The organism is Mitsuaria sp. PDC51, assembly GCF_900113225.1.
GTDB lineage: Bacteria > Pseudomonadota > Gammaproteobacteria > Burkholderiales > Burkholderiaceae_C > Roseateles.
The window spans coordinates 1,254,861-1,366,669 of the sequence record NZ_FOZE01000001.1 but is presented as its reverse complement, the minus strand read 5'-3'; the positions used below and the strand labels follow the sequence as shown (position 1 = coordinate 1,366,669).

The following is a 111,809-nucleotide window of genomic DNA, read 5'->3' as shown; positions in this document are numbered from 1 at the left end:
CGCCCTGGTCGGCGAGCATCTGGCGCAGCAGCGGCACGGTGACGGCCCGCTTGCTGGCCAGGGCGAATTCGTCCAGCCCGTCGAGCAGCGTCATCAGGTGCTTGAGGTCGCGGGCGTAGCGGGTGAGCAGGTAGTCGATGACGTCGTCGGTCAGCGCGATGCCGCGGCGGTCGGCCTCGCGGCGCAGCACGGCGCGCACCTCGGCCTCGGACAGCGGCACCAGCGCGAAGGTCGGGCCCCAGCCCAGGCGCGTGCGCAGGTCCTCGCGCAGCGCAAGGTCCACCGGCGGCGCGGTGCCGGTCGAAACCACCGCCAACCCCAGCGTCGCGGCCTCGACGAACAGCGCGAAGGCCGCATGCTGCCGGCCGTCGTCGAAGCGCTGCGTGTCGTCGAGCAGCAGCAGGCTGGGATGGGTGGGCAGCTCCCAGGGCAGCGGCGTGTCGGCGTCGTACCAGCCGACCTGCGCGCCGGCGTGCTGCCAGTGCTGGGCGAGCGCGCGCAGCAGGTGCGTCTTGCCGCTGCCCGGCGGCCCCCACAGGAAGACCGGCGGCGAACCCGCGCCCAGCCCCAGCACGTGCGTGAGGGCCGCAGTGTTGGCGCCGGTGAGGAGCGTGTCAAAGGTGTAGTCGGGCTCGGGACCGAGCGACAGCGGGATCTGCTTCAAACCACTTCAGCGTTGGATGGAGGGAGACCCGGCGGCGATGCCAGGCCCCGGCCCTCAAGGAGCGGGATTCTAAGCGGCGCCTCCCACCCTCCCGCCTCGCCGACCACCCGGAGGCGGGGGTCGACGGAGGACGGGCAGGGAAACCGGGCCTCAGTGGAAGGTCGCCGGCCCGCCTTCGCCGTCCCGGATCTGCTGCAGGCACTGCTCCAGCTCGACCTGCTCGACGCGGTCCCCCGGCAGCAGCGCCACCAGCTTGCGCTGCACGGCCAGCAGCCGGGGCAGGTCCTGCCGGTCCATGTGGATCTGCTTGAGGTTGCGCAGCATGCGCGCCAGGATCTGGCGCGGCGACGCGGTCCCCAGGAAGGCATCCAGCGACATCGGCTCCTGCGGCATCAGCCCGGCGCGCTCGCGCCAGGGGCTGAGGAACTCGTCGAGCTCGCCGCGCCCCAGCGAGCGCCCGCTGAACGGGTCCAGCACCACCTCGCCCTGCGGCAGCCGCAGCTTCATCAGGAAGTGCCCCGGAAAGCTGACGCCCTTGACCCGCAGGCCGACATGGGCCGCCAGCTCCATGTAGATGATCGCCAGCGTGATCGGGATGCCGCGCCGCGTCGCCAGCACCTGGTGCAGGTAGCTGTTGCCGATGGCGTAGTAGTCGTTGACGTTGCCCGCGAAGCCGAGCTCGCCATGGAAGTACTGGTTGAGCATCCGGAGCCGGTGGCTGGGCGGCGCATCGGCCGGCAGGCGCTGGCGCAGCCGCTCGCCGAGCCGGTCCAGCTCCGCCATCACCTGCTGCACGTCCAGCCGGGGGACGTCGTCCAGCGCGATCGCGGCGGCGGCTTCGGCCAGGTTCAGCGTGTCGTCGTCGGCAACCAGCGTCGAGAAATAGTCCAGCGCCGACGGCACCGTCCACTGCAGGGGCGAACTCATGCGCCCGAGTCTACGCCCTGGCCTGCCGGCGTCATCGGCGCGGTTCCCGAGTCCGGAAACTCACGCCCCGGCGCTCAGGCCCGCCGCGCGAAGTGGCGCAGCTTCACGCCCAGCAGCAGCAGCACGCCGAAATACAGCAGCGCCGACGCCCCCAGGCTCAGCGCCATCCACCCGGCGCGCGCCAGCTCGAAGTGGAAGCCCTTGCCGCCGACCCAGGCGAAGTGCCCGGCCAGCCACCACTGCAGCGCGCCCATCGCCGCGCTGGCGATCAGCACGCGCAGCAGGAACAGCGCCCAGCCGGCTTCCGGCGTGTAGGTGCCCAGCCGGCGCAGCCCGCGCAGCAGCAGCAGCGCGTTGACCACCGCCCCCAGGCCGATCGACAGCGACAGACCGGCGACGCCGATCTGCAAGCCGAAGACGAAGATCGCGTTGAAGAGCTGCGTCAGCACCAGCACGCCGACGGCGATGCGCACCGGCGTGCGCATGTCCTGGCGCGCGTAGAAGCCGGGCGCCAGCACCTTGATCGACACCAGCCCCATCAGCCCGAGCCCGTAGCCCATGACCGCGTGGGCGGTGCTGGTGACGTCGGCGGCCCGGAAGGCGCCGCGCTGATAGAGCACCGCCACCAGCGGCTCGGCGAAGACCACCAGCGCGACCGCGCAGGGCAGCGCCAGCAGCAGCGTCAGGCGCAGGCCCCAGTCGAGCAGGCCCGAGTACTTCTCGGTCTCGCCCTTGGCGGTGCTGGCGGCCAGTTGCGGCGTCAGCACCACGCCCAGCGCGACGCCGAGCAGCGCGATCGGGAATTCCATCAGCCGGTCCGCGTACGTCAGCCAGGATGCGGCGCCCTCGCCCACCGCGATCGCGATCTGCGTGTTGATCAGCAGCGACAGCTGCGCCACGCCGACGCCCAGCAGCGCCGGCCCCATCTTGCGCAAGACCTGGCGCACGCCCTCGTCCGCGGCGGCGCGGCGCAGGCCGGACAGGCCCAGCGCGAAACGCGGCATCAGTCCGATCTTCGTCAGCGCCGGCACCTGCAGCGCGAGCTGCAGCAGCCCGCCCACCATCACGCCCACCGCCAGCGAATAGATCGGCGCGTAGCCATGGCGCTCGAGCACCGGTGCCAGCCCGTAGCCGCAGGCGAGCGAGGCCAGGTTCAGCAGCACCGGCGTGACCGCGGGCACGACGAAGCGCTTCCATGTGTTCAGGATGCCTGCCGACAGCGCCACCAGCGACATGAAGCCGATGTAGGGGAACATCCAGCGCGTCATCACGACGGCCGCCTCGTGGGCGGGCGCGGACAGGCCCGCGCCGAGCGCCCACACCAGCACCGGCGCGCCGACCACGCCCAGCACGCAGGTCGCCAGCAGCGCCCACAGCAGCACCGTCGCGACGGCGTCGATCAGGTGCCGGGTGGCGTCATCGCCGTCCCTGGCGCGGGCCGCGGCCAGCGCCGGCACGAAGGCCTGCGAGAACGCGCCTTCGGCGAACAGCCGCCGCAGCATGTTGGGAATGCGGAAGGCGACGTTGTAGGCGTCGGTCATCGCGTTCGCGCCGAACAGGCCGGCCACCATCTGCTCGCGGACCAGCCCGGTGATGCGGGACAACAGCGTGAAGATCGAGACGACGGAGGCGGTGCGGAGCAGATTCATGCGGGAAGCGGCGCGGCGGAGCGCAAAGGCGCGGGGGTGCCCGGCGGGCGACCGCGCATTATGGGTGTCCCGCTCAGGCGCAATGCCGCGGATTTGGTTTTTCCATTCCTGGCTGCTATACTCGCCGTCTTTGCACCAACTGGACCCATAAGACAATGGCAAGCTCTTCCAAAGCCAAGAAGAAAACCGTGCGTCTGGCCTCGGGCCGCAAGCGCGCACGTCAAGACGTCAAGCTGAACGCCGCCAACTCGGCGCTGCGTTCGAAGTTCCGCACGGTCATCAAGAACGTGCAAAAGGCGATCGTCACTGGCGACAAGGCCAAGGCCGCCGACCTGTTCAAGACCGCCCAGCCCGTGATCGATTCGGTCGCCGACAAGGGCATCTTCCACAAGAACAAGGCTGCTCGTCACAAGAGCCGCCTGTCCGCCAAGATCAAGGCGCTGGCCGCCTGATAACCAAGTTCCAGCTCTGGTGCACGAAGAGCCCGCCACCCGGCGGGCTTTTTCATTCCCGCAGCTCCGAGCGGCTTCGGGTTGGGCGCAGAGCGTCGTTGCGGATCCTCGCCATAGCCCCCGCTATGGCTGCGGTCCGCGCCTAGCTCTGCATCCCAACCCGAAACCGCTCGAAGCTGCGGACCGCGGTAGCCGTCATCAGAGGGGCATGGGGGTGGTGATCTGGCCCACCACCTCGCGCACGTGGAGCCAGTCCACGACGTTGCGCGCCACCCAGTCACCATCATCCAGCGGCAGGTCGTGGCCGGCGTGCTTGTGCAGCCGCAGTGGCGCCCCCCAGGCGCGGCTGATGGCCTGCGAGCAGCGCCAATCCACCAGCGAATCGCCCTGGCTGCACAGCAGCAGCATCGGCGGCTCGGGCTTGGCCAGGCTGGCTCTGTAGCGCGCTGCCGCCAGCAGCTGGCGCAGCGCGTTGCGACGGCGCACCGGGCGCCGTCGCTGGATGGAGACCCAGTCATCAATCACCTGGTCGGGCTGGCGCTGCAGCCGCGTCGTCATCTGCAGCACCTTGGCCTCGCGCCGGCGCAGGCTCAGCCGCGTCAGGCTCAGCATCAGCAAGGACCAGTAGTTCGACGGCCGCAGCCGCCTGAAGAAGGCGCTGAACGGCCTCAGGCTGGTGTTGATCAGCACGACGCCGTCGAGCTCGCCCGGATGCCGCGCCGCCCACTCGCTGGCGACCATCGCGCCCAGCGACATCGCCAGCACCTGGTACGGCGGCGGCACGCCGCGCCGGCGCAGTTCCGCGCGGCAGGCCTCCATCATCGCGTCCACATGGGTGGGACTGCTCTGCCGGTGCTTGTCGCCATTGCCGGGCAGGTCCAGCAACTCCAGTCGCGCATCGGGCTGCTGCACCAGCAACGCCCGCTGCAGGCGCGCCGGAAAGTCGCCCCAATGGCCGCTCTCGCGTGTCAGGCCACGCAGCAGCACCCAGGTGTGCATGCTCATCGGACCGTCCTCCGATACCAGCGGATCAACGCCTGCTCCCCGTGATCGATTCGTGTGTCCGGCCCCGGCAGCCACCGGAACGCGCTCTGCGTCGCGCGAGTCATGAAATCCATCCAAGCCATGTGCCGGCGCAAGACCCGTTGCTGTCGATGTTCGATCAGCGGGTTGAACATGCCGTGCCGGGAGAGTAGCTGGCGCGGATTTTTCTTGACCCACAGCCATGACCCCATTTCGAGCGTCATCGGCAGGAAGATCCCCCGATCAAGGGAGAGCGCCTCGTCGTACAGGTGATCCCACAGGTCGCCATGGGTCAGGTAATGCCGGCTCTGCGGCTCCATCACGTAGGGATGCGGGGACAGGCATTGATCGAGCACCTCGCACAGCGCATGAATCTCCGCGAGGTGGCGCATCGGCCGGCGCGTGCGCGCGTACGGGAACCAGATGCGGTCGCGCAGGCCGAAGCCGCTGTGAAAGTCGATGGACACCGCGACCGGCCGCCCCAGCAACTCCTCGCGGACGAAGCGGCACAGGGCCTCGCTCTCCGCCTCCATCGGCGCGCCGCCCGGGCCGCGGAAGAACGGCAGTTGCCGGGTCAGGCGATGCCCGCCGATCAGGAAGGGCACGCCGCGGTCGGCGTCCTGCGGCGCGTTGCGCATCAGGTCCACGCCTCGCGGGTTCGCGCGCGTGCCGGCCTGGACGCCGCCCGGATTGACCACGGGGAGGAACACCAGCCGCAGCGACTCGAGCTGCTGGTGCAGGCTCAAATCCCAGCGCAGCCGCCGCACCAGGCTGCCGAGGTAAGCCAGCACCACCTGCGCGCCGATGCGCTCCAGCCCATGAACACCGCCGATGAACCCGAGCGCAGGAACCGACGGATCGGGGTTGCCCAGGGTCACGCCGATCACCGGCAGCGCGCCGGCGGAGGTGGCGACGCTCGCCAACTCGCGGGCCTGCAGCATCGATCCCCCCTGATCGATCAGGCGCAGCAACTCCTGCAGTTCCGGCAGGGCGGCCGCGGCCCGCGGGGCCGCGTCGGTGGGAAGGACGGCCATGTCCGGGCGCTCGGGCTAAGGGTCGCGGGGAACCCGGCAGCGTAGGCGAGGAGGGGCGCGCTGACGATGGCCCGATCGGGCCGGGCCTTCACCCTCCCGGGGAGGGGCCGTCGCTCAGGCCTTGCCGGACTCGCGCCCGTCGGGCAGCAGGCAGGCGTCGACGACCTGCAGCTTGTTGTCGCGGGCGAAGTTCATGACGAAGTCCCAGGCCATCGGCTCGACCGACTTCAGCGCCTCGTTGACGATCACGCACTTCACACCGTTGACGACGCGCGGCACGCAGTAGGGGGAATAACCGAGGTAGGCGTCGCGGCCGCTGCGGGTGCCGCCGGGCCGAAAGCAGGACATGGCGCCAGCCAGACGTTCGGCCCAGTCGCTCGGGCGGAAGGTGCGACCATCCGTGGTGATCCCCTGGATGAACACTTCTCGCGGCTTGGGCTGCTCAGTCATTGGCTACTCGGTCTGCGTCCCGGCCCGCGGCGGCTGCGGCACTCCTTTGACGAGGGTCAACCGCGGCAGGCAAAACCGCTATTGTGCCTCGGATGTGTTGCGCCGCAGCACACAAGGCCTTCTGCTCGCCCATTGGTCAGCCGGCCTGCCGACGCTGTCCAGGAGGAATCTCCTCACCCGCCAGGGTCGACCCGTAGAATCGGCCGCTTTCCCCTGCCCCTCCTACTTCCTGGAGACTTGATGAACGCCCCGGACTCCTCGTTCGCCGCCCCGACCGAACCCCATGTGATGCAAACCTACGGCCGCCTGCCGATCGCCCTGTCGCACGGCGAAGGCGCCTGGGTGTGGGACACGGCCGGCCGACGATACCTGGACGGCCTGGGCGGGATCGCCGTCAACACCCTCGGACACAACCATCCGAGGCTGGTGGCGGCGCTGCGGGACCAGGTGGGCAAGCTGATCCACACCAGCAACTACTACCACGTCCCGCTGCAGGAGCAGCTCGCGGCCAGGCTCTGCGCGCTGTCGGGCCTGACCAACGTGTTCTTCTGCAACTCGGGCCTGGAGGCCAACGAGGCGGCGCTCAAGATCGCGCGCAAGTACGGCCATGACCGCGGCAACGCCAATCCCGAGGTGATCGTGTTCGAGAAGGCCTTCCATGGCCGCTCGATCGCGACGCTGTCCGCGACCGGCAATCCCAAGGTCCAGGCCGGCTTCGGCCCGCTGGTGCCGGGCTTCGTCCGCGTGCCGCTGAACGACATCGAGGCACTGCGCCAGGCGCTCGCCGCCCATCCCGGCGTGACCGCGATCTTCCTGGAGACCATCCAGGGCGAAGGCGGCATCAACGCCGCGCGCGTCGACTTCCTGAAGGACCTGCGCAAGCTCTGCGACGAGCACGACCTGCTGCTGATGCTGGACGAGGTGCAGTGCGGCATCGGCCGCACCGGCAAGTGGTTCGCGCACCAGTGGGCCGGCATCGTGCCGGACGTGATGCCGCTGGCCAAGGGCCTGGGCTCGGGCGTGCCGATCGGCGCGGTGGTGTGCGGCGACAAGGCCGCCAAGGTCTTCGGACCGGGCAACCACGGCACCACCTTCGGCGGCAATCCGCTGGCGATGCGGGCCGGCGTCGAGACGCTGGCGGTGATGGAGGCCGACGGCCTGCTGGCCAACGCCGCGACCGTCGGCGCCGAGCTGAAGGCGGCGATCGAGCATGGCCTGGCGGGCCTGCCCGGCGTCGTCGAGGTGCGCGGCCAGGGCCTGATGCTGGGCATCGAGCTGGACCGCCCCTGCGGCGTGCTGCTGACGCAGGCCATGGACGCGGGCCTGCTGCTGAGCGTGACGGCCGACAAGGTCATCCGCCTGGTGCCGCCGCTGATCCTGTCCAGCGCCGAGGCCGCGGAGATCGCGGCGCGCCTGGTGCCGCTGGTGAAGGCCTTCCTGGCCGCGCCGGCGACGACGCCATGAAGCCGGGAGACCGCCTCATGCGTCACTACCTGCAGTTCAAGGATCTGCGCGCGGAAGAGTACGCCCACCTGTTCGACCGCGCCGCGATCATCAAGCGGCGCTTCAAGAACTACGAGAAGTACCAGCCGCTGCAGGATCGCACCCTGGCGATGATCTTCGAGAAGGCCTCGACGCGGACCCGCGTCAGCTTCGAGGCGGGCATGTACCAGATGGGCGGCTCGGTGGTGCACCTGACCACCGGCGACAGCCAGCTGGGCCGCGCCGAGCCGATCGAGGACAGCGCCCGCGTGATCAGCCGCATGGTCGACATCGTGATGATCCGCACCTACGAGCAGACCAAGCTGGAGCGCTTCGCGGCGCACTCGCGGGTGCCGGTGATCAACGGTCTGACCAACGAGTACCACCCCTGCCAGATCCTGGCGGACCTGTTCACCTTCATCGAGCAGCGCGGCATGGACCGCCGCGGCGCGATCGACATGGACTGCCTGAAGGGCCGCGTGGTGGCCTGGGTCGGCGACGGCAACAACATGGCCAACACCTGGCTGCAGGCGGCGGAGATCTTGGGCTTCACGGTGCACGTGAGCACGCCCAGCGGCTACGAGATCGATCCGGCGGTCGCCGGCATCAAGGACACCCGCTGCTACAAGGTCTTCCAGGACCCCAAGGAAGCCTGCCGCGGCGCGGACCTGGTGACCACGGACGTCTGGACCAGCATGGGCTATGAGGCCGAGAACGAGGCGCGACGCGCCGCCTTCGCGGACTGGTGCGTCGACGCGGACATGATGGCCGTGGCCAAGCCGGACGCGCTGTTCATGCACTGCCTGCCGGCGCATCGTGGCGAGGAAGTCGCCGCCGAGGTGATCGACGGCCCGCAATCGGTGGTCTGGGACGAGGCCGAGAACCGCATGCACGTGCAGAAGGCGCTGATGGAGTACCTGCTGCTGGGCCGGATCGGCTGAGCGCGGACCACGCGTCCACCGGCACGACCAGGCCCGCCTCGCGCGGGCCTTTTTCCGTGCGGCGCGGCCGCGCTACTTCGCGACAGCGAGCGGCTTGAGCCCTTCCTCGTAGGAGCCCGCCGGATAGTGCTTCTGCACGGTCTTCCAGGCCGCGCCCGAACGCGCGCTGCGCTCGAGCGCGTCGGCGAGCAGTTCGCGGTCCTTCGCCACGAGGTGACGCGACAGGTAGATCCCGCTGTCGGTCCAGGTGAGCTCGGTCACCGGCTCCAGCCGCAGCCGCTCCAGCAGCGGTCGCGTGCGCGAGTCCTGCAGCAGCGTCCCCGCCAGGATCGAGGGCGCCATCACCGTGACGTCGGCCAAGCTGCGCTCCAGCGCGCGCACGACCGCCGCCGGATCGGCCTCGACCACCAGGCGGCGCTGCGCCTTGAGCGTCCTGAGCAGCTCCAGGTAGGGCTCGCCATAGTCGAAACCGCGCACCACCGCCACGCGCAGTTCGCGACGCTCGGCCAGCTCGGCCAGACTCTCGATCGGCGCGCGGTCGGAGGCCAGCGAGATCAGCAGCGCCCGGGCCTTCATCACCGGAATGAAGTCGCCGTGCAGGTCGCGCTTGGAGGTCCGGGTCGCCGGCACCAGGACGTCGGCGCCGTTGGCGGCAAACATCGCCTCGACGCGCGCCCGCGGCACGACGGTGAACTCGAACTGGCAGCCGGTCTCCGCGGCCACCTTGCGCATCAGCTCCGGGAAGACGCCGCTGACCTCGCCGCCCGAGGTCACCACGCTCATGCCGATGGGCGCCACCGGCACCCGGATCGGACGTGTGCAGTCGGCCCGCGCCGTCCCGGCGACCAGGCCCAGTGCGCAGAGCAGCCAGCCCGCGGCACGCCAGGGCGCACGCGTCCAGCGATCGATCGCCGCCGGCCCCGCGCACCTGCGCGCGGGCCGGTCCGGCCGCCCGAATCCCCACGTCGTCATCTTGTCTTCTCCCGTGCCGGCGCTGCCGCTGGCGACGGAGCCGTCCGCCCCCGCAGCGCGCCATGTCGCCGTCCAGGGTAGCAAAGCGCCGGCGCACCACAACGCGTGAAACCCGCGCCTCCCGCTGTTCATCGCCCATCCGAAGGGGGAGCACCCCCTCCGGTCTGGGGGCGGCCCTCCGGTTCGGGGGAGCCCCGGCCCGTGCCTTGCGCTCCAATGAGGGTGGCCCTCGCCCGGTCCTCGCCCAGTCCTCGCCAACATGCGAAGCTTGGCGTCAGCCGTCCGTGGCATCCTGTGCCTGCTCATGAAAACCGCTCTGATCTCCGACCTGCACGCCAACCGCCAGGCCTTCGAGGCCGTCCTCGAGCACGCCCGGCGGCAAGGCGCGGGGCATTTCGCCCTCCTGGGCGATTACGTCGGCTACGGCAGCGATCCCGGCTGGGTGGTGGACCAGGTCCGCGCGCTGCGCGCCGCAGGCGCGGTCGTCGTCGCGGGCAACCATGACCTGGGCGTCACCCAGGGGCCGCGTCCGACGATGAACGAGGACGCGCGCGCCGCCATCGCCTGGACGCGCGCGCGGCTGGCCGAGGACCAGTTGGCCTTCCTCGCCAGCCTGCCGATGGCCGAGGAAGAGGACGACTGCCTCTACGTGCACGCCAACGCCTTCGACCCGGCCGGCTTCGCCTATGTGCAAGGGCGGCTGGAGGCGATGCGCAGCCTGCACGCGACCGAGTGCCGCTACACCTTCTGCGGCCACATGCACGAGCCGATGCTCTACCACCTGTCGGGCACCGGCAAGGCGGGCGACTTCCGACCCCAGCCGGGCGTGCCGATCCCGCTGCTGCCCAACCGGCAGTGGCTGGTCATCCCGGGCGCCTGCGGCCAGCCCCGCGACGGCAACCCGGCCGCGGCCTATGCGCTGTTCGACCACGACAGCGAGGAGCTCAGCTTCCAGCGCGTCCCCTACGATGTCGAGGCCGCCGCGGCCGCGCTGCGCGCCGCGCCCGGCCTGCCCGCCGGCCTCGCGGACCGCCTCGCCCAGCGCCTCGTCGCCGGCCGCTGAATCGATGAACGACGCCACCTTGCCGCCCGCCCCGTCGCCTGCCCCCTCCCCGGTTTCACCGATCACCGCGCCGCTGCAGCCCGGCCAGGTGCTGGACGGCTTCGTGCTCGAGGCCCGGCTGCACCAGGGCGGCATGGCCAACCTCTGGCAGGTGCGACGGCAGTCCCCGGCGGACGCGCCTCCCGGCGAGGACTTCCCGCTGATCATGAAGGTCCCCCGCATCAAGGGCGGCGAGGACCCGGCCAGCATCGTCGGCTTCGAGGTCGAGCAGATGATCATGCCGGCGCTCAAGGGGCCGCACGTGCCGCGTTTCGTCGCGCGCGGCGACTGGCGCCGGCAGGCCTACATCGTCATGGAGCGCATCGAGGCCGAGAGCCTGCGCCCGCGCCTGGACCAGGCACCGCTGCCGCTGGTGGAGGTCGTGGAGATCGGCATCCAGGTCGCGCATGCGCTGACCGACCTGCACCGCCAGCACCTGGTGCACCTGGACATCAAGCCCAGCAACATCCTGCTGCGGCCCGACGGCACCGTGGTGCTGGTCGACTTCGGTCTGTCGCGCCACGACTTCCTGCCCGACCTGCTGGAGGAGGAGTTCTCGCTGCCGATGGGCACCGGGCCCTACATGTCGCCGGAGCAGGTGCAGTTCGTGCGCAACGACCCGCGCAGCGACCTGTTCGCGCTGGGCGTGATGCTCTACCACCTGTCCACCGGCGAGCGGCCCTTCGGCCAACCGAACTCGGTGCGCCAGCTGCGGCGCCGGCTCTATGTCGACCCGATCCCGCCGCGCGCGATCCGGCCCGAACTGCCGCCGTGGTTCCAGGAGATCGTGCTGCACTGCCTGGAGGTGCGTGCCGAGCGCCGCTACCAGAGTGCCGCGCAGCTCGCGCTGGACCTGCAGCGGCCCGACGCGGTGCCGCTGACGGCGCGCGCGCACAAGCTGCAGCGCAGCGGGCTGGTGCGGCGCTTCAAGCGCTGGTTCCTGGCGATGGGCGAGGAGCCGCGCGCACCGGCCTCGGTCGGCGCGCAGGTGGCGCGCAGCCCGGTGATCATGGCCGCCGTCGACGTCCAGGGCGCCACCCCGGCCCTGCTGGAGGAACTGCGCGAGGTCGTGCGCCGCCTGATGCAGACCGAGCCCGGCGCGCGCCTGGCCTGCGTCGGCGTGATGAAGACCAACCGCATCGGCATGGACGAACTCACCGACGCGCATGGCCGCAGCCACCATGTGCAGCAGCTGATCGCGCTGAAGAACTGGGCGCATCCGATGACGCGCGAGCTCGCGCTCGAGGACGGGCGGCTCACCTTCCACGTGCTGGAGGCGCCCGACGCCGCCGACGCGCTGATCGAATTCGCCGCCCGGACCGGCGTCGACCACGTCGTGATGGGCGCGCGCGCCAGCTCGATGATGCGGCGCTACCTGGGGAGCGTGTCGGCGCAGGTCGTCACCCAGTGCGCCTGCACCGTCACCGTCGTGCGCGAACCCGCGCTGCCCGACGACCCGCCGCCGCCCGACAGCCCCTTGATCAGCCCGTCGGCGTCCAACTGAGCCTCAGCCTGGGGGGCGTCCGCCCGCCATGTCCGTCACGTCCGTCACGTTCGTCACGTCCGCCATGTCCGACTTTTCCGACAACCCCTGCACCCGCTGCGGCGCCTGCTGCGCGAGCTTCCGCGTCGACTTCTCGCGCCATGAGCTGCAGAGCGAGGGCGGCAGCGTGCCGGACGGCCTGGCGGTGGAGGTCACCGACTCGACCTGCCGGATGCGCGGCACCGACCACGCGCGCCCGCGCTGCGCGGCGCTGCAGGGCCAGGTCGGCGAGCGCGCCGGCTGCGGCATCTACGAGTGGCGCCCGTCGCCGTGCCGGGAATTCGGCATGCGCGCGCCGCTGGGCCTGGGCGACGAGGGCTGCGCGCGGGCCCGCGCGCGCCATGGCCTGCCGCCGCTGGACGGCTAGAACTTCCCCAGCATGTTGAGGAAGACCCCGCGGCTGCGGTAGCTCAGGTCCGTCAGGTCGTCCGAGAAGTCGGTGAAGTTGTAGCCCAGCCCCACCTTGAAGTTCTCGTTGACGTGGTAGTACCCCGCCGTCAGCAGACCGGTCTTGCGCTCGCTCAGCTCGCCGGCCCGCAGCATGCGCAGCTCCAGCAGCCAGTCGTAGCGACGCACCACCTTCCAGTCCACCCGCGCGATCGCCAGCTGCGCGCTGCTCTTGAACCACGGCGCGCTGTCGTCGCGGCTGGGCCGCAGCTCGCCGACGCGCCACGCCAGCTTGCCGCCGATGGTCCAGCGCGCGCTGACGTCGTAGGTCGCATCCACCGCCGCCACCTGGCTGCGCTGCTGGTAGTCGATGCCGGTCGTGCTGACCGTCGTCTGCGTCACGTCGGTCGCCACCACCTGCCCCGGCGACGACAGGTCGTACAGGTAGGTGTACTTCAGCAGCACGTTCAGCTTGTCGTTGCTCACCGGCCGGAACGCGTAGCCCAGCACCGCCTCGGTGTACTTGGCCGCGGCCAGCGCGCTCGCCGCGCTGTCGCTGTCCGCCCAGTTCAGTTTGCCCAGCCAGCGCGCGTTCGGGCCGTCCTGCACGCTGACCGAGTTCTTCAGCAGCCAGCTGCGCCGCGTGTCCAGCCCCGTGCGATCGCGCCGGTACTCGACGCCGCCGGCGTACTTCAGGCTCGCATCGCTGAAGCCCACCGAGAAGCCGAGCGCTTCGCGATCGGTCTCCCCGGCGTTCTCCGCCTCCAGCCGCCCGTTCTCCGCGCTCACCGCCAGCGTCCAGCGATCGTCCGGCGCGTACTGCACGCCGTAGGCATGCGTCAGGCCGCTCAGCACGCCCGTCGTCTGCTTGTGCTCGGTGTACGCGCTCAAGCCATCGGCCAGGCGCGACTTGATGCCGCCGACCAGCGTGCCGCCGCGCGCGTTCAAGGTCTCGTCGGTGCGGCCGGTGTCCAGCGCGTAGGTGACGTAGACGTTGGAGCGGTCGTTGTACTGGTAGTCCACGCCCGCCTTGCCCGCCGAGCCGCCATTGCCGCCCGAGGCCTCGCCGCGCAGCGACAGCTTGTCGTTGACGCGATAACGCACGCCCGCGCCGAGCCGGTCGTTGTCCTGCCGCGTGCCGGTGCGGTCCACCGTCTTCTGGCCGAAGCCGTACACGCCCCAGGCCTCCCCGCTCTCGTAGTCGACCTGCACGGCCGCGTCAGTGCGCTCGCCGCTGACCACGCCCGAGCTGGGCAGCAGCGGCGAGGTGTTCACCGCATCGGTGGACTTGCGGTCGGCCCGCAGTCCGCCGCTGACCGTCCAGCGCTCATCGACGCGCCAAGCCACCTGCGCCTCGCCGGCATCGGTGTTGTAGCCGTTGAGCTCATCCTTGTGATCGCCCTTGAGCCGCAGCTCGACCTGCTCGCCCACCGGCGCGGTGAGGCTGACGCCGGCCTGCCTCGTCTCGTTGGACGCGACCTGTCCAGGCGTCGAGAAGCCCGCCTCGCGCAGCTGCGCATAGGCGCCGACATGCCCGCTCTTGGCCACGCCGAGATCGGTCAGATCCGCCTGCCCTTCGACGCGCCACGCATTCGCGCCGCGGGTGTCGCTGGCCAGCGTGTTCTGAGAGAACCCGAAGCCGCCATCGAGCGAGCTGGTCGTGCCGATGCCGGGGCCATCGCTGCGCGCGGCCTCGATCTTCAGCGTGGTGTTCTCGCTCTTGCGCAGCAGCAGGTCCACGCCGCCCAGGCGCTGGTCGCCGCCAGTCTGCTGCTGCTTCGCGGCGGTGATGCCGACGCGCACCGCGTCCGTCACCCACCACGCCGTCCGGCCGCCCACCGCCAGCGTGTCGAGATCGCCCGACAGCGGCGTGTACTCGTAGTCCACGACCAGGAAGGCCGGCTGGCCGCTGAGACCGCCCGCCCGCACCAGCTGGCCGTTGTCGGCCAGGCTGGGCAGCGGCGAGGTCAGCAGCACCCGCCCTTGCAGGTAATCGACGTCGTAGTCGCTGCCCGGGATCAGCGCGCGACGCTGCAGCACGAAGCCGGAATCGCGATCGCGGATTTCCAGCCACACCTTCTCGGCGCCGCGGCTCACGTCCTGATGACGCAGGTAGTACAGCGAGCCGCCCGTGCCGCGGAACTCCTCGCGCGCGGCCAGCGTGCCGGGCTCGGCCGCGTACAGGTCGGCGGTGAAGCGCGCGTCGCCGAAGCTGGTCGCCTCCTCGCCTACGAGGTGCCCCTTCAAGCCATACAGCCCGCGGTTGATCTGCGCCAGCGTGTTGTCGGCGCCCAGGTTGATCTTGAAATTGCCCCACATCGCATGCGAGCGGCCATCGTCCACGCGCAGGTACATGCGTCCCTGCGTGGGCGCGTCCTCGACGCTGGTGGAGTCGTCGCCGAAGGTGCCCCAGCTGTCCACCGGATCCATGCGGCGGAACAGCGAGGTCGGGTCCTTGCGGTCGAGGTTGCGGAAGAGCTCACCCAGCGGGCGCTCCTCGGTGTCGACGCTCGCGGTCAGCGTCCAGCGCTCATCGAGCATGCCCTTGCCGTAGAAGGCCAGGCGCCCTTCGGTCCAGGTGTCGTTGTTGTAGCGGTTGCGCTCCTGCGTCACCAGCGCGGCGGGGCCGGTCGTGCGGTCATGGCCGATGGTGAGATCCGCCTGCCCGACGAAGAAGAAGTCCCGCGGCGGCAGCTCGAAGTCGCGGCGATAGATCCGCTCCTGGCCCTCGGCGCCGCGCACGACGATCTCGCCGGTCTGCACGCGGCGCGGCACCAGCTGCTGCATCACGAAGCGGCCCTGCGCGTCGACCGGCACCGCCAGTCCGAGCGCCCTCACCTGCTCGCCGGCCGCGATGCCTTCGCCGCTGGCCGTCACCGTGCCGCCGGTGATCGGGATGTTGGCGATGGACAGCCGGCTCTCGCCATAACCCGCCAGCAGGCGCTGCGCCTCGGTCGGCTCCTGCTCGAAGCCCGGCGCATGCCGATCGGCCAGCGCCAGCGGGACGTCGTCGGTCTCGTCGAAGCGGCCATCGCGGTCATAGACCCGCACACGCCAGTACAGCTTGCGGCGCGCCATCGGCCCCTGCGCCCACTCGGCGGGCACGGTCCATGTCGCGCGCAGCTCGCTGTCCAGCGGCACCGTGGCCAGCAGCTGCGGCCGCATGTCGCCATCGGCGCTGAACACGCGCAACTCGGCACGCGTCAGGAACAGCCGGTAGTTGCTGTAGCCGCTGAAGCGCACCGTGTCGCCGGGCACCGCGGTGGCGGGCCAGGCGGTGCCGTTCAGGCGGCGCAGCTGCACGAGGTTGTCGTACTGCAGGCGCAGCCGGTCGCGCTCGAGCCGCACGTCGATGCAGCGCTGGCGGTCGGCGCTGGAGCTGTCCGCGCCCACCACCGGCTGGCCGTCGATCGTCAGGCGCAGCGCCGCGTCGTCGGGCGCATACGGCGTCAGCATGCCGCAGGCGCTCGGGTCGACCAGCGTCACGCTGGACACGGTCTCCACGGTCGCGGGCACCGTGTCCTTCCAGTAGACGCGCACCTCGACGCGCCGGTTGGCCGACCAGTTCGCCCGGTCCTCCCGCGGCGAGGCCAGCGGCTCGTCGGGGCCGCGCGAATCCGCCACGTAGGCGTTTGCCGGCAGTCCCAGTTGCTGCGTCAGATAGCGGCCCACCTGCTGTGCGCGCGCCAGGCCGAGCGCATGGTTGTCGGGAAAGCGCGGACGCAGTTCCGGCTTGATGCGCTGCACGTCGGTGTGGCCGACGATCTCGAAATGCAGACCTTCGCGGCCGCGCACCTGCGCGACGATCGCGTCCAGCCGCGCCTTGTCCTCGGGCTTGAGCAGGTCCTCGCCCGAGTCGAAGTGCGGCGTGTGCGACTCCTCGCGCGGCTGCTCGGTGCCGGGCACGGTGCGCGTCGTCTCTTCGCGCCGCTGCTGCAGCGCGCGCGGGTCGCCGAGGATCACGGTGAGCTTGGGCAGTTCGCGCTCGCTCGAAGCCGGCAGATGATCGCGGCCATCGATCTCGACGGCGCGCACGTCGGCCGCGCAGCGATCGCTGAAGCGGCCGCGTGCGTCGGCGCGGCAGGCGCCGCCCTCGCGGGTCGCGTCCTGCGCCGCATCGCGGGCGGCGCCGGAGGCTGCCTCTTGCGCCGTGGCCGGCAGCCCGATGGCCAGGCAGGCGGCGGCCGCGGCGCTGGCCAGCGCCGCGCGGGGGAAGGTGGATCGGGTCATGCGAATGGCACGGAAAGAGGAAGAAGACGGGGAGCGGTTCATGCGCGCCCCCGGTCAGCGGTTCAGCGAGACCGGCACGCGCTCGACCTCGATGTCCAGGTTGAACAGGCTGCGGCCCTGGGACTGGCCGAGCGCCTTCCAGCGCGCCAGCAGTCCGGCCTTGAGCGCCGCGATGCGCTCGTCGCCGAGCGCGCGCGGCTCGTCCGCCGCCGGCTGGTAGGCCAGGCGCAGGATCGAGGGCCGCTCGGTCAGCGCGGCCACGGCCTGGTCCAGGCGCGCCTCGTGCGCCGGCAGCAGCGCGAGCTGCCCGTCGGCGAAGGCGGCCGCCTTCAGGTCCAGGCGCACGACACGGTGCACGGTGGCGCCGAAGTTCACCTTGATCGCCTTGCCGCGCGTCGCGCGTTCGGACGCCGGGTTCTCGGTCGTCACGCGGTAGCCCGAGGGCAGCGTGCGTTCATCGACCTTGAGCACCAGGTTGCTGCCCGTGCCCTCCTTGGGCACCGCCGCGCAGGCGATGTGATAACGACCCTCGGCATCGCTGCTCACCAGCAGGCCGTTGACGGTGGCGATGCGCACGTTGGGGATGCCGGGCTCGCCCTCGTCCTGCACGCCGTTGGCATTGCGGTCGTCGTAGACCTTGCCGATGACGTCGGTGCAGTCGAACAGCGCATCCGGCACGACCCGCACCGACGCGGTGGCCGTGTTGGACAGCGCGCGGCCGCCGGGGCCCTGCGTGGCGACCACGCTGTTGACGTACTGGCCCTCGCCCACGCCGATGCCCACCGCCAGCACCATCGAGACGCGCTTGGTCTCGCCGGTGAGGAAGGACTGGTCGGCCAGCGTCAGCTGCCGGCCCACGATCGTGGGCTTCACGGCCACGACCGGGCCATTGGGCAGCGTCTGCACCGTCAGCGAGCCGTCCAGGTACTTGAAGCCCGGGGGCAGCGTGTCCAGCAGCGCGACGTTGCCGATCGGGCCGCTGCTCGCATTGCGCGCGGTGATCACGTAAGGCACCGGCTCGCCCTTCTTCACCGTCAGCTTGGAGGTCGACTTGCGCAGCTCGATGGCCGTGCCGTCCCCCTCGCGGTCCAGCGGCAGGTGGTTGTTGACCACCTGGTGCGCCGCGCCGCCCGATTGCCAGTTCAGGAAATAAGGCGTCGCGGGGCCGGCCACCGGAGCGGCCGCGGCGCTGACGACGCAGGCATCGCTGCCGTTCAGGCGGACGCCGCGGCCGGCGGCGTCGCGGGCGCCCGCGGTGCTGGGCGCGCTGCAGTTGACGGCGTCGAGCGGGCCCGCGGCAGCCGGGTAGGTCGTCGACGGCAGGTAACCCGCCGGCGGTGCGACCGTGACGGTGTAGCTGCCCATCGGGGCGCCCGGCAGCAGGAAGAACTGGTACGAGCCGTCGGGACCGGTGGTGACCGACGCGTTGCCGCCGAGCAGGTGGAGGGCCGGATCGAAGCCCGCCGGACCATTCAGCGCGACCACCGCGCCGGGGACCGGCTCGGCGCTCAGGCTGTCGTACACCACGCCGCCCGGGTCGAGCGGCAGGTCCTGGCGGACCACGGCCGCGCCCGCGGCCACGCTCAGCGGAATCCAACCGCGTGGCGCCATGCCGGCAACGGTCGGGAACGCGCCGCCGGGGCCGTTCAGCGTCGGGTCGGTCGGCCAGACGCCGCCCACCAGGCGCCCTTGCGGATCGCGGAAGCGCAGCTGGTACGAGCCCGGCACGACGTTGTCGAAGCGATAGCTGCCATCGGCCGCGGTGACGCGGGTGTCGAGCACCTGCGCGCCGGTGTTGGCGCAGGTGGTGCCGCCATCGAGGCAGGCCACCAGTTCCACCGTCCAGCCCGCGACGGCGGGTTCGCCGTTGCCGGCCAGGCGGTCGTGGTCGGTGTCGCGCCAGACGCGGCCGCTCACCGCCGCCGGCGAAGTCGACTTCTCGAAGAAGTCGTAGCCGGTGCCGTTCGCCGCCACGGCGGGCAGCTTCACGTTGAGCCGGCCCGGGGCCGGCACGCTGCCGCCCAGCGAGCCCGGGGTCTCGCCGGCATGGGTGGAACCCGGCACCGGCGATTGCACGATCGTGTAGCCCGCGCCGTTGTCCAGCGGCAGGTCGACGAAGCGATAGCTGCCGTCGCGCGCCGTGACGGTGCTGCGCGTGACCGGCTGGCCCGAGGCATCGATGCCGGTCAGTGTCAGCGTCACGCCGGCCAGCGGCAGGTCGCCCGGCTCACGCTTGCCGTTCCCGTTGACGTCGTTGAACACCGTGCCCGCGATCGAGGCGCCCTGCTCGCCGAAGTCGTAGCCATCGCCCGAGCCGCCGGTGTAGACCAGGCCGCCGATGCGGTCGTTGCCCGCGAGCGCGCCCGCCGCCGTGCCGTTGAGGCGGCCCACGGTCTCGGCGCCATCGGCGTAGGTCGCCGGCTGCGTTTCGGTGATCACATAGCCCGTCGCGTCGGACGGCAGCACGCCGTCGAGGAGGTACTGCCCATCGGCCCCGGTGACCGCGGTGATGGTCACGGGCAGCCCACCGGCGCTGGTACCGCTGAGGGTCAGCGTCACGCCCGCGATCGGCAGCTCGCCCGCGTCGCGGCGGCCGTTGCCATTGCTGTCGACGTACACGTGGCCGGAGATCTGGCCGCCGCGCTCGCCGAAGTCGTAGTCCGTGCCGGCCTCTTCCGAGGCCAGCGCGATGTCGCCGAAGCGGTCGTTGACGCCACCCGGGTTGGCGGTGCCGCGCGCGGCGCCACCCACCAGGCCCAGATGCTCGGGGCCATCGCCGGTGCCCGCGGGTTGCGTCTCGTCGAGCTGATAACGCCCCGGCAGCAGGCCGGTGGCGGAGAAGCCGCCATCGGCCGCCGTCGTCAGCGTCCTGGTCACGCTGCGTCCGAGGAAGTCGGTGCCGCTCAGCGTCACCGTCACGCCGGGCATGGGCGGCTCGCCCGCGTCGCGCTGGCCGTTGGCGGGCGTGATGTCGGCATAGACGTGGCCCGACAGCGAGGCCGCGCGCACCGAGGCGAAGTTGTTGCCGCTCGAGCTCGAGCCCGGCGCGCCCAGGCGGATCTGCTGGATCAGCGGCGCGTTGGAACCCGACGGGCCCGCGTCGACGCCCGTGCCGCTGGTGGGCACGCTGCCCGGCGCCGAGCCGGCGCCCGTGACCGTGCCCGCGCGGGTCAGGCCCGGCAGGTAGCCGGCCGGACGCGTCTCGGTCACCGTGTAGGTGCCGGGCGCGACCTTGTCGAAGACGTAGTCGCCATGGGCATCGGTGACGGTGGTGACCGACACGGCGTTGCCGTTGGCATCGGTGCCGGTCAGCGTGATGGTCACGCCGGGGAGACCGGGTTCGCTCGACGTGGCGCCCTGGCTGCCATCGCCGTCGCGGTCGTAGAAGCTGCGGCCGCGCAGCTGGCTGCTGGTGAGCTCGCCGAACAGGTAGTCGCCCACGCTCGCCGGCGTGCCGGTCAGCGGGATGACCACGCCCTGGATCACGTTGCCGCCCGGCTGCGCCGTGCCGGCATGACCGTTCGGATTGGCCTGGCCCGGCGCATAGGTCGCGGGCTGCGTCTCGGTGACCGTGTAGCCCCCCGCCGCCGACGGCGGCACGTTGAGGAACTCGTAGCGTCCCGGCTGGCCGGCGATCGGCGTGGCGACGATGTCGACCGCCGCGCCGGTGCCGGACGTGCCCGTCAGGTGCAGCGTCACGCCGGTGATGCCGGCATCGCCCGCGGCGGGCAGGCCGTCGTTGTCGGTGTCCTCGAAGACGCGGACCGTCACGCGCGGCAGACGCTCGCCGAAGTGATAGCCAGTGGCGGCGGTGCCGCTGCCCAGCGTGATGCCGGAGATGCGGTCGTTGACGGCGGTGCTGCCGCCGGCCGTGCCCGCGGTCTCGCTGCCGTCGGCGAAGCCGTCAGGCTGCGTGGGCTCGGACACCGTGTAGGCGCCGGGCATCAGCGTGGCGAAGCTGTAGCTGCCATCGGCCGCGGTGGTGGTGCTCGCGTTCACGGCATTGCCGAACAGGTCGGTGCCGCTGAGCTGCAGCGTCACGCCGGCGATGCCGGGTTCGCTCGCGCCGAGGGCGCCGTTGTAGTCGCGGTCCTGATAGACACGGCCCGCCACCGAGGCGGCGCGCACTTCGCCGAACAGGTTGCCGGTGGAGCTGCCGCCCGGGCCGAGCACGACGTTCTGGATCACGTTGGCGTTGGAGCCGCTGGGGCCGCTGGTGACACCGGCACCGCTGGCCGGGACGCTGCCGGCACTGCTGCCCGCGCCACTGGCGCCGCCGGCCCGCGTGATGCCCGGCAGGTGGGACGCGGGCTGCGTCTCGGTGACGGTGTAGGTGCCCGCCGGAACGGAGAAGCTCCAGGCGCCCGTCGCGTCGGTCGTGACCGTGCGGCTGACCGGCGTGCCGGTGCCATCGGTGCCGCCGAGCGTCAGCGTGACACCGGCGATGCCGGGCTCGCCCGCGTCGGCCTGGCCGTTGCCGTTCAGGTCGTCATAGACGCGGCCCGACAGGCTCGCGGTCTGCACGGTGATCGTGCCAGTGGCGAAGTTGTTGCCCGCGTTGGGCACGGCGCCGCCGTCGGTATCGCCCGAGCCTGTCGTCACGATGGTGGCGGTGTTGCTCAGCACCGTGCCGTTGGCCGGCGTGCCGATCACCTGCACCGGGATGCGCAGCGTCGCCGCACCGCCGGAGGGCATGCTCGCGATCGCGCAGCTCGTGCTGGTGCCGCCGGCGCTGCCGGTGCAGGTCGGCGCCGCGGGGGTGAAGCTGCCGGCGGTCACGGTGAGCACCGGCGTGCCGGCGAGCTGCAGCCCGGCGGGCAGCGTGTCGGCGACCTGCGTGATCTCGGCCGCCTGCGGGCCGTTGTTGCGCACGTGGACCAGCCAGTCGAAGGCCTGGCCCTGCGCGACGGTGGCCAGCGGCGTGGTGGTGCCGCTGATGACGGCCACCTTGTCCACGGCCTGCACGTCGGCCTTGTAGCGGAAGGTGGTCGGCTCCGACGCGCTGTTGTTGGCCTGCGGATCGAAGGCGTCCTGCGCCGCGTTGGCGAAGCGCACCGAGGCCGCGTTGGTGTAGGTGCCCTTCTCGGCGCCCTGCAGCCGCACGCGCACCTGGACCGAACTGCCCTCCCCGGTCGCGCCGCCGCCGGTGCCGCCCAGGCTGGCGATGGTGCAGCTGATGCTGCCGCCGGCCACGCCGACGGTGACGCCGGCGGTGTTGCAGCTCACGCCCGCGGGCAGCGGCGTCACCAGGCCCACGAAGGTCGGTGCACCCGCCGTCGACGGCAGGGTGTCGGTGAGGACGACGTTCTCGGCCGTCGAGGCGCCGTTGTTGGTGACCGTGAGCGTGTAGGTGACGTTGTCGCCGACGTTGACCGGGTCCACGTCGTCGGCCTTGTTGACGATCAGGTCGTAGGCCGGCGAGATGACGGCGGTGGCCTGCGTCGCGGTGTTGTTGGCGGCGCCGCCGGCGATCTCGGGCGTGGTGGTGGCGATCGTCACCGTGTTGGAGATGCTGCCGCTGCCGCCCAGCGCCGTGGCCAGCGCGGCGCTGGCGCGCACCCGCACGACGACGGTCTGCTGCGCGCCGCGGGCGATCGAGCTCCAGCCGCAGATCAGCGTGTCATTGCCCGGACCGGTGGTGCTGCCGGCGACCGGCGCGGTGGTGCAACTGCCACCGCCGTTGGCGGTCGCCGACAGGAACACCAGGCCCGCCGGCAGCGTGTCGTCGATGCTCACGTTGAAGGCACGGCTCGCGCTGGTCGCGGCCGGATTGCTGGCCGTGATCGTGTAGGTGAGCAGCTGGCCGGCGGACACCGGGTCCGGGTTGTCGGTCTTGGTCACCGCCACATCGGTGCGGGCGATGAAGTAGGCCGTGGCCGGCGTGTTGTTGTTGGCGTTGTTGTTGAGGAGGTCGGGGTCGGCCTCGTTCTGGGCCAGCGCGAAGGCGGTGTTGTTGACGGTGAACTGGTGGTCCGAGGACGTGCCGTCGCCGAAGTGGCGCACCGTCACCTGGAACCTCGGGCAGTCGACGCCGGCGGTGCAGACCGGCAGGCTGGTGATCGTGCAGTTGCTCAGCGACACCGCCGATCCGGACGGCGCGAGGCTGCAGCTGCCCAGCGTGGCACTGCCGGCCACCGTGTTCAGCGAGTACTGGCCCGCGTTGGCGTTGAAGACGTTGTTGAGGGTGTCGGTGACGGCGACGTTGGTCGCGGCCTGCGGGCCGGCGTTGACCACCTCGATCTCCCAGACGATCGGCGAGCCCGCCTCCTGGCGGTTGCCCGCGCCGTCGCCCAGGCCCAGCACGCGCTTGAGCACCGACACGTCGGCCTGCGCGGCGTTGGCCTGCGGGTTCACGCCCACGCCGGTGCAGTCGTTGGCGGGCACGTTGTCGGCCGGCGCGTTGGCGGCGTTCACGCACACCTGGTTGGTCAGCGTGCCGCCCGCGGCCGTGGCCTGCGCATTGATGGTGACGCTCGCGGTGGTCGCGTTGACCCCCAGCGCCACGTTGGTGCTGGTGCAGGTGATGGTCACCGGACCGGCCTGCGGGAAGGCGCCGCCGCCCGAGGACACGCAGCTGAAGCCCGACGGCGCCGAGATGCTGTTGACCCGCAGGTTGGCCGGCACCGTGTCGGTGAGCGTGAGCGTGCCGCTGGCGGGGATCGCGCTGGGGCCGAGGTTGGTCGCCGAGATCGTGTAGTTGAATGCCTGGTTCACCGGCACCGCGGCCTGAGGCCAGCTCTTGGTCTTGTTGGCGCGCAGGTCGGCGGAGGGATCGATCACCGTCGTGTTCACCGCGCCGTTGACCGGGCTGACGCCCGTGGCGCTGGCCGTGGCGGTGTTGACGATGCCCACGCCGCTGGTCAGCGCCTGGACCGGCGCGCTGATGGTGCCCAGCGAAACGTTGCTGCCGGCACTGCCGCTGCCGCTGCGCGTGCAGCTCAGCGTGCCGCCCGCGGACGGGCAGGTGCTGGACGCGGTGCAGGTCCAGCCGCCGCTGCTGAAGCTGGCCGGCGCGACGGCGCAGAAGTTGGCGGGCAGGTTGTCGGTCAGTTGCGCGCCCGAGGGGAAGTCCCCGCTGTAGCGCACGTTGAACTGGAAGTTGAAGGCCTGGCCGGTCTGGACCGGGTCGGCGACGGACTTGCTCTTCGTCACCGACAGGCTGCTGCCGGCGGTGACCGCGGTCGTGGCGCTGGCGACGTTGTTGGTGGTGTCGCCGTCCGCGACCCCGCCGCTGCTGGCGATATCCGCCGAGTGCGTCAGCGTGGACCCGCCGCCCGCGCCGATCACGCCGGTCACCGTGACGCCGGCGCTGCCACCGCTGGCGATGGCGCCGAGGTTGCAGCTCAGCGTGGCGCCCGACAGCGAGCAGCCGCCCGGCGTGCCGCTCAGCGCGAAGCCCGGCGGCACGCTGTAGCTCAGCACCGACGCGGGCGAGGCGTCCGGCCCCGCGTTCGTCACGGTCAGCTGCACGACCTGCGTGCTGCCGGCCGCCGCCGTCGCCGGCGCGTTGATCGACAGCGCCAGGTCGGCGCCCGCGTTCACCGTGGTGGTCTCGGTCTGCGAGCTGCCACCGACGACGCTGGCCGTGACCGTCATCGTGCCGACCGCGATCGAGCGCACCCGCATCGGCAGGTGCACCACGTCCTGCGTGGGCACGGTGACGCCGGTGCAGCTCACCGTGCCGGGTCCGGCCTGTCCGACCGCCATGCCGCCGCAGCTCACGCCCGCCGGCAGCGCGCCGGTGCCGGCGTAGCGGCCGGTGGCGGGCACGTCGAAGTTGACCGTCACGCCGGAGCGCGCCACGCCCAGGGCGTCGCCGATGCCGACGTTGTAGGTGACGACGCCGCCCGCCGCGACCGGGTCCGGCGTGTCCGGCATGCCCGTCACCACCAGTTGCGCCTGCGCGGCGCCGGCCAGGCCCAGGGCCAGGCCGACGGCGGTGGCGGTCCGACAAAGAAGGGCCCGGCTGCGGGCAAGGGAATCCAACACGCGGTCAAACGTCATCGTGGTTCTCCGGGCAGCGGCAAGCCGCCCGTGCTGAGACAGGGAAATCGAAGAAAGGGGTGCACGGCGCTGCACGGGGGGGGACGAGGCCGCCAGGGGCCATCGATCCCGGCTTGTCGCGGACGGCAACAAGCGCATGGCGCGACGCGCGGGGCGTACGGTCGCGGCTCGGCCGCGACAAGTCTTCACTCGTTCATCACGGGCGCGATGCAAGCCACGCCGGGCTGGTATTTCTGCCGCTTCATGATGTGTCGGCGCGACAGGCGCTTCATCGCGGCGCCCCGGCCGGCGCCGACGGCGCGTCGAACAGGACCCGCCCGACCGCGGCGCCAATGACGCCGCCAGCGATGGGCGCGAGCCAGAACAGCCAGAGCTGTCCCAGCGCCCAGTCGCCGGCGAACAGCGCCACGCCGGCACTGCGCGCGGGGTTCACCGAGGTGTTGGTGACCGGGATGCTGATCAGGTGGATGAGCGTGAGCGCCAGTCCGATCGCCAGCGGCGCGAAGCCGGGCGCCGCCTGGCGCGAGGTCGCGCCCAGGATCACCAGCAGGAAGCAGGCGGTGAGCACGACTTCCGTCAGCGCGGCCGCCGCCAGCGAGTAGCCGCCCGGCGAGTGCGCGCCGTAACCGTTGGCGGCGAAGCCGCCGGCGGCCAGGTCGACGCCCGGCTTGCCGCTGGCGATCACGGCGAGCACCGCGGCCGCGGCCACCGCCCCCAGCACCTGCACGACGATGTAGGGCAGCACGCCGCGCGCCTGGAAGCGCCCCGCCACGCACAGCCCGACCGTCACCGCCGGATTGAAGTGGCCGCCCGACAGCGGCCCCACCGCATGCGCCATCGTCAGCACCGACAGGCCGAAGGCCAGCGAGACACCGAGCAGTCCGATGCCCGATTCCGGAAAGGCGGCCGACAGCACGGCGCTGCCGCAGCCGCCCAGGACCAGCCAGAACGTGCCGACGAATTCGGCGATGAGCGCTTTCAAGATCCTTCTCCCAGTTCGTGCCGCAGGAACAGCGGCGGGCGGACTGTAGGAAGGGCCTGCGGGAGGGACCAGCGTCGCTGACGATTGTTGACGTTTGGTCCGTCAGCCGGCGGCGCGGGGCAGCTCGATGAAGAACAGGTTGCCGTCGTCGGCCGGGCGCCAGCCGGCGTCGCCGCCATGCCGCCGGGCCACCGAGCGGACGATGGCCAGCCCGAGGCCGGCACCGGCGGTGGCGCGCGCGGCGCCCCCCGCGGCGCGGGCGAAGCGGTCGAACAGTGGCGCGGCTTCGGCCGGCGCCAGCGGCTCGCCCTGGCTGGCCACGTCGATGCGCCAGCCCGTCGCGGTCCGGGACAGCTCGCAGCGCACGACGCCGCCGGCGCGGCCGTACTTCAGCGCGTTGTCGACCAGGTTGCCCACGGCGCGCACCAGCAGCGCCACGTCGCCGTCGCAGACGGCCTCCTCGTCCGGCGCGCGCGTCTCGATCGCGACGCCGCGCTGGCGCGCCTCGGACCAGGCGCCGTCCACCGCTTCGACGATCACGTCGCGCAGGTCCAGCGGTGCCGTCCGCAGCGCCTCGGGCGCCTCCGCCCGGGCCAGTTCGACGAAACCCTCGGCCAGCGCCAGCGCGCGCCGGGTCTGGACCTCGATCGCCGCCAGGGTCGCTCCGTTGGCGTCGGCGTCGGCCAGCTCGATCAGGGCCAGCGTCGCGGACAAGGGCGCGCGCAGGTCGTGGGAGAGGAAATCCATCGCCTCCCGGCGCTGGCCCTCGAGCTGGCGCAGCCGGCTCGCCGCCGCGGTCAGCGCGGCCATGCGGCGGTCCAGCGGATCGCCCCCGGACGCGGAGACGGCCAGGCCGTCGCGTGGCGGCAGCCGCTCCCGCACGCGGTGGAACTCGCGCTCGAGGTAGGCGAGCGCGGTCTCGAGGCGCTGCCAGCTCCAGAGCGGGATCACGAGCGCCAGGCCCGCCAGCGCCGCCGACGGCGCCCACACCACGCCGGCCAGATGGTGCAGCGCCCAGGCGAGCATCACGATCGCCGGCATCAGGGCAAGCGCCACGCCGAGCCCGACGCGCGGCCGCGTCCGGCGCAGCACCGCGAGCGCGAGCAGCAGCGGCGTCACCGCCAGCAAGGCGCCCTGCCACCACGTCGGCGGGCGCAGAGTCCTTCCCTCGCGCAGCGCGACCAGGGCCTGCGCGGTGATCTCCACGCCCGGCATGAGCGCCTCGGTGCGCGACACCGGGGTGGGATAGGCATCGGTCAAGCCCGGCGCGGTGGCCCCGACCAGCACGGTCGCCTCCTTGAAGGTGGCGGCGTCCACCCGGCCGCGCAGCACGTCGACGTAGGACACGCGCCGGACGCTGCCGGGCGGTCCGGCGAACGGGATGAGGAAACGCGCCGACCGGTTCCAGCGACCGGCCTCCGCCCGTCCTGCCCGTCCGGCCGTTCCCGCCGTTCCCGCCGCTCCCGTCCCATCCGCCGGGTCGGGCGCCGGCTCGGGAAGGTCGATGCCGGGGCGCGCCTGCCGCAGCAGCGCCACGGCGAAATGGTCCCAGCTCACGCTGCCGAAGCCCTCCCTCAGGAACAGGGCCCGCACCAGGCCGTCGGCATCCCGGTCGACATGCAGCTGGCCCAGACCGGCCGCCGCGCCGGCCAGCGCCGGCACCGGCAGGGACACCATGCCGCCCGGCGTCTGGCCCAGCATCTGGCCCGGCGTGAAGTGCAGCGGCAGCACCACGTGTCCATGACGACGCAGGGCCGCGGCGAGCGCCGCGTCGTGCGCCGGGTCGGGCTCGGAGAGGATCAGGTCCAGGCCGACCGCGCGGCTGCCCGCGGCCGTCAGCCGGTCCAGCAGGCGGGCATGGACGTCGCGCGGCCAGGGCCATCGCCCGAGCGCCGCCAGGCTGGCGTCGTCCACGGCCACGATGACCACGTCGTCCGGGAGGGCGCGCGGCGACCAGTGGAGGAAGGCGTCCGTGATGAGCGCGTCCAGCCGCCCCACCCCCGAGGTCCCCAGCGCGCCGGCGCCAGCCACGGCGCCGATGAAGCAGGCCCACCCCAGCGCGTGCAGCCGGCGTCGGAAGCGGGCGTCGGCGAGCCAGGCGCTGCGCATCAGCGTCCGATGCGCACCGCGCCGGCGGTGGCGCCGACGGCTGCCCCGTCCTCGGTGCACAGGCCGCCTTCGCCGCTGATCAGCCGCGCCGCGCCGAAGGCGGAGCGGCGTCCGAGCGCATCGATGACCTGCAGGCGCACCGCCAGCGAGCGGCAGCCGGTGGGCAGGGTCAGGCGCGCCTCGGGCGCGTCGACCTCGACGTCGGACAGGATCCGCTCGAAGCCGGTGTCCTGCGCCACCTGCACGCGGTAGCGGGCCCCCGCCGCGCCGGCCCAGTGCAGGCGGTCGCCCTGCAGCGACAGCTCGGCGCCCGCGGGCGCCACCGGCAGCGGACGGATCTCCAGCCGGCTCGGGTCGCCGAACGGGCCGCGCTCCAGCGTGCCGTCCGGCTCGGGCGCCAGCGAGGCGACGCGCCAGTGGAGCACGCCGATCGGCGCCGAGGCCCACTCGAAGGCGCAGGCGGCGCCGGAGACCTGCCGCTCCAGCAGCGGGCGCTCGAAGCGCGCATCGGTCGAGACCTGGAAGAGGTAGCCCTGCGCGCCCGGCACCTCGGTGCATCGCAGCGTCACGGGCGCGGGCGGCAGGACCTGCCCCTGGGCCGGTTCGCGCGCGATCGGCGCATGCGGCAGGGTCTTGATGCGCAGCCGCGCCGTGCTTTCGCGACCGAACAGGCCGTCCGCGTCCAGCAGCCGGCCGCGGATCCGGTAGCGGCCGTCGGGCAGCACCGGCACCGACAGCGGCGGCCGGCCCTGCAGGGTGGCGACGACCCGCGTGAACGCGTCGTCATCGGCGATCTCCACGCGCACCTGCTGGTCGGCGCTCAGTTCACCGATGGGCAGCTCGCCGGGCAGGCTCTCCAGCCGCAGCTCGTCCGCCCACGGCGGCGCGGGCGGCAGGGTCCGCAGCTCGGGCGAACGCCCCGCGCGCACCACGGCGCCCTCGCCGATCGAGACCGAGGTCTCCGCCGCAGCGCCGCGCGCGGCCTCCACCGCCACCCGGCCTTCGATCACGTCAGCGGCCGTCAAGCCGCCCTGCGCCGGCATCGTCACGCCGAAACGGGTCCCGCGCACGCCGGCGGTCGCCAGCGGCGTGCGGACGCGAAAGCGCGACCCGGGCGTCTGCGGCGACACCCGCAGGTCAATCCGGCCGCGATCGAGCTCGATCAAGGTGTTGCGCGTCTCGCGCGGCAACTCGCGCAGGCGGACCAGGCGCGCGACGGAGCCCGACTGCAGCTGCAGCAGCGAGCCATCGGCCAGCGTCACGCTGATGAAGCCCTGCGCCGGCACGGTCAGCGTCGCGGCCTCCGCGATGCGGTCGCCGATGCGCAAGGCGACGCCATCCGCCAGCACGCCGCCGCGGACGTAGGCCACCGTGGCCGGGCTCGCCTGGCCCTTCATCAGCGCGAGCGGCAACAGCAGGCGTTGTCCGGGCTGCAGCCGCGAGGGACGCGCGATGCGGTTGAGCCGCGCCAGCTCCGGCCAGCGCGAAGGCTCTTCCAGCTGCTCCTGGGCGATGCGATAGAGCGATTCGCCGCGCTGCACCACATGGGCGACGGTGTCCGCGCCCTGCGCCCCGGCGGTCGACAGGACGCCGGCGGTCAACAAGGCCGCGAACAGCACGCTCGACCGGGCGCGCCTCATGCGCCGGACTCGCGGACCGGCAGGTCCCGCGTCGCGCGGGCATCGGCATCGGGGGACGGCGCGACCGGCGGCGTGGCGAGCGCCTCGGCGTGCTCCAGCGCTTCCAGCCGGTAGCCATGGCCGTACACGGCGCCCAGTCGATAGCCCTGCTCGGGCCGGAGGCCCAGCTTCAGCCGGATCGACGAGATGTGCGTGTCCAGGGTCCGCGTCGGCACCTCGTCGTCCCGTCCCCAGACGGCGTTCATCAGGTAGCTGCGGGACAGCACCCGCCCGATCTGCCGGAACAGGCAGGCGGCCAGGTCGAATTCGCGCGGCTTGAGCTCGACCGGCACGCCGTCCTTGAACCAGTCGCGCGTGGCCGCGCGCCATTCAAAGGCACCATGGCGCTGCACGCCGCCCTGCTCGGGATAGGCGCGACGCAGCAGGGCCAGCAGGCGCGCCTTGAGTTCGGCGCCGCGCACCGGCTTGACGACGTAGTCGTCGGCGCCCTTGGTCAGTCCCTGAACGATGTCCCGCTCCGCATCGCGATGCGTGACCATCACGATGGGCATGCCGGCGCCCTCGGCGCGCACCGTCTGCACGACCTCCACGCCGGACAGGCCGGGCAGTTCCCAGTCCACCAGCAGCAGGTCGAAGGTCTGGCGCCGCATCGCCTGCAGGAGGCTCGCGCCGTCGGCGAAACGGTGGGGCACATGCCCCATCGATGCCACGGTCCTCGACAACAGCTCTAGCAGATGAATGTCGTCGTCCACCACCGCGATTTGCATGAGCCCTCCCCAAGGCTGGTCAAACGGCGGCGGATTGTGCACAGAATCACGAATTTCTCTTCACGGCCGGGCGATCTGCGACCGTCGGCCACAGGAATACGCCTGGCGAGGGACCGGATGTCTCTCGCACGGCGGGCGGCGCTTCGGGCAGCGCGACAGGCGGCGCGACCTAACGCAGCTTCGTCGACGTCCGCTCCATCCGCGCCTTCAGGCTCTCGAGCTTGGCCGCGTACAGGCGGCGCTGCGGCTGGGTGACGCTGTACTCCTCGGCCTTGGCGAGCTCCTCGCGCACCACGTCCCACTTGCCCAGGCCGACGTTGGCCAGCGCCATCCAGAAATGGAACTCGTGGTAGTAGGCGGAGCGCGCGATCTCCTTGGCGAAGAGGTCGCGGGCCTGGGCGTACTCGCCGGCCTTCATCGCGGCGACGCCGAGGTCGAAGAACTTGAACGGCGGATAGGGCTGGATCTGCGCGAGCCGGGTCTCGAGCTGCTCCGCCTCGGCGAGCTGGCCTTGCAGGCGCAGCGCCTGCGCCAGGTTGGCCATCGCCTGCACGTTGGCCGGCTCGCGGGCCAGCACCGCGCGGAAGGCGCGCTCGGCCAGCGCCGTGTCGCCATGGCGGCGGTAGATCACGCCCAGCGTGTTCAGCGCCGCCAGCAGCCGCGGCTCGTGCAGCCAGGCGGCCCGCGCGTACCAGTAGGCGCGGTCGAGCTGGGCCTGCGCCATCAGCTCCGCGGCGCGGTTGTTGAAGTACATCGCGACGATGGTGCGCTCCTCCAGCGGCATGGCGCGCTGGCGCGCGATCTGCGCGCCGGGCAGGAAGTCCACCACCAGCGAGGGCTCGTCGTTGCCGATCACGCGGAAGTCCGACTTGCGCCGGCCCAGCGCGATGTTGACGTGGCCCGAGACGACCTGCAGGTCGCCGACGCGGCTCCACTGCTCCTCGTCGTAGATCTGCCGGAACATGATGGGCATGCCGGCCTCGCGGGCGAAGACCGCCGTCATCATCGCCAGCGACAGGCAGTTGCCGGCCTTGGCGTCGAAGGCCTCGGCGGCGGTGCGCGTCGTCTCGGCGTCGTACTCCAGTTGCAGCTCGCCGCGGGTGTAGAGCGCATCCAGCAACATGTGGCGCATGTCGCGGGTCTCCGTCATCAGCGTGCCGCTGCCGGCGTTGGGCAACCGGGCGCGCAGGAACTCGCGCATCTTGGGCGACATCGCCATCACCTGCGCCGGATCGATCACGTCGCGCGACGGCGGGAACAGCTCGTCATGGATCAGCGGCGCGGTGTCGACCCGGGCCGCCGTCGATTCGTCGCCCACCGACGCGCAGCCGGTCAGGACCAAGCCCAGGGCCAGGGCCGCCATCAGCGCCAGGCCGGCGCGACGCGGCGCGCCCAGCAGCGTCGCCCGCCACCCCGGCGCGCGCGTCGGATGCACCGGATGCGCTGGATGCGCCGCTCCCCGGGAGATCCCGGATGCTGCGGGGTGGACCTCGTGGATCGCGTGGCTCGTTCCCATGACCGTCTCCGACGCGGCCTCTGACAGGGCCGCTGGCGACCATGCTAGTCCTGCCGCGCCGCGCGCGCACCTCCGTGCGACGAAGACGGGGATATGCGGCGTGAACGAGGCCCTCAGCGGCGCTCGACCACGAAGACCGTCACGCTGCGCGCCGGCACGCGGAAGGCGCCGCGCGCATCGGCCGAGGCCTCCCGGCGGATCCGCGCGTCGGCGGCGCCGGCGGCGCGCTGCACCGGATGCAGCCGCCACGGGAACCCCGCCTCGGCAGCGATCGTCAGCGCCGCCGGCGCCGCGGTGGCATTGACCACGTACAGCACCCGGTCGAAGACCGCGTCCGCGCGCCCCGCGCCGTCCAGTCGCCCGACGATCACGCCCGGCTGCTGCGCCGGCCCGGTGTTGTGGAAGACCAGCCGCCGCGCGATCTCGCTCGGCTCGTTCAGCCGGAACAGCGGGGTGCTGGCGCGCAGGCGCAACTGGTCGAGGAACACGCGGCGCGTCCAGTCGATCACCGCCGGCCCCGGCTTGATCGCGGGATCGGCCAGCAGCGGACGCAGCAGCGCGAAGTCCGCGCCGTTGTCCCGCGTGGGCGGCAGGCCGGCGCCGAAGCCGTTGTCCCGGCCGGTCCAGTCGAGCCGGTTGAACCAGTCCCCCGAGTCGTAGCTGTTGCGGTCCATCGACTTGGACCGCAGCAACTCCCCGCCGGCATGGAAATACGCGATCCCCTGGCTCAGCGCGTTGATGCCCAGGGCGACGGCCTGGGTGCGGGCGCGGTCCTCGGCGCTGGTGGCGCGCGGCAGCTTCAGCACCAGGGCGTCGAACAGCGTCTGGTTGTCGTGGTTCTCGACGTAGTTGACGACCTCGGCCGGCACCGACGCATAACCGGCCGGCTGGTCGCCGTAGGGCAGGCGCTCGCCGGTGACGAGCCGGCCGTCGGCGGTCGCTAGCGGGAAGCCGCGCAGCGTGCCCGCCATCGCCAGCTTCAGCAGATCGCCCTGGCGCAGGAGTTCCTCGCGGCGTGCGGTGTCGTCAGCGGGCGCGGGCACGAGGAACCCGGGTCGGCGCATCGAGGTCGCCGCGTCGTCGCCCGCCGCGCCGCCGCGCACCGCGTCGCGGCCGCGGTCGCTGAAGGTGCCGATGCCCGTGCCGTTCAGCGACAACTGCGAGGCCTGCACGAAGCGCGCGCCGTTGGCGACCTCGCCGAAGTTCCAGCCCTCGCCGATCAGCTGCACCTCCCGGCCGAGCTCGCGCTTGAGCCGCGCCTGCAGGCGCTCCATCACGGCGCGCGGCTGATGGCCCATCAGGTCGAAGCGGAAGGACGCGATCCTGTACTCCCGCGCCCACAGCAGCACCGAGTCGATGAGCAGCTTGCCCATCATCCGGTGCTCGGTGGCGGTGTTGTCGCAGCAGGTCGAGCGCTCGACACGCCCCCGCGCGTCCAGCCGCTGGTAGTAGCCGGGGACGATGCGGTCCAGCACCGAATGCGGCTGCTGCCCCGCGGCCGTCGTGTGGTTGTAGACGACGTCCATGCCCACGCGCAGGCCGGCCGCATGCAGGCCCATCACCATCGCGCGCAGCTCGCGCACGCGGACCGCGCCGTCGTTCGCGTCGCTGGCGAAGCTGCCTTCCGGCGCGCTGTAGTGGTAGGGGTCGTAGCCCCAGTTGAAGCAGTCGGCATCGGCGACCGCCATGACGGCGGCCTGCTGCGCATCGCTGTCGGGCGCGGCCGCCGGCACGCGCGGGACCGCGCAGCCGCGCTCGGGCACGGTGGCCAGGTCGAAGACCGGCAGCAGGTGCACGTCGGTCAGGCCGGCGCGGCTCAGCGCGCGCAGATGGCGCATGCCGGCCGAGTCGCTCCGCGTGAACGCGAGGTACTTGCCGCGCTGCGCCGCGGGGACGGTCGGGTCGTCGCGCGAGAAGTCGCGCACATGCAGCTCGTAGACGACCATGTCGGTCGCCGCTTTCACCCGGTCGGGGATGCGGCTGGCCGCCCAGCCGCGCGGCTGCAGCCGGGGCTCGGACAGATCGGCGACATAGGCGCGCGCCGAGTCGGCCGAGAGGCTGACCGCATAGGGATCGGTCACCAGGTTGCGGACCCGGCCGACGCCGGGCACGAAGACCTCGACGAGGTAGCGGTAGTACGCGCCGCTGCGCACGCCGGTCCGGGCAGCGGACCAGATGCCGGTGAGCTCGTCGCGCGCCATCGGCAGGCGAGCGCGGGCGGCGCTGTCGGGGCCGTCGTGGAGGCAGAGCTCGACGCGATCGGCGGTCGGCGCCCACAGCTTGAAGCTGGCGCCGGCCGGCGTCAGCGAGACACCGAGCGCGCGCTCGTCCTCCGCGGCGGCATGGAGCACGTCGAGCGCCCGGGCCGTCTGCGCCGGGCTCCAGCGCAGCACGCGGCCCTGGTCGTCCTCCACGGTGATCAGCGTCTGGCCGCGATGCAGCGCGCGCCGGTCGACGGAGGGATCGATGGTGAAGTCCAGGCCCGCGCCCAGGTAGGCGCTCTGCGCGGCGATCTCGGCGTCTGGCGCGTCCTTCGCCGGTTCGAGGGCGCCGCTGAGATCGCTGCCAGTGAGGTGCCCGTCGACCACATCGAGCGCGCCTGCGGCCGAATGATGGAAGCGCACGACCTGCCCCGCGCCCAGCGTCAGCGCCGGCCAACGCATCCGGCGGTCATCGAGCCAGACCGGCTGCGGGGCGTCCGTCGTCACCTTGAGCGCGGGCGCTTGCGCGCGCAGCGTGGTCACCGGTCCGGCATCGCAGGCAGCGAGCGCCGGGCCCGACGCCGCGTCGGGCGATCCCATCGGAGACGCCCAAGCGGGCAGCGTCGCCAGGCCGCTCAGGATCACGGCCGCCATACGCGACCGGAGACCGGAGCGGAAACCGGACCGAGGACGGGAACAGGGACGGCACCACGGAAGGCACGGGGTCGGACGAACGCCCATCGGATCTCCATCGAACTGTTGTTTTTTGATCCGAGGCCATCCCGAGGGCTGGCAGCGGGTTCGGTTTTGGATGGTAGCAAAACTACATATCAGGAGGATCAGGACTTCCCATCACTACTCAATCCTTCTATGCTGCGCTGCGGCGGTATTCCAAGAACTCACAATCGCCTCACCGAGATTTGTACTTTTGCTACAAACCCAAGATCAGGAGACCGCGAGATGACGCCTCGCCCCCTCGCCTTCGCCGCCGCCCTGGCGACGCTGGCCTTGCTCACGGCGACAGGCGCCGGCGCCGCGCCCGCCGCGCCGGTGGACCTGTCGCCGGTGCCGGAGCGGCTGGGCCGCAGCGCGCTGCCGGAGGGCTGGCAGCACGGGCCGTTCATCGAGATCTTCGTGCGTGGCTTCCAGGACAGCGACGGCGATGGCATCGGTGACCTGCGCGGCGTGACGCAGCGCTTGGACTACCTGAAGGACCTGGGGGTCAAGGGCCTGTGGCTGATGCCGATCACCGCCAGCGCCGACCACGACCACGGCTACGCCACCACGGACTACCGCGCGATCGAGCCGCAGTACGGCACGCTGGCCGACTTCGACGAACTGATCCGCGAGGCCCACCGGCGCGGCATCGGCGTGGTCATGGACTACGTGATCAACCACGGCGCGCGGGAGCATCCGCTGTTCCACGCCGCGGCCGCCGATCCGGCCAGTCCGTGGCGCGACTGGTTCGTGTGGAGCCCCCAGCCGCTGGCCGAGCTGGCGGACTGGGACATCTGGGGCCACACGCCGTGGTACCTGCCCGGCGAGCAGGTGCCCGAGCTGCCCGAAGGCGCCAGCGCGCCCCCCAAGCCGACCTCGACGCCCCTGGCGCCGGCCGGTTCGCCGCGCTACTACGCGACCTTCGGTCCCGACATGCCCGACTTCAACATGCGCAACCCGGCGGTGGTGAAGTACCACGCGGACAGCCTGCGCTTCTGGCTCAACCGCGGCCTGGACGGCTACCGCCTCGACGCGGTGCCGCACCTGATCGAGAACAGCGCCAGGGACTGGAACGACCAGCCGGAGAGCCGCGCGCTCACCGGCGACTTCGCGCGGCTGATCAAGCGCTATCCGCATCGTTTCGTCGTCTGCGAGGCGACGGCCGAGCCCAAGGTCTACACCCGGCCCGAGATCTGCGGGAGCGCCTTCGCCTTCGGGCTGGAGCGCGCGGTGATCGACGCGGCCAAGGGCGGCGATGGCGCCGACGAGGCGGTCGCCCGGGTCGCGCGTTTCTTCACCGAGTCGCCGCTGTCGATGGCGACGATGCTGAGCAACCACGACATCTTCGCGGGCCGTCGCCCCTGGGACCAGTTCCAGGGCGACGAGGCGCGCTACAAGCTCGCCGCCGCCACCTACCTGCTGCTGCCCGGCACGCCCTTCCTCTACTACGGCGAGGAGATCGGCCAGGCCGGTGTCGCGGGCCTGCCGGGCGACGCGCCGCTGCGTGCGCCGATGAGCTGGACCGGCGACGTGCGCGGCTTCAGCTCCGGCACGCCCTTCCGGCCGGCGGCGCCCAACATCGCCACGCACAACGCGCAGGCGCAGGCGGCCGATCCGGGCTCGCTGCTGAACTTCTACAAGGCGATGCTGGCGCTGCGCAATACGCAGCCGGCGCTGGCGCGCGGCAGCTACGAAGCGCCGCTGGCGCAGGGCCGCGTGCTGAGCTTCCAGCGCGCGTACCGGGGCGAGCGCGTGCTCGTGGTCATCAACTACGGCCAGGAGGCGGCCCAGGTCGCGCTCGCCGGCCTGAGCGCGAAACGCCCGCTGCGCCGGCTCCATCCGACCGCCTCCACGCCGGCGCGGCCGCCGATGCCGGCGCCCCGCGTCGACGCCACCGGCCGCCTGACGCTGACCGCGGCACCGCTGTCGGTGCAGGTCTTCCGCCTGCGCTGAAGGACGGGCACGATGATCGTTCCGACCCGTCCCGCCGCACCTCTCGCCACGTCCCTTGCCTCCTTCCTCGCCCCCCTCCTCCCCCTCGCCTTGAGCCTGCTTGCCATGACGCACACTCCCGCCGCCGCCGCGACGGCCGCTCCCGTCTCCACGCCCGCCACCGTCACGCTCGATCACGTCGAGCCGCCGGACTGGTGGGTCGGCATGAAGTCCCCCGAGCTGCAGGTGATGCTGCACGGCGCCGGCATCGGCGCGCTGCAGGTCGCGCTCGCGCCGGCGCCCGGCGTGACGCTGGTCGGCACGCGGCGGGGCGACAGCCCCAACTACCTGTTCGTCGACCTGCGCATCGCGCCCACCGCGCAGCCGGGCACGCTGACGCTGCAGCTCCAGCAGGAGGGCCGGACGGTCCTGGAGCACCGCTACCCGCTGCGCGCCCGCGCGCCAGGTTCGGCGCAGCGCGAGAGCTTCGGGCCGAAGGACGCGATCTACCTGGTGGTGCCGGACCGCTTCGCCAACGGCGACCCGCGCAACGACGAAGTGCCCGGCATGGCCGAAGGCCTGCGGCGCGACGATCCGGGCGGCCGCCACGGCGGGGACCTCGCCGGGCTGACCGCGCACCTCGACTACATCGCGGGCATGGGCTTCACGATGCTGTGGCCGACGCCGCTGTCCGAGAACAACAGCCCGAAGTGGAGCTACCACGGTTATGCGGCGACCGACTTCTACAAGGTGGATCCGCGTTTCGGCACCAATGCCGACTTCATGCGCCTGGCGACGGAGGCGAAGCGCCACGGCCTGGGGCTGATCCAGGACATCGTGCTGAACCACATCGGCGTGCACCACTGGTGGATGGCCGACCTGCCGACGGCGGACTGGGTCAACGTCTGGCCCCGCTACACCGAGACGCATCACGCGCGCATGTCGCTGCAGGATCCCTACGCGGCGCCGAGCGACCGCAAGCGCTTCAGCGACGGCTGGTTCACGCCGGACATGCCCGACCTCAACCAGCGCCAGCCGCTGGTGGCGACCTACCTCACGCAGATGAGCCTGTGGTGGATCGAGAGCGCGGGGCTGGCGGGCGTGCGCACCGACACCTACAGCTATTCGGACAAGGACTTCCTGGCCGCCTGGTCGCGCCGCCTGAAGGACGAGTATCCGAAGCTCAACATCGTCGGCGAGGAATGGAGCCCGCATCCCGCGGTGGTGTCGTACTGGCAGGCGGGCAAGCGCAACCACGATGGCTACGTGTCGTCGCTGCCGAGCCTGATGGACTTCCCGATGCAGGAGGCCATCCTGGCCGGCCTGAACCAGGCCGACTCGCACGATGGCGGCTTCACGCGGCTGTACGAGGGCCTGGCGCACGACTTCGTCTATCCGGACCCGGCCAACCTGGTGCTCTTCGAGGGCAACCACGACACGCCGCGCCTGTACAGCATGCTGCACGAGGACCTGGACCTGACGAAGATGGCCTGGGCCTTCCTGAGCGTGGTGCGCCGCATTCCGCAGTTCTATTACGGCACCGAGATCCTGATGACCAGCCCGCGCCACCGCGACGACGGCGCGGCCCGGGCGGATTTCCCCGGCGGCTGGGCCGGCGACGCGGTCAACGCCTTCACCGGCGCGGGCCTGAGCGAGCGCCAGGCCGGCGCGCAGGCCTGGCTGAAGCGGCTGCTGAACTGGCGCAAGTCGGAGCGGCTGGTCCACGAGGGCGCGCTGATGCAGTACGCGCCGCTGAACGAGGCCTATGTGCTGTTCCGCTACGACGCGGCGAAGGGCCTGGGCGGCAAGCGGCTGATGCTGGTGCTGAACAAGGCGCGCGAGGCGCGGGAGCTGGACCTGACGCGCTTCACCGAGATGCTGCGCGGCGGCGAGACCGCCACCGACGTCATGACCGGGCAGAAGGCAACGCTGGGCGCGTCGCTCAGCCTGCCGGCGCGGTCGGTGACGTTGCTGTCGATCGAGTGACCGCGGTCGGGCGCGGCACGCCGCGCCCGATCATCGCCAGCGCGCGGGTTCAGTCCCGCTCGCTGCACACTGCGCCGAGCACCAGTCCACCGGCAAGCGCCAGGTAGACGATGCCCAGCCGGCGCGGCGTGAGCCGGGCCTCGAAGCCCGGCGTCAGGCGCCGGGGCACGAGCAGGTAGTCGGTGACCACCGCGGCGCCGGTCAGGATGACCGCGTCGGTCGCCGCATTGAGCGGCGTCGGCCGCCGATGCCAGCCGCGCATCAGCGCGTAGATCCCGCCCCAGAACAGGGCCGAGGCGACGTGCGTCGCGACGCCGACGCCGGTATGGCGCAGGTTGCAGGCGTCGGACTCGAGCGCCTCGTCGCCCCAGAGCCAATGGCTGGGCGCGTTGAGGCCTGCCACCGCGCGATGGCCGCCGGCGCGGCTGCCCCAGGCCACGGCCGCGGCGGAGAGCAAGCCGGAAGCGAGTCCGGCGATCAGCGATTCGCGGATGAGATCGGTGGTGCGAAGGCTGCGAGGCGAGAAATGGTGCATGAGGCTCTCCGGCAAGCGGCAGGGACGGGTGTGGCCCTGGGCGGGCAAGGGGGGCTCCCGCGCCGAGCGGCCCTGGCGGCATGCCGGGTGGTCAGAATTGCATCCGGCGCGCGCCCGAACGGGCGCTGCGGGACGTCTTCGAACCGATGCGGCCGCGAGCGTGACCGACGCGCCCATGTGGATGAACCTCATAAGGCGGCTGGGATTCGCCGCGGCGATCGGTGCCGCGTCGGATGCGCTGGCGATCAGCATTGACCGGGATGGCTCCGACCTCTGGATACGTGACGGCGTGCTTGACGACGCGGCCGTCGAGCGGATCGACAACGCCTTGCGCCGCCCCGGTGTCGACGCGATCCATCTGAAGGACCTGCGCGGCGGCCGGCCCATCAGGACCCGGCTCGCCCTGCATGCGGCATTCGTGTTCAGGCGCGTGGAGGTGCATGGCCTCTGCGAGGCGGCCTGCGCCCACCTCGCGCTCACGGCGCGGTCGACCGGCCTTCACCCGCAGGCGACGCTGATCCTTCAGGATCCGCCCGCGTTCATCGACTGGGAAGGCCTGGAGATGACCCGCTTCAAGGACGTCGAGTGGCTATCCGTCCGGCTGCCCACCCTGCCTCGCGCCGTCATCGAGCGCGTGCTCCTGGCACGCTGGCCGCGCGTGCCGCAGTTGATCCTCCGCCCACGGCGCCCACCCACCGACCTCATCGATGTCAGCTTCTGCGATCCATCGCCGGATCGCTGCCTCCCGCTCGCGCCCATCGGACCCGGCGCCTCTTCACTGACGCCGCTGCCCGGGACCTTCCCCGATCGTCGATAGGCGCCCCTCAGGCGCAGAATCCACCGCGACCTCATCGCCCTGGAGCCTGCCCATGCGCCGTGTGCCGCCTGCCCTGCTGTCCTTGCTCGTCGTGCTGGCGCTGTCGCCGGCGTGGTCCGGCGGCGCCCTCGCGGCCGACTACACCGGCCCGCTCTTCGACGCGCACCTCCACTACAACGAGGAAGCCTGGAACGGCCGCGATGGTCCGCATCCGCCGGCCGACGTGCTCGCGCGGATGCAGCGCAACGGCGTGAAGGCCATCCTCTCCAACTCGCGTCCGAACGACGGCACGCGCGCCCTCGCCGGGTTGCCGGAGACCCGCGCCGCCGGCGTGACCGTCGTGCCCTTCATCCGGCTCTATCGCACGCGCGCTGACTACGACAACTGGTTCCGCGATCCCAGCATCTACCGCATGGTCCAGGAGGAACTCGCGCGCGGCACCGCGGCCGGGCCGTATCGCGGCCTCGGCGAGTTCCACCTTTACGACAGCGCCAACGCGCGCGGTCCCGTCGCGCGCCAGTTGATGGCGCTGGCCGAAGAGAAGTCGCTCGTGGTGCTCGCCCATGTGGACGACGAGGCAATCGACCTGCTGATGGCCGCCACGCCGAGCCAGGGACGCGAGCTCCGCCTGATCTGGGCCCACACCGGCATCAACGGCACCCCGATCGAGCGCGTCCAGGCCCTGCTCGCGAAGTACCCGCGGCTGATGGGCGAGCTGTCCTACCGCCCCGGCCTCACCTGCGACGACGGCAAGCTCTGCCCCGACTGGCGCACGCTGATCGAGCGCCATCCCGATCGCTTCCTGGTCGGCTCCGACACCTGGGTCAACCAGCGCTGGCAGCACTACGACGCCACCATGCAGGGCTACCGCGCCTGGCTCGGCGAGCTGCCCACCGACATCGCCCGGCGCATCGCCTGGGGCAACGCGGCCAGGTTGTTCGGGTTGCCGCCCTGAGCGGCGCCTCGGCGTCGCTTCAGCGCACCCTCACCGCCCTTGCTGCCCTTGCTGCCCTTGCCGCTCCCTCACACGTAGCAGCTGCAGCCCAGCGCACCCCAGAACGCCTGCGCCGCCGACGCATCGCTCGCTGCGCTCGCGACCGCCGTGTGGTCGTGCCCATGGACGCCGCACTGGCTGGCGCAGCCGCACATCGCGGCGTACTGGTAGCGGCGCTCGGCATCGCTCATCGCCGAGGTCGACGACTTGCGCGCCTGGTAGCCGCCGTAGCGACGCACCGGCGACCAGTCCGGCATCGCCGGCGGCAAGGGCGGCGCGAGCGACGCGTAGGCGCCGCTGCCATGCACCGGCTTGCCCGCCACCACCGTCAGCACCGAGGTGATGTCCTGGATCTGGTCCTCCGGCACGGTGAGGAAATCGCGGTCCAGCACCGCCAGGTCGCCGAAGGCGCCCGCCTTCAGCACGCCCTTCTTCCCCGTCTCGCGCGAGAACCACGCCCCGTCCGCCGTCATCAGCCGCAGCGCGGCGATGCGTTCCAGCCGCCGTTCCTCCGGATAGAGCACCGTGCCGCCGATGGTGCGGCCCGACACCAGCCAGTACAGCGCCTGCCACGGGTTGTAGCTGTTCACCCGCGTCGCATCGGTGCCCAGCGACACCGGCAGGCCCATCTCCAGCATGCGCTTGACCGGCGGCGTCTCCGCCGTCGCCTTCAGCCCGTAGCGGCGGATGAAGTATTCGCCCTGCATCGACATCCGGTTCTGCACCGCGATGCCGCCGCCCAGCTTGCGGATCCGCTCCAGGTTGCGCGGCGTCACTGTCTCGCAGTGGTCGAAGAACCAGCCGAGCTGGTCGATCGGATGATCGCGATGGACCTTCTCGAAGACATCCAGCGCGCGCGACACCGTCTCGTCGTAGGTCGCATGCATGCGCCAGGGCCAGCCGTTGCCCGCCAGGAAACGCACCACGCCCTCGAGGTCGCTTTCCATCGCCGCCGGCATCTCGGGCCGCGGCACGAGGAAGTCCTCGAAGTCCGCCGCGCTGAAGGCGAGCATCTCGCCCGCGCCGTTGAGCTTGTAGAAGTCGCTGCCGTCGCCGGGCCGGCCAGTCTTCGCCCAGCGCTGGAAGTCGGCCAGCTCCTGCTTCGCCTTCTGCGGGAACAGGTTGTAGGCGATGCGCACCGTCAGCCGGCCCTCCTTGGCGAGCCGGTCGATGATCCCGTAGTCATCGGGATAGTTCTGGAAGCCGCCGCCGGCGTCGCCCACCGAGGTCACGCCCAGCCGGTTCTCCTCGCGCATGAAGTGCAGCGTCGAGTTGAGCTGCTGCTCCGGATCGAGCTTGGGCCCGAGGTTCAGCGTGTTGTAGAGGATGAAGGCGTTGGGCTCGGCCAGCAGCAGCCCGGTGGGCTCGCCGCGCGCGTCGCGCTCGATGATCGCGCCCGCGGGCTGCGGCGTGTCCTTGGTGTAGCCGACCGCGCGCAGCGCCGCGCGGTTCAGGAGGGCCATGTTGTAGAGGTTGAGCACGAACACCGGCGTGTCCGGCGCCGCGGCATTGAGCTCCGCCAACGTCGGCATGCGCTTCTCGTCGAACTGGAATTCGTTCCAGCCGCCGACCACCCGCACCCACTGCGGCGCGGGCGTGCGCGCCGCCTGGTCCTTGAGCATCTGCAGCGCCGCGCCCAGCGAGCGCACGCCGTCCCAGCGCAGCTCCATGTTGAAGTTGAGGCCGCCGCGGATGATGTGCATGTGCGAGTCGGTCAGCCCCGGGATCACGCGGCGCTTCTCCACGTCGACCACCCGGGTCCTGGGGCCGGCGAGCTTGGCGATCTCCGCGTCGCCGCCCACCGCCATCACCACGCCGTCGCGCAGCGCGATCGCGCTCGCCTCGGGCCGCGCCGGGTCCATCGTCGTGATGCGACCGTTGCGCAGGATCAGCTCCGGCGCTCCGCCCGCGGCGGATTGCGCGAGCACCGGCCCGGCCATCACGCTCAGGCCCAGCGCGGCGGCGGCCTCCATGAAGTCGCGGCGATTGCCCTGCGGCGCGTCCTCGCGGCCGGTGCGGATCAGGTCGGTGAACATGGCGGCTCCTGTCGAATGAACCCGCCGATTCTTCGCCCGAATGCCGGATCCGGCTTCTCCCAAAGTGGGGACACCGGACTGTGGCCGGTGTCGTCGCTGCCGTCCGGGTATCAGGGCCGGTCGCGCCCCACCACCCGCGTCTCCAGCGGCCGGACCTGGTAGTCCGGCTCGAAGCGGCAGGTCGATCCGAGCGCCACGCGCGCCTTCTCGCAACCGGCGGCGATCGATGCGGGCGTCGGCTTTCGGCCTTGCGTCGCCCAGCTCGACAGCGCCGCCATCAGCGCCGCATAGGTCGCGTCGCTCAGGTAGCTGTGGTCCTTGTCGCCGGTGAAGGTCTGCACCAGCGCATCGCCGCGCCCCGCCGCCGCCATCGTGCGGCCGAAACTCTCTTGCAGCTCGACCATCGCGGTCGGGTCGTGGATCGCATGCACCGTCAGCACCGGCACCGGGATCTTCCCGTCGAGGTCCGCGTCCGCCGCCAGCATCGCCACGGCCTTCGGATCCGCCGCGTAGCGCTGCACGCCCGCGTTGAGCGCCGCGTCGTCGCTCGATCCGGCGTACACCGCGCCCACGTTGCCGAAGGGACTGGCACCGCCGGTGCGCTTGAACGTGATGTCCTGGAAGTGCCAGGTGGCCCAGTTCAGGTGCGACAGGATGCTGCGCTCCGGGATGTGGACCACGTCCACGAGGGTCTTGATCTTCGCGGCCTGCTCGGGCGAGCGCTCCGCCGCGGGCTTGTTCAGGCCCAGGCAGTCGTTCACGCGACTGGCGAGGTCGGCCTGCTTCATCGTCGAGGCGAGCGGCAGCCCGATGTTCAGCGGGTACTGCGGCTCGCTCGGCAGCGGATGGTTGCGGCAGAGGTATTGGTAGACGACACGCAGGTCGAGCCGGAAATCGTAGCTGCGGGTGCCGCCACCCAGCACGCCCGAGCTCAGCAGCACCGCGTCGTAGGGCTTGCCGTCGACGAAGCGCTCTGCGCCCTTGGCCGCGACGCTGGCGCCCCAGGACTGGCCATGCAGGTAGACGTGTTTCGGCTTGGCCACCTTGTTGATGAACAGGCGTCGCAGCCGTTCGTTGTCCTGCGCCGCGGCCGTCACCGCGACGCCGCCCTGCCGGTAGCTCGACGCCGCGAGCGCGTAGCCCAGCCTCGGCATGATCGACCAGCGCTCGATGTCCTCGACCACGCGCCTGGCCGTCGGCGCGCCGAGGAAGGGCCCACCGTGCGCGTGCACCACCAGGTCGCCGTTCCAGGCCTTGGGCATCACGATCATGTAGAACGCGCCCGCGCTGTCCTGGCCCGCCAGGCAACGCGCGCCCTCGCCCACGCCCGACGGACAGCTCGCCGGCGCCGGCGCGGACTCGGCCGCCATGTCGAAGGCCACGGCCTGTGCGTCCTGCGCCTCCCTGACGTCCTTCGCGACGGCCACCGGCGCCGCGGCCGCCAGGCCGAGCACGACCGCCGTCATCATCGGCGCGCTCGACCAGCGCCGGCGCCACCGCAACATCCCCACCAGCGCCACGCCCAGCGCGGCCAACGCGAAGGAGCCGGGCTCCGGCAGCAAGCCGTCGCTCGTCGCGGTCGGCGCATACATGTCGGGCGTCGCGATGCCGGCGGCCGCGAGCGCGACCGCGCCGGCCAGGCGCCAGGAAAACTTCGTCATGGTGGACGGCATGGTCGTGCTCCTTCGTTGCTGGGGATTGAAGCGCGTGTCAGAAGTTGTGGCGGACGCCGGCCTCGAAGCCGCCGCTGTCGCCGCCGGGCTGGGTCGTCGCCAGGCCGACGTTGAAGCGCGTGCCGCGGCCCTTGTTGTCGACCTTCGCCAGGTTGGTGTACAGCGCGGTGCGCTTGGACAGGTCGTGCACGTAGCCGATGGCGATGTGCGTGGCGTCGCTCGCGACGTTCCTCGCCTTGAGCCAGGTGTAGGCGAAACGGAGCTCGCCCTGCGGCCACAGCTGCCACTGCGTGCCCAGCATCGTCGCCGTGGTGCGGGTGATGCCGACCTCGTTGCGGCCCCACAGCGCCATCAGCCTGGCCGGCCCCCACTGGTAGGACAGGCCGACGTTGCTCTGCGTGTAGTCGCCGGTGGCGTAGCGGGTCTTGGAGATCGCCGCCGAGGTGTTGAAGGTCTCGTTGCGCCAGCCGATGCGGATGCCGGTCAACTGGCCATCCTTGCGCGTGGGCCCGGCGCCCTGCTCGCCCAGCGCCAGCATCGCGTGGCCGTAGAAGCCGTTGATGCCCGAGGGCGTGAAGTAGCCGATCGAATTGGAGGCGCGCACATTGGTGCGAGCCGTCGTGCCGTTGGCGGGGACCGGGTAGAACAGGATCCCCGAGCTGCCCACGCCGTTCGTGCCGAACGGATGCATGGAGGTGGTCAGGTTGCCGAACGACGGCACGTAGTCGCGGCCCAGCCGCAGCTCGCCCCACGGGCCCGACACCTGCACCGTGGCGCGCCGCCCCCAGGTCAGGCCGCCGCTGACCGAATCCTTGTTGTTGGTGCTGGTGGCGCCGCTGGTGCCGTCGTCGACGGACACCGCCGACTCCAGCCAGAAGCCCACCTTGAGCCCGCCGCCCAGGTCCTCGGTGCCGCGCACGCCGAAGCGGCTGGAGGTGTTGCCGTCGCTGTTGACCAGATGGCGCGTGTCGGTCCCGCTGGCCTTCAGCGCCTGCACGCCGAGGTCCATCAGGCCGAACAGCTGCACGCTGGAGGCGGCCTGCGCCTGCGCGCCAGCGGCGGCCAGCAGGCCCAGGCCGATCGCCGCGGCCTGGGCGATGGGGGTGGTGGCGGTGGTGGCGAGGGACCGGGCGCGCGCGCCCCTCGAATGCGTGGTCGTTGCCTTCAACGTTGTCTCCGTCTCGTGTCGTTGTTGTCGTGTCCTCGTCGGGACCGTTCGTCGTACTGACCGCCGGACCGTCCTCGGACGGTGCTTGGATCGCTGTCTCGCTGTCGCTGCGTCGGTATCCGGGGCGGACCTTAGTGACGGTGCTCCATAGCGTCAAATACACTGATTCGCGAGATCCGAGACGTTTTGAATATGAGGCCTACGTAGCGCCCGCAGCCCCGGAGACACGCAGCCATGGACCTCCGACACCTGCGCTATTTCGTGACGGTCGCCGAGACCGGCCACATGACGCGCGCCGCGGCGCTGCTCGGGATGCAGCAGCCGCCGCTGAGCCAGCAGATCAAGACGCTGGAGCAGGAACTGGGCATCGCCCTGCTCCATCGCCATCCCAAGGGCGTGAGCCTGACCGATGGCGGCCGGCAGTTCCTCGACGAGGCCCGGCGCCTGCTGCGCGACTACCACGACATGCGCGACCGCATGGAGCGCCTGGCCAGCGGCCAGCACGGGCTGCTGGCGATCGGTTTCACCAGCTCGGCGGCGGCGCATGCCTACACGCCGGCGGTGCTGCGCGCCTGCCGGGGCGAGCATCCCGGCATCGCGCTGTCGATGACCGAGAACAATGCCGCCGGCCTGATCGACGCGATCGTGAAGACGCGGCTGCATGGCGGCTTCCTGCGCGTGCCGGTGGCGCGGCCGGAGGGCGTCAGCTTCGAGACGCTGCTGACCGAGCCCGCGTTGCTGGCGGTGCCGCTGGACCACCGGCTCGCGGCGGTGCCGCGCGCGGCCACGACGCCGGTGCCGCTGGCCGAGCTGGAGGACGAGGACCTGATCCTGGTGCGGCGCCCCGGCGCGCCCGGCCTCTACGCCAACCTGCTGGCGCTGTGCGAGCGCGACGGCGTGCGGCCGCGCAGCTTCGTCGAGGTCGACCGGATGATGATGAACCTCAACCTGGTCGCCGCCGGCGCTGGGATCACGGTGGTGCCGGCCTCGATGCGGGGCGTGCATGCGCATTCCATCGTGTACCGGCCGATGGAGAAGCAGGCGCGGCTCGAGGCCCCGCTGACGCTGGCCTACCGGACCCACGACCAGGACGGCCCGATGGCGACCTTCCTCGCGCTGGCGCGGCGCATCGCGATGGAGCACCGCGATGCGTAGGCGCGCGTGGGTGATCGGGCACGGCGCGGCGCTCGCGGGTGTGGCCGGCCTGCCTGCATTCACCGCGGGCGCGCAGGCGCAAACCTCGACCGCCGCCGAGCCGTGGCCGTCGCGCGCCCTGCACCTGATCGTGGCTTACCCACCCGGCGGCATCAGCGACGAGACCGCGCGCGCGCTCGCCCAGTTCATGGGCGCACGCCTGAAGGTGCCGGTGATCGTCGAGAACCGCGCCGGCGCCGGCGGCCTGACTGCGCTGGAGTCACTGGCCCGCGCCGCGCCCGACGGCCACACGCTGGCCTACTGCGCGATCTCGCCACTGGTCTTCGGGCCGCCGGACCCGGCCTCCGCCGCCACCGGCCGCGGCGACGCCCCGCCGCGGGACGTCGTGCCGGTCGTCAGCCTCATGGACACGCCGGTGCTGGTGCTCGCGCATCCGTCGTTCAAGCCCCGGGATTTCCCCGCGATGCTCGCCGCCGCGCGGGCCGCGCCGGGGCGACTGCGCTGGGCCACCTCGGGTCACGCGACGGTGGGCCACATGGTGCTCGCGCAGGTGCGCGCCGCGGCCGGCGTCGACATCATCCACGTGCCCTACAAAGGCGGCGGCCAGCAGCTGACCGATGCGATCGGCGGCCAGTTCGAGCTGCTGTCCTCCAACGTCGCCGCGCAGCAACTGCAGCTGGTGCGCCAGGGCCGGTTGAAGGCGCTGGCCATCGGCTCGCCGGTGCGGCTGCCGGTGCTGCCCGAGGTGCCGACGCTGGCGGAACTCGGCTTCCCGGACGCCAACCTGGTCTCGACCTTCGGCCTGTTCGCGCCGCGCGGCGTGCCCGAGGAGCGGCTACGCCGCCTCAACGCGCTGGTCAACGACGCCCTGCGCCAGCCCGAGCTGCGCGCGCGGATGCTGGAGGTCAGCAACCTGCCCACCGGCGGCAGCGCCGCCGACTTCGCCGCGCGCATCGCCAAGGAACGCGAGCGGGCGCTGCGCGTGCCGCCCGATTGATTGAGCGCGGCGCGCCGCGGCGTTCAGTCCAGCCGCGCGAGGACCTCCTCCGCGATCGCGAGCGCGCTGGTGAGTCCCGGCGACTCGATGCCCATCAGGTTCACCAGGCCAGGCACGCCGTGCTGCGCAGGGCCGTCGATGCGGAAGTCCGGCGCGGATTCGTGCGGCGCATGGATCTTGGGTCGCACGCCGCTGTAGGCCGGCTGCAGCGCTCCGTCGGGCAGCGCCGGCCAGTAGCGCCGCACGTCGTCGTAGAAGGCCTCGGCGCGGGCCGGATCGACGGCGTAGTCGATGTCCTCGGGGCGATCGACATCGAGCCACTGCGCATCCGGACCGAAGCGCGCCTGGCCGCCCAGGTCCAGCGTCAGGTGCACCCCGAGCCAGGCGTCCTGCGGCAACGGATAGACCAGCCGCGAGAACGGCGCGCGGCCCTGCAGCGCGAAGTAGCAACCCTTGCTGAAGCGGGCGACGGGCGGCGGCGGAAGGCCCTCGATGGTCCGGGCGAGCAGCGGCGCGTGCAGGCCCGCCGCGTTGACGACGAGGCGCGCGCCCAGCGACAGCTCGCTCGTGCGCACGACATGTCCCGGCCCGCCGCGATCCACCGCGGTCACCGCGGCGCCGAACGCGACGGCGCCGCCGTGCCGTTCCAGGTCCCCCTGCAGCGACAGCATCAGCCCGTGGCTGTCGACGATGCCGGTCGAGGGCGACAGCAACGCGGCCTCGCAGCGCAGCTGCGGCTCGAGCGCCTGGGCCTCCTCGCGCGTCAGCCATCGCAGGTCGTCGACGCCGTTGACCGCGGCCTTGGCCCGCAGCGCGCGCAGTCCGGGCAACTGCTCCGGCGCGGTCGCGACCACCAGCTTGCCGCAGCGCCGATGCGCGACGCCGTGCGAGGCGCAGTGCGCATACAGCAGCTGCTTGCCGCGCACGCACAGCCTGGCCTTCAGCGAGCCGGCGGGGTAGTAGAGGCCCGCGTGGATGACCTCGCTGCTGCGCGAGCTGACGCCGGTGCCGATGGCGAGCTCGCGCTCGAGCACCAGCGTCTCCAGGCCGCGCATCGCCAGCGCCCGCCCCACCGCGAGGCCGACCACGCCGGCCCCGATCACCACCGCATCGACTTGATCCATGGCGGCGATTGTGCCGAGCGGTCCTCGCCGGCCGGTACGGGGAATCCGCAGCGCGCGGGCGATCAACGATCAGCGATCAGGCGCGCAGGTCGGCCAGCGCCTGCGCGTGCTGCAGGCCGAAGGCGCACACGGCGGCGGCGTCATGGCTGAACTCGCCGCCGGCCAGGCGCTGGGCGAGCGTCTCCAGGTCCAGGGTCAGGAACTCGCTGACTTCGCCATCGCGGTTGCGCGGCGTGAAGCCGGCCGGCAGCGCAAGGCTGAACACGTGCAGCACCTCGTCATGCAGGCCTTCGGCTTCCATGCGGGTGCTGCGCAGCGCGCCACGCGGCTGTACCCCGGCGCCAAGCGCCGCCGGCACGCCGGCCTCCTCCATCAGCTCGCGACGGGCACAGGCGACCAGATCCTCGTCGGCGGTGAGGCCGCCGGCCGCGAGGTTGTCGAGCCGGCCGGGGTCCGTCGCCTTCGTCATCGCGCGGCGCCCGCACACGAGTCGCGCGCCGGGCAGGAAGCCGTTGACATGCACCGCGCGGCTCATCAGGCCGAAGAAGCGGAAGGCGGCGCGCTCCAGGCGGAACAGCGGCTCGCCGCGCGCGGTGCAGGGATCGTCGACCGGATGCTCGCAGGCGTAGCGCTCGCCGCGCCAGCCGGTGATCGCGCCGCGGGCCCGCAGCGCGAGCGCGACGGCCTCGATGCGCGCGGAGCGAGCCTCGACGTCGAGGGCACCAGCGTCCCAGTCGAGCCCGTCGTCGCGGACGCGCAGTTCGGGCCAGACCTCGCCCAGCAGCGCTCGTCTCATCGGATGCACATGACCCAGGGTCAGGCCGTTCATCCGCAGCGGCAACAGTCCGGCAGGCAGCGGCTGCCGCGCGAGTTGCAGGCAGCGCGGCAGGACGGCAACGAGCGAGGGGGGCAGCAGCGCAGGCATCGCGCGATTGTCCGGGCTCTCTCCCCCAAGAATCACTGGAATGTGCAAGAGACACGCCCTCGCGGACGCAGGATCATCGCGGCCTTGTTCAGCGATGAACCCGCAGTCCACGACGCCCAGGAGCCGCTCGATGAAGCTCGCCTTGCATAAAGCTTTCCGCCAGGTCGGTGCCACCGACCACGCCGCCACCCACGCCGCCGAAGCCATCGCCGGCGCTCTGGAGAAACGCATGACCGATCAGCAGACCCCATACGCCAAGCTCACCGACCTGCAGGCGGTGAAGGTCGACATGGCCGAACTGAAGTCGCAGTTCTCCGTCTGGCGCGGGGAGATGAAGCAGGACATCGCCGCGGTTCGCGGCGAGGTGGCCGTTCTGCGCGCCGAAATGAAGCAGGAGATCAGCATCGTGCGCGCCGAATTGAAGCAGGAGATCACCGCCGTGCGCGCGGAGATGCGGCAGGAGATCGCCGCGGTGGGGGGCGACATGTCGCAGCTGCGAGGCGAGGTCAAGCACGAGCTGGCCAGCACCAGGACCGAGTTGATCCGGTGGATGGTCGCGGGCCAGCTGACCACGGTGACGGCGCTGGGCTCGCTGATCTTCGGCGTGATGCGCTACTTGATGCGGTGACGCTCAATGGCGTCCGGTGGCGCGGGGTGGAGCGCCAGCGCACGCGATGACGCCCGATGACGTCGATCGTCGGCCAAGAAAAAACCCCGCCAGCTGACGCTGACGGGGTTGTTCTGGTGGGCGGTGCAGGGTTCGAACCTGCGACCCCTGCCGTGTGAAGGCAGTGCTCTACCGCTGAGCTAACCGCCCGGTATTCGGACCGGGTTGCCGGCTGGGTGCCGGATTTCGCTGGACATCAAGACGTGGTGGGCGGTGCAGGGTTCGAACCTGCGACCCCTGCCGTGTGAAGGCAGTGCTCTACCGCTGAGCTAACCGCCCGGTCTTGCCGTCCTCGACCGCTGCTTGCGCCGCTGCCGGGGATGTCCGGGAAAGTCGAAGATTATGCCATGAGTTTTTGACCCGATTCAAGAACTCGCCAGGAAATTCTGCCGGGCGGCACGAGCCGCAGTCGCGGTCAGGCCGTCGCCGGCACCTGCCAGATGCGCTTGCCGCCGCTGGCCTTGTCCAGGTCGATCAGCACCTTGTCGTGCAACGCCAGTTCTTCCGGCGTCGGCGCGATGACGGGCAGATCGAACGCGCTGAAGTCGATCGCCGCGACCACCAGCTCGCCGCCCTGGCCCGGCGACGACGAGGCGCTGTCGTCGATGACCAGCGAATCCTGGCCGCGCGTCAGCCGGATGTAGACCTCCGCCAGCAGCTCCGCGTCCTTCACCGCGCCGTGCAGGCCGCGGTTGCTGTTGTCGACCTCCAGCCGCCGGCACAAGGCATCCAGCGAGTTGGCCTTGCCCGGGAACATGTCCCGCGCCATCAGCAGCGTGTCCAGCACGTTGTCGACGCACTCGTGCAGCGGCGCCCGGCCGCAGCGCTTGAGCTCGGCGTTGATGAAGCCCACGTCGAAGGCCGCGTTGTGGGCGACCAGCTCCGCGCCCTCGATGAACGCGAGGAATTCATCGACGATCTGCGCGAACTTGGGCTTGTCGGCGAGGAACTCGCTGCTCAGCCCGTGGACGCGGAACGCCTCCTCGGGCATGTCTCGCTCGGGGTTCAGGTAGAAGTGCAGATGGCGTCCCGTCAGCTGACGGTTCACCATCTCCACCAGGCCAATGTCGACGACGCGGTCGCCCGATTCGGGATTCAGGCCGGTGGTTTCGGTATCGAAGAAGATCTGACGCATGTCTCGAAGTCTCGTGTGCGGATCGCCGGCGGCACTGGGTCCGCGCGGCGCTCAGTGCGCCGGGGCCGCGCCCCGCCGCGCCTGCCGGCGATAGGCCCAGACCATCATCAGCGCGCCGCCGACGATCATCGGCACGCTCAGCCACTGGCCCTGGCTCCAGCCGAAGGCGCGCAGGCCCAGGAAGGCATCCGGTTCGCGGAAGTACTCGGCCGTGAAGCGCGCGATGCCATAACCGAGCAGGAACAGGCCGGACACCGCCGCCATCGGCCGCGGCTTGCGCGCGAACAGCCACAGCACGATGAACAGCAGCACGCCTTCGCCCAGGAACTGGTAGATCTGCGACGGGTGGCGTGGAATGCCGCCGTCGTTGGCCTGCGGGAAGACCATTGCCCAGGGCAGGCCGGGATCGGCCGCGCGGCCCCACAGCTCGCCGTTGATGAAGTTGCCCAGCCGGCCCGCGGCCAGCCCCGTCGGCACGCAGGGCGCGACGACGTCCCCGACCTCGAGGAAATGGAACCCGCGCCGCCACGCGAAGAGCGCCAGCGCGATCAGCACGCCCAGCAGTCCGCCGTGGAAGGACATGCCGCCCTGCCACACCGCCAGGATCTCGCCCGGATGGCTCAGGTAGTAGGCGGGCTTGTAGAAGAACACGTAACCCAGCCGGCCGCCCAGCACCACGCCCAGCACGCCGTAGAACAGCAGGTCGTCGACGTCGCGGCGGGTCCAGCCGCGAGCGGCGTTCCAGGGGCGGGCGACCACGCGGTTGCCCAGCCACAGGAACAGGCCGAACGCCGCCAGGTACATCAGGCCGTACCAGTGGATGGGCCACTTCCAGAGATGGAAGGCCACCGCGTCGAACTGGGGATGCACCAACATGAGAGAGCTCTACTGCGCCGCAAAGGCGCGAATCATAAGGGCCGGGCAGCGACGGCCCGCTCAGCCGCCCAGCGCGGCGAGCTGCTTGCGGCAGTCCTCGATGTCGCCATTGCTGCCGCGGCGGTTGTCGACGCAGCGCTGCAAGGCCGTGCGCGCGGCCGCCTTGTCGCCCTTGGCCGCCAGCGTCGCCCCCAGCCGGCGATCCAGCCCCAGTTGCTCGGCGCCCTGCAGGCCGCGGGCGCGTTCGAACGCGGCCACCGCCTTGTCGTACTGCCCCAGCGCGTCATAGGCCCGGCCCAGGCCGTAGGCGCCCATCGCCTGGTTGGGCTGGTTCCGGAGCAGCTCCTCGAACCAGGGCACCGCCCTGTCCTTCTGCTCGCTGAACATCAGGTTGCGGCCGTAGTCGCTCCACAGCACGCGCAGCTCGAGCAGCAGCTCGGGTCGCTGCGTGCGCACCGCGCGCAGCGCCTTCTCCATCGCCGGCCAGTCCTTCTTCGACGCCGCCACCCGCGCTCGCATCAGGTTCAGCTGCGCCGGGTCCTTCACGTCCTGCTCCAGCGCGCGCGCCTTGGACTCGCCGCCGCCGATGAAGCCGGGCAGCGCCAGGTAGTACTGCTGCAGCGCGCTGCGCGGCTCGGGCGCGTCCGGCATCAAGGCCATCGCGCGCTGCGCCAGCTCGCTGACGCGTCCCAGCGAGCCCAGCGCCTTGAACTTGCTGCCGCCGCGCGCCTGCATCACCAGCGCGAGCGCCAGCGCGTAATGGCAGGCGCCCTCGTTGGGGGTGCGCTGCACGCATTGCTCCAGCCGCTGGATGTTCTGCTTCAGCACGCTGCCGTCGACCAGGTCCAGTTGCGCGAGCGCCAGAGCGGCCACCGCCTGCGGATCGTCCGGATCGGCCTTCACCCGCTGCGCGGCGAGTTTCTCCAGGTCGTCCGCCCGCCCGGCGTCGAGCAGCGTCTGCAGTTCATGGTCCTTGAAGACGGCCGCCTGGGCCGGCGTCGCGAAGGCCACGCTCATCAGCATCGAGAAGCCGGTGATGAGGCAGATCGCACCGACCACCCGGCGCAGCAGGCCGCGGCGGTCGCCATCGTCATTCTTGCGGGGAGCTTTCACGGGGGGAGATCCTTTCATCGGCGCATGGTCGCAGAACTCGGCCGGACGTGCATGCCCCGCGCCGAACGGCCGCTTCGCCTTCGCCGCCGGCCCCGGCAGGCCGAACCTGCCCCTGGCGGGCGGCAGTCGGCAGGGTCACGCCTTGACTTTCACCTGACGCCGGACATGGTCGACGAAGCGCCGCACCACCGGCGAGGCGTCCGGTCGCCAGATGAGGCTGGTGTCGCAGGCGGGCACGCGGGCCGAGGGCCACGGCCGGTAGCGCACGCCCGGCCGCTGCAGCGCGCACACCGATCGCGGCACCCAGGCCACGCCCATGCCGGCGGACACCAGGTTGACGATGGTCTGCATCTGGATGGCCTCCTGGGCGATCTGCGGCGTGGCGCCGTGGGCGCGGTAGAAGCCCAGCAGCGCATCGAACAGCGAGGGCGCGATCTCGCGCGGGAACACCACCAGCGGCTCGCGCAGGACCTCCTCCAGCGCAGGGGCCGCCTTGCGCCGGCCGGCCAGCCCCCAGTCCTGCGCATGGGCCAGGACCAGCGGCTCCGTCGACACGATCAGGCGCTCGAAGCCGGCCGGCTCCGCCCCCGGCGCGTGGATCACGAAGCCGGCATCGAGTTCACCGGACTCGAAACCCCGCAGCTGGACATCCAGCGTCGCCTCGCGCAGCGCGAGCTGCACCTGGGGCAGCGCCTCGCGGAACAGCCGCAGCCAGCGCGGCATGTCGCCGTAACCGACGGTCGACACGAAACCCAGGCTCAGCCGTCCGGCCTCGCCGCTGGCGGCCGCCCGAACCCGCACCGGCACCTGGTCGGCCTGCTCCACCAGCCGCGTCCCCGCCTCGACCAGCGCCTGACCGGCCGCCGTCAGCGCGACGGCCCGCCGCCCGCGCTCGAGCAGCTGCACGCCCAGTTGCGCCTCCAGCTTCTGCACCGCCAGGCTCAGCGGCGGCTGGGTCATGTGCAGCCGCTCGGCGGCGCGGCCGAAGTGCAGTTCCTCCGCGAGCACGAGGAACTGGCGGATCGGACGGAGTTCGATCATCGATATGTCGGGCAAATCAATTCGGCGTCCACTATATATTGGACCCGCATGGGCCGGCGGCGCATACTGGCGCGCTCCAAGCACTGCCCGCCAGGATGTCCGCCATGACCGACGCCAAGAACGCCACGCCCGACGACGCCCCGAATCGTCGCTCCCGGAACATCACCGAAGGCGTCGCGCGCGCGCCCAACCGCTCGATGTATTACGGCATGGGCTACCAGGAGAGCGACTTCGGCAAGCCGATGATCGGCGTGGCCAACGGCCACTCGACGATCACGCCCTGCAACTCCGGCCTGCAGAAGCTGGCCGACGCCGCCGTCGTCGGCCTGAAGGCCGCCGGCGCCAACGCCCAGCTCTTCGGCACGCCGACGATCTCCGACGGCATGGCCATGGGCACCGAGGGCATGAAGTATTCGCTGGTGTCGCGCGAGGTCATCTCCGACTGCGTCGAGACCTGCGTCGGCGGCCAGTGGCTGGATGGCGTGATGGTCATCGGCGGCTGCGACAAGAACATGCCCGGCGGCATGATGGGCATGCTGCGCGCCAACGTGCCGGCGATCTACATCTACGGCGGCACCATCAAGCCCGGTCACTACAAGGGCCAGGACCTCAACATCGTCAGCGTCTTCGAGGCCGTCGGCCAGTTCAGCGCCGGCAAGATGAGCGAGGAAGACTTCTGCCAGATCGAGAAGCGGGCCATTCCCGGCAGCGGCTCCTGCGGCGGCATGTACACGGCCAACACGATGAGCTCGGCCTTCGAGGCGCTGGGCATGTCGCTGCCCTACTCGTCGAGCATGTCCAACGTCGAGGACGAGGTCGTCGAGAACACCAAGCGCGCCGCCGACTACCTGGTCCGGGCGGTGAAGGCCAACCTCAAGCCGCGCGACATCGTCACGAAAAAGGCGATCGAGAACGCGGTGGCGGTGATCATGGCCACCGGCGGCTCGACCAACGCGGTGCTGCACTTCCTGGCCATCGCGCATGCCGCCGAGGTGGACTGGACCATCGACGACTTCGAGCGCATGCGCAAGAAGATCCCGGTGCTGTGCGACCTCAAGCCCAGCGGCCGCTTCCTGGCGGTGGACCTGCACAAGGCCGGCGGCATCCCCGCGGTCATGAAGCAGCTGCTCAAGGCCGGCCTGCTGCACGGCGACTGCATCACCATCACCGGCAAGACCGTCGCCGAGAACCTGGCCGACGTGCCGGATCTCTCGCCGGAGCAGGAGGTGATCCGCGCCGTCTCGGACCCGATCTACGCCGAAGGCCACCTGGCGATCCTCAAGGGCAACCTGTCGCCCGAGGGCTGCGTCGCCAAGATCACCGGCCTGAAGAATCCGGTCATCACCGGCCCGGCGCGCGTGTTCGACGACGAGCAGTCGGCCCTCGCCGCGATCATGGCCGGTCAGATCAAGGCCGGCGACGTGATGGTGCTGCGCTACCTCGGCCCCAAGGGCGGCCCCGGCATGCCGGAGATGCTGGCGCCCACCGGCGCGCTGATCGGCCAGGGCCTGGGCGAGAGCGTCGGCCTGATCACCGACGGGCGCTTCTCCGGCGGCACCTGGGGCATGGTGGTCGGCCACGTCGCGCCGGAAGCCTATGAAGGCGGCACGATCGCCCTGGTCCACGAAGGCGATTCGATCACCATCGACGCGCACCAGCTGCTGCTGCAGCTGCATGTGGACGATGCCGAACTGGCGCGCCGCAAGGCCGCATGGACGAAACCGGCACCGCGCTACACGCGCGGCGTGCTGGCCAAGTTCGCCAAGAGCGCCTCGAGCGCCAGCTCGGGCGCGGTGCTCGACAAGTTCGAGTGAACGATCCGGCGCCGGTCCATCGGTCGGCGCGATGAATGCGACAGCGGGGCCCGAGGGCCCCGCTGTCGTTGCCGGTCGTGGCGGTCGGCCGCAGTCCGGATCAACGCCGCTTGCGCTGCTTGTCCGCCTGGCCGAGCGCCTCGAGCGAGCGCTGGCGGCGCGCCTCCCGGCGCTCATCGAGCTTGTCCATCTCCTTGCGCTTGGTGTAGCCCGACTTGTCGGCGAACTCCCACCACAGCACCGCCAGCACGAAGGGCGACAGCACCCACCACCAGCTCAGCGCACCGATCGGCCCGAACTCGGCCAGCTTCAAGGCGATCAACAAGACGCCGATCACGATCAACCACATCGCATTTCTCCTCGTACACGCGCCAGGTCGGCACGGCTCCCAACACTACAATCGCCCGAGCCCGGACGCCCCCAGCCACTCGCCGCTCCCCCGGGAAGCGGTCCCCACGTCGCGAGCTTCTCGCGGGGTTCTCTCGGGGTGTTCCGCATCTTCCCGGCAGGATCTGAAAGGATGCCATGAAAAACGTCTTGTTCGTCTCCGCGGCCCTGATCGCCGCCCTGTCCGCCCCCAGCGCCTTCGCCAGCCAGGAACTGGCCCAGAAGAAGAACTGCATGGCCTGCCACGCCGTCGACAAGAAGCTGGTCGGCCCCGCCTACAAGGACGTCGCGGCCAAGTACGCCAAGGACAAGGACGCGGTGAAGAAGCTGTCCGAGAAGATCATCAAGGGCGGCTCCGGCGTCTGGGGCCCGGTCCCGATGCCGGCCAATGCGCAGGTCAGCCCGGCGGAGGCCGAGCAGCTCGCCAAGTGGGTGATGTCGACGAAGTGAAGGTCGACGCGCCGAGCCTGGCCGGCTCGCCATGAACAAGGCCCCTTCCGGGGCCTTGTCTCATTCAGCGCCTGCCGTCAGCCGCCCTCTTCTCGGGAAGTCTTCTCAGGAAGTTCAGCCGCACCCGGCCGCGCAGGCCGACGGAGATCAGGATCTCCCGGCCGCCGATGGCCAGCAGCAGCAACTGCGCCAGCGCGGCGGCACAGCGCCGGATTGGTTTCGGGGACCTCTGCGGGAACGAAGACTCCACAAGCGACTCCTTCTGTGAGATCGGCATCCGGGGGATGCCGCGCGAGCGCCGCCCTGATCGCGGGCCGGATCGCGGCCCGCCCCGATGGGGCGGTGCGACGATTCTTGGTCCATGAACCGCGCGGACACCACGACCCGAGCCAGTGTGGCTGCGGCCTTGGCTGCCACATGAAGGCCAAGCGCTGCCGGAGACCAGCGCCCCGCTGCCGCACCGCCCCGCGCACGCGGGCCGCGCGGCGGGCGTTCATGCGGGTGCCGGGATGCAGGTGTCTGCGCGAGCCCATGAAAAAACCCCGCCGAGGCGGGGCTTCACGAGCTGCTGCGGAGCGATCTCAGTAGGCCTGGCCCAGTTGCTCCAGGATCGCCGGATTCTCCAGCGTCGAGGTGTCCTGCGTGACGCTCTCCCCCTTGGCGACCGAGCGCAGCAGCCGGCGCATGATCTTGCCGCTGCGCGTCTTGGGCAGGTTGTCGCCGAAGCGGATGTCCTTGGGCTTGGCGATCGGACCGATCTCCTTGGCGACCCAGTCGCGCAGCTGCTTGGCGATGGCCTTGGCCTCGTCGCCGCTCGGACGCGGGCGCTTGAGCACGACGAAGGCGCAGATCGCCTCGCCGGTCGTGTCGTCGGGCCGGCCCACGACCGCCGCCTCCGCCACCAGCTCGGTGCAGCTGACCAGCGCGGACTCGATCTCCATCGTCCCCATGCGGTGGCCCGAAACGTTCAGCACGTCGTCGATGCGGCCGGTGATGGTGAAGTAGCCGGTGTCCGCGTCGCGGATGGCGCCGTCGCCGGCGAGGTAGTAGCCCTTGAGCTCGGGCGGGTAGTAGCTCTTCTTGAAGCGTTCCGGATCGCCCCAGATCGTGCGGATCATCGAGGGCCACGGCTTCTTGACGACCAGGATGCCGCCCTGCCCGTTGGGCACGTCGTTGCCGGTCTCGTCGACGATGGCCGCGGTGATGCCGGGGAACGGCAGCGTGCAGGAGCCCGGCACCAGCGGCGTGGCGCCCGGCAGCGGCGTGATCATGTGGCCGCCGGTTTCCGTCTGCCAGAAGGTGTCCACGATCGGGCAGCGGCCGCCGCCCACGTGCTGGTGGTACCACTCCCAGGCGGCCGGGTTGATCGGCTCGCCCACCGAGCCCAGCAGCCGCAGCGAGCCCAGGTCGTAGTTCTTCGGATGGACCGCCTCGTTGGTCTCGGCCGCCTTGATCAGCGAGCGGATCGCCGTCGGCGCCGTGTAGAAGATCGTGACCTTGTGCTTCTGGATCATCTGCCAGAAGCGGCCGGCGTCCGGGAAGGTCGGGATGCCCTCGAAGACGATCTCGGTGCCGCCCAGCGCCAGCGGCCCGTAGGTGATGTAGGTGTGGCCGGTCACCCAGCCGATGTCGGCGGTACACCAGAAGATGTCGGAGTCCTTCAGGTCGAAGGTCCACTTGGTGGTCAGCGCCGCATGCAGCAGGTAGCCGCCGGTGCTGTGCTGCACGCCCTTGGGCTTGCCGGTCGAGCCCGAGGTGTAGAGCAGGAACAGCGGATGCTCGGCCTCGACCCATTCGGGTTCGCAGCTCGTGGCCTGGCCGGCCACCGCGTCATGCAGCCATTCATCGCGGCCATCGACCCAGGCGATCTGACCGCCGGTGCGCTTGTAGACGAGGACCGACCGGATCGTCGGGCAGCTGTTGTCGGCCAGCGCGTCATCGACGATGGCCTTGAGCGGCAGCGACTTGCCGCCACGGGCCTGCTCGTCGGCGGTCAGCACCATCACCGCGCCGGCGTCCTGCACCCGGTCGCGCAGCGACTGCGCCGAGAAGCCGCCGAACACCACCGAGTGCGTCGCGCCGATGCGCGCGCAGGCCTGCATCGCCACCACGCCCTCGACCGACATCGGCATGTAGATGACGACGCGATCGCCCTTCTTCACGCCGCGCGCCTTGAGCGCGTTGGCCAGCTGCGCCGTCCGGGCCAGCAGCTCGGCATAGGTGACGCGGGTGACGCTGCCGTCGTCGGCCTCGAAGATGATCGCGACGCGCTCGCCCCGGCCGGCCTCGACGTGGCGGTCCAGGCAGTTGTAGGACACGTTGAGCCGGCCGTCCTCGAACCACTTGAAGAAGGGGGCGTCCGACTCGTTCAGCACCTTGGTGAAGGGCTGCTTCCAGCTGAGCAGCTCGCGCGCCTGGCGCGCCCAGTAGCCGGCGTAGTCGGTCTCGGCTTCCTTGCACAGCGCCTCGTAGGCGGCCATGCCGGACACGTGCGCGCCCTGGACGGCGGCTTGGGGGGGGTTGTAGATCTTGTCGCTGATCTTGTCGCTCATGGCCTATGTCTCCGTACAGGCAGGGATCTTCGAACTCGGCCGAACTCTCCGCTTTCACACTGACGATCTGCTTACTCTTGTAGAAGAGCGGCGGGCGCGCGGCCGCGAAACCAGCGGCATGCTCTCACTAAAATCGCCCGGTTTGGCGGTTCCCGCCCGTTACGACCTGAAGGATTGCCCCGATGACCGATCGACCGAAGGCCCCGGCCGACACCGCGCCCAAGCGCATGCACCCGCTCGCCCACCTGATGTTCGGGAGCCGCTGGCTGCAGTTGCCGCTGTACCTGGGGCTGATCCTGGCGCAGGCGGTCTACGTCTACCAGTTCTGGACCGAGCTGATCCACCTCGTGGAGGCGGCCTTCGGCAACCAGGAAGCCCTCAGACTGCTGGTGGACAGCGTGGGCTACAAGGCCGGCACCGCGCCCACCAAGCTCAACGAGACCATCATCATGCTGGCCGTGCTGGCACTGATCGACGTGGTGATGATCTCCAACCTGCTGATCATGGTGATCGTGGGCGGCTACGAGACCTTCGTGTCGCGGCTGCATCTGGAGGGCCATCCGGACCAGCCCGAATGGCTGGACCACGTCAATGCGTCGGTGCTGAAGGTCAAGCTGGCGACGGCCATCATCGGCATCTCCTCGATCCACCTGCTCAAGACCTTCATCAATGTGCAGAACCTGACCGAGCAGACGCTGATCTGGCAGACGGCCATCCACCTGGCCTTCCTGCTCTCGGCGCTGGCCATCGCGATGACCGACCGGCTGCTCACCCATCCGCCGGGCGACAAGCACTGAGCGCCACCGCGGCGCCGGGTCGGCGCCGGATCGACACTGGATCGGCATCAGCGACGAGGGAGCCCGCGGGCTCCCTTCTTTTTTGGGCGGGGCGCCCGCTCAGGCGCGTCTGCGCAGCAGGATCAGCGTGCCCACCACGCCGGACAGGATCGAGCCGCCCAGCACGCCGAGCTTCACCCGCGTCTCGTAGTCGGGCCCGTGGCCTTCGAAGGCCAGGCCGCCGATGAACAGGCTCATCGTGAAGCCGATGCCGCAGAGCACGCAGACGCCGAAGAACTGGATCCAGTCGGCGCCGCCCGGCCGCTGCGCCAGGCCGAAGCGGATCATCAGCCAGGAGCTGCCGAACACGCCCACCGCCTTGCCGAGCAGCAGCCCCAGCGCGATGCCCAGCGACACCGGATGCAGCAGGTCGCCCGCATGCAGGCCCAGCAGCGACACGCCCGCGTTGGAGAACGCGAACATCGGCAGGACCAGGAAGGCGACCCACGGATGCAGGCCGTGCTCGAGGTCCTCGGCCGGCGAGCGGCCGCGGCCGTCGTCCGACGGGATGAACAGCGCGGTCGCGACGCCCGCGAGCGTCGCATGCACGCCCGACTTGAGCACGCAGGTCCACAGCACCAGGCCGACGACGATGTAGAGGTCCGCGCGCGTCACCCGGGCCCGGTTGAGCGCGAAGAGGATCGCCAGGCAGGCCGCGGCGGCCCCCAGCATGACCAGCGACAGCTGGCTCGTGTAGAAGAGCGCGATGACGACGATGGCGCCGAGGTCGTCGATGATCGCGACCGCCGTCAGGAAGACCTTCAGCGAGGCCGGCACCCGGCTGCCCAGCAGCATGACGATGCCGATCGCAAAGGCGATGTCGGTGGCGGCGGGGATCGCCCAGCCGTGCAGCGCGACCGGATCGCCGCGGTTGATGACGGCATAGATCAGCGCCGGCACGACCATGCCGCCCAGCGCGGCCACCATCGGCAGCACCGCCTGGGAGCGCTGGGCCAGCTCGCCGCTGACGAACTCGCGCTTGATCTCCAGGCCGACGAGGAAGAAGAACACCGCCATCCACAGATCGTTCACCCAGACCAGCAGCGGCTTGGCGAGTACCAGCCAGTCGCCGCCGATGCGGACCTCGCCCTCGATGCGGGTGAAGGCGGCATAGAGCTCCCGCCAGGGCGAGTTGGACAGGATCAGCGCGGCCACCGCCGCGATCGCGAGCACGATGCCGCCGGCCGATTCGCTGGCGAAGAAGCGTTTGAGTCCCGGTGTCAAGAAAGTTCCTCCCGAAAAACGAGCCACCGGATCGGCGGCCCCAGGCAGTAAATCAGAGCGAGGGGGACGCGTCGATGACCCATCCCAGTGAAAGAGTTAACGCGCGCGTGAAGACCGCATCATCGCCGGTGCGCGGCCCGTCCCTCTGAAGAGGGAGTGTCGCGTTCTCCCGAGGATGCGGCCGGGCGCGCGTTGCTAGCATCCCGCGCTTCATCAGCCCCCCGGGACACGGATCCCGGACTCTCGAGGGAAGCACGACATGATCCGATTGTTGTTCGTCGCCGCGCCGCTGCTGGCGCTCGCCGCCTGCGCCAGCGACGGCGTCACCGCCACCGGCACGCCGACCGCCTCGGCGCAAGGCGAGACCGGCCAGAAGATGGTCTGCGAGCGCGAACAGCGCACCGGCTCGATGCTGGGCAAGCGCGAATGCGCGCCGGCGCTCAGCGAGGACGAGAAGCGCCGCCTGTCCAGCGAGGTCGGCAACATGGTCAAGCCGCGCGGGACGACGGCACCGGGCAGCTGAGGCTCCCCGGCTCGGGGCGCCGGACCGGCGGTCGACTGCCCGGCGTGCGGACCGCACCGTGCGCATGCCGCTCGGAAGCCGCTGCCGGCGGCGGGGCAATGGGGCGGTGGAGGATAATCCGCCGCGTCCCTGGATCCCCGAGCCCCACCATGACCACCACGATCCGTTACGCCGACCTCGTCGAAAGCGTCGCCGCCGCGCTGCAGTACATCAGCTACTACCACCCGGCCGACTACATCCAGCACCTGGCCCGCGCCTATGAGCGCGAACAGAGCCCGGCCGCCAAGGACGCCATCGCGCAGATCCTGACCAACTCGAAGATGTGCGCCGAAGGCCGTCGTCCGATCTGCCAGGACACCGGCATCGTCAACGTCTTCCTCAAGATCGGCATGGACGTGCGCTGGGCCGACTTCCCCGGCTCCATCCAGGACGCCGTCAACGAGGGCGTGCGCCGCGCCTACAACCATCCCGACAACAAGCTGCGCGCCTCGGTGCTCAGCGATCCGATCTTCGAGCGCAAGAACACCAAGGACAACACGCCGGCGGTGATCTTCATGGAGGTCGTGCCCGGCAACACCGTCGACGTGATCGTCGCGGCCAAGGGCGGCGGCTCGGAGAACAAGAGCAAGGTCTACATGCTCAACCCGAGCGAGAACATCGTCGACTGGGTGCTCAAGACCGTGCCGACCATGGGCGCGGGCTGGTGTCCGCCGGGCATGCTGGGCATCGGCGTCGGCGGCACGGCCGAGAAGGCGGCGCTGCTGGCCAAGGAAGCGTTGATGGACGACATCGACATGTATGAGCTGCTCGAGCGCGGCCCCCAGAACAAGCTGGAGGAACTGCGCATCGAGCTGTACGAGAAGGTCAACGCGCTAGGCATCGGCGCGCAGGGCCTGGGCGGCCTGACCACGGTGCTGGACGTCAAGATCAAGACCTATCCGACGCACGCGGCCTCCAAGCCGATCGCGATGATCCCGAACTGCGCCGCCACGCGCCACGCGCACTTCGTGCTCGACGGTTCGGGCCCGAGCTATCTGGAGCCGCCCAGCCTGGACCTGTGGCCCGACGTGAAGTGGGCGCCGGACTACAACAAGAGCAAGCGCGTCGACCTGAACACGCTGATCAAGGACGAAGTCGCGAGCTGGAAGCCGGGCGACACGCTGCTGCTCAACGGCAAGATGCTGACCGGCCGCGACGCCGCGCACAAGCGCATCCAGGACATGCTGGCCAAGGGCGAATCGCTGCCGGTGGACTTCACCAACCGCGTGATCTATTACGTCGGCCCGGTGGACCCGGTGCGTGACGAGGTGGTCGGCCCGGCGGGCCCCACCACCGCGACGCGGATGGACAAGTTCACCGACATGATGCTGGAGAAGACCGGCCTGATCGCGATGATCGGCAAGGCCGAGCGCGGCCCGGTCGCGATCGAGTCGATCAAGAACCACAAGTCCGCCTATCTGATGGCGGTGGGCGGGTCCGCCTACCTGGTGTCCAAGGCGATCAAGCACGCCAAGGTCGTCGGCTTCGAGGATCTGGGCATGGAAGCGATCTACGAGTTCGACGTGGTCGACATGCCGGTGACGGTGGCGGTGGACGCCGGCGGCACCAGCGCGCACATCACCGGCCCGGCCGAGTGGCAGCAGCGCATCGCCTCCGGCAAGGCGATCAAGATCCCGGTCGCCGCCGGCTGAGCACGCCCCTCGCGCCAATGACAAGACCACCCTCGGGTGGTCTTCTTCATTCTCCGGCGGTGCCTTCCAGCACTTCACGTCGCGCCGGCATCCCGCGTATCACCGCGGCATGAACGATCCCCTCCCCCACTGGATGGCCCCCGGCGGGCCGGTGCGTGTCGAAGGCGTGGAGGAACTCGTCGGCGAAATCCATGTCGACTGGCCCGCCGACGCGCCGGGCAACCACGTCGTGCTGACGCTGGCCGACCATCGGCATGTCCTCTACGAGCACCTACGCCCGGGCAGTGTGACGGTGCGGCCCGGCGACCGCGTCCGCAAGGGCCAGGTGCTGGGCGCGCTGGGATTCAGCGGCGACTCCACCGGCCCCCACCTGCACTTGCATGTCTGCGACGAAGGCGTACCGAACGCCGGCGAGGGCCTGCCCTTCGTCTTCGAGCGCTTCGAGCGGCTGGGCGCCTACGAGGACCTCGCGACGCTCGGTCGCGCGCGCTGGTCCGCAGCCCCTGCCGGCGACGCCATGGTCCGCCGGGACGAAAAGCCCGGCTCGAACCGGGTGATCCGTTTCACCGCGTCCTAGGCCGCCAGCGGCCGACGGCCAGGCAGCGGCCCGCCCAAACGCGGGCCGCCGAGCCGGTTCACTTCTCTGCGGGCGCGACCGGCGCAGCCGCGAGCGGCGCTTCAACGACCGGGCCTTCCGCCACAGGCGTTTCGGCCACCGTCCGCACCACCCGCTGCGGGAACGGGATGTCGATGCCCAGCCGGTTGAGCAGGCGCAGCACCGCCAGGTTCACGTCGGAGCGCACGCCGCCCTGCCCGTTGTGCGGGTCGGAGATCCAGAAGCCGATCGTCAGCTCCAGTCCATCGGCGGCGAAGTTGCTCAGCGACACCGACGGCGAGGGCTCGGACAGCACGCGCGGCACGCGCCGGATCTCCTCGATCAGCTGCGGGAACAAGGCGTCGACATCGGTGCCATAGGCCACCTGGACGACGGTCGTCACATTGACCTGCGGATCGGCGAGCGAGAGGTTCTCGACCCGCGTCGTGATCAGCGATTCGTTCGGCACGATCGCCTCGCGGCCGTTGAGCGCGCGAATCACGGTGTAGCGGGTCTTGATGTCGCTGATGCGGCCCTCGAAGTTGTCGACCTTGACCATGTCGCCGATGCGCAGCGAGCGCTCGGCCAGGATCATGAACCCCGACACATAGTTCGCCGCGATCTTCTGCAGGCCGAAGCCCAGGCCCACGCCGACCGCGCCGCCCAGCCAGGACAAGGCGCTCAGGTTCAGGCCCACCATGTTCAGCGCCACCATCGCGCCGACCACCAGCAGCGCCGTGCGCGTCAGGTTGACCGCGATCTTGCGCATCGACAGGTCCATCACCGACTTGCCGCGCAGCAGCCGCGACTCGATCGCCGAGGACAGCCACAGCACCACCAGCATGATGGCGCCGACCTGCAGCACACCCACCAGGAGGTCGTACACCGTCGTCGACTCGCCTCTGGCGTTCTTCGGCAGGAAACCCAGCTTGTACTCGTCGAGCTCGTCGATGAGGATGGGCAGCAGGCCCACGATCCACAGGATCGATCCCAGCCAGGCGACCCAGGAGACGCTGCGCTCCAGCAGCTTGATGCCGATCGAGTCGGGCATCGTCGCCCGCAGCACGCGCGCCACCAGGCGGATCACCACCAGCGACAGCAGCACCGGGATGACGACGCGGAACAGCGCGACCGGCTCGCCCAGCAGCGGCATCAGCCGCCGCGCGCCCAGCGCCAGCAGCAGCGCGATGACCGGGAAGAGCACGCCGTCGTACACGCGGTGGCCCAGCAGCACCGACTGGTGGCCCGGCGCCGCCGTCACGTGCTTGCTGATGCGGTAGACGATCAGCCAGGACAGCGCCAGGCAGGCCAGCACCAGGCCGACCTCGATCAGCGCGCGCGGTCGCGACAGCATGGTGAGCAGCGATTCCAGCTCACGCAGGCTCAGGGTGTGGTTCAGGGGCGCGGTCGTGCCCAGGGTGGAGCTCAAGGAGGAGATCAATTCGGCAACCGGCCGGGGCCGGGTCTATCGGTCAATGGGGAATGGAAATCGGGGCAGCGGGCGGCGCGGGATCCCGCTCAGATCCCGGCCAGCGTTCTCAGGTGGACGCCGACGCTGCGCGCCAGCGCGCCCAGGTCGTAGCCGCCTTCCAGGCAGGACACGATGCGGCCCTTCGCGTGGCGCCGGGCCACGTCCATGATGCGCAGCGTGATCCATTCGTAGTCGGCCTCGACCAGGCCGAGCTGCGCCAGGTCGTCGTCGCGGTGCGCGTCGAAGCCGGCCGAGACGAACACCATCTGCGGCCGGAAGCGCTCCAGCGCCGGCATCCAGAGCGACTCGATCATCTCGCGCACCTCGGCGCCGCGGGTGTACGGCGGCACCGGCACGTTGAGCATGTTGGCGCCCTTGGGCTCGCTGCCCGAATACGGGTAGAGCGGGTCCTGGAAGATGCTGACCATCAGCACCCGCTCGTCGCCGGCGAGGATGTCCTCGGTGCCGTTGCCGTGGTGGACATCGAAGTCGATGACCGCGACGCGGTCCAGGCCGCGCACGTCCAGCGCATGCCGGGCGGCGACGGCCACGTTGTTGAAGAAGCAGAAACCCATCGCCTGCTCGCGGGTCGCGTGGTGGCCGGGCGGGCGCACGGCGCAGAAGGCGTTCTCGGCGCGGCCGTCCATCACCAGGTCGGTGGCCTGCACCGCCGCGCCGGCCGCGCGCAGCGCCGCCGACCAGGTGTGCGCGTTGGCGCAGGTGTCGGGGTCCAGCGCCTTCATCGGATTGGGCACGCCCTCGCGGGCCTGCTGCTCGAGCGCCTCCAGCTCGGCCTTGAGCTCGGCGACGTAGCGCGCCGAGTGCGCCCGCTCCAGCGCCCGCAGCTCGGCGCGCGGCGCGTCGTGCCGGTCCAGCGCGGTGTCGATGCCGTGGGCGATGAGCCAGTCCTCGATCGCGGCCAGGCGCTGCGGGCATTCCGGGTGACCGGCGCCCATGTCGTGACGATGGCAGTCGGGGTGGCTGATGAAGGCGGTGGACATGGTCGGGGCGTGCGCGTGGCGTCGTCGGACCGTGGGGATTCTGAGATATCGTGCGTCGATGAGCTCCGACGCCCCGACCCTCGCCTCCCAACCGCTGGCCGACCTGCGGCGGCAGATTAGCACGATCATCAAGGGCAAACAGGCACAGACGGAAGACTGCCTGGCCTGCCTGCTGGCCGGCGGCCACCTGCTCATCGAGGACCTGCCCGGCGTGGGCAAGACCACGCTGGCGCATGTGCTGGCGATCTCGCTGGGCCTGCGCTTCTCCCGCGTCCAGTTCACGACGGACCTGATGCCGTCCGACCTGCTGGGCGTCAACATCTACCAGCCCGGGGCGCAGGGCGTCGGCGGCAGCGCCTTCCAGTTTCACCCCGGCCCGGTCTTCAGCCAGGTGCTGCTGGCCGACGAGATCAACCGCGCCGGCCCCAAGACGCAGAGCGCGCTGCTGGAGGCGATGGAGGAATACCAGGTCAGCGTGGACGGCACGACCCATCCGCTGCCGCAACCCTTCTTCGTCATCGCGACGCAGAACCCGAGCGAGCAGCTCGGCACGCACCCGCTGCCGGAGTCGCAGCTGGACCGCTTCCTGATGTGCATCAGCCTGGGCTATCCCGACCGCCAGGCCGAGCGCGAACTGCTGATGGGCGAGGACAGCCGCGAGCAGCTGCGCACGCTCAAGCCGGTGATGACGCCGGAACAGCTGCGCGCGCTGCAGCGCGAGGTGCTGCGCATCCACGTCTCGCCGGCGCTGCTGGACTACCTGCAGGCGCTGCTGGAGGCGACGCGCTCCGGCGAGTGGTTCCAGGAAGGCCTGAGCCCGCGCGCGGGCCTCGCGCTGCTGCGCGCCGCGCGCGCCAAGGCGCTGCTGAGCGGCCGCGACTATGTCTCGCCGGACGATGTGCAGGCGATCCTGCCGCAGACCATCGCGCACCGGCTGCGCCCCCGTGGCGGCAGCGCGCGCGGCGCCCGCGAGCAGGTGCGCGCGATGATGGCCGCCGTGCCGCTGCCCTGAGCGCGGCCTCGCGACCGCCCGACCGGAGACCGCCGTGCGCGTGCCCGCCTGGAAGCTGCCCTCGCTGAAACCGCCGGCCCTGCGCTGGCCGTGGCAGCGGCGCTGGGACGCGTGGTGGCAGGCCCGCCACCCGGCCAGCGACACGACCGCGCTGACGCAGCGCAACCTCTACATCCTGCCCAGCCGCCCGGGCGCCGCCTTCGTCGTCACCCTGCTGGTGCTGCTGCTGGCGTCGATCAACGACCAGTTGAGCCTGGGCTACCTGCTGACCTTCGTGCTGGCCGGCGCCGGCATGGCGTCGATGAATGCGACCCACGCCAACCTGCGCGGCCTGAAGCTGGACCTGAAGACGCCGCCGCCGACCTACGCGGGCCAGCCGCTGGCGCTGGACATCCGGCTGCACAACCCCTCGGCGGCGCGCTTCGGCGTCGGCGTGCGGCTGCCCGACGCCAAATCCGCCGATAGCGCCTTCGCCGACGTGCCCGCGCAGGGCCATGCGCAGCTGCAGCTGCAACTGAGCTTCCCGACCCGCGGCCGGCATGCGCTGCCGCGGCTGCGCATCGAATCGCAATTCCCCTTCGGGCTGTTCGTGACCTGGAGCTACTGGCGGCCGGCCGCGCAGGCCTGGGTCTATCCGGCGCCCGAGCTGGAAGCGCCGCCCGCCGCCGCCGTCGAGGAAGGCCTGCCGCAGGGCCAGGGCCAGCCCGGGCTGGGCGACGATCCGGGGCTGCGGCCCTACCGGCATGGCGACTCGCCGCGGCAGATCCTGTGGAAGAAGTCGGCGCTGGCGCTGGCCCAGCCGCAGCCCCCCGGCGGCAGCGGCGCCGGCGCGGCCCTGCTCGTGCGCGAGCGCCTGGGCAGCCGCGCCAGCGAGCAGTGGCTGGACCTGGCGGCGACGCGCGGCCTGCCCTTTGAGCAGCGCGTCTCCCGCCTGGCCGCGTGGGTGCTGCGCGCCGAGGAGGAAGGCCTGCCCTACGGCCTGCGCCTGCGCGGCGTCTCGCTGGCGCCCGACCTCGGGCCGGAGCATTTCCGCGACTGCATGGAAGCGCTGGCGCTGGCGCAGGAGCAGCCATGAGCGCCGCCCCGACCCTGGCGGCAGGCCGCCGTAGCCCGCTGCCGCGCGAGGCGCGCGACACGCTCTTCCTGCTGGCGATCATTTCCGCCGTGCTGCTGCCGCATGCCGGCCACCTGCCCTGGTGGTGCAGCGCCTTGACCGCGCTGATGCTGGGCTGGCGCGCGCGGCTGGCCTGGCGCAGCGAGGCGCTGCCCGGTCGCTGGAGCCTGCTGGCGGTGCTGGCGGTGGTCATCGGCCTGACCCTGGCCACCCACAAGACCATCCTCGGACGCGAGGCCGGCATCACCATGCTGGCGATGCTGATGGCGCTGAAGACGCTGGAACTGCGCGCCCGGCGCGACGCCTTCGTCGTGTTCTTCCTCGGCTTCTTCCTGGTGCTGACCCAGTTCCTGTATTCGCAGTCGCCGCTGATCGCGGTGTGGATGATCGGCTGCGTCTGGGCCTTGCTGTCGGCGCTGGTGCTGGCGCAGATGCCGCAGGGCGTGCCGAGCCTGCGGCTGGCGGCGCGCATCGCGGCGCGCAACACGCTGATCGGCCTGCCGGTGATGGTGGCGCTGTTCGTGCTGTTCCCGCGTTTCCCGCCGCTGTGGGGACTGCCCAAGGACTCGGGCGCGCGCACCGGGCTGTCGGACACGATGAGCTTCGGCGCCTTCGCCGAAGTCGCCACCGACGACACGATCGCGATGCGGCTGCGCTTCGACGGCGCACCGCCGGCGCAGCCGCAACTGTACTTCCGGGCGCAGGTGCTGACGCGCTTCGACGGCCAGCAGTGGACCGCTTCGCGGGTGACCTGGGTCGGCCACGAGGCCGCGCCGACGCTGGACGGCCCGGTCTTCCGCTACCAGGCCACGATCGAGCCGCTGCGCGTCACCGCGATCCCGCTGCTGGAGTTCAGCCCCGGCGTCACCGGGGACCGGATCCCGGTCGGGCGCCTGGCGGCGACGCGCTCGCCGCAAGGCCAGTGGCAGGTCGCGCTGCCGTTCGCGGAGACGCTGCGCTTCCGGCACGAGGCCTGGCCGCGCGCGCAATGGGGCACCCGCCTCGGCCGCGCCGATCGCCTCGAGGCGCTGAGCCTGCCGCCCGGCCTGAATCCGCGCGCGCGGGCGCTCGGCGCCTCGCTGCAGGAGCGTTTCGCGACGCTGGACGACGACGCCCGCGCGCTCGCCGTGAACCGGGAGCTGCTGACCCGCATCCGGCGCGACGGCTTCGGCTACACCCTCAGCCCCGGCGTCTATGGCGAGACCAGTCCCCATGCGATCGACGAGTTCTGGTTCGACCGCAAGCTCGGTTTCTGCGAGCACTTCGCCTCGGCCTACGTCGTGCTGATGCGGGCGGCGGGCGTGCCGGCCCGCGTGGTCACCGGCTTCCAGGGCGCGGACCCGCAGCTGCAGGACGGCGACCTGGTCGTGCGCATGAGCCAGGCCCACGCCTGGGCCGAGTTCTGGACCGCCGCCGGCGGCTGGCAGCGCGCCGATCCGACCGCGGCGGTGTCGCCTGATCGCATCCAGGGCCGGCCGCTGCGGCCGTCGCCGGGCGTGTTCTCCGGCGCACTGGAGCAGCTCCGCCCGGGCCTGCTGACGGAGCTGCGCACCGCCTGGGAGCGCTTGAACAACCGCTGGCAGCAGACGGTGCTGAACTTCTCCACCGGCGAGCAGATGAGCCTGCTCAAGCGCCTGGGTTTCGAGAATCCGGACTGGACCGCGCTGGGCCAGGTCGCCGGCGGCCTGATGGCGCTGGCGGCCCTGGTCGGCGCTGGCCTGGCGGCCTGGCACCGGCGGCCGCACGATCCCTGGTCGCGTCAACGCGCCCGGGTGCGGCGCGAACTCGATCGCCTCGGCCTGGCCACCCGCGACGACGAGACCCCGCGCCGCTGGGCCGCGGCGCTGGTCGAGCGCCATGGGGCGCCGGCCGAGACGGTCGCGGCCGCGCTGTTGCAATTGGAAGCGCAGCGCTACCGGCAGGACCTCGCCGCCGCCACGTCACAATGGCAGCGCCAGTTCGCGGCCCTGTGCGCCGACCTCCGTCAGGCGCTGGCCCGCTGAGCCCTCCTCTTCCATGTGCTTGACGCTGCACCGCCGCTCGCCGGCCCGCATCCGCCATCTCCGCCATTACCGCCGCCTCCGCCGTAGTCCCGCATGACCGCTGTCCGCCGCTCCACGCCCCGCCGCGTCTTCCTCCGTTCCCTGCTCCAGGCCTCGATGGCCGCCGCACCGCTGATGACCGGCCTGGCCGCCGCGCCGGCGCTGGCGGAGACGGCCCACAAGCCGCACCCGGCCGCGAAGCCGAAGTCCGCCGTGAAGAAGCCGGCGCGCAAGCCCGCGCCGCCGCCAGCCTATGGCGACCGCGACGACGTCATGGCCTTCGCCGACGCGCAGGCGGAGTCGCTCGGCTACCGGCGCGAGGAACTGCGCGCGATCCTGGCGCTGGCGCGTCCGCAGCCGGCGGTGCAGCGGCTGATCCTGCCGGGGCCGCCGGGACAGGCGAAGGACTGGGGCGCCTACCGTCAGCGCTTCGTCGAGCCGCAGCGGCTGCAAGCCGGGCTGGCCTTCTGGGCGACGCACGAGGCGGCGCTCGCGCGCGCGGAGGCGTCCTATGGCGTGCCGGCGGAAATGATCGCGTCGGTGATCGGCGTGGAGACCTTCTACGGCCGGATCATGGGCGGCTTCCGCGTGCTGGACGCGCTGGCGACGCTGAGCTTCGACTACCCCTCGCCGCTGCCGCCCGGCGCGCGCGACCGCAGCCCCTTCTTCCGCGAGGAGCTGCGCCAGTTCCTGATCCTGGCGCGCGAGAACGGCCTGGATCCGATGGCGATGAAGGGTTCGTACGCCGGCGCGATGGGCTGGGGCCAGTTCATGCCGGGCAGCTGGCGGCGCTTCGCGATCGACTTCGATGGCGACGGCCATGTGGACCTGATCAACAGCCCGGTCGACGCGATCGGCTCGGTGGCCAATTTCCTGCGCGAGCACGGCTGGCAGCGCGGCATGCCGACGCATTACGAGGTGCAGGTGCCCAATGACACCGCGGCCCGCGCCCAGCTGCTGATCAGCGACGTGCTGCCGCAGCTCGATGCGCGGCAGTTCGAATCGGTCGGCGCGCAGCTGTCGCCGCAGGGACGCGCGCACAACGGGCCGCTGGCGCTGATCGAGCTGCAGATGGGCGGCGCCGCGCCGGTGTACGTCGCGGGCACCCAGAACTTCTACACGGTGACCCGCTACAACCAGAGCAGCTATTACGCGATGGCGGTCATCGAGTTCGCCAACACCCTGGCGAGCTGGCGCAAGGCGACCGGCCCGACGCCCGCGTCGGCGCCGGCCAGCGCCAGCTGATCAACGGCCGGCTGCAACGCCGGTATTAACGGCCGAGATCAACAACCAGGGATTGGCGGCCAGAGGTCAGCGCCCCGGAATCGGTGGCTTGGTCCGCGGGCGCTCGGCGTGATCGCCGGAGTCGCGCTGCTCGTGGTGGGCGCGGTCGATGTCGCCGTCGCCTTCCGGCCCTTTCTGGCCGGTCTCGCCGACGCGATGGTCCTCGTCGTCATGCTCGAGCCCGCCGTGCAGGCCGGGCGGGAAGTCACTGGAAATGCGCGGAGCATTCATGGTTTCCTCCTGAAGTGGGCGATCGATCTTAGCCACGGTGTGGAAGGCCCCACGCGCAGGAACGACAAAGGCGCCTCGCGGGCGCCTTCTGTGTTCGATCCTGCGGAGACGGCGTGCTCAGTGCACCAGGCCGATCCACTCGCCGCGACGCTGGTAGGCGTCGAACAGGTCCTGCGCGACCGCCTGCAGCCGGGCATCGCCGCGCGCATGGGCCGTGGACAGGCGCTCCAGCGCATAGAGGCGGTCGTAGAGCATGCGGGTCGGCTGCAGCGTCAGGCCGTGGTCGGCCATCAGGTCCTGCAGCGTCAGCAGCTCGTCCATGCTCGCGGTCCCGGCCACCGTCAGGCCGAGATCCGGCACCAGTCCCCAGGGAGCCTGGGCGGTTTCGGGCATCAGGTGCGGGGGGATGGGGGTGTGCATGGCGGCCTCGGAGCGATTCATGTCGGCGTGGACAGGATGATGGATCGCACCGCCCGGAACTTGAGCGGGAAAAGCGGGGGAAATCCGGCCCAGTTCCTGCGATCGCCGCGCGGCCGGCCGGCGTCGATCAGCGACGGGGCCGGGCGATGAAGCCCGACAGCTCGGTGCACCAGGCGGCGGCGGGCACGTCCAGCTCGTTGAGCGCCAGCACGTCGATGCGGGCGTCGGTCAGCATCTTGGCCGAGGCCGCGTTGAGCCCGACCTGATGGTCCTTCTTCTCCAGGTAGACCACGCGCTGGATGCCGACCTGGATGATGGACTGCACGCAGCGCGGGCAGGGGTACTGCGTCGTGTAGATGGTGCTGCCGGTCAGCGGCAGCACGACGCAGTTGAGGATCGCGTTGACCTCGGCGTGGACGATGTAGCTGTGGCGCGAGTTGGCGGGATCGGCGTCGTCATCGGACCAGTAGGCCGGGTCGTTGTCGTCGCAGCCGCGCGGCAGGCCGTTGTAGCCGACCCCGACGATCTTGTAGTCCCCGCTCGCGATGCAGGCGCCGTTGCGCTTGCGGCTGTCCTTGGAGCGGGCGCTGGCCAGCAGGGCCACGCCCATGAACATCGAATGCCAGTCGATCAGCGGATGGTTGTCCATGGTGAAGGCAGAGGCGAAGGTCGGGGACAGGCGCAGGAGTGTAGTGGGCGGCCGCGACTTACCTCGCGACGCCGACGCCCTTGTTGGCCAGCGCGTCCGCGCGCTCGTTGCCGGGGTCGCCGGCATGACCCTTGACCCAGCGCCACTCCACCGTGTGCAGCTTGCGCAGCGCGTCCAGGCGCTGCCACAGCTCGGCGTTCTTCACCGGCTTGCCGTCGGCGGTCTTCCAGCCGCGGCGCTGCCAGCCGGAGATCCACTCCGTCATGCCCTTGCGCACGTACTCGCTGTCCGTGTAGATCACGATGTTGCAGCTGCGCTTGAGCGAGCTCAGCGCCTCGATCACCGCCGTCAGCTCCATGCGGTTGTTGGTGGTGTTGCGCTCGCCGCCGAACAGCTCCTTCTCGTGGTCGCCGCTCTTGAGCCAGGCGCCCCACCCGCCCGGACCCGGGTTGCCCTTGCAGGCGCCGTCGGTGTAGATGACGACGCTGGGCTTGGCGATCTTCGGCGCGGCGGGCGCGGCGGCGGGAGTGGTATCGGTCATGAACGGAGCGGAGCAACAGGGAAGGTGAAGAATGCGGACCGGACACGGCGGCGGGCCGGGTCCGGGCGTGCGACGCGTCGAGGCTCAGTCGACCTCGACGTCGTCGCGATGGTGATGATGGTGGACGGCGGCGACCGCTGGCGCGGCCTTGGCGACGCGCTTCTTGCCGCGCGCCAGCCCGATCAGCCGCATGCCGTGCACGCGCTTGACCGCGATGACGCCGTACAGCGCGCCCAGCACCGTCCACCACTTGCCGCCGGGCTTCTCGATCCACTGCCAGCGCGCCAGCCAGGGATCGCTCAGCAGCGGCGGTCGATAGCAGCCGAACTGCGCGCGCTCGACCTCGAACGACAGCAGCCGCAACCAGTCGCGCAGCCGCCAGTAGCCGATGTATTCGCGCTCCTCCGGCAGGTAGAGGCGTGGCGCGCGGCTCAGCAGCCGGCCGTTGACGCGGGCGAGATTCTGCCTCACGGCCCAGAGGCTGGCGGGGTTCAGGCCCAGGATCACCACCCGGCCCTCGGGCCGCAGCACCCGCTCGACCTCGCGCAGGCAGCGGTGGGGATCGACCGCCTGCTCCAGCGTGTGGGGCAGCAGCACCAGGTCCAGGCTGTTGGCCTCGAACGGGAGCGCGTCGAACTCGCAGAAGATCGCCGCGCGGCCCGCACCGCCCAGGCCCGGCGCGGGCTCGGCCTGCGGTTCGGGCTGGTATTCCAGCGGATGCGCCATCAGCGAGGGCCGCGGCGGCCCGGCGACGGCGTCCTCGAACGGCCGATGGTCCAGCGCGAGCCACCGGTTCGTCATGCGGTTGGTGCGCAGGCCGTGCAGTTCCGGGAAACCCAGCTGCAGCGCGTGATAGCCGAACCAGTCGATCACGGCGGCGTCGATGAAGCGCTGTTCCCAGGCCAGCAGGTAGCGCCCGGCCGGCGTGCGCAGCCAGTGCGCGAGCTCCGCCGCGGCAGCGTCCGGCCGGACCTGCGCCTCTACAATCGGCGCCTTCGCGTCGGTGTCCTCGTCCTGGCCCCGCGTCTTCATCTGGAACCCGATCCCCTTGCCTGCATGAACCTGGTCGCCGTTCCCGCCTTCACAGACAACTACCTCTGGCTGCTGCATGACGGCCGGTCGGCCCTGGTGGTCGATCCGGGCGACGCCGCGCCGGTGAAGGAGGCGCTGCGCGCGCTCGGCCTGGACCTGCAGGGCATTCTAGTGACGCATCACCACGGCGATCACGTCGGCGGCCTGCGTGAATTGCTGCCGCTGCTGGCGCAAGGCGCACAAGTCTGGGGTCCCGCCACCGAAACCATGCCGGTTCCGGTCGTGCCGCTGCGCGAGGGCGACCGCGTCGAGCTGCTCGGCCAGGTCTTCGAGGTGCTGGACGTGCCGGGCCACACCGCCGGTCACATCGCTTTCGTGCTGAAGCATCCGGCCGACGGCGACGCGCCCCTCCTGTTCTGCGGCGACACGCTGTTCTCCGCCGGCTGCGGCCGGCTCTTCGAGGGCACGCCGGCGCAGATGCAGGCCTCGCTGGCGAAGCTGGCCGCGCTGCCCGGAGAAACCCGGGTCTGCTGCGCGCACGAGTACACCTTGTCGAATCTGCGATTTGCTCGCACAGTCGAGCCCCAGAACGAGGCGGTCGCGCGCCACGAGGCCTGGTGTCTGGCCCGGCGCGAGCAGTCGCTGCCCACCCTGCCCTCCACCATCGCGGTGGAGCTCCAGATCAACCCCTTCCTGCGCTGCGAGCACGCCGAGGTCCGCGCGGCCGCGCAGCGCCATGACCCGAGCGTCACCGCGGAGCCGGTCTCGGTCCTGGCCGGGCTGCGCCGATGGAAGAACGACTTTCGCTGAGACCCCGATGCATCGACACCCGACCCCGTCCTTCCCGCTGCTTCGTTCCTCCCGCTCCGCGGACCGCGCGGCCGCCGCTTCCCCCTCCCCCACCACTTCGACACGTCCGGCGCTGACGCTGCTCGCCGCGCTGCTGCCGCTGGTGCTGGCCGCCTGCGCCAACCGCCCGGTCGCGCCCGCCGACAACCAGGACGCGCAGGCGGTGGCGCAGCAGACGGTGCAGGCGGTCGAGGCGGCCGCCTCGGCCGTGCCCTCGCCCGCGACGCCGGTGGCGAGCGTGGCCACCGCGCCGGAAGAGAAGCTCGACGTGCTGCTCGAGGACACGATGAACCCCGGCCAGAAGGTCGACCTCGACGCGCCGAAGACCCACGTCGACCTGTGGGCGCGGATGCGCGCCGGCATGGCGATGCCCGAGCTCGACAACGACCTGGTCCGCAAGGCCGAGGACTGGTACAGCAGCCGGCCCGACTACGTCGCGCGCATGACCGGCCGCGGCAGCCTGTACCTGTACCACGTGGTCGAGGAAGTCGAGAAGCGCGGCATGCCGATGGAGCTGGCGCTGCTGCCCTTCGTCGAGAGCGCCTTCCGCAACGATGCGCAGTCCAGCGCCAAGGCCGTCGGCATGTGGCAGTTCATGCCCGCCACCGGCCGGGACTTCGACCTCAAGCAGAACATCTTCCGCGACGACCGCCGCGACGTGCTGGCCTCGACCAAGGCGGCGCTGGACTACCTGCAGCGCCTGAACAAGCTGTTCGACGGCGACTGGCAACTGGCGCTGGCCGCCTACAACTGGGGCCAGGGCAACGTCAGCAAGGCGGTGGCGCGCAACCAGAAGGCCGGGCTGCCGATCGACTACGAAAGCCTGCGCATGCCCGACGAGACGCGCTACTACCTGCCCAAGCTGCAGGCGGTGAAGAACATCGTGATGCGCCCGTCGGCCTATGGACTGGAGCTGCCCGCGGTGGCGAACCACCCCTACTTCCTGTCGGTCAACATCGACCGCGACATCGACGTGACCCGCGCCGCGCAGTTGGCGGAGCTGGACGAGGAGACCTTCCGCCAGTTCAACCCGTCGATGAACAAGCCGGTGATCCTGGCGGCCAGCAGCGGCCAGCTGCTGCTGCCCTACGACAACGCCAGCACCTTCGTGACCAACCTCGAGAAGCATCGCGGGCCGCTGGCGTCGTGGACCGCCTGGGTCGTGCCCCGCACGATGAAGCCGGCAGAAGCCGCCAAGCAGGTTGGCATGAGCGAGACCGGCCTGCGCGAGATCAACCGCATCCCGGCGCGCATGCTGGTGACCAAGGGCTCGACGCTGCTGGTGCCGCGCACCGCGTCGCGCGACCAGGACGTCTCCGAGCACCTGGCCGACAACGCCCGCATCGGCTTCGCGCCCGACGTGCCGCCGATGCGCCGCGTGACGCTGAAGGCGAACAAGGGCGACACGGTGGCGAGCGTCGCGCGCCGCCATCGCCTGGGCACGACGCAGCTGGCGCAGTGGAACCGCGTCAGCACCAAGGCCACCTTCAAGCCGGGCCAGCAGATCGTCGTCTACGTGCGCGAGGGCCAGACGCTGGCTTCGGTGGAACCGTCCGGCAATTCGAAGGCGTCGGCCAAGTCGGGCAAGGTCACCAAGGTGGCGTCGACCGCCTCCGGCAAGGCCAAGGCCGGCGCCAAGACCCGCAGCGCCAAGGTCGCCAGCGGCGACGGCAAGGGCGCCCGCACCGTGTCGACCAAGACCGCGCTGCGCTGAGTCGGCCCTCTCCGCCTCACGAGGCGAGGAAGGCAGCGCGCGGCGTCAGGCGAAGAACAGCCCGATCGACAAGGCCACGCCGATGGCCCAGGCCGCGCTGCGCAGCGTCGGCCGATCGGCGATGTACAGCGCGATGTAGACCAGGCGCACCGCGATGAAGGACAGCGCCAGCGCGTCGATGCGGCCCTGGTCGTGCTGCATCTGCTGCGCCGCCAGCACGCCGGCGATAAACAGCGGCAGCGCCTCGAAGCTGTTGGCCTGCGCCGCGTTGGCGCGGGCCTGCCAGCCGGTCTGACGGCCGAGCCAGGCGCGCGGGTCGTGGTTGTCGAAGCCACCGTCACGGCGGCGCTTGCCGATGCCCTTGGACTTCGCCACCCAGGCGCACAGCAGCGGCAGCAGGCAGGCGACGATCAGGCAATGGTTGGCGATGGTCATCGAGTGCCCTCCCCGGGCGTGGCGTTGGATGGATGCCGCGACGCGGGCGCGGCCGGCCGCGGCGGTCGGTCAGGTGGAGCGCCGGTCCACCAGCGCATGCGCGATCGTGCCCAGGTCCACGTACTCCAGCTCGCTGCCGACCGGCACGCCGCGCGCCAGCCGGGTGCTGCGCAGGCCGCGCGCGCGCAGCGCCTCGGCCAGCACGTGGGCGGTGGCCTCTCCCTCGGCGGTGAAGCTGGTGGCGAGGATGACCTCCTCCACCTGGCCGTCGGTGGCCCGCTCGAGCAGTTGGTCCACGCCGATCTCGCGGGTGGACACGCCGTCCAGCGGGCTGATCCGGCCCTGCAGCACGAAGTAGTAGCCGAAGTAGGACGCGGTGCGCTCCATCGCGGCCTGGTCGGCCGGCGACTCGACCACGCACAGCAGCCGCGCGTCGCGGTGACGGTCCGAGCAGATGGCGCACAGCGGCGTCTCGCTGAAGGTGTGGCAGCGCTCGCAGTGGCGCACGTTGCGCGCCGCGTCCTGCAGCGCGCGGGCCAGCGCGTCGGCGCCGGCGCGGTCGTGCTGCAGCAGGTGGTAGGCCATGCGCTGGGCCGACTTCTGGCCCACGCCGGGCAGGCGCCGCAAGGCCTCGATCAACTGGTCGAGCGCGGTCACCGTCGTCCGATCAGAACGGGAACTTCATGCCCGGGGGCAGCGGCATGCCGGCGGTCAGCTTGGACATCTTCTCGGAGCTGACCTGCTCGGCACGGCGCACGGCGTCGTTGAACGCGGCGGCGACGAGGTCCTCCAGCATGTCCTTGTCGTCTGCCAGCAGGCTGGGATCGATGGCGACGCGCTTGACGTCATGCTTGCAGGTCATCGTGACCTTCACCAGGCCGGCGCCGGACTGGCCTTCGACCTCGATGTTGCCGAGTTCGTCCTGCGCCTTCTTCAGGTTGTCCTGCATCGCTTGCGCCTGCTTCATCAGGCCGGCGAGTTGACCCTTCATCATGATCGTGATTCCTTATTCAGAGATTCAATGGTGCGGTGGATGGCCGACCGGGGACGCGACCCGGAGGTCGATGCGATGGGCGGGATTGTCGCCCAGCGCCGGATCGGCCGCGGCGCCGGTCAGGCCGGCTTGATCGAGCCCGGCAGGATGCGCGCCGTCTTGAACTGCGCGAGCAGCTGCTGGACTTCCGGGTCCTCGAGGATGATGGCCTCGGCCTGCCGCTGGCGGGCGCGCACCGCCAGCGTGTCGCGCAGCGCCGGCGAGTCGGAGGCGCGCCCCGCCTCGATCTCGACGCGCGCCGGCTTGCCGGTCAGCGCCGTCAGCGCCGCCTGCAGCTTCTCCTGCAGGCCGGGCTGGCGCAGCGACTCGCGCTCGACGCGGAAACGCCAGCGCTGTGGCTCGGCGGCCTCGTCGATCTCCAGGCATTCGGCCTGCAGCGCCAGCTCGCGCGCCAGCGCGTTCAGGCCCAGCTGCGGCGCGAGCGCGTGCCAGCGCTCGCCCAGCGCGGTGGGGACCAGCACCACTTCCTCGATCGCGGTCGAGACGTAGATGCCGTCGCCGGCGTTGTCGGGCATCGGATCGTCCATGTCCGGCATCGACATGCCGAGCGAGGCTTCCTCGTCCGACGGCGGCGGCACGTCCATCCAGGGCGGAGGGCCGTCGTCGTCGTGCGGCGGGGACAGGTCTTCCGGCTCCTCGGCGTCGGCATCGGCCTTGGCGGCCGCCAGCGGCGCCGCACGCGGGCGCAGCCGGTCGCTGAAGCGCGTCGCCGGAGCGCCCGCCGGCGCGGCGCGCAAGGGACCGGACGGCGCCGGCGCGCGAGGCGCCTCCTGCGCGGGAGCGGCCATGGGCGCGGGAGCTGGCGCGGGTTCCGGCGCGGGGGCAGGCGCGGGTTGCGGCACCGGCGCAGCGGCGATGGGTTCGGGCGCCGCGGTGACCGGCTGAGATTCCGGCTCGGGCTCGGGGGCCGTTGTGAGCTGCGGTGTGGGCGTGGGTTCCGGCGCCGACGCGGATTCGGGGGCTGGCGCCGGCTCAGGCTCAGGGTCGGGTGCCGGCGCGGCGGCTTCCGCCACGCGCGGCACGGCGGGAGCCGGAGCCGGCATCTCCGGCGCACGCACCGGTTCCGCCTGGAAAGGCGCCGCGCTCACCGGCGGACGGGCCACCGGCGCCGCACTCGCTACCGGCGCCGGAGCGGGCACGGTCCGCGCCGCGGCGCTGCCCTCCGGCGCCGACGGCTGTCGAGCGCCCTGCCCGTTCGGCCGGAACGCCATCATCCGCAGCAGCACCATCGTCAGCCCGGCGTACTCGTCCGGCGCCAGCGGCAGTTCCTGACGGCCGTGCAGCGCCATGCTGTACATCAGCTGGATCTCGTCGGGCGGCAACTGGCTGGCCAGCGGCAGCAGCTCGGCCAGGTCGGGATCGCCCGCGTCGAGCGCCCCCGGCGCCGCCTGCGCGACGGCCAGGTGCTGCAGCGCCACCGCCAGGTCCTCGAGCGTGCCGCCCGCCGACAGGCCCATGTCGCGCAGCCGGTCCGAGGCGCCGACCAGCGCGGCGCCGTCGCCCGCGATCAGCGCGTTCAGGATGCCCAGCACATGGCCGCGATCGACGCTGCCCAGCATCTGGCGCACGCCGGCTTCCTTGAGCTCGCCCGAGCCGAAGGCGATGGCCTGGTCGGTCAGCGACAGCGCGTCGCGCATCGAGCCGCGCGCCGCGCGCGCCAGCAGGCGCAGCGCACCGGGTTCGTTCGGGACGTTCTCGTTGCCCAGCACGCGCGTCAGGTGCTCCAGCACCGTCTGCGGCGCCATCGGGCGCAGGTTGAATTGCAGGCAGCGCGACAGCACGGTCACGGGGACCTTCTGCGGGTCGGTCGTCGCGAGGACGAACTTCAGGTACTCGGGCGGCTCCTCCAGCGTCTTCAGCATCGCGTTGAAGGCGGTGTTCGAGAGCATGTGCACTTCGTCGATCATGTAGACCTTGAAGCGCCCGACGACCGGCTTGTAGACGGCCTGGTCCAGCAGCTGGGAAATTTCCTCGACGCCGCGGTTGGAGGCGGCGTCGAGCTCGACGTAGTCGACGAAGCGGCCGGCGTCGATGTCGCGGCAGGCGTCGCAGACGTTGCAGGGATGGGCGGTGATGCCGCCGGTGCCGTCCGGGCCGATGCAGTTCAGCGACTTGGCCAGGATCCGCGACACCGAGGTCTTGCCCACGCCGCGCGTGCCGGTGAACAGGTAGGCGTGATGCAGGCGCTGCTGCGTCAGCGCGTTGGCCAGGGCCTGCACGACGTGTTCCTGACCCATCAGCTCCTCGAAGGTGCGGGAGCGGTATTTGCGTGCGAGGACCTGGTAACTCATGGCGGGGCATTCTACGGGGGCGCACTCGCCCGCCGGCGCGCCGCCGGGCGGGCGGCGTCCGGGTTTGTCAGGAGGCCCGCGCGGCGCTGACGGATAATCCGCCGCCATGAGCACCCACGCCCCGCACGATCCTTCCTCCGGCACGCTGAGCTACGAACAGGCCGGCGTCAATTACGACCTGATCGACCCGCTGAAGATCAGCGCCCAGCGCGCCGCGGCGGCCACGGCCGTCCACATGAGCGCGCACGGGTTCACCGAGGTGAAGGCCTCGCGGGGCGAGTCGGCGTATGTCGTGGACGTGGGGCCGTTCTACATCGCCTCGATCGTCGAATGCCTGGGCACGAAGACCCTGGTCGCGGATGAGATGGCGACGCTCACCGGCAAGAGCTACTACGACGGCATCGCGCAGGACACGATCGCGATGGCGGTGAACGACCTGATCACGGTGGGCGCGACGCCGCTGGTGGTGCAGGCCTATTGGGCCGCGGGCGGCTCGGACTGGTTCGGCGACGCGCAGCGCGCGCAGGCGCTGGTGGCGGGCTGGAAGAAGGCCTGCGACGTCTGCCAGGTGGCCTGGGGCGGCGGCGAGACGCCGGCGCTGGCGGGCATCGTGGAAGGCGGCCGCATCGATCTGGCGGCCTCCTGCACCGGCCTGATCAACCCGAAGGAACGGCTGTCGGTCGGCGACAAGCTGGGCGCGGGCGACGCGATCGTGCTGCTGGCCTCGTCCGGCATCCACGCCAACGGCCTGAGCCTGGCGCGCAAACTGACCGAGCGCCTGCCCCAGGGCTACCTGACGGAAGTCCAGCCGAGCCTGAGCTACGGTGACGCGCTGCTGGCGCCGACGACGCTGTACTCGCCGGTGACCGAGGCGCTGTACAAGGCCGGCATCACGCCGCACTACTGCGCGAACATCACGGGCCACGGCTGGCGCAAGCTGCTGCGGCATCCCGGCAAGTTCACTTACCGCATCCACACGGTGCCGCCGGTGACGCCGGTGCTGAAGTTCATGCAGGAGCACGCGCAGCAGGACGACCGCGAGGCCTATTCGACGCTGAACATGGGCGCGGGTTTCGCGATCTTCGTGAAGGCGGACCAGGCGGCGAAGGTGGTGGAGATCGCCAAGTCCTGCGGTATCGAGGCGTGGGACGCCGGCCGCGTCGAGGACGGTGAGAAGCAGTTGCTGATCGAGCCGCTGGACATCCGCTTCGGTGACGACGACCTGCAGCTGCGCTGAGCGAGGCCAGGTCTGGAGGCAATGAAAGGCGCTGAGGCGCCTTTTTTTTCGCTCCTACCTTCTCGCCGAATGAATCCTGGCATTCAGCCTCCCGCTGCGTGAGCGTGCTTTCGCCGCCCGGCAAAGATCCTCAGGGCGGCACGCACGTGCCTTGAGCGCTTCAAAACGTCACGCGAGTCCTGCTGAGAGAAGATCCGCTCAGTCAAATAGTCCGCGATGTTTCGGCGTCGCCTCAAGTATTCAAGGCCCTCCGCGATCAGCCTTTCACCGGCTTGTTCGTAATGGTGCCGGGTGCGCAGATGCACTTCGCTCCCCTTGTCGCCAATGACGGCCAACTCACGCGCCAGGATGAACACGCCGTAGTACGCGCGTGAAGCCGCGCTTCGCATGCTGCCCTCGCTTTGCCGAGAGCTCAGGTGCTCCGCCACCTCCAAAAACTCGTCCGGATCGAATCGATGCATGCGTCACCTCTTCCACATGTCCCGCCGATCCTCGAAGGCTCCACGCCTTGCATCGAGTCCGACGGTTCCCATGAGCGAGCGCAACGCGGGGACGGCAAACCAAACCCTGCTCATGGTCTTGATCTCAATGGACTCGAAGCAGAACTCGCCCTCCGCGAAACCCCAGAGCGTGAACAGCAGATCCAGTGTGGCCAGCTCCGGATCCCGCCTGATCTCCACGCTGATCTGACGGCCTCGTGAACACCGAATCAGCTCCTCTTCGAAGTGCCGTACGTCTTCGCGGGGTACGGCGGGATGCCTCGACAAGAACCATTCGATGATGTCGCTCCAATCCTCCGTGCCGCGCAGCGCCTGCAAGTCGTAGGGCCATTCGGACGGCGCGCAGGGATTGAGGCACGGATGAAACTTGTAGGGCGGCTGGGCCTTGCTGTCGACCCTCACCCAGCGGTAGTGTGGCCACTCCGCCTCCCTGCCCGACGCGGCCAGCACACCGCTCGGCTTGCATTCCACTTGATCAATCATCTTCACGACCTTTCGACTCACCGACCCACGTCGATGGAAGGCGCCCATTCTCGAAATCGCGGCGCGTCCTGCCATGACTCAAAGTGGTTCCTGGCGGGGGTTGAAGCGGGCCCACCTTCGAGGGAAGCCGCCTGGCCTCTTGGGCCCTGCCCCGCGTTCCCCGGATTGACATCCCCCGCCCGGGTGACGAAGCTCCGCGCTCATGGACTGGTTCTATGGCCCGATGGTCGAGATGCATGCGCTGCTCGCGTGGTGCAGCGTCGGACTGTTCCTGGTGCGGGGGCTGGCGCATCAATTCGGCGCGGCGTGGGTGATGGACGAGCGGCTGCGCACGCTCGTGTTCAGCAGCCATGTGCTGATCGTGGTGTCCGGACTGAGCCTCTGGGGCGCGATGCACCACGACCCGCGCTACGAGCCCTGGATGACGGCGAAGTTCATCGCGCTCGGCGCGTACTTCGCACTCGGGCACTGGGGCATCGGACGCGGAGAGTTCCGCGTGGTCGGTTATCTGCTGGCGCTGGTCGCGCTCGGCTACGTCATGGCGGTGTCGATGACGCGCCAGGTCTTGCTCGGGCTCTGAGCCAGCGCGCGCACGCGGCGCCCACAGGCCCTTGACGTCCACGAGCCATGCCGGGCGTAGCATGGGCAAATGACCTCCACCCGCCCCATCCACGACGCCGCGCAGCGCGGCTACACCAGCGCCTCGGACAGCTACCAGCGTGGCCGCCCGGAGTATCCGGAAGCGCTCGCCGAATGGCTGGACGCGACGCTGGGCGCCCGCGAGGGCGCGCGCGTCGTCGATCTCGGCCCGGGGACCGGCAAGTTCACGAAGCTGCTGGCGCGCACGGGGGCGGCGGTCACGGCGGTCGAGCCGGTCGACGCGATGCGGGCGCGGCTCGCGGAAAGCCTGCCTGACGTGCGGGCGCTCGGCGGCACGGCGGAGGCGATCCCGCTGGAGGATGGCGCGGCGGACGTGGTCGTCTGCGCACAGTCCTTCCACTGGTTCGCGAACGCGCAGGCGCTGCGCGAGATGCATCGCGTGCTGCGGCCGGGTGGGCGGTTGGGGCTGGTGTGGAACGTGAGGGATGAGTCCCGCGACTGGGTCGCCGCGATCACCGAGATCATCACCCCCTATGAGGGCGATGCGCCGCGCTTCTACAAGGGGACGTGGAAGCAGCCTTTCGAGGGGCAGTCGCTGTTCGGGCCGCTGCAGCGGACGGTGCTGCCGCACAGCCACGTGGGGACTTTCGATCAGGTCGTGATCGATCGGATCCTGTCGGTGAGCTTCATCGCGTCGCTGCCGGAGCCCGAGCAGCACGTTGTCGCGCAGCGGCTGCGGGCGCTGCGGGATCGCTTCGCCGAACTGAGAGCGCCGACGATCGCCTTCCCTTACGCGACCGAGGCCTGGTTGTCGGAGCGGCTCCCGTCGGCGTGACGGCGTGGCGAGCGCTCCGCTTGCGTGGCGGATCAGCCGACCAGCTTCCAGCCCGACTGCCAGAGCTGACGGACGGCCGCGGCCTGGAGCGCGCGGCGCAGCTCGGCGGGACGTTCGCCGGGGCGCGCGGCGTGAGGGGCGCTGATCCATTGCGGGCCGACCTCACGCGACACGCGAGCCTGACCGTGGCGATCGGCGCGCAGCAACGCGAGGCGCCAGGCGGCATTCAGGCGCTGGGCGTGGGCGTCGTCGGCGAGTGGGCCGATCCAGTCGTCGCCTTGCAGGCGATGGGCGGCCTTGAGCAGCTCGAGGTCGGAGGGGAAGCGGGAGAACTCGGCGACCGGCTCGCCCCAGGGGTCGCGCAGCGTGCGCAGCGGCTGGGTGGGTGCGGTGGTGCCGTGAGCGGCACGGCGGCGGGTCAGCAGCGAATCGAACTGAGCCAGACGAGCGGACATGAAAAAACTCCGAGAGCCCACAGAGATCACCGGCGTTTGCCGGCCCGGGGGCAGTCGGAGCCGCAACGCTTTAGCCGCATTTGTGAATCGCCCGCAAGTAGTTGGTAAATCGGCGATGGCCTGGGCGGGAGCGCGTCCCGCGAGGTCCGGGGCGGATTTAACCACAGGCCCGCAGGGCACGTCGACCCAGGGGTGGCGGTGTTCGCACGCGTGGCGTGCGGAGATGCACGCAGGGGGAGCGCGCGGCCGGAGGGCTCGGAAAGCTCGGCTAGAATCCGCCGCTGACGGGCCTCCTCGCATGGAAGCGCGGCCAACCGGGTCAGGTGGGGAACCAAGCAGCCCTAACCGTTGTGACCAGTGCCGAGGGTAAGGCTCGTCAACCTTCTTTACTTTTCCCCAGTATTCCTGCGGGATCCGGGCCTGGCCCTCCACTCTGGTGACAAGCCTCGGTGCCATGCCGTTCACGGACCACCAAGCCCTCGAGCTTCACATTCAAGCCGTGCACTTCGAAGCGAAGGCCCCGGTTTGCTCTGCCCACTTCCCCGACATGGCCGCGCCTTTGCGTGACGCCTATTCCAAATGGCGCGCAATCAACGCCGCTGCGCTTGAGCAGGGTGCAGTTTCCGCCAGAAAAAAGGGGATGAGCGGTCCGCAACCTCCGTCACTCACCCACGCGGCGAGCACGGAAGCCCAGCTGCTCGACTCTCTGCCATCGGACGACGTGCAACGGCGATGCCATGAGTTGCTCGCGGGCGTCGCATCACAGAAATAGACGCCCCTTCAAGCGCCCCTGCGGCTTCGCCACGCGAAGGACTTAGGTCACTTCGGGAGCCACGCCATCCCGCCCACACTGTTCCTTCAGCCGTGCTGGGAGCAACAGATGAGCGTTACCACCTTGAAGGATGTGCTTCGTTCCTTAGGGGAGGACCACAACTACTTCGACGGCAAGGTGCCGGTGAATCTTTGGCGAGGCCTTCACGCCAAAAAGGGTGGCGGCCTGTTCGACCTCATTGAAGAGGTAGTCGTCTACTCGGCTGGACGCCTTCGTCCGCCGGACATCGACATCGTGAACCGCGGTGGCAGCAAGTGGGTCACCGTGGCGAGGAGTCCCCGAGGCATCAGCACCTTCGACAAGGCCGGAGTGCCCTCTGGAAAGGACTGGTCGTACTATCGAATTTCTGCCGGCACCGTGCTGCCCAACGGGTTGGCGATCGTGAAAGACAATTTCAACCCGCGCCTGGGCGCCACCCACTACACCATCGCTCCCGCGCATGACATGCCCCTGGAGCAGTTCAAGATGCTCTTGAATCAACTCGCTGTGAATGCCATCAAGGAAGCCGCATGATCACAATCCCAAATCCGTACGCGGCCCTGCTTGTGACTGCGGTGCGCGACGCGGTGCTGTACCAGGAAGGACTGCTTCGCAGCGAGACGATCCGAGACCGTTCGGATCACGAGGAACACTACGTGTACCTCACGCAGTTCTTCGAATTTCTCAAGAAGGAATACAAGCAGAACGAGGAAGAAATCGGATTCCCCTTGGAGAAGCTGCTTCCCGGCGAATGATCAGCGTCGACGGTGACCGCTCCGCGCTACCGCACCCCCTCATGCCTGCGCCTTTCGACCTCGACCGCTTCCTCACCGCCCAGTCTCCTCAACTCGCCGACGTCCTCGGCGAGCTCAAGCGCGGTCGCAAGGTCAGCCACTGGATGTGGTACTTCTTCCCGCAGCTCCGCGGCCTGGGTCTCAGCAGCACAGCCCAGTTCTACGGCATCGAATCCCTCGACGAAGCCGCCGCTTTTCTGGCCCACCCGGTCCTCGGCCCGCGTCTTCGCGAATGCGTGACGCTGATGAACTCCCACCGCACCCGATCCGCCGAGCAGATCCTCGGCCAGGTCGACGCCCTGAAGTTCCGCTCCTCGCTGACGCTCTTCGCGCGCGCCTCCGACAACGACGCCGTCTTCGTCGAAGCCCTCGACCGCTTCTACGATGGCCAGCCCGACCCGCGCACGCTGGAACTCCTCGATGGCCACTGACTCCGCCCCGCGCGGCGGCGCCTTCACCCGCCTCCCCTGCCCGATCCCTGGCGTCGACATCGTCCGCGCCGACACCTCGCGCGCCTTCTCCCGCCACATCCATGACGAGTTCGGCATCGGCCTGATCGATCGCGGCGCGCAGAAGTCCGCCAGCGGCCGCGGCATCGTCGAAGCCGGCCCGGGCGACCTCATCACCGTCAACCCGGGCGAGGTCCACGATGGCCTGCCCATCGGCGACCACGGGCGCGCCTGGCGCATGCTCTATCTCTCGCCGGAACTGGTGATGGACCTCCTGGCCGACATCGCCGAGGACCACCCCGCACGCGACGTCGAGTTCCACCACCCCGCCCTCCACGACGCCCGCATCGCCACCCGCTTCGAGGCGCTCTTCCTCGCAACGACCTCGGAGCCCGCCGCCGCGACCGACACGCTGCGCGCCGACTCCGCGCTCGTGCTGCTGCTCCAGAGCCTGCTCCATCCCCGCGCGCCAGCGTCGACCGCGCTCCCTTCCGGCATCGCCGCCGCCCGCACCCGCCTCGATGACGAGCTCGCCTCCCCGGCGAGCCTGGCCGACCTCGCCCGCGAGGCCGGCCTGAGCCGTTTCCAGTTCCTGCGCGCCTTCACCCGCGCGACCGGCCTGCCGCCGCATGCCTACCTCGTCCAGCGCCGCCTGCAGCGCGCGCGCCGGCTCATCGGCCTGGGCACCCCGCTGGCCGAGGCCGCCGCCGCCAGCGGCTTCTGCGATCAGAGCCACCTCACGCGCCACTTCGTCCGCTGCTTCGGCATCCCGCCCGGCGTCTACGCGGCCGCGCTGCGCTGAGCCGCCCGGCCCTGCAATTTCGTCCAAGACGCGCCGCCCCTCGCGGCCCGACCATGACCTCTCCGCAGCCATCGCATCGAGGTCCGCCGTGCCCTTCTCCTCGCTCTCCAATCCCGAGTTCCTGGTCACCTCGCTGATCGTCGTGGCCTCGCCCGGCACCGGCGCGCTGGTGACGCTCGCCGCCGGCCTGTCCAGCGGCGGACGGGCCGCGCTCGCGGCCGCCTTCGGCTGCACCCTCGGCATCGTGCCGCACATGCTGGCCGCGATCACCGGCCTGGCCGCGCTGCTGCATGCGAGCGCGCTCGCGTTCGACCTCCTGAAGTACGCCGGCGTTGCCTACCTGCTCTACATGGCCTGGGTGTCGCTGCGCGAGCGCGGCGCGCTCGCCATCGATGCCGCCGGACCGCCTCGCTCCGCGCGCGAGATCGTCGCCCACGCAGTGCTGGTGAACCTGCTCAATCCCAAGCTGTCGATCTTCTTCGTCGCCTTCCTGCCGCAGTTCATCGCCCACGACGAGCCTCGCCCGACGCCCTTGATGCTCGAGCTGTCCCTCGTCTTCATGGCGATGACCTTCGGCATGTTCGCGGTCTATGGCGTCTTCGCCGCCGCGATGCGCGACCGCGTGCTGTCCCGCCCGCCGGTGCTGCGCTGGATGCGGCGCGGCTTCGCGGCCGCCTTCGTGGGACTGGGCGTCAAGCTCGCGCTGGTGCAGCGCTGAGGGCGCCCGCCAGGAACGCGCATCCCGCCGTCCGGGCTACACGCCCGCCTCGTCCTTCACTTCCCCATCGAAGTCGAACAGCTCGATGCGCCGCGGCGCGGCCGAGCGCCGCTCCACCTTGTGCTGCGGCCCGATCGCCTTGCCCGTGCGGGCATCGATCAGCTGCAGCTCCACCGGCTCGCCGGTCTCCGTGTCGATGAGCCGCATCGGCTTGCCCTTCAGCGCCGCGTGCCGGTTGCCCCAGTTCAGCATCGTCAGCATCACCGGCCGGAAATCGCGGCCCTTGGGCGTCAGCACGTACTCGAAGCGCGGCGGCTTCTCGCTATAGGGCCGCTTCTCCAGCAACCCGCGATCCACCAGCTCCGCCAGCCGCCGCGCCAGCGTATTGGACGCAATGCCGAGCTCGGTCACGAACTCGTCGAAGCGGTGATGCCCATAAAACACTTCGCGCAGGATCAGCACGCTCCAGCTGTCACCCAGCATGTCGGCCGTACGTGCCACCGGGCAGGCCATCTCCTCGAAACTCGTGCGGCGCATCGGCGGTCTCCTTGGGTTGCCCCGCCATTCTCACTGACTTCCATCATGGAAGTCAGTTGACGAATCCGGAACAGTGCATTCCACCGCCAGTCACTTCCATCATGAAAGTGACGTTCCTATAGTCCGCTCCATCACCCGCCGCCCCGGCGGGCCCTCGATGCCGGAGCTCCGCATGACCGCCTCTTCCCCCAACGCCACCGCCACGGCCGCTTCCCCGGCACCCGTTCCTCCCGCGCCTCCCGCTCCTTCTCTTCCTCCCGCTCCTTCTCTTCCTCCCGCGTCCTCCGCTGGCTCGCGCGGGCCGTTCGGCCGCACCGCGCTGTCGTGGGCCGCGCTGACCGCCGCCGTGCTCGCGGCCGGCGCCTATGGCGCCCACTGGTGGACCACAGGCCGCTTCCATGAGGAGACCGACGACGCCTACGTCGGCGGCGACGTCACCGTCGTCGGCGCGAAGGTCGGCGGCTACATTGCCGAGCTGCCGGTTACCGACAACCAGTTCGTGCGCGCCGGCGAGCTGCTGGCCCGCATCGACGCGCGCGACTACGACGCCGCGCTGCAGCGCGCGGCCGGCGCCGTCGAAGCGCAGGAGGCCGCCATCGCCAACCTGGCCGCGGCCACCGCGCTGCAGCAGGCGGTGATCGCCAAGGCGACCGCCGGCATCGCCGCGGCCTCCGCCGAGGAGCAGCGTGCCCGCGACGACTTCGCGCGTTATCAGGATCTGGTGCGGCGCTCGGCTGTCTCGGTCGAAAGCAGCCAGCGCGCCGAGGCCGCCTTCAAGACCGCGCAAGCCGGCTCCGCCCGCGCCCGTGCCGAGCAACTCGCCGCCGAGCGCCAGCTCGACGTCATCGCGACGCAGAAGCGCCAGGCGCAGGCCGCGCTCGACCAGGCCCGCGCCGAGCGCGAACTCGCGCGCCTGAACGTCGGCTACACGGAACTGCGCGCGCCGCGCGATGGCTACATCGGCAACCGCAAGGCGCGGCTGGGCACCTATGTCGGCGTCGGTACGCCGCTGATGTCGGTCGTCCCCGCGCAGGGCCTCTGGGTCGACGCCAACTTCAAGGAAGACCAGCTCGCCCGCATGCAGGCCGGACAGCCCGTGCGCATTCGCGCCGACGCCTGGCCCGGCGTCGTGATGCACGGGCGGCTCGGCAGCCTGGCGCCCGCGACGGGCGCCCAGTTCAGCGTGCTGCCGGCCGAGAACGCCACCGGCAACTTCACCAAGATCGTCCAGCGCGTGCCGGTGCGCATCCAGCTCGACGCCGCGGATGATCGCCTCGGCCGGCTGCGCCCCGGACTGTCCGTCGTGGTCGAGGTCGACACCGCCGCAGACACCGCCGCCCCGTCCGCCAAGACCGCGAGCCTGCCATGAGCACCGCGCTCGCCGCTTCCGCGTCTCCGTCGGCGCCGGCATCGATGCCGCCGCGCGCGCGTCCCGCCTTCTGGTCCAACGACGTCATCCCCGTCGCCCAGCTGAGCACGCGCGACAAGGTGCTCGCCTTCGCGACCATGTGCATCGGCATGTTCATCGCGCTGCTGGACATCCAGATCGTCTCGGCCTCGCTGCGCGACATCGGCGGCGGCCTCTCCGCCGGCGCCGACGACACGACCTGGGTCCAGACCAGCTACCTGATCGCCGAGATCATCGTCATCCCGCTGTCGGGCTGGCTCGCCAGCGTGATGTCCACGCGCTGGCTGTTCGCCGCCTCGGCGCTGGGCTTCACGCTGACCAGCCTGCTGTGCGGCCTGGCCTGGAACATCCAGAGCATGATCGCCTTCCGCGCGCTGCAGGGCTTCCTCGGCGGCTCCATGATCCCGATGGTCTTCACCACCGCCTTCATGTACTTCGACGGGAAGCAGCGCGTCATCGCCGCGGCCACCATCGGCGCCATCGCCTCGCTCGCGCCGACGCTGGGGCCCGTGGTCGGCGGCTGGATCACCGACATGCTGTCGTGGCAGTGGCTCTTCTACATCAACCTGCTGCCCGGCCTCGTCGTCACCGTCGTCGTGCCGCTGATGGTGCGCGTGGACAAGCCCGACCTCTCGCTGCTCAAGGGCGCCGACTACCTGTCGATGGCGCTGCTCGCGGTGTTCCTGGGCTGCCTCGAGTACACGCTCGAGGAAGGCCCGCGCTGGAACTGGTTCGGCGACACGACCATCGCCATCACCGCCTGGACCGCCGCGCTGACCGGCATCGCCTTCATCGCGCGCAGCCTGACCGCCGCGCGGCCCATCGTGGACCTGCGCGCGCTCAAGGACCGCAACTTCGCGCTCGGCAGCCTGTTCTCGTTCATCACCGGCATCGGCATCTTCGCCACCATCTACCTCACGCCGCTGTTCCTCGGCCGCGTGCGCGGCTACGGCGCGCTGGACATCGGCCTGGCCGTGTTCTCGACCGGCGTGTTCCAGGTGATGAGCATCCCGCTCTATGCCTTCCTCGCCAGCCGCTTCGATCTGCGCTGGATCCTCTTCGCGGGTCTGGCGCTGTTCGCGCTCTCGATGTGGGAGTTCATGCCGATCACGCACGACTGGGGCGCGCATCAGCTGCTGCTGCCGCAGGCGCTGCGCGGCATGGCGCAGCAGCTCAGCGTGCCGCCGGTGGTGACGCTGGCGCTCGGCGCGCTGCCGCCGGCGCGGCTCAAGCTGGCCTCGGGACTGTTCAACCTGATGCGCAACCTGGGCGGCGCCATCGGCATCGCGGCCTGCGCAACGGTGCTCAACGATCGCACCAACCTGCACTTCCAGCGCCTGGCCGAGCGCCTGCATGACGGCAACGAGGCGATGAGCGGCTTCCTCGCGTCCGCCGGCGCGCCGCTGTCCTTGCTGCCTTCGGGCGATGCGGCCACCGCGGCGCTGCGCCAGCTCTGGTCGCTGACCTACCGCGAGGCGCTGACGATGACCTTCTCCGACGCCTTCCTGCTCGTGATGGTCTGCTTCGTCGCGGCGCTGCTGTTCGTGCCGCTGCTGCGCAGGATCACGCCGCCATCCGCCCCTTCCGCCGATGCCCATTGAGCTTGCACGCCCTCCCCTCGCTTCGCGCCGCACTTCCTGGAGTTCCACCATGACGCTCCCGCTGTCCTCCGCTGCCCGCCTGCCACGGCGCGCCGCTTCGCTGAATCTGGCGCTGAGCGCCATGCTGGCGGCTGCGCTTGCCGCTTGCGCGCCGATGGCCGATCCGGCCGGCCGCCCCCGCGAGCTCGACGAGCAGTTCGCCGGCCAGGCGCTGATCTCGCAACGCCAGACCGGCGACTCGCCTGCGGCGCTGGCCACCTGGTGGCAAGGCTTCGACGATCCCGCATTGAGCGCCATCGTCCAGCGCGCGCTCGACCAGAACCTGGACCTCGCCATCGCGCTGGCCCGCGCCGAGCAGGCGCGCGCCGCGGCACAAGGCGCCGGCGCGAGTCGCCTGCCGCAAGGCGTGCTGCAAGGCCAGCTGCTGCATCAGCGCCAATCGCTGAAGAGCCCTGAAGGCCAGCTCGCGCGCGGCTTTCCCGGCTACGAGCGCGAGCAGACGCTGCAGACGCTCGGCATCGGCGCGAGTTGGGAAGCGGATCTTGCCGGCGACCTGCGCCAGGGCGAGACGGCCGCGATCGCCGAATGGCAGGCCGCCGAGGCCGCGCGCATGGGCGCACGCGTGACCGTCGCGGCCGAAGCGGCCGATGCCTACTTCCGCGTACGCGGCGCGCAGGCTCGCATCGCCGTCGCCGAGGCGCATCTGCGCAACCAGTCGCAGCTGCTGCGGCTGATCGAGGACCGCTTCAACGGCGGCCTGGCGGCGCAGCGCGAAGTCGCGCAAGCCCAGGCGCTGCAGCTGCAGGCGCGCGGCACGCTGCCACCGCTGCGCACCGAGCTGTCGCAGCAGCTGCATCGCCTGGACGTGTTGATGGGCGAGCAGGCCGGCACCTACGCGGCGAAGCTGATCGCGGACACGCCCGAGGCGCCGCGCGCTGCCGCGCCGGCCGCGACGCGTTCATCCACCTACCGCGTGCCGTCGCTGCCCGCGGACCTCACTCCTGCGGCGCTGATGCGCCGCCGCCCCGATGTCATCGCCGCGGAGCGCCAGCTCGACGCGAGCCAGGCGCGCATCGGCGTCGCCACGGCCGAGTACTACCCGCGCCTGACGCTCGGCGGCGTGCTCGGCGCATCGAGCCTGAATGGCGGGCTGCTGTCGGCGGCGGCCTTCCAGCCGCAGGCGCTGCTCGGGTTGCACTGGCGGCTGTTCGACTTCGGCCGCGTCGACGCCGAGGTCGCGCAGGCCCGTGGCGCGCGGGCCGAGGCGCTCGCGCAAGTGCGGCTGCGCATGCTGCGCGCCACCGAGGATGTCGAGAACGCCATCGTCAGCCTGTCCGAGCTGGAGCAGCAGCGCGGCGATCTGACGGAGGAGGTCCGCGCCCATCAGCTTGCACGTGACGCGGCCGAGGACGCCTACAAGGGCGGCGCCGCCAGCCTGATCGAGGTGCTGGAGGAAGACCGGCTGCTGCTCGGGGCACGCGACCAGCTGGCGCAGCTCGACGCGGCGCACGCGCGGGCGGCGGTCGCCGCCTTCCGGGCGTTTGGCGGCGGTTGGGACGCGCCGGCCGCCATCGCGGCTCGGTAGCATCGGGGCCCATGAGCCCGCCCTCCGCATCGCCCTCGCCCTCCCCCACGCCGTCCCCGTCCGGTGCCGCACGCGCCCATTCGATCAACGAGCTGCTGCCGCTGCTCTTCGTCGCCGTCTGGAGCACCGGCTTCATCGGCGCCAAGTTCGGCCTGCCCGACGCGGAGCCGCTGACCTTCCTCGCCTGGCGCTACGCCGCGGTGATCGTGCTGATGCTGCCGGTGGTCCTGCTGTTGCGCGCGCCGTGGCCGCGCTCGGCCGCCGCCTGCGGCCACATCGCGGTGACCGGCCTGCTGGTCCATGGCGTCTACCTCGGCGGCGTCTTCACCGCCATCTCGCACGGGCTGCCGGCCGGCATCACCGCACTGGTCGTTGGCCTGCAGCCGCTGGTGACCGCGCTGGGCGCGCGCGCCTTCCTCGGCGAGCGCATCGACCGCCTGCAATGGCTGGGGCTGGCGATGGGCTTTCTCGGCGTCGGGCTGGTCGTGGCGCAGAAGGTGGCCGCGGTCCCGGGCGGCGCGCTGGTGACGATGCTGCTGCCCGCCGTGGTCGCGCTGGTCGGCATCACCGCCGGCACGCTCTACCAGAAGAAGTTCTGCCCCTCCTTCGACCTGCGCACCGGCTCGATCATCCAGTTCGTGCCCAGCCTGCTGGTGACCGCCGCGATCGCGGTCGCGACCGAGACGATGCAGGTGCGCTGGACCGGCCAGTTCATCTTCGCGCTGGGCTGGCTGGTGGTGGTGCTGTCGCTGGGCGCGGTCAGCCTGCTGAACCTGCTGATCCGCCGCGGCAGCGCGGTCAACGTCGCGAGCCTCTTCTACCTGACGCCGCCGACCACCGCGCTGATCGCCTGGGCCCTGTTCGGCGAGACGCTGAGCGGGCCGGCGATGGCGGGCATGGCGCTGGTCGCGATCGGCGTGTGGCTCGCGCGAAGGGCCCGCTGAAGCGGCCGGCGGCGGGTCGCTCGGCAGCGCCTCGCCCGCTGCATTTGCAGCAAGGAAAAAGGCGACCCGTGGGTCGCCTGCGGGGTGGTGATGACAGCGGAATCAGTTGCGGTCGGCGCGCGCCGGCAGGTTGCTGTCGGAGCTGTTCGTCGACATGTCGGTGCTCGACGTGTCGCTGCCCATGGTCGACGTGCTGCCCTGGTTCATCGGCTGCGTCGGCGTTCTCACGCTCGGGTCCTGCCGCTGGTCGGTCGTCGTGTTGTTGCCGTTGTAGTCGCTGCCGGTGGCCGGCTGGCTGTTGCGCCAGTCGTTGGTCGTCGCGGGCTGGCCGGTGCTCGGGTTGGCCGCGGGGGTCGCGGGCGGCGCCTTGTTCTGATCATTGTTGTTGGACAGCGGATCCTGGGTCTGGTCGCGGGCGCCGACCGAGCCCGAGCTGCCGCCCTGGCCGCCGCTCTGTGCATGCAGGAAGCTGACGCCGGACGCCAGCGCGATCGCCATCGCCACGGTGGTGATCTTGGAACGTGAGTTCATGGTGGATCTCCTTGGAAGCTGAGGGTCGAGGTCTTGCCGGGAACGGTCGCGAACCCGCGTCGCATCGCGGATCGACGGGCCGTCCTTGCACGAATTGACCGGCAATCCCGATGCCCGCGCGCCTCGGCGCGGCCGGGTCAACGGTCGCGGACCACCGTCCGCGTCCTGCCCGGCACGAGTTCATCGAGCACCGCCCGCACCGCCGGCGCGCCCGCCGTCGTCGCGGGCACCGGCTCGGGCGTCAGCGGCTGCGTGAGCGCGCGCGCCTGCGCCGCGCCGCGGGACCCGGCAACCGCCGCCTGCGCCGCGACGCCGCGCAGGCGCTCGCCCAGCGCGTCGAGGCTGGCAGCCATCGCGTCCTCGTCCGCCTGCGCGTCGAAGGGCTCGAGGCTGATGCGCTCCTGCGCGATGCCCAGCCCCAGCGCATGGAAATAGCTGGCCTCGCTGACAACGCTGAGCTGGCTCGCGATCAGCCGGTGCACTTCGAGGTCGGGCATGTCCAGCTGGGACCCCTGCACCGAGCTGAGCACCGGCGTGCGCGTGATGCCGCCCGCCAGACCGGCCAGCCGGTGAGCGTTCGGCAAATGCGCGTGCAGCACGTCCGCCTGCCGATTCCGGATCAGCCCCACCAGCACCTGGATCGCGTGCCAGGGCGGGTCGTCGGGCATCGCGACGATCACGACCTCGGCGCCCCGGCTGCGCATCCGTTCCGCGAACGCACCGTCGGCGGGACACACGACGGTGAAGCGCAGGCCATCGTCCGGACCCAGGCGCTCGAGCAGGCGCTCCACCAGTTCGGTCGCGCCGAGCCGGTCGGCGGCGGAGGCCAGGCCCGAGGGGGCGTCCTCGTTCGCCTCGTCCGGCGGCACGGCGCCGACGACCTCGACCACATGCACCGCCTGCGACGTCGCCCCAGCGCCGGCCGACGCCGCCAAGGGAGCGGCGGGCAGCGCGGGGATCGTGCCGGGACGGCGAGCGGCGGGACGGTTCATCGGCGGCCTTTCACAACCGCCAGTCGCGGTTTTCCCCCGATTGGCAAACCCCATACCCGCGAGCGCGGCGCGGCTCAGCCCGGCTCAGTCCGGCTCAGTCGCGGGCGGCAAGGGCTTCAGCGACTGCAGCACCGTCGGCAGCAACTCGCTGACGGTGGGATGGATGCGCACGCCACCGGCCGTCACCTCGGTGTACGGCCGCTTCGACGCGATGACATCGAGCAGCGACTGCACCGCCTCGTCGCCATCGACGCCGAGCACCGTCGCGCCGAGGATCGCCTTCGAACCCGCGTCGACCAGCAGCTTGATGAAACCTTCGGTCTCGCCCTTCTCGATCGCCCGGCCCACCCGCGTCATCGGCCGCGTGCCGATCAACGCCGCACGACCGCTCGCGCGCACCTCGCGCTCGCTCAGGCCGATGCGCGCGAGGGGCGGGTCGGTGTACAGCGCATAGGTCACGACCCGATCGCCGATGCCACGGTCGGCGCCGTCGAAGAGGTTGGCCGCGGCCACTTCGAAGTCGTTCCAGGCGGTGTGGGTGAAGGCGCCGCGGCCGTTGCAGTCCCCGAGCGCCCAGATGTGCGGCACGCTGCTGCGCAGCCGGTCGTCGACGACGACATGACCGCGCTCGTCCACGCGCACGCCGGCCTGGTCCAGGCCGAGGTCGTCGGTGTTGGGCCGGCGACCCGTCGCGATCAGCACGTGGCTGCCGCGGACCTCCGGCTCGCCGGTCTGGCAGTTCACCCGCACGGCGACGCCTTCGTCGGCCGGCGCGAGCTTCACGCATTCGGCGCCGGTGCGGATCGTCAGCCCTTCCCGCTCCAGGATCCCGCGCAGCGCCTCGGCCACGTCGGCGTCCTCCCGCGGGACCAATCGCGGCCCCCGCTGCACGACGGTGACCGCCGAACCGAAGCGCCGGAACATCTGCGCGAACTCCAGCCCGATGTAGCTGCCGCCGACGACCACCAGATGCCGAGGCAGTTCCTCGAGCGCCATGATCGACGCGTTGGTGAGCCAGGGCACCGCGTCCAGGCCCTCGACGCCGGGCTGCGCCGGCCGGCCGCCGACATTGAGGAAGAAGCGGTCGGCCTTCAGCCGGCGCTCGCCGACGGTGATCGTGTGGGGATCGACGAAGCGCGCGTGGCCCATGACCAGTTCCACGTTCGCCATGCCGCGCAGCCACTGCTCGACATTGCGGCGCGACTGGCCGGAGATGCGGTCCTTGCGCGCGACCACCGCGGGCAGGTCCACGCCGAAGCGCTCCGGCGGGCGCACGCCCCAGCGTGCGGCCTCGCGCACGACCCAGGCGGCATGCGCGCTGGCGACCATCGCCTTGGTCGGGATGCAGCCGGTATTCACGCAGGTGCCGCCGACGCGCGAGCGCTCGATGACGGCGACCCGCCAGCCGGCTTGCGACATCCGCTCGGCCAGCGCCGGGCCGGCCTGGCCGGCGCCGATGACGATCGCGTCGAAGGTCTCAGGGGAAAGGCTCACGGCAATGCTCCTGGAAGAGGACCGTCGCGGAGTCTGCCACCGCCCCCTGAATGGGGGCTGAGCGCTCCACAAATTCACGTGCGCCCGCACCCCCTCGGTTTCCCACATGTTTTTGTCAATTCGAAAAGCGCAAAATTGACACCATCATGAAAGTCGTTGTCGTCGAAGACTCGCCGCTGGTGCGCAAGCACCTGCTGGCGGCGCTGAAGGAGCAGCCCTTCCTGTCGGTGGTCGGCATCGCCGCGACGGAGGCCGAAGCGCTGTGCACGGTCGGCCTGACGCGGCCGCACGTGGTCGTGCTGGACCTGGCACTGGCTTCGGGATCGGGGCTGGAGGTGTTGCGCAAGCTCCGCATGGCCGGTTTCGGCGGGACCATCCTGGTCCTCAGCAACCGCGAGGCGGAGATCTACGCCCCGCTGTGCGTGCAGAACGGCGCGAACGCCTTCTACGACAAGGGGCGCGAGTTCGAGCGCTTCCTCACCGACCTCAACATGCTGGCCGAGGCGCCCCGCCTCGCCGCCAGCCGGCCGATGACGCTGGGCTCGCTGCATTTGCGTTGAACGCCAGCGCGCGCGTGATGATCGAGTGATTCAATCCCTCGCGCCGGCGCTCCGACAAACTGGCCCCGGAGTTTTCAGGATTTCGCCCGACCAAAAAGAAAACCCGCTCAAGGCGGGTTTTCTAATTGCTTGATTCACAAGCATCTTGGCGGAGAGGGGGGGATTCGAACCCCCGGTACGGGGTTACCGTACGCCTGATTTCGAGTCAGGTACATTCAACCACTCTGCCACCTCTCCTGATTCGGTGCTCACCGTGGTTGTCAGCGAGTAAGCCTAAGAGTATAGCGAGGTTTTCCGAGCCTTGGCAACAAGTCTTTGGAGATTGTGCGAACGCCGCCGCGGCTCCGCCCCGCCTCAGCCCTTCAGGACCGTCAGCCCGCCCAGGTAGGGCTGCAGCACCTCCGGCACGGCGACGCTGCCGTCGGCCTGCTGGTAGTTCTCCAGCACCGCCACCAGCGTCCGCCCCACCGCCAGGCCCGAGCCGTTCAGGGTGTGGACCAGCTCGTTCTTGCCCTGCGCGTTCTTGAAGCGCGCCTGCATGCGGCGGGCCTGGAAGTCGCCCATGTTCGAGCAGGAGCTGATCTCGCGATAGGTGTTCTGCGCCGGCACCCACACCTCGAGGTCGTAGGTCTTGGTCGAGCCGAAGCCCATGTCGCCGGCGCACAGCAGCACGGTGCGGTACGGCAGGCCGAGCTTGCGCAGCACCGCCTCGGCGTGGCCGGTCATCTCCTCGAGCGCCTCCATGCTGCGCTCGGGCTGCTCGATGCGCACCATCTCGACCTTGTCGAACTGGTGCTGGCGGATGAGACCGCGCGTGTCGCGCCCCGCCGAACCCGCTTCCGAGCGGAAGCACGGGCTGTGCGCCGTCAGCTTCACCGGCAGGTCCTCGGCCTTCAGCACGCTCTCGCGCACGGTGTTGGTCAGCGAGATCTCCGAGGTCGAGATCAGGTACTGCTCCTGCTGCTCGTCGTCGCCGCCGCGCAGCACCCAGAACATGTCCTCCTTGAACTTGGGCAGCTGGCCGGTGCCCTCCAGGATCTCGCGGTTGACGATGTAGGGCGTGTAGCACTCGGTGTAGCCGTGCTCGGTCGTCTGCACGTCCAGCATGAACTGCGCCAGCGCTCGGTGCAGCCGGGCCGCCGGCCCCTTCAGGAACGCGAAGCGCGATCCCGACAGCTTCGCGCCGGTCTCGAAGTCCAGGCCCAGCGGCGCGCCGAGGTCGACGTGGTCCTTGACCGGGAAATCGAAGCTCCGCGGCGTGCCCCAGCGGCGCACCTCGACGTTGCCGGTCTCGTCCGCGCCGGCCGGCACGCTGGCGTGCGGCAGGTTGGGCACGCCCATCAGCATGCCGTTCAGTTCCTGCTGGATCAGCTCCAGCTTGTCCGCGCCCGCCTTGAGCTCGTCGGCGATGCCGCCCACCTCGGCCATCACGGCGCTGGCGTCCTCACCCTTGCCCTTCAGCATGCCGACCTGCTTGGACAGCTGGTTGCGCTTGGCCTGCAGCTCCTCGGTGCGGGTCTGCACCTGCTTGCGGTCGGCCTCCAGCGCCTTGAAGCGCTCGACGTCCAGGAAGGGTTGCGGGTTCTTGCGCAGCTGCAGGCGCTCGATGACGGCGTCCAGGTCCTTGCGCAGCAGGGTGATGTCCAGCATGGTGTGTCTTTCGTGTCCTGCGCCAGTGGCGGTCCTATGGGGGAGCACCGGCGCTCGAATGGGGGAGTCGGTTCAGGAAGGTCAGCGGAGAGTCAGGCGGCGGCCCCGCGCGGGGACCGGCCGCGGCGATCAAGATCGATCGCTGGTGACCTCGGCCATCGACTTGTCGCCCAGCCCCATCGGCAGCGGGAAGCGCACGTGTTCCTCGACGCCCGGCAGCGTGCGCACCGTCGTCGCGCCCAGTTCGCGCAGCCGCGCGATCACGGCCTGGACCAGCACGTCCGGCGCCGAGGCGCCCGCCGTCAGTCCGACCTTGGAGCGGCCGTCGAGCCACTCGCCCCGCACGTCCTCGGCGGCGTCGACCATGTAGGCCGGCGTGCCCAGACGCTCGGCCAGTTCGCGCAGGCGATTGCTGTTGGAGCTGGTGGGGCTGCCCACCACGACCACCACGTCCACCTGCGGCGCCAGCACTTTCACCGCGTCCTGGCGGTTCTGCGTGGCGTAGCAGATGTCCTGCTTCTTCGGCTCGCGGACCTGCGGGAAATGCCGCTTCACGGCGGCGAGGATCTCGGCCGCGTCGTCCACGCTCAGCGTCGTCTGCGTCACCACCGCCAGCTTCGACGGGTCCTTGACCCGCACGTGCGGCACGTCCGACGCCTCCTCGACCAGGTAGATCCCGTCGCTGAGCTGGCCCATCGTGCCCTCGACCTCGGGGTGGCCCTTGTGGCCGATCATGATGAACTCGTAGCCCTCGCGATGCAGCTTGGCCACCTCGACATGGACCTTGGTCACCAGCGGGCAGGTGGCGTCGAAGACCTGGAAGCCGCGCTGCTGGGCCTCCTTGCGCACCGCCTGGCTGACGCCGTGCGCCGAGAACACCAGCGTCGCGCCCGGAGGCACCTCGGCCAGGTCCTCGATGAAGATCGCGCCCTTGGCCTTGAGGTCGTTGACGACATAGGTGTTGTGCACGATCTCGTGCCGCACGTAGATCGGCGCGCCGAACTTCTTCAGCGCGCGCTCGACGATCTCGATCGCGCGGTCCACACCGGCGCAGAAGCCGCGAGGCTCCGCCAGCACGATGTCCTTGTCCATGGTCACGTCCGTCATCACAGCACCCCGATCAGCTGCACCTCGAAGCTGACGGGCTGTCCCGCCAACGGGTGGTTGAAGTCGAACAACAGCCAGTCCTCGCCGAGTTCGCGCACGACACCGGCGTACTGCCCCTGCCCGTCCGGCGTCGGGAACTGCACGACGTCCCCGACGTGGTACTGCTCGTCCGGATCGCCCAGTTCGCGCATCAGGCTGCGCTTGACGCGCTGCAGCAGCTCCGGGTTGCGCTCGCCGAAGGCCTCGCCGGGCGCCAGTTCGACGCGGGTGTGCGTGCCCTCGGCCAGGCCGATCAGCCGGGCCTCGATCGCGGGCGCGAGCTCGCCGGCGCCCAGCGTCAGCGTGGCCGGCAGCTTGTCGGCGAAGGTGTTGATCAGGTCCTGGCCGTCCGGCCCGCTCAGCCGGTAATGCAGGGTCAGGAAGGATCCTGGTTGAACGAGGTTCACTAGTCAGGGGGATTTTGGGAAACGAGGCGCGATTTTAGGCTGGAGCGCCGTGGTCCTTCCTCCGAGTCCCGCCATGACCGTTCTCGCCGTGTCTTCCTCCCTGTCCACCGGTGCCGCCGGTGCCGCCTCTTCCGCCGGCCGCGCCGGCTCCGCCATCGCCGCCCTGCCGCCCGAGACGCGCCCGCGGGAGAAACTCGTCGCCCTGGGCCCGTCCGCCCTGGCCGACGCCGAGCTGCTCGCCATCCTGCTGCGCACCGGCCTGCCGGGCCGCTCCGTCCTGCGCCTGTCGTGCGACGTGCTGGACGAGTGCGGCGGCTTCCGCGGGCTGCTGCGCGAACCCGCCGCCGCGCTGGCCGGCATCAAAGGCCTGGGGCCGGCCAAACGCGCCGCGCTGCTGGCGGTGCTGGAGATCGCCCGGCGCGCGTTCCGCGACGCGCTGGCCGACGGGCCGGTCTTCGAGTCCGCCCAGGCGGTGCGCGACTACCTGCGGCTCGAGTACGACGCCCGCCGCGCCGAGTGCTTCGCCGTGATGTTCCTCGACATCCAGCATCGGCTGATCGCCCTGGAGACGCTGTTCCACGGCACCCTTTCCCATACCATTGCCTATCCCCGGGAGGTGGTGAAGCGCGCGCTGACCCTGGACGCCGCCGCCGTCGTCCTGGTGCACAACCACCCCTCGGGCCGCACCGATCCATCGCCGCAGGACGTCCAGCTGACGCGCGCGATGATCGAGTCGCTGGCCCTGGTCGACGTGAAGGTGCTGGACCACTTCATCGTCGGCGCGGGCCAGCCCGCTTCGATGACCGACCTGGGCCTGCTGTGACCGACCGACTGCGCAGCCTGCAAGACCTGCAGACGCTGCACCGAGAACTGAAGCTCCGCCAACGCGCGGAAGAGGAACGCCGCGAGCGCGAGGCCGCGCTGGCGCGGCTGCGCGAGCAGGAGGCCCGCGTCTTCGAGCTCACCGTCGGCCCGGTCGTGCCGCTGCCAGATTCGAACCGCGCGATCCTGCGCCACGGCCGGCCCGAGCCCGAGCCGCGCCAGCGCGAACTCGACGAGCAGAGAGCCTGGCAACAGGCGCTGTCGGACGACTTCGACGTGGACTCGCTGCTGGAGACCGACGAGACGCTGTCCTTCCGCCGGCCGGAGATCTCAGCCGAGTCGGTGCGCAAGCTCAGACGGGGCCACTGGGCGCTGCAGGCGCAGATCGACCTGCATGGCCTGCGGCGCGACCAGGCCCGCGAGGCCCTGGGCCAGTTCATCCACGACAGCGCCCGGCGCGGCCTGCGCTGCGTGCGCGTCGTGCATGGCAAGGGCAACGGCTCGCCCGGGCGCGAGCCCGTGCTCAAGGCGCGGGTGCGGCGCTGGCTGGTGCAGAAGCAGGAAGTGCTGGCCTTCGTGCAGGCCCGCGCCAGCGACGGCGGGGCCGGAGCGCTGATGGTCCTGCTGAACGCGACCTGAGGGTCGGCGCGCCGTGGCCGGCGCTTCGTTCCTGTGGGGGATTCCGGGCGGCGGAGCGCCGCCGCGGTCAGTGCAGCATCAAGCTGCTGTAAGGCGAGACCGGCGTGGTGAAGGCCATCAGCAGGCGCTCGGGACGGAACTCGCCGACCGAATCGGCGCCCTGCCAGTGGGTCTCGATCGCGTGCTCCAGGCCCTTGAGCACGCAGAAGGACATGAAGGCGTGCTCGGCGTCCTCGCCGTCCATGTCGACGTGCTGCAGGCGGACGCAGGCGGCGCGCAGGAAGTTGAGCATCTGCATCGGGCTGTCCGTGTCCGGGCAGAAGCCGGCGCAGACCTCGATGTCTTCCCGGGCGTCTTCGGACAGCCACAGGCGGCCGTCGTCGATCCGGACATGCATCAGGTCGGGATTGGCTTCGATGCCGACCTCATCGTCGTGGAACAGCGTGGACATGATGGACGCGACAGTAGACGAAGCCGCCCGCGCCGTGTTCACCGCCAGCCCGTCGTGGCCGGCGTCGGTGTCAGATATGCACGCTGGTCGCGCCGTTTACATCATTTCGGCCCGCCGGCAAGCGAACCGGACCGTCATTAGCGCCACGCGGCGCCGACCGGCGCGGCCTCAGACGTTGCGCATCCAGTCCGCCGTGTGGGCGAAGGAGGCGGCCAGCCGCCGCTGCAGCTCGACGTCGAGTTCGCACTCGGCCATCGCCTGCGTCATGGCGGCCATCCACTGGTCGCGCTCGGCGATGCCGATGCGATAAGGCATGTGGCGCGCGCGCAGCCTCGGGTGTCCGAAGCGTTCGACGAAGTGGTCCGGACCGCCGAGCCAGCCGCACAGGAACCAGAACAGCTTGTCGCGCGAGCCGTCCAGCGTCGTCGGATGGATCGCGCGCAGCTGCGCGAAGCGCGGCTCCAGGTCCATCAGGTCGTAGAAGCGGTCGACCAATCGCCGCACGGCGTCCTCGCCGCCGACCCACTCGAAGGGGGTGGCGGGCGCAGCCGTCGGGGGGACTGCGGTGCCATCGGCGGCACCGGTCTCGGGGGAATCGGACATCGGGGAGGGGCGCTGAAAGGAGCGCTGAAAAGGGGCGCTGGAAGCGGGAAAGGTTCAGGGATGTCCGGCCGATTGTTCCAGCAACTTCGCGGCCAGCCCGCGGATGCCCTGCGCCGCGTCGCAGCCGGGGTAATGCTCCAGCAGCAGCTGGCGCTTGAGCACCGCCTGCCGGACCATCGGATCGTTCTTGACCTCGCCGAGCAGTTCCAGCTTGAAGGTCTGGCCCGGCGTCGGGCCGACGAAGCGCTGCAGCACCTGCTGCAGCTGGCCGCAGATCAGCTTGCCCTCGCCCGGCCGGTTGGCCTGGTTCAGGATGAGCCGCACCTGGCGGCGCTCCTGCTGCGTCGCCAGCACCTTGATGGTGGCGTACGCGTCCGTGAGCGAGGTCGGCTCCGGCGTCGCGACGACCAGCACGTCATGCGCCATCGAGACGGCGAACAGCACCACGTCGGAGATGCCCGCGCCGGTGTCCAGCAGCACGTAGTCGAAGCGCGGCCGCACCACCTCGAGGATGTGCAGCAGCTTGTCCCGCACGTCGGGCGTGAGCCGCGAATACTCCACCATGCCCGAGCCCGCCAGCAACACATGGAAGCCACCGGGCGCCGGCAGGATGGCCTGATCCAGGGTGCAGCGCTCGGTGAAGACGTCGTGCAGCGTGAGCTTGGGATGCAGGTTCAGCACCACATCGAGATTGGCCAGGCCGAGGTCGGCGTCCAGCACCAGCACGCGCTCGCCGCGCGCGGCCAGGGCCGCCGCCAGGTTGGCGGTGACGAAGGTCTTGCCCACGCCGCCCTTGCCGCTCGTGATGGCCAAGGTGCGAGCGCCTCCGCGGGCCTGGGGTGCAGCAGGAGCTGTTGTCATGCTCATTCACTATCCTGTTGCGTTACGGCGAACAACATGCCCTTTTCCTCGGCGCTCACCAGCGAGTCCACATGGCTCTCCAGGCAGGCGCGATTGCGGCCCTCGGCCTTGGCACGGTAGAGCTGGCGGTCGGCCCGCTCCGTCCAGATCAGCGTCGACGAGCGCACCCACTGCGGCGCGAACGCCCCGCCGATGCTGATCGTGCAGGTCAGCGGCGGCTGGCCGCCGCCCAGGCTGATGGCCAGCGCCTGCACCCGTTGCCGGATGCGCTCGGCCACGACCACGCCGAACGAGGTCGGGCAGTTGGGCAGGATGATGGCGAACTCCTCGCCACCGATCCGCGCCACCGTGTCCATCGGACGCACCGTCTGCGCGATCGACTGCGCGACCGCGCGGATCACCAGGTCGCCGGCCGCGTGGCCGTGCTGGTCGTTGACCGCCTTGAAGTGGTCGATGTCCAGCATCAGCAGCAGCGCCGGTTCGCCGGAACGCGCCACCCGATCGACCTCGCGCCCCAGCGCCATCTCGAAGCTGCGGCGGTTGACCAGGCCGGTCAGCGCGTCCTTGCTCGAGAGGTCGCACAGCGCGTCGACGATGCCTTGCAGCCACGGCTCCGAATAGGGCTCGGCGTCGGGCAGCATCGCGCCGGCCTGCTGCAGCAGCTGCAGGGCCAGATCCAGGCGCAGCTGGTGCGCGGCAATGAGACTGTGCGGTGCGTCCAAGGTGGGAAGGGGCAATTTCCGGCGCAGTCTAGCGGCTTCCCCCTCTAATGAGCGTGCAGAAATGAGGGGTTCCCCCCACCTCTTTCACAGATCAAAGAGACCAAACACAATCAAACTAACGATTGCCGACAATGGCGGCCATCCGGTGCTACGGCATCTCACCTTCGAAGAAGTCCAAACAGCCTCATGCGCCCAGGTCAACCGGTCTCGTTCGCGGCCCCGTCCCCGGTCGAGGCGATCGATCACGAGTTCAGCTTCAGCCGCGCCGACTTCGAACGCGTGCGCCAGCTGATCTACCAGCACGCCGGCATCTCGCTGCACGACGGCAAGCATGCGATGGTCTACAGCCGGCTGTCGCGCCGGCTGCGCGACACCGGCCATCGCAGCTTCGCCGACTACCTCCAATGGCTGGAGGGCGTCAGCGGCCCGCAAGGCGACCAGGAGTGGCAGGAGTTCGTGAACTGCCTGACCACCAACCTGACCTCGTTCTTCCGCGAGGACCACCACTTCGTCTCGCTCAACGACGACCTCAAGGCGCTGACCGGCAAGCCGATCCGCATCTGGTGCTGCGCCGCCTCCACCGGCGAGGAGCCCTACTCCATCGCGATGACCTGCCAGGAGTCGCTGGGCCCGAGCTCCGGCGTGCAGATCATCTCCAGCGACATCGACACCAACGTGCTCAACACCGCGCGTCGCGGCGTCTACGCGGCCGAATCGCGCGGGCTCTCGCCGCAGCGGCTCAAGCAGTTCTTCCTGCGCGGCACCGGCGCCAACGAGGGCCGCATCCGCGTCAAGCCCGAACTGGCCAAGATGATCGAGTTCAGGACGCTGAACCTCATGCACACCTCGTGGTCGCTGGGCGATCCCTTCCACGTCGTGTTCTGCCGCAACGTCATGATCTATTTCGATGCGCCGACGCAGCGCAAGGTGCTGGAGCGCATCCACAAGGTGATGCGTCCGGGCGGGCTGCTGTTCGTCGGGCATTCCGAGAACTTCACCGATTCCCGCGATCTCTTCCGCCTGCGCGGCAAGACGATCTACGAACGCGTTTAACGGAACACCCCCATGACCCTGCCTTCCGCCTCCTCCGCGATGCAGCAAAGCGCGGCGCTGGCCAGCGCCGGCGCGGCGCGCGTGGCCCAGCTCAAGACGGTGTCCCGCAAGAATGGCGAGGCCTCGTTCTTCTTCTACGACGCGCACTTCAAGAACGCCGCGGTCAAGGTCCTGCCCGGCGAGTACTTCGTCGACAACGACGACCTGCTGGTGATGACGACGCTGGGATCGTGCATCGCCGCCTGCCTGTGGGACCGCCACGCGCAGATCGGCGGCATGAACCACTTCATGCTGCCCGAGGGGCATGGCGACTCGGGCCGCTACGGCTCCTTCGCGATGGAACTGCTGATCAACGAGATGATGAAGCGCGGCGCCGCCAAGAGCCGCATGGAGGCCAAGATCTTCGGCGGCGGCGCGGTGATCTCGGGCATGAACACGATCAACGTCGGCGAGCGCAACACCAACTTCGTCATCGACTTCCTGAAGCTGGAGCGCATCCCCATCGTGTCCAAGGACGTGATGGACGTGTACCCGCGCAAGGTCTGTTTCCTTCCGAAGAGCGGCAAGGCGATGGTCAAGCGCCTGGCGCCGACCAACACCGACGCGCTGGTGCAGCAGGACAAGGCCGCCGCGCAGCGGGCCCAGCCGGTGGCGAGCACCGGCGGCTCGATCGATCTGTTCTGAGACGGCAGCGGCCGGAAGTACCGAGGAGTAAGCAGCAATGGCCAAGACCACCGTCGTTGTCGTGGACGATTCCGCGCTGGTGCGCAGCATCCTGACCGAGATCATCAACCGCCAGCCCGACATGCAGTGCATCGGCGCGGCCAGCGATCCGCTCGCGGCGCGCGAGATGATCCGCAACCTCAACCCGGACGTGATCACGCTGGACGTCGAGATGCCGAAGATGGACGGCCTGGACTTCCTGCAGCGGCTGATGCGGCTGCGGCCGATGCCGGTCGTGATGGTGTCCACGCTGACCGAGCGCGGCGCCGAGGTCACGCTCAAGGCGCTGGAGCTGGGTGCGGTGGACTTCGTGGCCAAGCCCAAGATCGGCGTGGCCGACGGCATCCGCGCGCTGGCGCAGGACATCACCGACAAGATCCGCATCGCCGCCAAGGCGCACATCCGCCGCCTGAACGCGCCCGCGCCGGCCGCGGCGCCGGGTGCCCCCGCCGCGGCCGGCGGCGCGACGCCGCCGCTCAAGCCGGCCTCGCCGATCGCCAACCTGGGCCGGCTGTCGACCGAGAAGATCATCTTCATCGGCGCCTCCACCGGCGGCACGGAGGCGACCAAGGACGTGCTGATCAACCTGCCGGCGGACTGCCCCGCGGTCTGCATCACGCAGCACATGCCGCCGGGCTTCACCCGCAGCTACGCGGCGCGGCTGGACGGGCTGTGCAAGATCCGCGTCAAGGAAGCGCAGGACGGCGAGCGCATCCTGCCGGGCCACGGCTACATCGCGCCGGGGGGCATGCACTTCAGCGTGGAGCGCTCGGGCGCCAACTACATCGCGCGCGTGCAGGACGGCGATCCGGTCAACCGGCACAAGCCGTCGGTGGAGGTGCTGTTCAACTCGGCGGCGCGCGTGGTCGGCCAGAACGCGCTGGGCATCATGCTCACCGGCATGGGCGCCGATGGCGCCAAGGCGATGAAGACGATGAAGGACGCCGGCTCCTACAACTTCGTCCAGGATGAGGCGACCTGCGTCGTCTTCGGCATGCCGCGCGAGGCGATCAACGCCGGCGCCGCCGACGAGGTGCTGCCGCTGCACCAGATCGCCACCCGGCTGATCGAGCGGCTGCGCAGCACCGCGGGCATGTCGCTGAACCGGGTTTGACGCGTTTGACGCTTTGACGGATGCGGGCAGCGACGGCCCAACGGGCGCCGACGAGGCGCCCGTTTGCATTGCCTTTGCCGCTCACGGCAGGCCGGCGGAGGTCAATCCCGCTGCGCCCGGCCTCACCGGCCGCGTCCGGGCTTCGCGTCGTCCGTCCGGTCCGCGACGGGCAGCGCCCGGGCGGTCCCCGTCACCGCCGTCGCGCGGTCATTGCCCGCCGCGACCAGCAAGGCCCGGCGCTCGGCCTGCGCGCGGGCCTGCTGCTGCGCCTCCTGCTTGGCCAGCCGCTGCTCGCGCGCGGTGATCTGCAGTTCAGCATTGACGTCATTGAAGGCGTTGGCGTTCGAGACCAGCGCCAGCGCCGAGACGATCGCGATCAGCACCGTCAGCGCCGGACCGATCACCGGGAAGCGCGTCCAGGGGGAATAGGCGTAGCACGGCAGTTCCGGCGTGAGTCGGGCCGGTCGGCCGCTGGCGGCCAGGGCGGCCGCGCAGGACGAGGCGGCTCGGGCGACGGCCTGATGCGCGGCGCGGACCGGCGCGGCAGTGGGTGAACAGGCCGGCGAGCGAGCGGCAAAGGCAGTCGGGAAACGGGGGCTGATGTCGGGCTCGTTCATGGTCGTTCCTTCGTTCATCGGGGTTGGTCGGGTGTGAATGCTGGTAATCCTAGGTGCCCAACCAGCACGCTCCAAACGCTATATCCTTGCCTCCTTGTGCAGCCAAACTTTCCAGGAAGTCGCTACAGTCGCCCCGCCCGCCGCCTGACCAAGGACCCTTCCGATGCGACTCCCTCGCCTGCCGCTCCAGTACCTCGCCGCCTTCCGGGCGGCCGCGCTGCACCAGAACCTGCGCGCGGCCTCAGAGGAGCTCAACCTGACGCACAGCGCGGTGAGCCAGCAGATCCGCGCGCTGGAGACGCAGCTGGGCTTCGATGTCTTCGACCGGCAGGGCCGGCGCGTGGTGCTGAACGCCGCCGGCGCGGCGCTGCTGCGCGGCGTCGAGCGCGCCTACCAGGAGCTGGACCAGGGCCTGCGCGCGGCCACCGCGGCGCATGGCATCGAGCAGCGCAGCCTGCGCGTGACGGTGCTGCCCTCCTTCGCGCAGCGCTGGTTGTTGCCGCGGCTGGGCCGCTGGCACGCGCGCCACCCGGAAGTCACGATCGAGATCGAAGCGACCGCGCGGCTCGTCGACCTGGAGCGGGAGAAATTCGACCTCGCGTTGCGACAGGGCCTCGGCCCGTGGCCGGGACTCGACAGCGAGCCGCTGTTCGACTTGTCGATGCTGCCGGTCGCGTCACCGGCGCTGGCCCATCAGCTGATCGGGCAGCCGCTGGAGGCGCTCGCGCAGGCGCCGCTGCTGGGCGACGCGTCGCAGTGGGAGGACTGGTTCGCGCAGGCCGGGCTGCGGCGCCAGGTGCTGCCGGTGGCGATCTTCAATGACTTCGGCATCCTGCTGCAGGCCGCCGAACAGGGCATGGGCGTGGGCCTGACGCGCGAGCTGCTGGCGGCGGACGCGCTGCTCGACGGCCGGCTGGTGCGCGTCGCGCCGCGGCAGGCGATGCTCAAGGAGCCGCAGCGCTACCACATCGTCTACACGCCGAAGTCGCGCGAGGAGCCCGCGGTACGGGCCTTCGTCGCGTGGCTGCACGAGGAGACGGCGCAGTCGCGCGCGGCGCTCGACGGCGCCACGACCTGCCTGTCGACCGGCCGGATGACCGCGGCCGCGCCGCCGCGCGGCGACGCGATCACGATGCCAGGAACAGCGCCTGCAGATCGCTGAGGAAGTCGAAGCCGCGCGGGGTGGCGCGGATCACCGCCGGATCGGGATCCAGCAGGCCTTTCGCGCGACCCTGTGCCATCGCCTGGGCGATCGCGGACGGCGGCAGGCCGGTGCGCTCGAGGAAGCTCTGCATCGTCACGCCCTCGCGCAGGCGCAGCGCATTGAGCATGAATTCGAAGGGCAGTTCCGAGCGCGCGACCTCGTGCTCGTTGGACACGGCCTGGCCTTCGGCCGCCTTCTGCATGAAGGTTGCCGGATCGCGCCAGCGCACCTGGCGCAGGAGGCGGTGCGCGAAGCTCAGCTTGGTATGGGCGCCGGCACCGAT

At 70.8% G+C, this 111,809-nt stretch carries 101 protein-coding genes, 3 tRNA genes and 1 other RNA gene (2 of these 105 cut by a window edge); 46 read left to right on the top strand and 59 right to left on the bottom strand.

Annotation, left to right across the window (positions count from 1 at the left end; all coding sequences use genetic code 11):
* The 3 genes from BM393_RS06015 to murJ form a co-directional block, all read right to left on the bottom strand.
* Positions 1–664 carry the 5' portion of an HdaA/DnaA family protein gene (locus tag BM393_RS06015; protein ID WP_091723475.1) on the bottom strand. 11 nt of this gene lie to the left of the window's left edge, so only the first 664 of its 675 coding nucleotides appear in the window; its start codon is at positions 662–664; the stop codon falls past the left edge of the window.
* A 150-nt stretch (positions 665–814) separates the two neighbouring features.
* A complete protein-coding gene (locus tag BM393_RS06010) occupies positions 815–1,591 on the bottom strand; it encodes a SirB1 family protein (protein WP_091723472.1) in 777 nt (258 codons plus the stop codon).
* A 74-nt stretch (positions 1,592–1,665) separates the two neighbouring features.
* Positions 1,666–3,240, bottom strand: coding sequence for a murein biosynthesis integral membrane protein MurJ (gene murJ / locus BM393_RS06005; protein ID WP_091723470.1), 1,575 nt, complete (start codon positions 3,238–3,240; stop codon positions 1,666–1,668).
* A gap of 155 nt (positions 3,241–3,395) precedes the next feature.
* Here murJ and rpsT point away from each other — a divergent pair, with 155 nt between their 5' ends.
* Positions 3,396–3,692, top strand: coding sequence for a 30S ribosomal protein S20 (rpsT, locus tag BM393_RS06000; RefSeq protein WP_067066702.1), 297 nt, complete (start codon positions 3,396–3,398; stop codon positions 3,690–3,692).
* A 198-nt stretch (positions 3,693–3,890) separates the two neighbouring features.
* Here rpsT and BM393_RS05995 read toward each other — a convergent pair whose 3' ends face one another.
* From BM393_RS05995 to BM393_RS05985, 3 genes are all read right to left on the bottom strand, one after another.
* Positions 3,891–4,697, bottom strand: a complete 807-nt coding sequence (locus BM393_RS05995) for an alpha/beta fold hydrolase (RefSeq protein ID WP_310732145.1) — start codon at positions 4,695–4,697, stop codon at positions 3,891–3,893.
* The gene (locus BM393_RS05990; protein WP_091723468.1) at positions 4,694–5,749 is read right to left on the bottom strand and encodes a M14 family zinc carboxypeptidase; all 1,056 of its coding nucleotides are present in this window, start codon (positions 5,747–5,749) and stop codon (positions 4,694–4,696) included. The genes BM393_RS05995 and BM393_RS05990 overlap by 4 nt, the downstream gene beginning before the upstream one ends.
* Before the next feature lie 114 nt (positions 5,750–5,863).
* A complete protein-coding gene (locus BM393_RS05985) occupies positions 5,864–6,199 on the bottom strand; it encodes a DUF3579 domain-containing protein (protein ID WP_091723465.1) in 336 nt (111 codons plus the stop codon).
* 240 nt (positions 6,200–6,439) lie between these two features.
* On the opposite strand from BM393_RS05985, the gene BM393_RS05980 reads away from it, so the two are divergent.
* Positions 6,440–7,663 carry an aspartate aminotransferase family protein gene (locus BM393_RS05980; RefSeq protein WP_091723463.1) on the top strand — a complete coding sequence of 408 codons (1,224 nt, stop codon included), beginning with the start codon at positions 6,440–6,442 and terminating at the stop codon, positions 7,661–7,663.
* Positions 7,660–8,622 (top strand): ornithine carbamoyltransferase, encoded by a 963-nt coding sequence (argF, locus tag BM393_RS05975; protein ID WP_091723459.1) that lies wholly within the window; start codon positions 7,660–7,662, stop codon positions 8,620–8,622. The genes BM393_RS05980 and argF overlap by 4 nt, the downstream gene beginning before the upstream one ends.
* A gap of 72 nt (positions 8,623–8,694) precedes the next feature.
* Here argF and BM393_RS05970 read toward each other — a convergent pair whose 3' ends face one another.
* Positions 8,695–9,594 carry an ABC transporter substrate-binding protein gene (locus BM393_RS05970; protein WP_175538204.1) on the bottom strand — a complete coding sequence of 300 codons (900 nt, stop codon included), beginning with the start codon at positions 9,592–9,594 and terminating at the stop codon, positions 8,695–8,697.
* Positions 9,595–9,898: 304 nt separating this feature from the next.
* Here BM393_RS05970 and BM393_RS05965 point away from each other — a divergent pair, with 304 nt between their 5' ends.
* From BM393_RS05965 to BM393_RS05955, 3 genes are all read left to right on the top strand, one after another.
* The gene (locus BM393_RS05965) at positions 9,899–10,657 is read left to right on the top strand and encodes a metallophosphoesterase (protein WP_091723454.1); all 759 of its coding nucleotides are present in this window, start codon (positions 9,899–9,901) and stop codon (positions 10,655–10,657) included.
* Between the two features lie 4 nt (positions 10,658–10,661).
* Entirely contained in the window at positions 10,662–12,200 is a 1,539-nt protein-coding gene (locus BM393_RS05960; RefSeq protein WP_091725102.1) for a bifunctional serine/threonine-protein kinase/universal stress protein, read from the top strand.
* A gap of 64 nt (positions 12,201–12,264) precedes the next feature.
* A complete protein-coding gene (locus BM393_RS05955) occupies positions 12,265–12,606 on the top strand; it encodes a YkgJ family cysteine cluster protein (RefSeq protein WP_091725100.1) in 342 nt (113 codons plus the stop codon).
* Here BM393_RS05955 and BM393_RS05950 read toward each other — a convergent pair.
* From BM393_RS05950 to BM393_RS05915, 8 genes are all read right to left on the bottom strand, one after another.
* The gene (locus tag BM393_RS05950) at positions 12,603–16,856 is read right to left on the bottom strand and encodes an OmpA family protein (protein ID WP_175538203.1); all 4,254 of its coding nucleotides are present in this window, start codon (positions 16,854–16,856) and stop codon (positions 12,603–12,605) included. The genes BM393_RS05955 and BM393_RS05950 overlap by 4 nt on opposite strands.
* Before the next feature lie 54 nt (positions 16,857–16,910).
* Positions 16,911–24,860: an SdrD B-like domain-containing protein gene (locus tag BM393_RS05945; protein WP_141225241.1), complete on the bottom strand. Its 7,950-nt coding sequence runs from the start codon at positions 24,858–24,860 to the stop codon at positions 16,911–16,913.
* Between the two features lie 268 nt (positions 24,861–25,128).
* Positions 25,129–25,842, bottom strand: coding sequence for an aquaporin Z (gene aqpZ / locus BM393_RS05940; RefSeq protein ID WP_091723445.1), 714 nt, complete (start codon positions 25,840–25,842; stop codon positions 25,129–25,131).
* A gap of 102 nt (positions 25,843–25,944) precedes the next feature.
* Positions 25,945–27,951, bottom strand: a complete 2,007-nt coding sequence (locus BM393_RS05935; protein ID WP_175538202.1) for a CHASE2 domain-containing protein — start codon at positions 27,949–27,951, stop codon at positions 25,945–25,947.
* The gene (locus BM393_RS05930; RefSeq protein ID WP_091723439.1) at positions 27,951–29,591 is read right to left on the bottom strand and encodes a FecR domain-containing protein; all 1,641 of its coding nucleotides are present in this window, start codon (positions 29,589–29,591) and stop codon (positions 27,951–27,953) included. The genes BM393_RS05935 and BM393_RS05930 overlap by 1 nt, the downstream gene beginning before the upstream one ends.
* Positions 29,588–30,358 carry a response regulator transcription factor gene (locus BM393_RS05925; protein ID WP_091723437.1) on the bottom strand — a complete coding sequence of 257 codons (771 nt, stop codon included), beginning with the start codon at positions 30,356–30,358 and terminating at the stop codon, positions 29,588–29,590. Before BM393_RS05925 ends, BM393_RS05930 begins: the two co-directional genes overlap by 4 nt.
* 169 nt (positions 30,359–30,527) lie before the next feature.
* On the bottom strand, positions 30,528–31,874 hold the full coding sequence (locus tag BM393_RS05920) for a tetratricopeptide repeat protein (RefSeq protein WP_254783225.1): 1,347 nt from the start codon (positions 31,872–31,874) through the stop codon (positions 30,528–30,530).
* Positions 31,875–31,987: 113 nt separating this feature from the next.
* On the bottom strand, positions 31,988–34,675 hold the full coding sequence (locus tag BM393_RS05915) for an alpha-1,6-glucosidase domain-containing protein (protein ID WP_254783224.1): 2,688 nt from the start codon (positions 34,673–34,675) through the stop codon (positions 31,988–31,990).
* 360 nt (positions 34,676–35,035) lie between these two features.
* On the opposite strand from BM393_RS05915, the gene BM393_RS05910 reads away from it, so the two are divergent.
* Both BM393_RS05910 and BM393_RS05905 read left to right on the top strand, forming a co-directional pair.
* On the top strand, positions 35,036–36,745 hold the full coding sequence (locus BM393_RS05910; protein WP_175538200.1) for an alpha-amylase family glycosyl hydrolase: 1,710 nt from the start codon (positions 35,036–35,038) through the stop codon (positions 36,743–36,745).
* A gap of 105 nt (positions 36,746–36,850) precedes the next feature.
* Positions 36,851–38,710 (top strand): glycoside hydrolase family 13 protein, encoded by a 1,860-nt coding sequence (locus BM393_RS05905; protein ID WP_091723428.1) that lies wholly within the window; start codon positions 36,851–36,853, stop codon positions 38,708–38,710.
* Between the two features lie 49 nt (positions 38,711–38,759).
* Here BM393_RS05905 and BM393_RS05900 read toward each other — a convergent pair whose 3' ends face one another.
* Positions 38,760–39,245 (bottom strand): hypothetical protein, encoded by a 486-nt coding sequence (locus tag BM393_RS05900; RefSeq protein ID WP_091723425.1) that lies wholly within the window; start codon positions 39,243–39,245, stop codon positions 38,760–38,762.
* A 175-nt stretch (positions 39,246–39,420) separates the two neighbouring features.
* On the opposite strand from BM393_RS05900, the gene BM393_RS05895 reads away from it, so the two are divergent.
* Together BM393_RS05895 and BM393_RS05890 are read left to right on the top strand one after the other, a co-directional pair.
* A complete protein-coding gene (locus BM393_RS05895) occupies positions 39,421–40,062 on the top strand; it encodes a hypothetical protein (protein ID WP_091723423.1) in 642 nt (213 codons plus the stop codon).
* 52 nt (positions 40,063–40,114) lie between these two features.
* Positions 40,115–41,017 carry an amidohydrolase family protein gene (locus BM393_RS05890; RefSeq protein ID WP_091723419.1) on the top strand — a complete coding sequence of 301 codons (903 nt, stop codon included), beginning with the start codon at positions 40,115–40,117 and terminating at the stop codon, positions 41,015–41,017.
* A 68-nt stretch (positions 41,018–41,085) separates the two neighbouring features.
* On the opposite strand, the gene BM393_RS05885 is transcribed toward BM393_RS05890, so the two are convergent.
* The 3 genes from BM393_RS05885 to BM393_RS05875 form a co-directional block, all read right to left on the bottom strand.
* Positions 41,086–42,996 carry an amidohydrolase gene (locus BM393_RS05885; RefSeq protein ID WP_217648430.1) on the bottom strand — a complete coding sequence of 637 codons (1,911 nt, stop codon included), beginning with the start codon at positions 42,994–42,996 and terminating at the stop codon, positions 41,086–41,088.
* Between the two features lie 206 nt (positions 42,997–43,202).
* Entirely contained in the window at positions 43,203–44,765 is a 1,563-nt protein-coding gene (locus BM393_RS05880; RefSeq protein ID WP_254783223.1) for a PEP-CTERM sorting domain-containing protein, read from the bottom strand.
* Between the two features lie 37 nt (positions 44,766–44,802).
* Positions 44,803–45,933 carry a porin gene (locus BM393_RS05875; protein ID WP_091723414.1) on the bottom strand — a complete coding sequence of 377 codons (1,131 nt, stop codon included), beginning with the start codon at positions 45,931–45,933 and terminating at the stop codon, positions 44,803–44,805.
* A gap of 234 nt (positions 45,934–46,167) precedes the next feature.
* On the opposite strand from BM393_RS05875, the gene BM393_RS05870 reads away from it, so the two are divergent.
* Together BM393_RS05870 and BM393_RS05865 are read left to right on the top strand one after the other, a co-directional pair.
* Entirely contained in the window at positions 46,168–47,088 is a 921-nt protein-coding gene (locus tag BM393_RS05870; RefSeq protein ID WP_091723411.1) for a LysR family transcriptional regulator, read from the top strand.
* Positions 47,081–48,085 (top strand): tripartite tricarboxylate transporter substrate binding protein, encoded by a 1,005-nt coding sequence (locus BM393_RS05865; protein WP_091723408.1) that lies wholly within the window; start codon positions 47,081–47,083, stop codon positions 48,083–48,085. The genes BM393_RS05870 and BM393_RS05865 overlap by 8 nt, the downstream gene beginning before the upstream one ends.
* Positions 48,086–48,108: 23 nt before the next feature.
* Here the strand turns inward: BM393_RS05865 and BM393_RS05860 are convergent, their stop codons facing one another.
* Positions 48,109–49,209, bottom strand: a complete 1,101-nt coding sequence (locus tag BM393_RS05860) for an NAD(P)/FAD-dependent oxidoreductase (RefSeq protein WP_091723405.1) — start codon at positions 49,207–49,209, stop codon at positions 48,109–48,111.
* 76 nt (positions 49,210–49,285) lie between these two features.
* Entirely contained in the window at positions 49,286–50,134 is an 849-nt protein-coding gene (locus BM393_RS05855) for an NUDIX hydrolase family protein (RefSeq protein ID WP_175538199.1), read from the bottom strand.
* A 130-nt stretch (positions 50,135–50,264) separates the two neighbouring features.
* Between BM393_RS05855 and BM393_RS05850 the strand changes: the two genes are divergently transcribed.
* Complete coding sequence (locus BM393_RS05850) at positions 50,265–50,762, top strand: DUF1640 domain-containing protein (RefSeq protein ID WP_175538198.1); 498 nt, start codon at positions 50,265–50,267, stop codon at positions 50,760–50,762.
* A 114-nt stretch (positions 50,763–50,876) separates the two neighbouring features.
* Here the strand turns inward: BM393_RS05850 and BM393_RS05845 are convergent.
* The 6 genes from BM393_RS05845 to BM393_RS05820 form a co-directional block, all read right to left on the bottom strand.
* A tRNA-Val gene (locus tag BM393_RS05845) sits at positions 50,877–50,951 on the bottom strand.
* 54 nt (positions 50,952–51,005) lie between these two features.
* A tRNA-Val gene (locus BM393_RS05840) sits at positions 51,006–51,080 on the bottom strand.
* A gap of 136 nt (positions 51,081–51,216) precedes the next feature.
* Positions 51,217–51,936 carry a DNA polymerase III subunit epsilon gene (gene dnaQ / locus BM393_RS05835; protein ID WP_091723400.1) on the bottom strand — a complete coding sequence of 240 codons (720 nt, stop codon included), beginning with the start codon at positions 51,934–51,936 and terminating at the stop codon, positions 51,217–51,219.
* A 51-nt stretch (positions 51,937–51,987) separates the two neighbouring features.
* Positions 51,988–52,812: a prolipoprotein diacylglyceryl transferase gene (gene lgt / locus BM393_RS05830; protein WP_091723397.1), complete on the bottom strand. Its 825-nt coding sequence runs from the start codon at positions 52,810–52,812 to the stop codon at positions 51,988–51,990.
* 60 nt (positions 52,813–52,872) lie between these two features.
* Complete coding sequence (locus BM393_RS05825) at positions 52,873–53,925, bottom strand: tetratricopeptide repeat protein (protein ID WP_175538197.1); 1,053 nt, start codon at positions 53,923–53,925, stop codon at positions 52,873–52,875.
* 135 nt (positions 53,926–54,060) lie between these two features.
* Positions 54,061–54,966 (bottom strand): LysR substrate-binding domain-containing protein, encoded by a 906-nt coding sequence (locus BM393_RS05820; protein WP_091723392.1) that lies wholly within the window; start codon positions 54,964–54,966, stop codon positions 54,061–54,063.
* A 104-nt stretch (positions 54,967–55,070) separates the two neighbouring features.
* Between BM393_RS05820 and ilvD the strand changes: the two genes are divergently transcribed.
* Positions 55,071–56,780: a dihydroxy-acid dehydratase gene (ilvD, locus tag BM393_RS05815; RefSeq protein WP_091723390.1), complete on the top strand. Its 1,710-nt coding sequence runs from the start codon at positions 55,071–55,073 to the stop codon at positions 56,778–56,780.
* Positions 56,781–56,880: 100 nt separating this feature from the next.
* Here ilvD and BM393_RS05810 read toward each other — a convergent pair whose 3' ends face one another.
* Entirely contained in the window at positions 56,881–57,129 is a 249-nt protein-coding gene (locus BM393_RS05810; protein WP_091723387.1) for a TIGR04438 family Trp-rich protein, read from the bottom strand.
* A 176-nt stretch (positions 57,130–57,305) separates the two neighbouring features.
* On the opposite strand from BM393_RS05810, the gene BM393_RS05805 reads away from it, so the two are divergent.
* Entirely contained in the window at positions 57,306–57,617 is a 312-nt protein-coding gene (locus BM393_RS05805; protein WP_091723385.1) for a c-type cytochrome, read from the top strand.
* Positions 57,618–57,681: 64 nt separating this feature from the next.
* Here BM393_RS05805 and BM393_RS05800 read toward each other — a convergent pair whose 3' ends face one another.
* Both BM393_RS05800 and acs read right to left on the bottom strand, forming a co-directional pair.
* Entirely contained in the window at positions 57,682–57,867 is a 186-nt protein-coding gene (locus BM393_RS05800; RefSeq protein WP_091723381.1) for a hypothetical protein, read from the bottom strand.
* 331 nt (positions 57,868–58,198) lie between these two features.
* Complete coding sequence (gene acs, locus BM393_RS05795) at positions 58,199–60,169, bottom strand: acetate--CoA ligase (protein WP_091723379.1); 1,971 nt, start codon at positions 60,167–60,169, stop codon at positions 58,199–58,201.
* 182 nt (positions 60,170–60,351) lie between these two features.
* On the opposite strand from acs, the gene BM393_RS05790 reads away from it, so the two are divergent.
* Entirely contained in the window at positions 60,352–60,966 is a 615-nt protein-coding gene (locus tag BM393_RS05790) for a TIGR00645 family protein (RefSeq protein WP_091723376.1), read from the top strand.
* 99 nt (positions 60,967–61,065) lie between these two features.
* On the opposite strand, the gene nhaA is transcribed toward BM393_RS05790, so the two are convergent.
* Positions 61,066–62,229, bottom strand: coding sequence for a Na+/H+ antiporter NhaA (gene nhaA / locus BM393_RS05785; RefSeq protein ID WP_254783222.1), 1,164 nt, complete (start codon positions 62,227–62,229; stop codon positions 61,066–61,068).
* A gap of 259 nt (positions 62,230–62,488) precedes the next feature.
* Between nhaA and BM393_RS05780 the strand changes: the two genes are divergently transcribed.
* The 3 genes from BM393_RS05780 (at position 62,489) to BM393_RS05770 (ending at position 65,020) form a co-directional block, all read left to right on the top strand.
* The gene (locus BM393_RS05780) at positions 62,489–62,752 is read left to right on the top strand and encodes a hypothetical protein (protein ID WP_141225239.1); all 264 of its coding nucleotides are present in this window, start codon (positions 62,489–62,491) and stop codon (positions 62,750–62,752) included.
* A 149-nt stretch (positions 62,753–62,901) separates the two neighbouring features.
* Positions 62,902–64,443, top strand: a complete 1,542-nt coding sequence (locus BM393_RS05775) for a fumarate hydratase (RefSeq protein WP_091723369.1) — start codon at positions 62,902–62,904, stop codon at positions 64,441–64,443.
* 109 nt (positions 64,444–64,552) lie between these two features.
* Positions 64,553–65,020 carry a M23 family metallopeptidase gene (locus tag BM393_RS05770; RefSeq protein WP_091723366.1) on the top strand — a complete coding sequence of 156 codons (468 nt, stop codon included), beginning with the start codon at positions 64,553–64,555 and terminating at the stop codon, positions 65,018–65,020.
* Between the two features lie 58 nt (positions 65,021–65,078).
* On the opposite strand, the gene BM393_RS05765 is transcribed toward BM393_RS05770, so the two are convergent.
* Both BM393_RS05765 and BM393_RS05760 read right to left on the bottom strand, forming a co-directional pair.
* Positions 65,079–66,467: a mechanosensitive ion channel family protein gene (locus BM393_RS05765; protein ID WP_254783221.1), complete on the bottom strand. Its 1,389-nt coding sequence runs from the start codon at positions 66,465–66,467 to the stop codon at positions 65,079–65,081.
* Between the two features lie 89 nt (positions 66,468–66,556).
* On the bottom strand, positions 66,557–67,510 hold the full coding sequence (locus BM393_RS05760) for a histone deacetylase family protein (RefSeq protein WP_091723364.1): 954 nt from the start codon (positions 67,508–67,510) through the stop codon (positions 66,557–66,559).
* A gap of 58 nt (positions 67,511–67,568) precedes the next feature.
* Between BM393_RS05760 and BM393_RS05755 the strand changes: the two genes are divergently transcribed.
* From BM393_RS05755 to mltB, 4 genes are all read left to right on the top strand, one after another.
* Positions 67,569–68,522: a MoxR family ATPase gene (locus BM393_RS05755; protein WP_091723361.1), complete on the top strand. Its 954-nt coding sequence runs from the start codon at positions 67,569–67,571 to the stop codon at positions 68,520–68,522.
* A 34-nt stretch (positions 68,523–68,556) separates the two neighbouring features.
* A complete protein-coding gene (locus tag BM393_RS05750) occupies positions 68,557–69,597 on the top strand; it encodes a DUF58 domain-containing protein (protein WP_254783220.1) in 1,041 nt (346 codons plus the stop codon).
* Positions 69,594–71,639, top strand: a complete 2,046-nt coding sequence (locus tag BM393_RS05745; protein ID WP_091723358.1) for a DUF3488 and transglutaminase-like domain-containing protein — start codon at positions 69,594–69,596, stop codon at positions 71,637–71,639. Before BM393_RS05750 ends, BM393_RS05745 begins: the two co-directional genes overlap by 4 nt.
* Before the next feature lie 93 nt (positions 71,640–71,732).
* A complete protein-coding gene (mltB, locus tag BM393_RS05740; RefSeq protein WP_254783219.1) occupies positions 71,733–72,923 on the top strand; it encodes a lytic murein transglycosylase B in 1,191 nt (396 codons plus the stop codon).
* Positions 72,924–72,989: 66 nt separating this feature from the next.
* Here the strand turns inward: mltB and BM393_RS05735 are convergent, their stop codons facing one another.
* The 5 genes from BM393_RS05735 to BM393_RS05715 all read right to left on the bottom strand — a co-directional run bounded on the left by BM393_RS05735 (position 72,990) and on the right by BM393_RS05715 (position 75,835).
* A complete protein-coding gene (locus BM393_RS05735) occupies positions 72,990–73,193 on the bottom strand; it encodes a hypothetical protein (RefSeq protein WP_091723353.1) in 204 nt (67 codons plus the stop codon).
* A gap of 117 nt (positions 73,194–73,310) precedes the next feature.
* A complete protein-coding gene (locus tag BM393_RS05730; RefSeq protein ID WP_091723350.1) occupies positions 73,311–73,613 on the bottom strand; it encodes a hypothetical protein in 303 nt (100 codons plus the stop codon).
* A 127-nt stretch (positions 73,614–73,740) separates the two neighbouring features.
* On the bottom strand, positions 73,741–74,262 hold the full coding sequence (locus tag BM393_RS05725) for a deaminase (protein WP_091723348.1): 522 nt from the start codon (positions 74,260–74,262) through the stop codon (positions 73,741–73,743).
* 58 nt (positions 74,263–74,320) lie between these two features.
* Positions 74,321–74,803, bottom strand: coding sequence for a ribonuclease HI (rnhA, locus tag BM393_RS05720; RefSeq protein ID WP_091723346.1), 483 nt, complete (start codon positions 74,801–74,803; stop codon positions 74,321–74,323).
* A gap of 84 nt (positions 74,804–74,887) precedes the next feature.
* Positions 74,888–75,835 carry a class I SAM-dependent methyltransferase gene (locus BM393_RS05715; RefSeq protein ID WP_091723344.1) on the bottom strand — a complete coding sequence of 316 codons (948 nt, stop codon included), beginning with the start codon at positions 75,833–75,835 and terminating at the stop codon, positions 74,888–74,890.
* A 24-nt stretch (positions 75,836–75,859) separates the two neighbouring features.
* Between BM393_RS05715 and gloB the strand changes: the two genes are divergently transcribed.
* Positions 75,860–76,645: a hydroxyacylglutathione hydrolase gene (gene gloB, locus BM393_RS05710; RefSeq protein ID WP_091723342.1), complete on the top strand. Its 786-nt coding sequence runs from the start codon at positions 75,860–75,862 to the stop codon at positions 76,643–76,645.
* A gap of 7 nt (positions 76,646–76,652) precedes the next feature.
* On the top strand, positions 76,653–78,398 hold the full coding sequence (locus BM393_RS05705) for a transglycosylase SLT domain-containing protein (RefSeq protein ID WP_091723340.1): 1,746 nt from the start codon (positions 76,653–76,655) through the stop codon (positions 78,396–78,398).
* A gap of 45 nt (positions 78,399–78,443) precedes the next feature.
* Here BM393_RS05705 and BM393_RS05700 read toward each other — a convergent pair whose 3' ends face one another.
* From BM393_RS05700 to dnaX, 4 genes are all read right to left on the bottom strand, one after another.
* On the bottom strand, positions 78,444–78,833 hold the full coding sequence (locus BM393_RS05700; RefSeq protein ID WP_091723337.1) for an MAPEG family protein: 390 nt from the start codon (positions 78,831–78,833) through the stop codon (positions 78,444–78,446).
* 69 nt (positions 78,834–78,902) lie between these two features.
* Positions 78,903–79,490: a recombination mediator RecR gene (recR, locus tag BM393_RS05695; RefSeq protein ID WP_091723335.1), complete on the bottom strand. Its 588-nt coding sequence runs from the start codon at positions 79,488–79,490 to the stop codon at positions 78,903–78,905.
* A gap of 10 nt (positions 79,491–79,500) precedes the next feature.
* On the bottom strand, positions 79,501–79,830 hold the full coding sequence (locus BM393_RS05690) for a YbaB/EbfC family nucleoid-associated protein (protein WP_091723332.1): 330 nt from the start codon (positions 79,828–79,830) through the stop codon (positions 79,501–79,503).
* Between the two features lie 116 nt (positions 79,831–79,946).
* Positions 79,947–82,178, bottom strand: a complete 2,232-nt coding sequence (dnaX, locus tag BM393_RS05685) for a DNA polymerase III subunit gamma/tau (protein ID WP_091723330.1) — start codon at positions 82,176–82,178, stop codon at positions 79,947–79,949.
* A 106-nt stretch (positions 82,179–82,284) separates the two neighbouring features.
* Between dnaX and BM393_RS05680 the strand changes: the two genes are divergently transcribed.
* Positions 82,285–83,415, top strand: coding sequence for an AIR synthase-related protein (locus BM393_RS05680; RefSeq protein WP_091723328.1), 1,131 nt, complete (start codon positions 82,285–82,287; stop codon positions 83,413–83,415).
* 83 nt (positions 83,416–83,498) lie between these two features.
* On the opposite strand, the gene BM393_RS05675 is transcribed toward BM393_RS05680, so the two are convergent.
* Complete coding sequence (locus BM393_RS05675; protein ID WP_091723325.1) at positions 83,499–83,876, bottom strand: hypothetical protein; 378 nt, start codon at positions 83,874–83,876, stop codon at positions 83,499–83,501.
* 3 nt (positions 83,877–83,879) lie between these two features.
* On the bottom strand, positions 83,880–84,404 hold the full coding sequence (locus BM393_RS05670; protein WP_183478613.1) for a hypothetical protein: 525 nt from the start codon (positions 84,402–84,404) through the stop codon (positions 83,880–83,882).
* Between the two features lie 196 nt (positions 84,405–84,600).
* Between BM393_RS05670 and BM393_RS05665 the strand changes: the two genes are divergently transcribed.
* A complete protein-coding gene (locus BM393_RS05665) occupies positions 84,601–84,978 on the top strand; it encodes a SirB2 family protein (RefSeq protein WP_091723319.1) in 378 nt (125 codons plus the stop codon).
* A 69-nt stretch (positions 84,979–85,047) separates the two neighbouring features.
* Positions 85,048–85,833: a class I SAM-dependent methyltransferase gene (locus BM393_RS05660; protein WP_091723316.1), complete on the top strand. Its 786-nt coding sequence runs from the start codon at positions 85,048–85,050 to the stop codon at positions 85,831–85,833.
* A 32-nt stretch (positions 85,834–85,865) separates the two neighbouring features.
* On the opposite strand, the gene BM393_RS05655 is transcribed toward BM393_RS05660, so the two are convergent.
* Complete coding sequence (locus tag BM393_RS05655) at positions 85,866–86,288, bottom strand: hypothetical protein (protein ID WP_091723313.1); 423 nt, start codon at positions 86,286–86,288, stop codon at positions 85,866–85,868.
* Between the two features lie 283 nt (positions 86,289–86,571).
* Here BM393_RS05655 and ffs point away from each other — a divergent pair.
* The 7 genes from ffs (at position 86,572) to BM393_RS05625 (ending at position 89,862) form a co-directional block, all read left to right on the top strand.
* Positions 86,572–86,669, top strand: an RNA gene (gene ffs, locus BM393_RS05650) — signal recognition particle sRNA small type.
* A gap of 73 nt (positions 86,670–86,742) precedes the next feature.
* Positions 86,743–87,060, top strand: a complete 318-nt coding sequence (locus BM393_RS25130; RefSeq protein WP_141225237.1) for a hypothetical protein — start codon at positions 86,743–86,745, stop codon at positions 87,058–87,060.
* A gap of 108 nt (positions 87,061–87,168) precedes the next feature.
* Positions 87,169–87,633 (top strand): hypothetical protein, encoded by a 465-nt coding sequence (locus BM393_RS05645; RefSeq protein WP_091723310.1) that lies wholly within the window; start codon positions 87,169–87,171, stop codon positions 87,631–87,633.
* On the top strand, positions 87,630–87,854 hold the full coding sequence (locus BM393_RS05640) for a hypothetical protein (protein WP_217648390.1): 225 nt from the start codon (positions 87,630–87,632) through the stop codon (positions 87,852–87,854). The genes BM393_RS05645 and BM393_RS05640 overlap by 4 nt, the downstream gene beginning before the upstream one ends.
* Positions 87,851–88,324: a DUF1810 domain-containing protein gene (locus BM393_RS05635; RefSeq protein ID WP_310732144.1), complete on the top strand. Its 474-nt coding sequence runs from the start codon at positions 87,851–87,853 to the stop codon at positions 88,322–88,324. Before BM393_RS05640 ends, BM393_RS05635 begins: the two co-directional genes overlap by 4 nt.
* Positions 88,314–89,144: an AraC family transcriptional regulator gene (locus BM393_RS05630; RefSeq protein WP_091723308.1), complete on the top strand. Its 831-nt coding sequence runs from the start codon at positions 88,314–88,316 to the stop codon at positions 89,142–89,144. The genes BM393_RS05635 and BM393_RS05630 overlap by 11 nt, the downstream gene beginning before the upstream one ends.
* An 88-nt stretch (positions 89,145–89,232) precedes the next feature.
* Positions 89,233–89,862 carry a LysE family translocator gene (locus tag BM393_RS05625; RefSeq protein WP_091723305.1) on the top strand — a complete coding sequence of 210 codons (630 nt, stop codon included), beginning with the start codon at positions 89,233–89,235 and terminating at the stop codon, positions 89,860–89,862.
* A 36-nt stretch (positions 89,863–89,898) separates the two neighbouring features.
* Here BM393_RS05625 and BM393_RS05620 read toward each other — a convergent pair whose 3' ends face one another.
* The gene (locus BM393_RS05620) at positions 89,899–90,399 is read right to left on the bottom strand and encodes a helix-turn-helix domain-containing protein (RefSeq protein WP_091723303.1); all 501 of its coding nucleotides are present in this window, start codon (positions 90,397–90,399) and stop codon (positions 89,899–89,901) included.
* A 172-nt stretch (positions 90,400–90,571) separates the two neighbouring features.
* Between BM393_RS05620 and BM393_RS05615 the strand changes: the two genes are divergently transcribed.
* Genes BM393_RS05615 through BM393_RS05600 form a run of 4 tightly spaced genes read left to right on the top strand, consistent with a single transcriptional unit; the run spans position 90,572 to position 95,937 of the window.
* Positions 90,572–91,768 carry an HlyD family secretion protein gene (locus tag BM393_RS05615; protein WP_091723300.1) on the top strand — a complete coding sequence of 399 codons (1,197 nt, stop codon included), beginning with the start codon at positions 90,572–90,574 and terminating at the stop codon, positions 91,766–91,768.
* Between the two features lie 44 nt (positions 91,769–91,812).
* Positions 91,813–93,408 carry a DHA2 family efflux MFS transporter permease subunit gene (locus BM393_RS05610; RefSeq protein ID WP_254783386.1) on the top strand — a complete coding sequence of 532 codons (1,596 nt, stop codon included), beginning with the start codon at positions 91,813–91,815 and terminating at the stop codon, positions 93,406–93,408.
* Between the two features lie 49 nt (positions 93,409–93,457).
* Entirely contained in the window at positions 93,458–94,993 is a 1,536-nt protein-coding gene (locus tag BM393_RS05605) for an efflux transporter outer membrane subunit (protein WP_254783218.1), read from the top strand.
* A gap of 11 nt (positions 94,994–95,004) precedes the next feature.
* Entirely contained in the window at positions 95,005–95,937 is a 933-nt protein-coding gene (locus BM393_RS05600) for a DMT family transporter (protein WP_091723294.1), read from the top strand.
* A gap of 102 nt (positions 95,938–96,039) precedes the next feature.
* On the opposite strand, the gene BM393_RS05595 is transcribed toward BM393_RS05600, so the two are convergent.
* The 3 genes from BM393_RS05595 to BM393_RS05585 all read right to left on the bottom strand — a co-directional run bounded on the left by BM393_RS05595 (position 96,040) and on the right by BM393_RS05585 (position 98,954).
* Positions 96,040–96,468, bottom strand: a complete 429-nt coding sequence (locus tag BM393_RS05595; protein WP_091723291.1) for a hypothetical protein — start codon at positions 96,466–96,468, stop codon at positions 96,040–96,042.
* A 137-nt stretch (positions 96,469–96,605) separates the two neighbouring features.
* Complete coding sequence (locus BM393_RS05590; protein ID WP_091723288.1) at positions 96,606–97,460, bottom strand: glycosyltransferase; 855 nt, start codon at positions 97,458–97,460, stop codon at positions 96,606–96,608.
* An 84-nt stretch (positions 97,461–97,544) separates the two neighbouring features.
* Positions 97,545–98,954, bottom strand: a complete 1,410-nt coding sequence (locus BM393_RS05585; RefSeq protein WP_254783217.1) for an FAD-containing oxidoreductase — start codon at positions 98,952–98,954, stop codon at positions 97,545–97,547.
* A 146-nt stretch (positions 98,955–99,100) separates the two neighbouring features.
* On the opposite strand from BM393_RS05585, the gene BM393_RS05580 reads away from it, so the two are divergent.
* The gene (locus BM393_RS05580) at positions 99,101–99,514 is read left to right on the top strand and encodes a response regulator (protein WP_175538196.1); all 414 of its coding nucleotides are present in this window, start codon (positions 99,101–99,103) and stop codon (positions 99,512–99,514) included.
* A gap of 146 nt (positions 99,515–99,660) precedes the next feature.
* On the opposite strand, the gene BM393_RS05575 is transcribed toward BM393_RS05580, so the two are convergent.
* The 4 genes from BM393_RS05575 to BM393_RS05560 form a co-directional block, all read right to left on the bottom strand.
* A tRNA-Ser gene (locus tag BM393_RS05575) sits at positions 99,661–99,751 on the bottom strand.
* A gap of 117 nt (positions 99,752–99,868) precedes the next feature.
* Positions 99,869–101,164, bottom strand: a complete 1,296-nt coding sequence (gene serS, locus BM393_RS05570; RefSeq protein ID WP_091723282.1) for a serine--tRNA ligase — start codon at positions 101,162–101,164, stop codon at positions 99,869–99,871.
* A 129-nt stretch (positions 101,165–101,293) separates the two neighbouring features.
* On the bottom strand, positions 101,294–102,271 hold the full coding sequence (gene ispH, locus BM393_RS05565) for a 4-hydroxy-3-methylbut-2-enyl diphosphate reductase (RefSeq protein WP_255489468.1): 978 nt from the start codon (positions 102,269–102,271) through the stop codon (positions 101,294–101,296).
* Entirely contained in the window at positions 102,271–102,717 is a 447-nt protein-coding gene (locus BM393_RS05560) for a peptidylprolyl isomerase (RefSeq protein WP_091723279.1), read from the bottom strand. The genes ispH and BM393_RS05560 overlap by 1 nt, the downstream gene beginning before the upstream one ends.
* Before the next feature lie 154 nt (positions 102,718–102,871).
* Between BM393_RS05560 and radC the strand changes: the two genes are divergently transcribed.
* Complete coding sequence (gene radC / locus BM393_RS05555; RefSeq protein ID WP_404932587.1) at positions 102,872–103,540, top strand: DNA repair protein RadC; 669 nt, start codon at positions 102,872–102,874, stop codon at positions 103,538–103,540.
* Positions 103,537–104,178 (top strand): Smr/MutS family protein, encoded by a 642-nt coding sequence (locus BM393_RS05550; protein ID WP_091723275.1) that lies wholly within the window; start codon positions 103,537–103,539, stop codon positions 104,176–104,178. Before radC ends, BM393_RS05550 begins: the two co-directional genes overlap by 4 nt.
* Before the next feature lie 67 nt (positions 104,179–104,245).
* On the opposite strand, the gene BM393_RS05545 is transcribed toward BM393_RS05550, so the two are convergent.
* From BM393_RS05545 to BM393_RS05530, 4 genes are all read right to left on the bottom strand, one after another.
* Complete coding sequence (locus BM393_RS05545; protein ID WP_091723272.1) at positions 104,246–104,629, bottom strand: hypothetical protein; 384 nt, start codon at positions 104,627–104,629, stop codon at positions 104,246–104,248.
* A gap of 168 nt (positions 104,630–104,797) precedes the next feature.
* A complete protein-coding gene (locus BM393_RS05540; protein ID WP_091723270.1) occupies positions 104,798–105,232 on the bottom strand; it encodes a group II truncated hemoglobin in 435 nt (144 codons plus the stop codon).
* A gap of 54 nt (positions 105,233–105,286) precedes the next feature.
* Positions 105,287–106,093: a MinD/ParA family protein gene (locus BM393_RS05535; RefSeq protein WP_091725074.1), complete on the bottom strand. Its 807-nt coding sequence runs from the start codon at positions 106,091–106,093 to the stop codon at positions 105,287–105,289.
* Positions 106,094–106,095: 2 nt separating this feature from the next.
* Positions 106,096–106,815 carry a GGDEF domain-containing protein gene (locus tag BM393_RS05530; RefSeq protein ID WP_404932442.1) on the bottom strand — a complete coding sequence of 240 codons (720 nt, stop codon included), beginning with the start codon at positions 106,813–106,815 and terminating at the stop codon, positions 106,096–106,098.
* A 186-nt stretch (positions 106,816–107,001) separates the two neighbouring features.
* Here BM393_RS05530 and BM393_RS05525 point away from each other — a divergent pair, with 186 nt between their 5' ends.
* From BM393_RS05525 to BM393_RS05515, 3 genes are read left to right on the top strand one after another with little or no spacing between them, the layout of a single operon-like run.
* Positions 107,002–107,868, top strand: a complete 867-nt coding sequence (locus BM393_RS05525; protein WP_091723268.1) for a CheR family methyltransferase — start codon at positions 107,002–107,004, stop codon at positions 107,866–107,868.
* Positions 107,869–107,880: 12 nt separating this feature from the next.
* Positions 107,881–108,552, top strand: coding sequence for a chemoreceptor glutamine deamidase CheD (cheD, locus tag BM393_RS05520; protein ID WP_091723265.1), 672 nt, complete (start codon positions 107,881–107,883; stop codon positions 108,550–108,552).
* 37 nt (positions 108,553–108,589) lie between these two features.
* Positions 108,590–109,705, top strand: a complete 1,116-nt coding sequence (locus BM393_RS05515) for a chemotaxis response regulator protein-glutamate methylesterase (protein WP_091723262.1) — start codon at positions 108,590–108,592, stop codon at positions 109,703–109,705.
* A 122-nt stretch (positions 109,706–109,827) separates the two neighbouring features.
* Here BM393_RS05515 and BM393_RS05510 read toward each other — a convergent pair whose 3' ends face one another.
* The gene (locus BM393_RS05510; protein WP_141225236.1) at positions 109,828–110,322 is read right to left on the bottom strand and encodes a hypothetical protein; all 495 of its coding nucleotides are present in this window, start codon (positions 110,320–110,322) and stop codon (positions 109,828–109,830) included.
* 163 nt (positions 110,323–110,485) lie between these two features.
* Here BM393_RS05510 and BM393_RS05505 point away from each other — a divergent pair, with 163 nt between their 5' ends.
* The gene (locus BM393_RS05505; protein WP_091723257.1) at positions 110,486–111,484 is read left to right on the top strand and encodes a LysR substrate-binding domain-containing protein; all 999 of its coding nucleotides are present in this window, start codon (positions 110,486–110,488) and stop codon (positions 111,482–111,484) included.
* Here the strand turns inward: BM393_RS05505 and hemW are convergent.
* Positions 111,450–111,809, bottom strand: partial view of a radical SAM family heme chaperone HemW gene (hemW, locus tag BM393_RS05500; protein ID WP_091725070.1) — the final stretch only. The gene runs 825 nt beyond the window's last position; 360 of the gene's 1,185 nt are visible here — the last part of the coding sequence; its start codon lies beyond the right edge, outside the window; the stop codon is at positions 111,450–111,452. The two genes, BM393_RS05505 and hemW, sit on opposite strands and share 35 nt — an antisense overlap.

Excerpts from the sequence above, each read along its gene's own strand:
- BM393_RS05775 (WP_091723369.1), top strand. The coding sequence starts at position 62,902 with ATGACCACCACGATCCGTTACGCCGACCTCGTCGAAAGCGTCGCCGCC.
- argF (WP_091723459.1), top strand. The coding sequence starts at position 7,660 with ATGAAGCCGGGAGACCGCCTCATGCGTCACTACCTGCAGTTCAAGGAT.
- BM393_RS05950 (WP_175538203.1), bottom strand. The coding sequence starts at position 16,856 with ATGACCCGATCCACCTTCCCCCGCGCGGCGCTGGCCAGCGCCGCGGCC.
- rpsT (WP_067066702.1), top strand. The coding sequence starts at position 3,396 with ATGGCAAGCTCTTCCAAAGCCAAGAAGAAAACCGTGCGTCTGGCCTCG.
- serS (WP_091723282.1), bottom strand. The coding sequence starts at position 101,164 with ATGCTGGACATCACCCTGCTGCGCAAGGACCTGGACGCCGTCATCGAG.
- BM393_RS05655 (WP_091723313.1), bottom strand. The coding sequence starts at position 86,288 with ATGTCCGCTCGTCTGGCTCAGTTCGATTCGCTGCTGACCCGCCGCCGT.
- gloB (WP_091723342.1), top strand. The coding sequence starts at position 75,860 with ATGAACCTGGTCGCCGTTCCCGCCTTCACAGACAACTACCTCTGGCTG.
- BM393_RS05780 (WP_141225239.1), top strand. The coding sequence starts at position 62,489 with ATGATCCGATTGTTGTTCGTCGCCGCGCCGCTGCTGGCGCTCGCCGCC.
- BM393_RS05525 (WP_091723268.1), top strand. The coding sequence starts at position 107,002 with ATGCGCCCAGGTCAACCGGTCTCGTTCGCGGCCCCGTCCCCGGTCGAG.
- BM393_RS05730 (WP_091723350.1), bottom strand. The coding sequence starts at position 73,613 with ATGCACACCCCCATCCCCCCGCACCTGATGCCCGAAACCGCCCAGGCT.
- BM393_RS05535 (WP_091725074.1), bottom strand. The coding sequence starts at position 106,093 with ATGACAACAGCTCCTGCTGCACCCCAGGCCCGCGGAGGCGCTCGCACC.
- dnaQ (WP_091723400.1), bottom strand. The coding sequence starts at position 51,936 with ATGCGTCAGATCTTCTTCGATACCGAAACCACCGGCCTGAATCCCGAA.
- rnhA (WP_091723346.1), bottom strand. The coding sequence starts at position 74,803 with ATGACCGATACCACTCCCGCCGCCGCGCCCGCCGCGCCGAAGATCGCC.
- BM393_RS05925 (WP_091723437.1), bottom strand. The coding sequence starts at position 30,358 with ATGCAAATCGCGGTGGTGGACGACGACATTCATCTGCTAGAGCTGTTG.
- lgt (WP_091723397.1), bottom strand. The coding sequence starts at position 52,812 with ATGTTGGTGCATCCCCAGTTCGACGCGGTGGCCTTCCATCTCTGGAAG.
- BM393_RS05930 (WP_091723439.1), bottom strand. The coding sequence starts at position 29,591 with ATGAGGCGCGCCCGGTCGAGCGTGCTGTTCGCGGCCTTGTTGACCGCC.
- BM393_RS05735 (WP_091723353.1), bottom strand. The coding sequence starts at position 73,193 with ATGAATGCTCCGCGCATTTCCAGTGACTTCCCGCCCGGCCTGCACGGC.
- BM393_RS05985 (WP_091723465.1), bottom strand. The coding sequence starts at position 6,199 with ATGACTGAGCAGCCCAAGCCGCGAGAAGTGTTCATCCAGGGGATCACC.
- BM393_RS05960 (WP_091725102.1), top strand. The coding sequence starts at position 10,662 with ATGAACGACGCCACCTTGCCGCCCGCCCCGTCGCCTGCCCCCTCCCCG.
- BM393_RS05640 (WP_217648390.1), top strand. The coding sequence starts at position 87,630 with ATGATCACAATCCCAAATCCGTACGCGGCCCTGCTTGTGACTGCGGTG.
- BM393_RS05715 (WP_091723344.1), bottom strand. The coding sequence starts at position 75,835 with ATGAAGACGCGGGGCCAGGACGAGGACACCGACGCGAAGGCGCCGATT.
- BM393_RS05920 (WP_254783225.1), bottom strand. The coding sequence starts at position 31,874 with ATGGGAACGAGCCACGCGATCCACGAGGTCCACCCCGCAGCATCCGGG.
- BM393_RS05505 (WP_091723257.1), top strand. The coding sequence starts at position 110,486 with ATGCGACTCCCTCGCCTGCCGCTCCAGTACCTCGCCGCCTTCCGGGCG.
- BM393_RS05580 (WP_175538196.1), top strand. The coding sequence starts at position 99,101 with ATGAAAGTCGTTGTCGTCGAAGACTCGCCGCTGGTGCGCAAGCACCTG.
- dnaX (WP_091723330.1), bottom strand. The coding sequence starts at position 82,178 with ATGAGTTACCAGGTCCTCGCACGCAAATACCGCTCCCGCACCTTCGAG.
- BM393_RS05600 (WP_091723294.1), top strand. The coding sequence starts at position 95,005 with ATGAGCCCGCCCTCCGCATCGCCCTCGCCCTCCCCCACGCCGTCCCCG.
- BM393_RS05905 (WP_091723428.1), top strand. The coding sequence starts at position 36,851 with ATGACGCACACTCCCGCCGCCGCCGCGACGGCCGCTCCCGTCTCCACG.
- BM393_RS05635 (WP_310732144.1), top strand. The coding sequence starts at position 87,851 with ATGATCAGCGTCGACGGTGACCGCTCCGCGCTACCGCACCCCCTCATG.
- BM393_RS05595 (WP_091723291.1), bottom strand. The coding sequence starts at position 96,468 with ATGAACTCACGTTCCAAGATCACCACCGTGGCGATGGCGATCGCGCTG.
- BM393_RS05865 (WP_091723408.1), top strand. The coding sequence starts at position 47,081 with ATGCGTAGGCGCGCGTGGGTGATCGGGCACGGCGCGGCGCTCGCGGGT.
- BM393_RS06010 (WP_091723472.1), bottom strand. The coding sequence starts at position 1,591 with ATGAGTTCGCCCCTGCAGTGGACGGTGCCGTCGGCGCTGGACTATTTC.
- BM393_RS05990 (WP_091723468.1), bottom strand. The coding sequence starts at position 5,749 with ATGGCCGTCCTTCCCACCGACGCGGCCCCGCGGGCCGCGGCCGCCCTG.
- BM393_RS05605 (WP_254783218.1), top strand. The coding sequence starts at position 93,458 with ATGACGCTCCCGCTGTCCTCCGCTGCCCGCCTGCCACGGCGCGCCGCT.
- BM393_RS05515 (WP_091723262.1), top strand. The coding sequence starts at position 108,590 with ATGGCCAAGACCACCGTCGTTGTCGTGGACGATTCCGCGCTGGTGCGC.
- cheD (WP_091723265.1), top strand. The coding sequence starts at position 107,881 with ATGACCCTGCCTTCCGCCTCCTCCGCGATGCAGCAAAGCGCGGCGCTG.
- BM393_RS05870 (WP_091723411.1), top strand. The coding sequence starts at position 46,168 with ATGGACCTCCGACACCTGCGCTATTTCGTGACGGTCGCCGAGACCGGC.
- BM393_RS05895 (WP_091723423.1), top strand. The coding sequence starts at position 39,421 with ATGTGGATGAACCTCATAAGGCGGCTGGGATTCGCCGCGGCGATCGGT.
- BM393_RS05630 (WP_091723308.1), top strand. The coding sequence starts at position 88,314 with ATGGCCACTGACTCCGCCCCGCGCGGCGGCGCCTTCACCCGCCTCCCC.
- BM393_RS05675 (WP_091723325.1), bottom strand. The coding sequence starts at position 83,876 with ATGCATCGATTCGATCCGGACGAGTTTTTGGAGGTGGCGGAGCACCTG.
- murJ (WP_091723470.1), bottom strand. The coding sequence starts at position 3,240 with ATGAATCTGCTCCGCACCGCCTCCGTCGTCTCGATCTTCACGCTGTTG.
- BM393_RS05645 (WP_091723310.1), top strand. The coding sequence starts at position 87,169 with ATGAGCGTTACCACCTTGAAGGATGTGCTTCGTTCCTTAGGGGAGGAC.
- BM393_RS25130 (WP_141225237.1), top strand. The coding sequence starts at position 86,743 with ATGCCGTTCACGGACCACCAAGCCCTCGAGCTTCACATTCAAGCCGTG.
- BM393_RS05810 (WP_091723387.1), bottom strand. The coding sequence starts at position 57,129 with ATGTGGTTGATCGTGATCGGCGTCTTGTTGATCGCCTTGAAGCTGGCC.
- BM393_RS05880 (WP_254783223.1), bottom strand. The coding sequence starts at position 44,765 with ATGCCGTCCACCATGACGAAGTTTTCCTGGCGCCTGGCCGGCGCGGTC.
- BM393_RS05590 (WP_091723288.1), bottom strand. The coding sequence starts at position 97,460 with ATGAACCGTCCCGCCGCTCGCCGTCCCGGCACGATCCCCGCGCTGCCC.
- BM393_RS05980 (WP_091723463.1), top strand. The coding sequence starts at position 6,440 with ATGAACGCCCCGGACTCCTCGTTCGCCGCCCCGACCGAACCCCATGTG.
- BM393_RS05510 (WP_141225236.1), bottom strand. The coding sequence starts at position 110,322 with ATGAACGAGCCCGACATCAGCCCCCGTTTCCCGACTGCCTTTGCCGCT.
- BM393_RS05540 (WP_091723270.1), bottom strand. The coding sequence starts at position 105,232 with ATGTCCGATTCCCCCGAGACCGGTGCCGCCGATGGCACCGCAGTCCCC.
- BM393_RS05945 (WP_141225241.1), bottom strand. The coding sequence starts at position 24,860 with ATGACGTTTGACCGCGTGTTGGATTCCCTTGCCCGCAGCCGGGCCCTT.
- BM393_RS05860 (WP_091723405.1), bottom strand. The coding sequence starts at position 49,209 with ATGGATCAAGTCGATGCGGTGGTGATCGGGGCCGGCGTGGTCGGCCTC.
- BM393_RS05545 (WP_091723272.1), bottom strand. The coding sequence starts at position 104,629 with ATGTCCACGCTGTTCCACGACGATGAGGTCGGCATCGAAGCCAATCCC.
- BM393_RS05820 (WP_091723392.1), bottom strand. The coding sequence starts at position 54,966 with ATGATCGAACTCCGTCCGATCCGCCAGTTCCTCGTGCTCGCGGAGGAA.
- BM393_RS05900 (WP_091723425.1), bottom strand. The coding sequence starts at position 39,245 with ATGCACCATTTCTCGCCTCGCAGCCTTCGCACCACCGATCTCATCCGC.
- BM393_RS05660 (WP_091723316.1), top strand. The coding sequence starts at position 85,048 with ATGACCTCCACCCGCCCCATCCACGACGCCGCGCAGCGCGGCTACACC.
- BM393_RS05995 (WP_310732145.1), bottom strand. The coding sequence starts at position 4,697 with ATGAGCATGCACACCTGGGTGCTGCTGCGTGGCCTGACACGCGAGAGC.
- BM393_RS05935 (WP_175538202.1), bottom strand. The coding sequence starts at position 27,951 with ATGCGCAGCGCCTGGCTCGCCGACGCCCGCTTCCGACGCCGGCTGCAC.
- BM393_RS05915 (WP_254783224.1), bottom strand. The coding sequence starts at position 34,675 with ATGGGATCGCCCGACGCGGCGTCGGGCCCGGCGCTCGCTGCCTGCGAT.
- BM393_RS05680 (WP_091723328.1), top strand. The coding sequence starts at position 82,285 with ATGAGCACCCACGCCCCGCACGATCCTTCCTCCGGCACGCTGAGCTAC.
- BM393_RS05805 (WP_091723385.1), top strand. The coding sequence starts at position 57,306 with ATGAAAAACGTCTTGTTCGTCTCCGCGGCCCTGATCGCCGCCCTGTCC.
- mltB (WP_254783219.1), top strand. The coding sequence starts at position 71,733 with ATGACCGCTGTCCGCCGCTCCACGCCCCGCCGCGTCTTCCTCCGTTCC.
- BM393_RS05850 (WP_175538198.1), top strand. The coding sequence starts at position 50,265 with ATGAAGCTCGCCTTGCATAAAGCTTTCCGCCAGGTCGGTGCCACCGAC.
- BM393_RS05970 (WP_175538204.1), bottom strand. The coding sequence starts at position 9,594 with ATGACGACGTGGGGATTCGGGCGGCCGGACCGGCCCGCGCGCAGGTGC.
- BM393_RS05890 (WP_091723419.1), top strand. The coding sequence starts at position 40,115 with ATGCGCCGTGTGCCGCCTGCCCTGCTGTCCTTGCTCGTCGTGCTGGCG.
- acs (WP_091723379.1), bottom strand. The coding sequence starts at position 60,169 with ATGAGCGACAAGATCAGCGACAAGATCTACAACCCCCCCCAAGCCGCC.
- BM393_RS05770 (WP_091723366.1), top strand. The coding sequence starts at position 64,553 with ATGAACGATCCCCTCCCCCACTGGATGGCCCCCGGCGGGCCGGTGCGT.
- BM393_RS05885 (WP_217648430.1), bottom strand. The coding sequence starts at position 42,996 with ATGGCCGGGCCGGTGCTCGCGCAATCCGCCGCGGGCGGAGCGCCGGAG.
- BM393_RS05610 (WP_254783386.1), top strand. The coding sequence starts at position 91,813 with ATGCCGCCGCGCGCGCGTCCCGCCTTCTGGTCCAACGACGTCATCCCC.
- BM393_RS05965 (WP_091723454.1), top strand. The coding sequence starts at position 9,899 with ATGAAAACCGCTCTGATCTCCGACCTGCACGCCAACCGCCAGGCCTTC.
- BM393_RS05760 (WP_091723364.1), bottom strand. The coding sequence starts at position 67,510 with ATGTCCACCGCCTTCATCAGCCACCCCGACTGCCATCGTCACGACATG.
- BM393_RS05700 (WP_091723337.1), bottom strand. The coding sequence starts at position 78,833 with ATGACCATCGCCAACCATTGCCTGATCGTCGCCTGCCTGCTGCCGCTG.
- BM393_RS05745 (WP_091723358.1), top strand. The coding sequence starts at position 69,594 with ATGAGCGCCGCCCCGACCCTGGCGGCAGGCCGCCGTAGCCCGCTGCCG.
- BM393_RS05615 (WP_091723300.1), top strand. The coding sequence starts at position 90,572 with ATGACCGCCTCTTCCCCCAACGCCACCGCCACGGCCGCTTCCCCGGCA.
- BM393_RS05910 (WP_175538200.1), top strand. The coding sequence starts at position 35,036 with ATGACGCCTCGCCCCCTCGCCTTCGCCGCCGCCCTGGCGACGCTGGCC.
- BM393_RS05755 (WP_091723361.1), top strand. The coding sequence starts at position 67,569 with ATGAGCTCCGACGCCCCGACCCTCGCCTCCCAACCGCTGGCCGACCTG.
- ilvD (WP_091723390.1), top strand. The coding sequence starts at position 55,071 with ATGACCGACGCCAAGAACGCCACGCCCGACGACGCCCCGAATCGTCGC.
- ispH (WP_255489468.1), bottom strand. The coding sequence starts at position 102,271 with ATGACGGACGTGACCATGGACAAGGACATCGTGCTGGCGGAGCCTCGC.
- BM393_RS05855 (WP_175538199.1), bottom strand. The coding sequence starts at position 50,134 with ATGCCTGCGCTGCTGCCCCCCTCGCTCGTTGCCGTCCTGCCGCGCTGC.
- BM393_RS05620 (WP_091723303.1), bottom strand. The coding sequence starts at position 90,399 with ATGCGCCGCACGAGTTTCGAGGAGATGGCCTGCCCGGTGGCACGTACG.
- BM393_RS05705 (WP_091723340.1), top strand. The coding sequence starts at position 76,653 with ATGCATCGACACCCGACCCCGTCCTTCCCGCTGCTTCGTTCCTCCCGC.
- BM393_RS05955 (WP_091725100.1), top strand. The coding sequence starts at position 12,265 with ATGTCCGACTTTTCCGACAACCCCTGCACCCGCTGCGGCGCCTGCTGC.
- BM393_RS05725 (WP_091723348.1), bottom strand. The coding sequence starts at position 74,262 with ATGGACAACCATCCGCTGATCGACTGGCATTCGATGTTCATGGGCGTG.
- BM393_RS05790 (WP_091723376.1), top strand. The coding sequence starts at position 60,352 with ATGACCGATCGACCGAAGGCCCCGGCCGACACCGCGCCCAAGCGCATG.
- BM393_RS05665 (WP_091723319.1), top strand. The coding sequence starts at position 84,601 with ATGGACTGGTTCTATGGCCCGATGGTCGAGATGCATGCGCTGCTCGCG.